The following is a 115343-nucleotide window of genomic DNA, read 5'->3' as shown; positions in this document are numbered from 1 at the left end:
GCTCGACGGCACGGCCAAGGGCGGTGTAATTGCTGCCATTGCCAAACAGCGTCCGATCCCGCTACGGTTTATCGGTGTGGGCGAAGGCATCGACGATCTGCGCCCCTTCGGCGCGCGTGAATACATCGACGCACTGTTTGACTGATTCTGAGCATGACCGGGAGGCCCTGTGATGTCATTACCCACCTTGCTGACCTCCCGGCTGATCCTGCGCCCGCTGCTCGACAGCGATGCCGCCACGCTGGCCGCGCTGGCCAGTGACCCCGAAATTGCCCGGCGTACGCGGCGCAGCCTGCTCAGTGCCGACGACGTGCAGCAGCTGCAACATGAGTTGCGCCAGCCCGGATGCCAGGAGAAAGTCTTCGTTGTCTGCCGCAAGAGCGATCGCCAGCCCATCGGCTGTACGGGGCTGATACTGGGAGAGCTGGAGGCCGATGTCGGCTACTGGATCGCCCGGGAGCACTGGGGGCAGGGCTTTGCGACCGAGGCGCTGCGCGCCACCGCCGATTTTGCCTTCCAGCGTTACGAGCTGTGGCAGCTGACGGCGCATCATCTGTTCGACAATCCGGCCAGTGGCCGGGTGCTGGCCAAGGCCGGCTTCGAGCTGACCGGTTTTCGCCGGGTCGAGCATGGCGGGCAGCAGGTTGATGCCCTGTTTTACCAACTTCTGCGCGCCAAGTGGATTGCGCGCCCGGACAAGGAAGGCTTTCTGTGAGCAACATCCAGTTCCAGCAGGTCACCAAGGATTACAGCGGCGGGTTTACCGCCGTGAAAAACCTCAGTTTTGAAATCGCCAGCGGCGAGCTGGTGTTTCTGGCTGGCCATTCTGGTGCCGGCAAGTCGACACTGCTCAAGCTGATTGCCGGCATCGAGCAGCCCACCAGCGGCACGGTACTGGTGAACAAGCAGAATCTGGCGCGTCTGAGCCGTGCCTCGTTGCCCTATGTGCGCCGTCACATCGGCCTGATTTTCCAGGATCACAAGATCCTGTTCGACCGCAGCGTGTATGACAATGTTGCGCTGCCCTTGGACATCATCGGCTTTGACGGCCGCGAGGCGAAGCGCCGCGTACTGGCCGCGCTGGACAAGGTGGGGCTCGCAGGAAAGGAAAAGCTCAATCCGGTGGCGCTGTCGGGCGGTGAACAGCAGCGGCTGTGCATCGCACGCGCCGTCGTGCACCGTCCGGCGATTCTGCTGGCCGACGAGCCCACTGCGAATCTGGATCGTGATTACGCCAACGACATTCTGGAACTGTTCAAATCCTTCCATCAGGTCGGCGTGACCATCGTGATTTCCGCGCACGACGAGAGCCTGATGGCCGATTACGGCCGGCGCATCCTGCGCCTGAAGAATGGCCAGTTCACGGCCTAATACCTTGCACTCTATTGCCCCGGATACGATATGAAGCATTGGTTTCGTCTGCATACCCTGGCTCTACGCCAAACCCTGCTGGGCATGCTGCGCCATCCGCTGACCAGCCTGCTCAATCTGCTGGTGATCGCGATTGCCGCCGCCTTGCCTTTGCTGCTCTGGCTGGTGCTGGCGTCACTGGGCGGGGTTGCCGCCCGCATGCCGGTCGAGCCGCAACTCACGCTGTTCCTGAAAAACGGCCATGACATTGCCGCCACCAAAACCCTGGAACAGGATCTGGCCCGGCGGGCCGGCATGGCGAAAGTGCGTTACGTCCCGCGTGACGAAGCACTGAAACAGCTGGAGGCCGCGACCGGCACCGGCGAGCTGCTGGCCGGCCTGGGTGAAAACCCGCTGCCCGATGCGTTTGTGCTGACGCTGCATGGCACGTCGGCCGCTCCGGTCGAGGCCTTGCAGGCCGAAATGGCGAAGCACCCGCTGGTCGATGAAGTGCAGCTGGATTCGGCCTGGGCGCAGCGGCTGGAAAAGATCGTGGCCCTGGGGCGTAGCGTTTTTGATGTGCTGGCCGCCCTGCTGGCCTTGTCGCTGCTGCTGATTACCGGCAATGCCATCCGCATGCAGATCCTGACCCGTCGCGAGGAAATCGAAGTCGCACGCCTGATCGGTGCGACCGACGCCTTCATCCGCCGCCCCTTCGTGCATTTTGCGGCCGTGCAGGGGGTGCTGGGCGGCCTGCTGGCCTGCGGCGTGGTCGCGCTGCTGCTGGCGCGGATCAATCCGGCGGTCAGCGAGCTGGCGCAGGCCTACGGCCAGCAGTTCACGCTGCAATTGCCGGACTGGCGGGTGATCCTGCTCGTATGCGCCGCCACGATGCTGCTGACATTGAGCGGCGCCTGGGTTGCCGTATGGCGGCATCTGCGCCAGTGGCGCTGAGGCCGTGAACGCGCCAACGGTTCTGGTGCTGTGTGCCTCGCGGCTGGGGCATGCCCGCCGGGTTGCAGAGCAGATTCTCGCGGCTGGTGGCGGGTGTGCTGCCGAATGGCAGGATCTGCTCGCCGGCCCGCCGCAGCCGACCCGGCCGCTGGCAGAATACGAGCGCATTCTGGTGGTCGCCAGTGTCCGCTACGGTCGCTTTCCCCTGTCGCTGCAGCGATTTGTCCTGCTCCACCATGCCGAGCTGACGGCTGCCAATGCGGCGCTGGTCGGCGTATGTCTGGTGGCCCGCAAGCCGGGCAAGCAGGATGCGGCCGGCAATGCCTATCTGCGCCACCTGCTGCAGCGTACCGGTTGGCAACCGCGCCACTGCATCGCAGTCGCCGGCGAGTTGCGCATGCCGGCGTATGCGCTGTGGCAGCGGTACATGCTGCAGCTGATCATGCGCCTGACCGGCAGCCCGGTCTCCCGTGATACCGTGCACGATTACACTGACTGGCCGGCCCTGTCGCGCTGGGCCAGCGCCTACTGGCAGCAGGCTTGAATTGTGCCAAGTGGTCTTTTTGTTGCGATGCATTAAATGACAGTCGATAGACGGTCTTGCGCTTTGCGGCTGGCATGCTGATGATGGTTTCAAGCTGTCTCAATTAGACAGCTTGAAACAAAATTAGCATTTGCTTTTGTAAGCAAAGGAGCCCGCGATGCAACTGACCATCAAACAGCGCCTGATTGCGACCATCGCCTTTCTGGCGTTGCTGCTACTGGGTATCGGGATCATGGGCGTGGCGAGCCTGGCCGGCAGCAATGCCTCGCTGAAAACAGTCTATGAGGATCGTGTGGTGCCGCTGCGTCAGCTCAAGCACATCGCCGATGCCTATGCCGTTGCGGTGATCGATGCGGTGAACAAGGCCAATGCCGGCCTGCAGGATTCCGCGCAGACGCTCGCGCAGGTGCGCGAGGCCAGCACGGCCATCAGGCAGGAATGGCAGGCTTATATGGCGACCACGCTGACGCCGGACGAGCAGCGCCTGGCCACGGAGGCCGCTGCGCTGTATCGTGCCGCCGACGCCAGTGTGGCACTGCTGGATGCCTTTCTGGTCGCGCACCCCGGCAATGTGGCCGGCCAGCTGGGCGAATTCGATGGCCCCTTGTATGCCAGCATTGATCCGATCGGCAACAAGATCGGCGAGCTCATCACCCTGCAGCTGGATGTGGCGAAGGCCGAGTACCTCGCTTCGCAGCAATCGTTCGAGCGCGTGCGGCTGACCGCGATCATCCTGATCGGGCTGGGGCTGCTGCTGGCCGTGGTGTCGGGCTATCTGCTGATTCGCGCCATTGCCGTCCCGCTGGCTCAGGCGGTGACGGTTGCCGGCAATATTGCCGCCGGCCGGCTGAATGACGAAATCCGTATCCGCAGTCAGGATGAAACCGGCCAGCTGCTTGCCGCCATGCAGCAGATGCAGCAATCGGTGCGCCAGTTTGTCGCCGCGCAGCAGGCCATGGCGGCGGCGCATGCCGCTGGGCAGATCAGTGCCCGCATGGATGCGGCGCAGTATCCCGGCAGCTTTGGCGTGATGGCCGGGCAGATCAATACCCTGGTCGAAGATCATCTGCACACGACCGATACCGCCATCGGCGTGATTGCCCGTTATGCCGAAGGCGATTTCTCGGCCGATATGCCGGAGTTGCCCGGCGAAAAGGCACGCATCACGCGCAATATTGCCGAAGTGAAAGTGGCCCTGCTGGCGATCAGCAACGACATTCAGCAGCTGGCCGAGGCTGGTGCCGCAGGGGATTTCAGCCAGCGCTGCGACGCCGGGCAATACCGGAACATGTTCCGCAGCATGCTGGACAACCTCAACAGGCTGATCGAGACCTGCGATGTCGGCTTCAATGACGTGCTGCGTGTTTCCGAAGCGCTGGCGCACGGGGATGTCAGCCAGACGATTACCGCCAGTTACCCGGGGCTGTTCGGCCGCACCGCAGACGGGGTGAATGCCACCGTGAGCGAGTTGCGGGCCATCGTCAGTGAAGTGGAGCGCGTGGTTCGTGCGGCTGCCAGCCAGGGCGATTTCAGCCTGCGCCTGGCCAGCAGCGGCCGGCAGGGCTTCAGCCTGACCCTGGCCGAGCAGCTCAATGCCCTGACCAGTCTGACCGACGCCGGATTGCGCGACGTGATGCGCGTGGCGCAGGCGCTCGCCGACGGGGATCTCACCCAGCGCATCGAACGCGAATATCCCGGCTTGTTCGGCGAAACCGGCGAGGCGGTCAATACCACCGTCGACAATCTGCGTGGACTGGTTGGTGGCATCCAGCAGGCCACGGGCGTCATCCATGAGGCTTCCGGAGAAATCGCGCAGGGCAATGCCGATCTGTCGCGCCGTACCGAGGCGCAGGCCGCCAGCCTGGAAGAAACCGCCGCCAGCAGCGAAGAGCTGGCCAGCACCGTCAAGCAGAATGCCGAAAATGCCCGCCAGGCCAGCCAGCAGGCGCGCGATTCCGCGCGCGTCGTCGCCGATGGCGCCACCGTGGTCAGCGAAGTGGTGACCACGATGCAGGCCATCGAGCAGGCTTCGCAGCGCATGTCGGACATCATCGCCGTGATTGACGGCATTGCCTTCCAGACCAATATCCTGGCGCTCAATGCGGCTGTCGAAGCTGCGCGGGCAGGGGAGCAGGGGCGGGGATTTGCCGTGGTGGCTGCCGAAGTGCGCAGCCTCGCGCAGCGCTCGGCGGTGGCGGCCAAGGAAATCAAGGAGCTGATTACCGATTCGGTGCGGCAGGTGGGCGAAGGGAATCAGCGGGTGCGGCAGGCCGGACAGACCATGGCGCAGGTCGAGGCCAGCATTGGCAAGGTCAGCCTGCTGATCAGCGAAATTGCAGCGGCCTCCGGCGAGCAGAGTGCCGGCATCGCGCAGGTCAATCAGGCCGTGACGCAGATGGACGAGGTCACGCAGCAGAATGCCGCGCTGGTCGAGGAAGCGGCGGCCGCTGCGGAAGCGCTGCGCCAGCAAGCCGAGGCACTGGCCGAATCGGTAAGCGTCTTCCGGCTGGCTGGCAGCACTTCGCAGGCCGCGACCCGGCTGTTGCAGCGTGCCGCAGCGCCTGCGGGCAATCTGGTGCTGGCGGACTGAGGGGGGATCATCTGCAGACCGGCTCGGCAATCTCGATGAGGTTGCCGTCCGGATCGCGCACGTAGACCGAGCGGATCGGGCCGGTGGCGCCGGTGCGCCGCACCGGGCCCTCGACAATCGGGCAGCCCGCCGCCTCCAGCCGTGCCATGACGTCGAGCAGCGGCAACGCGGCGAGAAAGCATAGATCCAGCGAGCCCGGGGTTGGCACGGCGGCCTTGGGCTCGAACTCGTGGCCGAGCACATGCAGATTGATCTTCTGCTGGCCGAAGCGCAGGGCGCGGCGCGCCACGGGCGGTGTGCCGCCGATGAAGTGCTCCAGCTCCATCTGCAGAATCCCGGTGTAAAAGTCGATACAGGCCGCCTCGTCGGCGGTGGTCAGTACCAGATGATCCAGTTGGGCCAGCATGACAGCTCCTGCATGGTGATACATGTGGTGGTATTGGCGTGCAGTCATTTTCGGTTCTGTATTACATGGCAATACCCGCTATGCCGTCGCATCGTCGTTCAGCATCGGCAGCATCGGCAGCATCGGCAGGTCGGTGATGCCGATGTCGATGCCGGCCTGCATCAGTAGCGTGCCTACCTGGGCGCGGTGGTGCGTCTGGTGATTGAAGAAGTGCTGCACCTGCACCCAGCGCGGGATGGTCTGGGTGAATTTGTAGAGCACGCTGCTCCAGGTCACCGGCTCATTCAGCCACTCGCTGCTCAGGCCACCGGCCCAGGCGACGATGCGTGCGTCCAGCTCCAGCCGCGCCGCGTGCAGTGCGGCGAAATCGGCGTGAATGTCCTCGCCCAGCGGCGGCAGTTCGGGCTTGATCCCGGTAAAGCGCCCCATCCAGTTCAGGTCGGCCCAGAGGATGTGATTGAGCGTGTGATGGATGGACTGGAAAAACGCGCCGCGATCGGCCTTGCGTTCGTCGTCACCGAGCTGCAGACAGGCGTCGAACAGCTTCGCGTTCTGCCACTGGTTGTAGGCAGCCATCAGCTGCGGCATGTTGCCATTGAACATGGTTAGTCTCCGGGGTGAAGGCCGGTTTGCACTATACCCGGCCGGTGATTTGTGGCTGGCCAATCAATTGAGAAGGCTGCAGGGCTATACCCTGCCATTGCTCAGGGCTGTCAGTAGCGCGGCCTGTTCCCCGGCAGTCAGTCGGGGGCCCGCCAGCGCCACGGTGGCCAGCCCCAGCCGACAATACGCGTCGTCCAGCGCCGGGGCAACGCCCAGTGCCGCGCGATGCGTGGCGACCGTGCCGGCGTCGCCGCGCACAATCGGCCCGGTAAGCGCCGCCGCCGGGCCCAGCCGCCCGACATTCGCCAGCGTCTGCGTCATCAGCCCGTGCAGCAGCGGCAGCGCTTCTGCTTCATTCATTCCGGCCAGCGCCGCGGTATCGAGGGCGAGCTGGCTCAGCGTCACCAGATAATTCGACGCCACGCACAGCGCCGCGTGATACGCCGCCTTGCCGCCGGGCGCGAGGCGGAAGGGCTCGCCGCCAATTGTTCGCACCAGTGCCTCCAGCCGTTCGCAGGCCAGCGCATCGCCCTCCAGCGCGCAGCGCGTGCCGGCAAAGGTCTGCGCGGCGAGCGCCGGATCGGCGAAGGAAAACACCGGATGCAGGCTGGCCATCTTGGCCCCTTTGGCCTGCAGCGGTGCCAATAGCGCCGCCTCGCCTGCGCCGCTGCAGTGGAACACCACGTCGCCGGGGCGAATCGCGCTGGCGGCCGCCAGCTGCCTGGCCACATCGGCAATGGCACCGTCGGGGACGGCGATCAGCCAGAAATCGGCGGGTGGCAGCGTTGCCAGTGTCCCGATTTCACCCGCGCCGATGAACTCGCGCGCAGCGTCGGGCTGGGCGCCGCCGGCAATGCCGAGCAATTGGTAATTGCCGCTGGCGACCAGCAGGCGCGCTAGCGTCTTGCCAAGCCGGCCGGGGCCGATGAGGTTGAAGGTGGGCATGAAATCACCAGACCGGTTTGAATTTGCGGGGATGGATGCGCAGCACCTCGCCCGATGGTGTCGGATAGCGTACGGCAAAATAGAAGGGGTGTGCCGGGACACGGATGGTCTGCTGGCAGGCCAGCCGCTTTCCGTCGATCCTGCAGGGCAGGTTCAGTGGCGTGGGTGTCTGGCTGGCGGCATCCAGCAAAACAAAGCCGGCGGGTTGTACGCCATGCGGATCCCACAGGCTGAACGACAGCGTGCGCGACCCCGAGCGCAGCAGCGTGACCGGCTTCCAGCACTGATGCGGCCCGAGCGTGAAGCATTCGCTGACGAATTCGACCGAGCCAAAGTAATTGTTGCGCGGGTCGGGCATCGGGGCATGCCCGGCCGCCATCACCGCACGCGGGGTGTCGATGACCTCGCCACCGGTGGCGGCAGCCATGTCCAGATAGGCCGGATCCACGCGGGCATGGGCGAGGGTAAAAACAGCGAGAAGGGCGAGTAGTACGGTCACGATACGCGGCATGCGGATGGCTTCCTGTTGGGGCGCATTCGCAGTGTAGCGGTGTTGCGGGGATATGCGCCTGTGGCGCAGTGTTTTGGTGCGCGTTTCCGCCGCCCCGCTGCGGGGGCTGCCCTGCGATGCTCGTCGCAACCAGAGCCGTAGGGCGCAATCGCCGCAGGCATTGCGCCGCATGAATTGAACCGCCGGAGATTCCCGGCGGTTTTTGTTGTTCTGTGCCTGCGGCACGGTGTTTTGATGCCGGTTCCGCTCCCAAAAGGGACTTCCTGCGGTCGCCGGCGGACGGGTTCATTTCTTTTGCTTCGCCAAAAGAAACGAACCAAAGAAAAGGCGAGCCCGGTCCGCCGCCCTTCGGGTTCCCTGCGATGCTCGTTGCATCCAGCGGCGCGCCGCAACTCGCCCCTGGGGGGCTCAAACACTCGTCGCGCCGAAACCCTGGCTGCAACTGCGCTTCTCGGCGGCTTCAGGGCGGGGCGTGCTAACTGGCATGGTGGTGATTCGTAGGATGGGTTGAACCCGCAGGGTGATACCCATCATGATTCTGTGGCGGGTTTGAGGCGATGGGTATCGCTATGCTCAACCCATCCTACCTGGCTACCTGGCTAATCGGCGGTGCGGTGATTCGCAGGGCGGGTTAGCCAGCGGTGTAACCCGCCACAAGGCGGCAGTTCGTAGGTTGGGCGGAATGAAATGAAGCCCAACATGACTGCGGCTGTCCTTTTGGGTATATGGCTGTAGCCCTTTAACAGATATGGCTGTGGCCTTATCACTGCATGGGTATGCCGGGGTGCATTTAGGACGCGATGCCCTCGCAGCCGCCGAGAAGCGCAGCGATCAGCAGGGTTTCGCGGGTGAGATGTTTGAGCCCGAAGGGCGAGTTTCGAACCCGCGCTGTTGATTGCGAGCATCGCAGGGCACCCCGAAGGGGCGGCGGACCGGGCTCGGCTTTCGGGTGAAGGGGGCTTTGCCGAGACAAAGCCTCCTTCCCGTGCGCGCGGCGGAACGCGCATGCAAACTCCGCGCCGCAGGCGCAGAAAACCTTGCAGGCTTCAGATTGAACGCAGCGGTTTGATGTGATTCATGCGGCGCAATTCGCTTCGCTCATTGACGCCCTACAAGTGCGCAGCACTTGGCTCGTTGGCTTTCTTTGGGCGATATGCAACGATATTAACTACACCTTTGCCTTTGAATTTTGTCATTTCAAATTGATCAAGTTTGGCGATAACTTCTGGAACTTTTGATGCTCCATAGGTTCTTGGGTCAAAGTCTGGTTTGACTCGCTTTAATAGCTGCCCAACTGGGGCTACATTTGCCCAGTCGTCGTCATCTTTGAATTGCTCCCATCCTTTAAATAGAATGTCAATGATTTCTTGAGGTATTTTTTCTTCGGGTGTTGGCGTGGCTTTAGTTTGTGCGGCATCAATCTTGGTGGTGACTGTAAGGTCATCAAGATTTTCGGTAAAAATAAAATCATCGCAAGAGTTTCTGAATGAAATTGGTGTTTTTCTTTCTCCAATGCCAAATACATAAACCTCGGACTCTCTTAGTCGCGATGCAAGTTTTGTGAAGTCGCTGTCTGAAGATATGATTGCGAAGGCGTCGTATTTATCAGTGTATAAAAGATCCATTGCGTCAATTATTAACGATGAATCCGTCGCATTTTTTCCTGTGGTGTAGGCGAATTGTTGTATTGGCTGAATTGCCATTTCATTTAAAGTTGTTTTCCAGTTTTTTAGGTATTCGCTTGACCAGTCGCCATAGGCTCTTTTTGTTATTATGTGGCCGTGTTTTGATATTTCGCTAAATATTGTTTTAATTTTTGAGTGTTGTGCATTGTCTGCATCAATAAGGATGGCAATTTTTTTGTGGTCTGTTAGGTCTTTCATAAGTTTTTCCAAAGTTGATGATTGGTTTTGAAATAAAAACGGGTCGCCAAAGCGACCCGTTTTTATTTGCTAATTACTTCAGCTTTTCCAGCTGCGCTGCCAGCTTCGCCAGCTTCTCATTCAACTCCGCCAGCTGCGCGCGGTCTTTTTCGACCAGGTGCGCGGGGGCTTTGTCGGTGTAGCCGGGTTTTTCCAGCTTGGCGAGCAGCTTGTCGCGGGCGTCGGTCGTCTTGCCGATTTCCTTGGTGACACGCGCCGTTTCGGCGGCCTTGTCGACTTCGACCACCAGCATCATGCGGGTGGTGCCAGCGACGGCGACAGGAGCATCGTCTTCCGGCAGCTTGGCGACGATGTGCACTTCGGACAGCTTGGCCAGCGGCTTCAGGTACGCCACGAACTGCGAAAGCGTCTCGTCACCTTCCAGATACAGCGGTGCCTTCACCGCGGGCGACAGGCCCATTTCGCCGCGCAGATTGCGCGCGGCAAAGGCCAGCGACTTCAGCGTGTCCACCGTGGCGTTGGCATCCGCGTCGACCTTCGAGAGATCCGCCACCGGCCACTGCGTGAGCATCAGCGAGTCGGTGTCCTTCTTGCCGGCGAGCGGCGCGACGGTTTGCCACAACTCTTCAGTGATGAAGGGCATGATCGGGTGAACCAGACGCAGGATGGTTTCCAGTACGCGGATCAGCGTGCGGCGGGTGGCGCGCTGCTGTGCTTCGCTGCCGGTCTGCGTGCTGACCTTGGCCAGCTCGATGTACCAGTCACAGTATTCGTTCCAGACGAATTCGTAGATCTGCTGCGCGGCGAGGTCGAAACGGAAGGTGTCCAGCGCGTGGGTGATGTCGGCTTCGGCCTGTTGCAGGCGGCCGATGATCCACTTGTCGGCAAAGCTGTAATCGAGCTCGGCACCCGCTTCCAGACCGCAATCCTTGCCTTCGACATTCATCAGCACGAAGCGGGTGGCGTTCCAGATCTTGTTGCAGAAGTTGCGATAGCCCTCGCAACGCTTGCCGTCGAAGTTGATCGAGCGGCCCAGCGAGGCCAGCGAGGCGAAGGTAAAGCGCAGCGCGTCAACACCATAAGCAGGAATACCGTTGGGGAATTCCTTTTCGGTCTTCTTGGCGACTTGCGGCGCCTTTTCCGGGCGACGCAGGCCGGTGGTGCGCTTTTCCAGCAGCGGGGCGAGCTCGATGCCGTCGATCAGGTCGACCGGGTCAAGCACATTGCCCTCGGATTTGGACATCTTGTTGCCTTCGGCGTCGCGTACCAGGCCGTGCACGTACACGTGCTTGAACGGCACAGTGTCGCAGAAGTGCGTGGTCATCATGATCATCCGGGCGACCCAGAAGAAAATGATGTCGTAGCCGGTAACCAAGACGGAGGACGGCAGGAAGGCCTTGAGGTCCGGCGTCTGTTCCGGCCAGCCAAGGCTGGAGAACGGCACCAGTGCGGAAGAGAACCAGGTGTCGAGCACGTCGTCTTCGCGGCGCAGCGTCTTGCCCGGCGCTTGTGCCTGCGCTTCGGCTTCGTCGCGGCCCACGTAGACCTTGCCGTCTTCGTCGTACCACGCCGGAATCTGGTGGCCCCACCACAGCTGGCGGCTGATGCACCAGTCCTGGATGTTGTTCAGCCAGGCGTAGTAGGTGTTGACCCAGTCACCCGGCACGAATTCGACCTGGCCGTTCTTCACCACGTCGAGCGCCTTGTCGGTAATGCTGCGGCCGTCCTTGGTCGGCTTGGTCATCGCCACGAACCACTGGTCGGTGAGCAGCGGCTCGATCACGGTGCCGGTGCGGTCGCCGCGCGGCACCATCAGTTTGTGCGGCTTGGTGTCGAGCAGCAGGCCCTGTGCTTCCAGATCAGCCAGCATGGCCTTGCGTGCCTGTGCGGTGGTCAGGCCGGCGTAGGCCGCCGGCAGCGCGAAACCGTCGTGCTGGGTGCCGTCGAAGCTGAACACCTGCGCGTTGGCGAGGATGGTCGCCTGCAGGCTCATCACGTTGATGAGCTTGGTGTCGTGACGCTTGCCGACCTGATAGTCGTTGAAGTCGTGCGCCGGGGTGATCTTCACAAAGCCGGTGCCGAATTCCTTGTCGACATATTCATCGGCAATCACCGGAATCTGGCGGCCGGTCAGCGGCAATTCGACTTGCTTGCCCAGCAGGTGCTGATAACGCTCGTCGTCCGGCGCGATGGCGACGGCCACGTCACCCAGCAGCGTTTCCGGACGGGTGGTGGCGACGGTAATGAATTCGTCGGAGCCGACCACCGGGTATTTGATGTGCCACATGCTGCCGTTCTCTTCCTCGGAAATCACTTCGAGGTCGGAGATGGCGGTGCCGAGCTTGGCATCCCAGTTCGACAGGCGCTTGCCGCGGTAGATCAGCCCGTCGTTATACAAACGCACGAAGGCTTCGACCACCGCCTTGGACATCTTGTCGTCCATGGTGAAGTATTCGCGGCGCCAGTCCACCGAGGCGCCCATGCGGCGCATCTGGCGCGTGATGGTGTCGCCCGATTCCTTCTTCCATTCCCAGACCTTTTCCAGGAAGGCCGGGCGGCCCATGCTGTGGCGCTCCTGGCCGGCGGCGGCCAGCTGGCGCTCGACGACGATCTGCGTGGCGATGCCGGCGTGGTCGGTGCCCGGCAGCCACAGCGTGTTGTCGCCCTTCATGCGGTGATAGCGCGTCAGGCCGTCCATGATGGTCTGGTTGAAGGCATGGCCCATGTGCAGCGTGCCGGTGACGTTCGGCGGCGGCAGCTGGATGCAGAAGGACGGTGCATCCATGTCCATGCTGGGCGAGAAGTAGTTCGCGCCTTCCCAGCGCGGATACCAGTTGCGCTCGATGTCGGCAGGTTCGAAGGATTTGGCGAGGTTGTCGAGGGCTGTGCTCATGGGCTCAAGTCGCGGAAATGGCAAAATAACCGCGAATTATAGCGGAACGCGCCCGCGGCCTGCAGCGTGGCTGTGCGACTGATTGTTGTTGTGGGGTATGTGCCTGCAGGCTAGTTAATCAAAAGCCTGCAGGCAGGTATGGTTCTGGGTATGCGGGTCAGTCGAGCAGGCCGCGGTCTTTCAGCTCGTCCTGCACCAGCGCGACGATGCGTTCGCCGATTTTGCTTTCCAGCTCGGCACAGACGGCATCGGTTAGCTGGCGCAGCGTGTCGCCGTAGAGCGAGCTCATCAGCTTGGCAAAGTGCTGGCGCGTAAGCTGCTCGACTTCCGCGGTGATCTCGACGGCGAGGTGTGCCCCGACCATGGCCGAAATCGACTCGACATCGCTATCGGTCAGTTTCGCCGGTGGCGGTGGCTCGGCCGCTGCCTGCGGTGCCACCGCAGCGGCTGGCAGCGCGGCCAGTGGCGTTTCGCCGAGGAGCGCACCCAGTTCCTCGTCCGGGCCGGGCTCGATGCTGAGTACGTCGCCGCTTTCGGGGTCTTCCCAGATCAGCGCGGCGGGCTCGTCGACTTCCTTGACCGTGACCGCCGGGGTGGTGGCATGCGCCAGCCAGTCATCGTCGGTCGGCGACGCCGCAGGGGGCGTATTCAGTGCCCAGTAGGCCGGATCGAGCTGGGCCGCGGCATCGTGGGCGGCCGGCACCTGCATGGCAGGAAAACCGCTGTCGCTGATGGCCGGGGCGGGCGCCAGCGGTTCGGTCGTCTCCGTGGCCAGTTCCGGTTCGCTGATATTCCAGTACTGGTCGTCCAGTACCGCCGTTTCGGCTGGCAGGTCGGGAAAGGCGGGGATACTGGCGGCGATGGTGCTGGAAACGTCGACCAGCTCGACCACCGCGGGTTCGCTTGCCGGGGCTGCAACAGGATCGGGCGATGCGGGTGCTTCTGCTGCGGCGTCAGGTGTCAGGACGGGCTCGCTGCTGTCCAGCACAACCGGGATGCCCCAGGCATCGGTCTGCATGGCCGGGGCGGTCTGCTGGTGGCTTTCGGCCTCGCGATCCAGTGCCAGGGTGATGTCGTCGTCCTCGGCCGCAGGGTTTTCCGGCGTCGCGGCGTCGTCTTGCTCGGCCGCCGGCGCAAACGGGTTGTCGCCGCCGGCAGTCAGGGCATCCAGATCCAGCAGCGGCAGATCCATAAACAGCGCGTCGTCGGCCTTCGCGGTAGCGGCCACGGCCGCGTTCGGCGCGGTGTCGGGACTTGCGCTGGCTTGCGCCTCCTCGGTCGGCAGCTCGGGCGCTGGCGGCGGGCGCAGAAACTCGTCCGGATCGAACATCAGCCCGCCCGGAGGCAGCGGCGGCGTCGCCGCTGCCGTGGTGCTGGGCGGAGCCTTGACCAGCTCGCCCGGGTCGAACATCAGCCCGCTATCGGGGCCGCGCTCTTCCAGTTCGAGCACCGGCAGGGGGATTTCGTCCTGCAGAACGGGAATCTCGGGGGCGATGGTTTCCTGCGTGAGGACCGGAATGTCGTCCTCCTGCGTCTGCGCACGGCCTCGGTGGCGAGCCATCAGCGCGTTCATCTTGTTGAAGAGCGGATTGATGCTGTCATCAGCCACGGCGGCCTTGCTCCTGCAAGTCGATGGCGCGCGGAGTAACTCCGGCAGCCTTGTAATCCAGCCAGCGCGCGCGGGCGCGGGCACGTTCATCATCGTCCTGATCGACAATTTCGATCAGCCGGGTGCAGCCGGCCGGCGGCGTGATGGCTGCACCGGTCCAGTTGAAGACCACCGGATTGGCCGGCAGCAGAGCGGGGCGGTGATCGACGATCACCGGGGTTGCCGCTGCACGCGGATCATCCGCGGCGCAGTGCGGCAGAAAGCCGGTCTGCGGAATGCTCCACAGCAGGCGGTCGAGCTCATGGGCGTCGCCTTCGCTGGCAGCCAGCACGCTGATGCGCAGGCCCTGTGCCAGTGCCTTGGCGGCAAGCTGGCACAGCGCCGTCTCGCGACTGCGCACATTGAAGTAGAAGCTCAGGTCGACGTCGCTCACTTACTTGACCTGCTTGCTCAGGAACTCGACCAGCAGCGGTACCGGCCGGCCCGTCGCGCCCTTGGCTGCGCCGGATTTCCAGGCTGTGCCGGCGATGTCCAGATGCGCCCAGCGGTAGTCCTTGGCAAAGCGCGACAGGAAGCAGGCGGCAGTAATGGCGCCACCGGGGCGGCCGCCGATATTGGCCATGTCGGCAAAATTGGACTTGAGCTGCTCCTGGTATTCGTCGTACAGCGGCAGGCGCCAGGCCTTGTCGTCCGCGGCGCGCGAGGCGGCCAGCAGGTCATCGGCCAGCTCGTCGTCATTGGCAAACAGGCCGGTGGTGACATTGCCCAGCGCGATGACGCAGGCACCGGTCAGCGTGGCGATGTCGATGACGACGTCGGGCTTGTACTTGGCGGCAAAGGTCAGCGCATCGCAGAGGATGAGGCGGCCTTCGGCGTCGGTATTGAGGATTTCGATGGTGAGGCCGGCCATGCTGGTGACCACGTCGCCGGGCTTGGCGGCATTGCCGGCCGGCATGTTTTCGCAGGACGGAATTACGCCGACCAGATTGACCGCCAGGCCGAGTTCGGCAACGGCACGGAAGACCCCCAGGACGGTGGCGGCGCCGCACATGTCGTATTTCATTTCGTCCATGGCTTCGCCGGGTTTGAGCGAAATGCCGCCGGAATCAAAGGTGATGCCTTTGCCAACCAGCGCGACCGGCTTCTGGCCCTTCTTGCCGCCCTTGTACTGCAGCACGATGAGCTTGGGGGCTTCGCTGGAGCCTTTGGCTACCGCGAGGAAGGAACCCATGCCGAGCTGTTCGAGTTCGTGGCGTTCCAGTACGTCGCAGCCAAGGCCGAATTCGCGTGCCAGCTCACGGGCGCGGTCGGCCAGAATCGTCGGGGTACAGAGGTTGCCCGGGGTGTCGCCCAGTTCGCGGGTGAGGTTCATGCCATGCCCGAGCGCCAGCCCCTTGGCCAGCCCCTGTTCGAGGCCTTCGGCGTCGCCCTTTTTGGCATGGCTGAGCTGGATGTGCGCGAGTTTCCTGGCAGGGGAGCTTGCGGATTTCCACTGGCCCGGCTGGTACTGGGCGAGTTTGACGGCCTGCGCAAAGGCGGCGGCCAGTTCGCCCTGCAGGCTTTTCTTGCTGGCGGCATGCGCCAGGTAGCTGGTGGCGCTGGCCGGGTCGGCCGCCACCAGGGCGCTGGCGGCGGCTCGGGCGGCGGCCAGCAGGTCGGCAGCAGTCTCGCCGGTCTGTACCAGCAGCAGTTTGCGTGCGGCAACCTTGCCGGAGAGCAGCAGCAGTTGCGTGCTGCCCGCCTTGGCCGGCAGATCGCCGGCGGCGACCAGTTCGCCGATCCGGCCGGCCAGCACGTCGTCGAGTTCACGGGTGATGTCGGGCAGGGTCTTGCCGCTTACCGGCAGAATGAGGCATTCGGCGCTGTCAGAGACGGGGCGCAGCTGTTTTATGGTAAATTCCACGGCGAACTCCTGATCGCATACTTACAATGCGGTGTCCGGCAATGCAGTCCGGGCACACATTTCCGGATTATCGTCCTTCATATTTTCCAAAGTCAAAACCGGCCTGCATGCTTTTTCGCAAACGTCTTGTCAATGAAATGATCTGGGTAGCGCTGGGGCTGTTTGTCGTCCTGCTGCTGATCGTGCTGACGACCCAGATCGTGCGTCTGCTCGGCGAAGCCGCCGTGGGCGCACTGGCGTCCAGCGCCGTCTGGGTGGTGATGGGCTTTGCCGCAGTGCGCTACCTGCCCGTGCTGCTGTCGCTGATGCTGTTCGTGTCGGTGCTGTCGGTGATGACGCGGCTGTGGAAAGACAATGAAATGGTCGTGTGGTTTGCCAGCGGTCGCTCGATTGCCGACTTCATCCGTCCGGTACTGGGGCTGGCGATTCCGGTGGTGGCGCTGATCGCCGCGATGTCACTGTTCGTTTCGCCCTGGGCGCAGCAGAAAAACCGCGAGTTCCGCGAGGCGGCGCTGGCCAAGCAGGACATGACCCAGCTTTCGCCCGGGGTGTTCCGTGAGGCGGGGAGCGCCGACAAGGTGTATTTCGTCGAGAATTTCTCCGGTCTGGCGCAGTCGGGCAATAACGTGTTCATGCAGATCCGCCGCAATGGCAAGATCAGTTACGTGCTGGCCGAGCGTGGCGGGCTGCATGTTGATGAGGCCGGTGATCGCTGGGTGTGGCTCAAGGATGCCCGCGCCTACGAGGCCTTGCCCGGCACGCTCAACTACGACCTGCTGCACATGGCCGAAGGCCGGGTGCGCCTGGATGACCCCAAGCCGGCACCGGTCAGTCCGTCGACGCAGGCTCTGCCGACCGCCCGCCTGCTGGGCAGCCCGGTGTCCGAGCATCAGGCCGAATTGCACTGGCGTCTGGCGCTGCCGATCGCCACGCTGATTCTGGCGCTGGCGGCGATTCCGCTGGCGTTTTTCAATGCCCGTGGCGGGCGAATGGTCAACATCCTGTTCGCCGGCATTCTGGCGTTTGCCTATTACAACTGCATGAATGTCGCACAATCCTGGCTTTCTGCCGGCAAGATTCCCGGCTGGATCGGCATGTGGCCGCTGCATCTGCTGGCGGCCGCGCTGACCGTCTGGCTGTTCTGGTGGCGTTCCCGCCTCAGGAGGGGCTGAGTGATGTCTCGTCTGGGCTGGTATCTGGCGCGGGAAGTCGTCAATTACATCTTTGCGACCCTGCTGGTGCTGCTGTCGCTGTTTGTGTTCTTCGATCTGATTGGCGAACTGGGGAATGTCGGCAAAGGGGGCTACACCTTCGGTGCCGCGCTGTGGTACGTGCTGCTGGAGTCGCCGTCGCGCATCTACGAATTGCTGCCGGTCTCGGTGCTGATCGGCGCGGTGTTCGCGCTTTCCAGCATGGCCGGCAATTCGGAAATCGTCGTTATGCGCGCAGCTGGCGTGTCGGTGGCCCGCTTTGCCCGCTGGTTGACGCTGATTGGCGTGGTATTTGCGCTACTGACCGTGCTGGTGGGGGAGGTGCTGGCGCCAGAGGCGTCAACGGCCGCCAACAATTACCGCATGAAGGCGACCAAATCGGTGCTGGCGGGCAATTTCAAGTCCGGCATCTGGGTAAAGGACGGCCAACAGATCGTCAATATTGCCTCGATGCTGCCTGACCTCAGCCTGCAGGGCGTGCGGATCGTGCAGGTCGCCAGCGATGGCGCCCGACTGGAGCGACTGACCGAAGCAGGCCGCGCGCGCTATCTGGGTGAGGGCCGCTGGGCTTTGCAGGAGGTTCGCGAAACGGCGTTCAGCCGCGATTTCGGCGGCGCGGCGCTGCAGGTTCGTGCGGCGCAGGACTGGCAGTCGCAGATTTCGCCGGACATGCTGGCTGTTCTGATGGTCAAGCCCAATGAGATGTCGGTGCTGGCGCTGGTGCGCTATGTCGAACATCTGGACCAGAATCGCCAGCGGACGCAGCGCTACGATCTGGCGCTGTGGAGCAAAATCTTCTATCCGCTGGCCGCCATTTCGATGATCCTGATCGCGCTGCCGTTTGCCCTGTTGCAGCGGCGCAGCGGCAATGTCGGCGTGCGGATTTTCTTCGGCATTCTGCTGGGGGTGGGGTTCAACTTCCTGAACCGCGTGGTGATGCATGTCGGCGACCTGTATTCGCTGCCGCCGGTGCTGATTACTTTCCTGCCTTCGGCGGTGCTGTTTGGCATTGCCGGCTGGCTGTTGTGGCGCGTTGAGCGCAGCTGATCGGCTGATGTCTTTTTCCCCTGCCTGGCTGCAAGGCCTCGCACAGGGTAGATTTGAGGATACATTGACATGTATGTGCTTCTGACCGGCGGTGCTGGCTATATCGGTTCGCATACCTACCTGGAATTGTGCGAGGCCGGTTTTACGCCGGTGATATTCGACAACTTCAGCAATGCCAAGCCCGAGGCGTTGCGCCGGCTGGAAATGCTGTCAGGCAAGCCGGTGCTCTGCATTGAAGGCGACATCCGTGATCGTGTCGCGCTGGATGCCGCTTTCGCGGCCTACCCATTCTCGGCGGTGGTGCACTTTGCCGGGCTCAAGGCCGTCGGCGAATCGGTGGCCAAGCCGCTGATGTACTACGACAACAATGTGGTCGGTACCGTGCGCCTGCTGGAGGCGATGGTGGCGGCCCGGGTGACGCAGCTGGTGTTTTCCAGCAGCGCCACGGTGTACGGCGATCCGGCCAGCGTGCCCATCCGCGAGGATTTTCCGCTCTCGGCGACCAATCCCTATGGCCGCAGCAAGCTGATGATCGAAGACATGCTGCGGGATTTCAGCCTGGTCAATCCGGACTGGAACATCGCCCTGTTGCGCTATTTCAATCCGGTCGGGGCGCACCCCAGTGGCCAGATCGGCGAGGACCCGCAGGGCATTCCGAACAACCTGATGCCCTTCGTTGCCCAGGTGGCGGTCGGCAAGCGCGCGCAGTTGTCGGTCTTCGGCGGCGATTACCCGACGCACGATGGCACCGGCGTGCGCGATTACATCCACGTGGTCGATCTGGCGCGCGGCCATGTCAAGGCGCTGCAGAAGCTGCAAACCGCCCCGGGGCTGCTGACGGTCAATCTGGGAACCGGTACCGGCTATTCGGTGCTGGATATGGTGCATGCCTTCGAGAAGGCTTCCGGTCGTCCGGTGCCCTATCAGATCGTTGCACGTCGCGCGGGTGATGTGGCGGCCTGCTACGCCGACCCGGCCTTGGCCCGCGAGCAGCTGGGCTGGACGGTGGAAAAGACACTGGACGACATGTGCGCGGATAGCTGGCGCTGGCAGAGTGCCAACCCCAACGGTTACGGCGACTGACATGCGCGCGGGGCTGCTGGCGCTGGCAGTCCTTGTGCTGGGCTGGCTGCTCTTGGGGATCGGTGCCGCCATTGCACTTGCCGTACTGATCGCCGCCGTGCTTGCGGTGCTGAAGCGCTGACCTTGTGCGCTTTCCTCCGGAGGGATCGTCTTGCCTCTTCCGGATTGGAAGTTGGTCGGTTTCTTTCTTGCTGCTTTTGCCATTGTTTTTGGTGTTGAAAGACCGTGGGTGTGTCGGGTGCGGGCCCCGAAAACAGACACCGTTTTACCCACAGAATGCCCTGGACGGATACGCCGGCCTGCGCGGGCGGCGCCGCAAGCAGGTAAGATACGGCCATCGTCTGCAGGCTGATGTCCGTGTTTGATTCCCGCCTCAAATCCACGATTGTTGCGCTTTACCTGATCCAGGGGCTCAACTATCTGGTGTCTTTTGTCACCTTTCCCTTTCTGGCGCGCACGCTGGGGGCAGATGGCTTTGGTGTCATGAATTACGCCTTTGCCGCCATTCAGTATGGCGTGCTGGTCACGGATTTCGGCTTCAATCTCTCCGCTGTGCGTGATCTGGCGCAGGTGCGGGACGACCGCGATGCGGCGGCGCGGGTCTTCTGGAAGGTCACCTGGGCCAAGACGCTGCTGATGCTGGCCTCGTCGCTGGTGCTGCTGGTGCTGACCTTTGCCTTGGGAAGCTGGCGCGAGCACTGGGGGGTATTTGCCGCCAGCCAGCTCTACATTCTGAGCTCCGTGCTATTCCCCATCTGGTATTTCCAAGGCTACGAGAAGATGCAGCTCGCCAGCGGCATGATGGTGGTGGCGCGCGCCGCGACGCTGGGCTTTCTGCTGGTCTTTGTCGATGGCCCCGAGGACGTGGTGTTGGCCGTCTTGCTGCAGGCGACGCCGCAAGTGCTGGCCGGCCTGTTCTGGTGTGTTAGCGGCTGGGGTGTGGCGCCGCCGCCGTGGTTGCGGGTGTCGCCCCGCGAGCTGTATCAGGCACTGCGTGCCAGCTGGCCATTTTTCCTCTCTGCGATTTCGACCAGCCTGTACACGACCTCGACCGCCGTGCTGCTGGGGTTCTTTGCCGCGCCCGCGCAGGTGGGGCTGTTTGCTGCCGCCAACAAGCTGGTCTACATCGCGCAAGGCCTGATCGGGCCGCTGGTGCAGGCGACCTATCCGCGGATTGCCCAGTTGGTTGCGCACGACCAGCCGGCTGCACTGGCGCTGATACGCCGCGCCTGGCGGCTGCAGGGCGGAGCCGGTTTGGCGATGACGCTGGGGCTGATCGTCTGCACGCCGCTGCTGATCTGGGTTCTGGGTAGCTCCTATGCACAGGCTGATGCGGTGATGATCCTGCTGGCGCCGGTCATCCTGCTGGGGGCGCTGTCGTATGTGTATGGCCAGCAGACCCTGCTGGTGTTCGGCCATGAGCGCTATTTCAGCCGGGTGCTGGTCCTGGCCGGCCTGCTCAATGTGGCGCTGATGCTGCTGGTGCTGGCGCCCTGGGCGCTGCCGGCGCAGGCGGGCGGCGCCGAGTGGTTCCCCGGCGCGGCCAATCGTGCCGCGCTGTGTGTGCTGCTGGTGGAAGGCTTTATCGTGGGCGCGTTCTGGCTGCGCGCACGACGGATTTATGCGGAGATCGGCTCATGAGCTGCCCCCTGGTGAGTTTTGTGCTGCCCTGCTATAACGCGGCGGGGTATCTTCAGGAAACCCTAGACTCCATTGTTCGTCAGTCATATACCCGTTGGGAGTGCGTCGCGATTGATGATGGTTCAACCGATGCTACGCTGGCCATCCTGCAGACGGCGGCGCGCCGTGATCCGCGCTTTCGCGTCATCAGTCGTGACAACCGTGGCCTGATTGCGACGCTGAACGAGGGGATCGCCGCCGCGGAAGGCGAATGGATCGCCCGGATCGATGCCGATGACCTGTGTACCGATGACCGGCTCGAGCGCCAGCTGATGCGCGTGCAGGAAACCGCTGCCGATGTTTGTGGTGCCTGGGTGCATTTCTTCGGTGACCGCGATGGCGAATGGCATTTGCCGACCTCGGATGCCGGGATTCGCGCGATGCTGCTGTTCAATTCGGCGCTGGCGCATCCGACCGTGCTGGCGCGCCGTGAGCTGCTGCTGGCCCATCCGTATGCGGCCGACGCCCGCCATGCGGAAGATTACGCACTCTGGTGTGCGCTGGCGCGCGCAGGCGCCCGCTTTACCACGGTGCCGCGTGTGCTGCTGCATTACCGTACCCACGCCGGACAGATCACCCAGAGCAAGCGTGACGAGTTGCGCGAAACCGCGATGCGCGTGCGGCTGGGCTATGCGCAGTGGGCGCTGCCGGTGCCGCTGCAGGCGCTGGCGGACCGCTTTGCCGAGCTGGCCGAGCCGGGGCGCTTGCTGAGTACTGGCGAATTCCGCGAGTTCATGGGCATTTTGCGCCAGCTTGCCGTGCTGATGGACGGGGCGCGCAGCGTGCTGGGTGAAGTGTGGCTGGATGCATTGCAGCGCACCCAGGGTTTGCATGCAGGTATGCTGCCGGAAGTCATGCTCTATCATGCCTCCATGCCAATACCCATGGCGGAAATGGGCAAGTGGCGCAAGCTGCTGCTGCGTATGGGGATGAGCGACTGGCTGTGGCAGACGCTGAAGCAGGTTCGGGCGTGAAGGTCGCCATTTTTCTGCGTGATCTGGGGCTCGGCGGCGTCGAGCGCTGTGCGGTGCTGGTTGGTGAAGGGCTGGTGGCCCGGGGTTTCGACGTCACGCTGGTGTTGCTGGGAGGTCATCGCAATCTCTGGGAGGCGCGCATCCGCCAGGTGAAGGTCGTCGATCTGTCGGCGCAGTGGCAGCCGCTCAAGCCGTGGACATGGCTCAAGGGCTGGCGGGCGGCGCGGCGCATCGCCCGCGAACATGATGTCGTGATCGCCGGTACCTTCCTGCTGCCGCTGTATATGGCCTTTGCGGCGACCCGCGGCCTGGGCAAGCGCGTGCTGGGCTGGGTGCATGGGCCCATGGCCGAGCTGGACGCCTTTGCCCGCATGAACCCGGTGCACCGTTTTGCCTGCCGGTATGTGTATCGCCGGCTGGATGAGCTGATCTTTGTATCGCAGCATGCGCGCGAATCCCTGTCGCGCTGGCTGGGGGAGGCACCACGCCCCGGCTGGCAGGTGCTGCCCAATTTCATCGACGACGCAGACCCGGCAGGCTCGCCCCCGCTGCCGCGCGAACCGTCCGCGCTGCTGCGCATGGTGTTTGTGGGGCGCATCGCCGAAGAAAAACAGCCGGGACTGTGGCTGGACGCACTCGCCGAATTGAATGCCCGGGCCCTGCCGGCACAGCTCACCGTCGTTGGGGATGGCCCGCTCGAAGGCTGGCTGCGCGACGAGGCGCAACGACGCGGACTTGCGGAGCAGCTAGTACTGGCGGGCCGTCAGGAGGAGGTTGCGCCTTACCTGCAGGCGGCTGACGTGCTGCTGTTGACCTCCAGCTTCGAGGGTTGCCCGCTGGTCGTGCTGGAGGCGATGGCCCAGGGGCTGCCGGTGGTGTCGACCAATGCCGGCGGGGTGTATGAGCTGTTTGGCGAGCGGCGCGGCGAGTTTGTGGTCGACGAGGCCAGCGGTGCTGCTCTGGCCGGGCTGCTGCAGCGGCAGGATCGTGCCGCATTGAGCTGGTGGCTGCTGGAAAGGGCTGTGCGGTACTCAGCGAAAACCACGCTGGAAAAGTGGCAGAAACTCTTAGATTGAAGCGGAGCTATCTGCTTTCGAAGTGTTCTAACAGGGTATAGTAGCGGCATAAGCGCTCCTTATGCTCGGGCTTGCCTTCCAGCTGATCCACCAGGTTGCGTATCAGGTAATACTCTCGTTCCGTGCGAATTTTGCCCCGATTCAGCACCTTCTGCAGTTTGGCGGCTTCTTGCTCCAGAAACTGGGGATATTCCTGTTCTAGGGCTGCATAGTATGCAGCAATCACCTGTGGCCGGATTGCACATGGGTAGCCGCCGAAGCCCTCAGGTATTTCACGTAAACCCTGCAACCACCCTTCTGCCAACTGGCCGCGAGTGACCTTTTTTTCCGAGAGCCATTGTTCTGTTTGCTGTTTGGTCTGACCGTATCGTCTTGCTTCTTCGCGGATACGCTCATCGGGTAACGCGGCAAGGGCTAGGTAAAAGGCGTCGAAGGTGGCAAGCAGAGTATCAAAGCGGGTGCGTTTACGAGCTGTCATTCGGGTTGGGCTCAAATTGAATGAACAAAAACCGCCTCAAGGGCGGTTTTTGTATGCGGTGATACAGCGTGAGATCAAGCGGCTTCGTTGTACTCGGCGTCGCCGAAGCCCAGCATCGGGACAAAGATGAACGGCAGGAACACCAGGCCGATACCAAAGCCGGCACCCTTGCCGAATTTCTTGGCCAGCTCCAGATAGATCATGATCAGCGCAACGAAGTTGACCAGCGGGATCAGCAGCAGCACGATCCACCACAGCGGCTTCTTCACGATTTCGAGCAGCACGATGAAGTTGTAGATCGGAACGATCGATGCCCAGCCCGGCTTGCCGGCCTTGGTGTAGGTTTTCCAGAAGCCGGCAACGATACCGACGATGATGGCCAGATAGATGATCACGCCAATGAGAGCGCCCATGAAGTACTCCTTGTCCAGATTGATTGAGGCGAGTGCCTGAAAGATGGAATAAACATGATCGGGGTGTTGCATGTCAAAAATCATTCTCAGTTTGTAAGTTTGTGTTGCATTTAAGTAGGGGAAACACCTTACCCGAAAGCCCGGGCGACAGTTTGTTACGGCCGCGGGCAGTCAAGCTGCTGCGCAGACGGTAAAATCGCGCTTTTGCTTCCGTGCTTCGCCATGAACCGTGCCGCGCTGCTGATCCCGCATTACAACAACCCGCAGGGGTTGCTCGCGTCGCTGGCATCGGTGGGCGTTGACGAAGCGGTGGATGTCTTTGTCGTCGACGATGGCAGCACCCGCGCAACGATCGACGAAGCCGCTGCGCAGGCCGCGTTTCGCGCGCGGGGCGAGCTGCATTTTCTCTATCTGCCGGTGAATGCCGGCATCGAGTACGCGCTCAATACCGGGCTGGAAGCGATGCTGGCGGCTGGCTATGAGTTCTGTGCGCGGCTGGATTGCGATGACCTGAACGTATCCGACCGCATCCGCCGCCAGATGGCGTTTCTGGATGCACACCCCGAGGTGTATCTGGTCGGCAGTGCCGTCACCTTTTTTGATGCTTCGGGTGACCGCTTCACGATCCGCCAGCCGCAAACGCACGCTGAGATCGTGCGGCAGATGCACAAGGACAATGCCTTCACCCATCCGGCGGTGATGTTCCGCCTGGCGGGCGTGCGCGAAATCGGCCTGTACCCGCTGGATTGCAAGGCGGCAGAAGATTTTGCGTATTTCTGGCAGTTCATTACTCGCTACCAGACGGCCAACCTGCCTGACGTGCTGGTGAAAAGCGAATACAACGACAGCGGCATCTCGCTGAGCCGCCGCCGCCAGCAGCAGGCGATGCGCCTCAAGCTGCTGGCGCGCCATTTTGACTGGAAACCGGCATCGGCCGTTAGCATGGGTAAGGCGCTGGCCTCGTTCGCGCTGCCCTTGTCGGTGACGCGGGGCATCAAGAAACTGCTAGGCCGCAAGGATTGGGCATGACCGAACAATTGCACAGGCAGCCCGTGCTGCTGCTGATCCCGCATTACAACAACCCGCAGGCGCTGAACGCCTCGCTGGCGTCCATAGGCGCGGACGAGCCTTGCGATGTGCTGGTGGTGGACGACGGCAGCACGCGCGCGCCGATTGACGAGGCCGGCGCGCGTGCGGCGTTTAAGGGGCGTGGCGTGCTGCGCTTTCTGTCCCTGCCGCAGAACAAGGGCATCGAGGGGGCGCTGAACGCCGGCCTGCAGTGGGCGCAATCGCGCGGCTACGAATTCATTGCCCGGCTGGATTGTGGTGACCTGAATGTATCTGACCGCATCCAGCGCCAGTTAAGCTTTCTGGAGCAGCACCCCGAGGTGTATCTGCTTGGCGGTGCGGCGCGCTTTGTCGACCAGCAGGGCGTCGAGCAATTCGTCTTGCGCCATCCCGAACGCCATGAGGACATCGTGCAGACGATGCGCAAGAACTCGGCTTTCGTCCATCCGGCGGTGATGTACCGCACCGCAGGGCTGGCAACGACCGGGCTGTATCCGCTGGATGCGCCGGCAGCGGAGGATTACGCGCTGTTCTATGCCTTTGTGCGGCATTTCAGGGTGGCCAATCTGCCCGAGGTGCTGATCCATTACGAGCTCGACCCCGGCGGCATTTCGCTGTCCAAGCGGCAGAAGCAGCTTGCCTCGCGGCTGAAGGTGCAAAAGGCCAATAGCGACGGCTCGCTGGCGGCGCTGGCCGGCCGGCTGCGTACGCGCGGGCTGATGCTCATGCCCTATGGGCTGGTGTTCCGGTTGAAGGCTGCATTGCGGCGTACCTCGCGCAAGGCCACGGGCGATGACTGAGCTGCCTGCGGTATCCAGCCGGCACCACATCGTGCACGTGGTTGAATCGTTCGCCGGCGGCACGCTATCGATGGTGACCGTCATGGCCAACGGTCAGGCTACTGATGGCCATCGCGTGACCGTCATCCACTCGCAGCGCGAAGATACACCGCTTAACTGGCGAGAATTGTTCCACGCGGAGATCCATTTCATTCACGTGCCGATGTGCCGTGCGATCAATCCGCTGCAGGATTTCCGCGCCGGCCGGGCGCTGGTGCACTGGCTGACGGAGCTTGCGCCGGATGTGGTGCACCTGCATTCGAGCAAGGCCGGTGCGCTGGGGCGCCTTGCCAGCCTGTTCGTCAGGCTGCCGGGCACGCGCTGGTTCTTCTCGCCGCATGGCTTGTCCTTTCTGCAGCGCGAAGCGGGGCGGATCAAGAATCTGGTGTTCCTGCTGCTGGAAAAGTTGCTGGTGCACATTCCGGTGAGCTTTATTGCCTGCTCGGACAGCGAGGCGGCCAAGATTCGACGTACCCTTGGGGGTACGGTGCTGGTGGTCAATAATTCTGTAGATTTGGCGTCAATACCTGCATTAAATAATGGCGGCCAGCGTCTGCGTATCGGCATGGCCGGGCGCGTGACCACCGCGCGCAATCCCGAGCTGTTTGCCCGCATCGCCACCACGCTGACCCAGCCCGGCGTCGAATTCGTCTGGATCGGCGGCGGCGAGGAGGCCGGCGAGGCAGCGCTGAAGAAGGCCGGTGTTACGCTGACAGGCTGGCAGACGCGTGCGCAGACGCTGGCGCAGCTGGCCACGCTGGATATCTACCTGCAGACGTCGCGCTGGGAAGGGCTGCCGGTGGCGGTGCTCGAAGCGATGGGCGCCGGCCTGCCGGTGCTGGCGACCGATATCGACGGCAACCGTGATCTGGTGGAAAACGGCAACACTGGCTGGCTGTGCCGCGATGCCGACGATTTCGTCGCCCGGCTGGCGGAATTGATTGACCATCCGCCGCTGCGCCGCGTACTCGGTGCGGCCGGACGTGCGAAAATCGAGCGTGGCTATACGCTGGCCACCATGATGCGTACGCTGTACGCCGCCTATGGCCTGCAGGCACAAGGCAAGAAAGAGGATACCCCGTGAGTAGTGAAAAACACCTGCAGCCCGAACGGGCCAAACCCTGGCTGGCACTGGCCGACCTGACTGCCCTGCTGCTGTCGTTCGCGCTGGCTCTGCTGCTGCTGTGGTTGACGCGCTATCACCGCATCAGCGCCAGCTTCGCCATGTGGTGGCAATGGGAAGGGCAGCAGCAGGCGCTGGCCTTTCTGGGGCTTTCGCTGATTACGGTGGCGAGCTTCTGGGGGCGCGGGCATTACAGCCTGCGCATGCCGTTCTGGGATGAACTCGGCGCGGTACTGCGCTGGTTGTTCATCGCCGCGCTGTTGAATGGCATGCTGGTGCTGCTGGGCAAGTACACGGTATCGCGTTTCCTGTGGCCGGTATCCTGGGGGCTGGCCATGCTGCTGCTGCCGGTGTTCCGCGGCCAGATGAAGCGCTACCTGCTGCGCTGTGGCATCTGGCAGCTGCCCAGCGTGATTCTGGGTACCGGCCGCAATGCCGTCGATGCCTGGCACGCGCTCAACAGCGAGCGCCAGCTTGGTTTCGTGATTGAGCGTTTTGTCGCGCTCACACCCGATGCGCCGGGCAGCGTCGAGCTGGGCGAAGTGAGCCTGCCGGTCGAGCGCCTTGATCCGGCCCGGCTGACCGGCTGGCTGGCTGAGCAGGGCAAGCCGCATGTAGTGATCGCGTTGGAAGCCAGCGAGCTCGCCGCGCTGGACGCCCAGATCGAGCAGCTGAGCCTCAGATACAAGAACATCCACGTCATCCCGCCACTGGGGGGCTTGCCGCTGTTTGGCGCCATTACCAACCATTTTTTCAGCCACGAAGTGCTGCTGCTGCGCGTGACCAACAATCTGACGGTCAAGCCGCTGATGGCGCTCAAGCGGGCCTTTGATCTCTTTGGCGCGGCCTGCGGCCTGCTGGCGCTGGCGCCGCTGTTCCTGTACGTGGCCTGGCGCATCAAGAAGGAAGGCGGGCCGGGTGACGTGTTCTTCGGTCATGTGCGCGTCGGCATGAACGGCAAGCCGTTCAAGTGCTGGAAATTCCGCACGATGGTGCACAATTCGCAGGAAGTGCTGGATAAACTGCTGGCGACTGATCCGCAAGCGCGCGCCGAGTGGGACAAGGATTTCAAGCTGAAAAACGATCCGCGCATCACCCGGATCGGTGCATTTTTACGCAAGACCAGTCTGGATGAAATCCCGCAGCTGTGGAATGTGCTGCTGGGTGAAATGAGTCTGGTCGGCCCGCGGCCCATCATCGAAGAGGAGCTGGCGCGCTACGGCGAGCGCGTCGATTTCTATCTGGAAGCACGCCCAGGGCTCACCGGACTGTGGCAGGTGTCCGGGCGCAATGACACCACCTACGATGAACGCGTGGCGCTGGATGCCTGGTATGTGAAAAACTGGAACCTGTGGTACGACATCGCCATCGTCTGCAAGACGGTCAAGTCGGTGGTTGCCGGGCGCGGGGCATACTGAGCGGATGATCCGCGTGCTGTTCGTCTGCAGCCGCAACCGCCTGCGCAGCCCGACCGCCGAGCAGGTCTTTGCCGGTCTGCCGGGGGTGGAAACCGCATCGGCCGGGCTGGCGCCGGATGCCGAGCTGCCGCTGGATGCCGATTTGCTGGCCTGGGCGACGCTGGTTCTGGTGATGGAGAAAACGCACCTGCGCCGGTTGAAGCAGCGCTTTGCGCGGCAGCTGCAGGGCAAGCGTGTGGCGTGTCTGGACATTCCTGACAACTACGCCTTCATGCAGGATGAGCTGGTGCAGCTATTGCGAGCCAGAGCCAGTCGATATTTACGGTTTTGATGGGTATTTGCTTGTATCCATTGCTAATAAATGACTGTGGATTTATGGGTGTGTATGTATGTCGGCGCGTGCCGGCGTGCGCGGGTGGATTTTGAAAGGCAGGTATTGCTATGCATGATTTCGTCGAATGGTTCCGTCAGGCCGCACCCTATATCCACGCTTTCCGTGGCCGTACCTTCGTGATCGCGCTGGGTGGCGAGGTGGTGCGCGATGGCAAGTTCGCCACGCTGACGCACGACATCAACCTGCTGACCAGCCTTGGTGTGCGGCTGGTGGTGGTGCACGGTGCCCGCCCGCAGATTGATGCCCGCATGGCGGAAAAGGGGCTGGAGCCGCAATACCTGCATGGCCTGCGCGTCACCGACGCCGAAACCCTTACCTGCGTGATCCAGGCCGTCGGCCAGGTGCGCGTCGAAATTGAATCGTGGCTGTCGATGGGGCTGGCGAATTCGCCGATGGCCAACGCCGACATCCGCGTATCGGCCGGCAATTTCATCACCGCGCAGCCGATGGGCGTTCGCGACGGCATTGATCTGCAATACACCGGAGAAGTGCGCAAGGTCGATACCACCGCGATCCGCTACCGGCTGGACGACGGCGAAATGGTGCTGCTCTCCACGCTGGGCTATTCGACCACCGGCGAGGTGTTCAACGTGCCGCTGGAAGACGTGGCCACCAAGACCGCGATTGCGCTGCGTGCCGACAAGATGCTGTTCCTGTTCGGGCAGGACGGCGTGGTTGATCTCAAGGGTGAGCTGCTCAACGAGCTGACCGCGCTGGAGGCCGAGCAGTTTCTCGCCGAGCACCCGGATGCCAACGAGGACATCCGCCTCTACCTGCCGTGCGCGATCCGCGCGGTACGCCAGGGCGTGGCGCGCGCGCATCTGATTTCGCATCATGTCGACGGCTCGCTGCTCATGGAGCTGTTCACACACGACGGTATCGGCACGATGATCTCGCGTGATGCGCTGGAAAACCTGCGCGAAGCAAGCATCGATGATGTGGGCAAACTGATCGCGCTGATCGAGCCGCTGGAGGAACAGGGCGTGCTGGTGAAGCGCGGCCGCGAGCTGATCGAGCGCGAAATCCACCGCTACTCGGTGCTGGAGCACGACGGCAAGATCATCGGCTGCGTGGCCATGCACCCCTTTCCCGACAGCAATATGGCCGAAATGGCCTGTCTGGTCGTGCATCCGGACTACCGGGATGAAAATCGTGGCGAGGAGCTGCTCAAGCACATCGAGCAGCGCGCCCGCCAGCAGGGCATCCGCCAGCTCTTCGTGCTGACCACGCGCACCGCGCACTGGTTTCTCGAGCGCGGCTTCGTGCAGGCGACCGTCGATGCGCTGCCGATGGAAAAGAAAGAACTCTACAACTACCAGCGCCGCTCGAAGGTTTTCATCCGCCAGATCGGCAAATCCGGCAGCTGATCCGTACTCGACGGTGGCTGCCGCAGTGGGGCTGCCGTCCGGCTTTGCCCGGAAATACACACCGCGGCATGCTGAGCCTAGGCTGCATGCACCAGCTCTGCTAACCTCCTGCGAAGCTGGGCGCATTGCTTGACTGCGCCTGATCAGCGTTCACTTGCGGAGAAGTTCTTGCGTCTGCGTCTTCCCGGTTTCCTGCGCAGTCATCTGCTGCTTGCCACCCTGCTGCTGCAGGGGCTGCTGCTGCTTGCGGTCTACGCCAGCATTGCCTCGCTGTGGCAGGCCGCCGTGCGGGATAATCTGGAAAATCGCGTCAAGAACACCTCGCGTCTGCTGTCCGGCGTCATTGCCTCGGACTGGGCTGACGGGCATCGCGAGCATCTGGCCAGCCTGCTGGATACCTTCCGCTCTCCGGAGAGCATCGATTACCTGCTGGTGCGCGACGAGGCCGGCACCGTCGTTGCAGCCCGTGGCTGGGATGCCAGCAAGCCCCTGCCCGAGGCCACCCGGCTCGAGGATGGCGGTGCTCTGCCGCAGCTGGTGCATGTCCGCGTGCCGCTGCGCCATGGCTATACCCGGCTGGGCGAGCTGTATTTCGGCCTGTCCACCCAGGGGGTGAATGGCATGCTGCAGCAGACACTTTCGATGAATGTGATTCTGCTGCTGGCCGTGCTGCTGCTGGCGGCACTGCTGCAACTGGGCTTGGGGTACTGGATGATGCGGCAGCTCGGGCGGCTGACGGCGCTGGTTGAGGATACCAGCAGTGGCCGGCCGGTCAGCGAGCTGCCTGCGGCCAGCGGACTGGAAGCGCGGTTGCAGGGGCGCTTTCTGCGTCTGGCCAGCAGCATTCGCGAGCGTTTTGCCGCGCTGCAGGAAAACGAAGCCCGTTTCCATGCCATTGCCGATTTCACCTTCTCCGCCGAACTGTGGCTGGATCCGCAAGGCCGGCTGGTGTGGATCAATGCCTCGATCGAGCGCCTGTGCGGTTATACCGTGGCCGAGTGCGGCTTGCTGGAGCATTTTCCGGTCGGGCTGGCTCACCCCGACGAGCGCAACCGGCTCGCCGATACGCTGCGCGATGCGCTGGCCGAGCGCAGCCGGGTGTCCGATTTCGAATTCCGTGCCGTGCGCCGTGACGGCTCGGCTTTCTGGGCGGCGGCATCGTGGCAGCCGCTGTTTGACAGCGCCGGCAACTGGCAGGGCTTGCGCGCCAGTATCCGCGATATTTCCGAGCAGAAGGATGACCGCCTGGCCCTGCGCCGGGCCGTGATCGAGCTGCAGCAGATCCAGTCGCTGGGCCAGAGCTATCTGCAGCGCGCGGATGCCGAGCGCGCGCGGCTGATGGCCCTGCTGTCGGCCATGCGCTTCGGGGTGCTGTTTGTCGACGACGAGAACCGCATCCTGTTTCACAACCCGGCCTTTGCCGAGTTGTGGGGGCTGCCCGGCGACGCGCAGCTGAACGGCCGGCCGCTTGGGCAGGTGTTGCAGCTGGCGCAGAACCAGCCCGCACTGAACGACATGGCGGTGTATTACCTCGAGGCGCTGGCGCTGGGTGACGAGCGGGTGGACTTCGGCATGCTGACCATGAACGATGGCCGCATCATCACCCAGTATTGCTATCGGGTGCTGGATGCCCAGGGGCAGGCCAATGGCCGCATGTGGGTGTATGAGGATGTCACGCAGCAGCGCGTGATGGCCGAGCGTATGACCAGCCTCGCCGAGCGGGATGCCCTGACCGGTCTCTATAATCGCCATCGTTTCCAGATCGAGCTGGCCCGATTGTTTGCCGATGCCGAGCGTTCGGCCGATACGCTGGCGCTGCTGTATTTCGATCTGGATGAGTTCAAGTATGTGAATGACACCTTCGGCCATGGTGCCGGGGACGAACTGCTGGTGGCCATTGCCCGCGAGATCAGCCGGCTGATCCGCCATGACGAGGTATTTGCCCGGCTGGGGGGGGACGAATTTGCCATTCTGGTGCCCGGCTGTGATGCCGCTGCCGCCAGCCAGATGGCGCAGCGCATTGTCAGTGCGGTCGGGCAGTTGCAGTTCAGTACGGGGGGGCACAATCTGCGCCCGTCGTCTTCACTTGGCGTGGCGCTCTATCCCCAGCATGCGCTCAGTACGGCCGAGCTGGTCGCGCATGCTGATGCCGCCATGTATCAGGCCAAGGGCGCGGGCAAGTCGACCTGGCGCTTCTATTCCGCCGATGCCGACATGTCGCAGCACGCGCTGGCGCGGCTTTCCTGGAAAGAGCGCATCAGCCAGGCACTGGAAAACGATGGTTTCGAGCTGCACTTCCAGGGGATCTATTACGCGCAGACCGGCGAGCTGGCGCATCTGGAGGCGCTGCTGCGCATGCATGATGCCGAGCGGCCGGGCGAGATTTTCATGCCGGCCAGCTTCATTGGTCACGCCGAAAAGACCGGGAAAATCATCGACATCGACCGCTGGGTGATTCGCAAGGCGATCAGCCTGCTGGCGGAAAAGCCGGCGGCACCGTCGATTGCGGTCAATGTGTCCGGGCGCTCGTTTGACGAGCCGGGGCTGCCGGAATTCATTGCGCTGGAGCTGCGCCGTCAGGGCGTCGCGCCCGAGCGCCTGCTGGTCGAGCTGACCGAGACCGCGGCGGTGTCCGATCTGCGCGATGCGCAGCGCTTTATCGATGCCCTGCGCGCCACCGGCTGCAAGGTCTGTCTGGATGATTTCGGGGTCGGCTTTGCCTCGTTTGCCTACCTGAAGCAACTGAAGGCCGATGTGCTGAAGATCGATGGCATGTTCGTGCGCGATCTGCCCAATGACCGCGACAGCCAGATTTTTGTCCGCGGCATGGTGGCGATGGCACACGACATGGGCAAGATTACCGTGGCCGAGTTTGTCGAAAACCAGCAGATTCTCGACATGCTGATCGAATTCGGCATCGACCAGGTGCAGGGCTATCATCTCGATCGCCCGCAGAAATTCCACCCGGGGCTGCGCTGAGCAGGCTATGGCTTTACCTGGATTACTGGCTGCCTAAGGGCGTCGTGCGCCCATCCGGGCGCAGGCCGACCGCGCAGCCAGCCCAAGCTAGCGGGCGATGACGGCCTGCAGCTGGTGCTCGCCGGTCAGACGCTCGGCGGCAGCCAGCGCGGCGGCACGGTCGGGGTAGGGGCCGAGTTTGACGCGCCAGAGCGGGCCGGTCTGCTGGATCACCACGCGTGCCGTGTCACTGCTTTCGAGCTGGCGGTTGAGATGCTGGCGGAAGCTGTCGGCATTGCCCTGCGAGGAAAATGCCCCCAGCTGCAGGTAGACGCCACCCTTGTCCTCGCTCACCGGCACCTGCAGGGGCGTGGCCTCGGCGATCGGCTCGGCGGGCTTGGGCGCCGCTGCGGGCGCACTGGCAATCTGTACGGGGGCGGCAGGGGCAATGGCACCGGGCTGCAGGCTTTCCACCCGCAGCTGCGCACTGCCATTGCTGGCGTAACCGAGCCGGCAGGCGGCCAGAAAGGACAGGTCGATGATGCGTCCCTTCTTGAAGGGGCCTCGATCATTCACGCGGACGATAACGCTGCGGCCATTGGCCAGATTGGTAACGCGGGCATAGCTGGGAATCGGCAGGATCGGGCTGGCTGCACTCATGGCGAACATGTCGTAAATTTCGCCATTGGAGGTTTTCTGCCCGTGGAACTTGCGGCCGTACCAGCTGCCGACGCCTTCCTCGCGCCACTGGCCGACTTCTGTCAGCGGTGTGAATGACTGCCCGAGTACGGTATACGGCCGGTTGGCCCATTTGTGCAGCGGCTCGGCACGCGGCGTCGCATCGGGGATCTGGTTGAGGTTGGCCGGCCAGTCACTGTGGGGGCCGTCATCCTTGTAGAAGCCGCCGCCATTGCTGGCGGGCGGCTGGTAGCTGCAACCGTACTGGCGGCTGTCGCTGGTCGGCGCGGTGCCCGTTTCGGGCTGGCGGGGTGGTGTTGGCCGGCTGGCCGGGCCGGCAGGGCCAGGTGGTGTGCTGCTGCAGGCGGCCAGCAGCAAGGCGAGCGGTAGCAGGTGCTTGCTTTGCATGGTATTGCTCTCCAGTCCTTTACTTGACTAGGTTTTAGCTCAATACGTATGGCTGTATTAGCGCTTGATCAGGGTGCGATCCTGCTGGATGCTCATCAGCAGGCCAAAGCCGGCCAGAATCGAAACCATCGACGTGCCGCCGTAGGACACCAGCGGCAGCGGGACGCCAACCACCGGCAGAATGCCGGAAACCATGCCCATGTTCACAAAGGCATAGGTAAAGAACGTCATTGCGATCGCACCGGCCAGCAGTCGCCCGAACAGGGTGGAGGCCGAGTTGGCGATCATCAGCCCGCGCACGATGACCAGCAGGTAGAGTGCCAGCAGCAGCAGATTGCCCAGCAGGCCGAATTCTTCGCCATAGACCGCGAAGATGAAGTCGGTGGTGCGCTCGGGGATGAAATCCAGATGGGTCTGTGTGCCGTTGAGCCAGCCTTTGCCGGTGATGCCGCCCGAACCGATGGCAATCGTGCCCTGGATGATGTGGTAGCCCGCACCCAGCGGATCGGCCATCGGGTCAAGCATGGTCGCGATGCGGCGGCACTGGTATTCATGCAGGATGTTGATGCACCAGTTCCAGTGCAGCACCACGTAGACCAGCGAACCGCCGGCTGCGCTCATCAGGCCGATCAGTTTCCACGACAGACCGGCGAAGTAGAGCACATAGAACCCCGAGGCGCTGATCATTAGCGCGGTGCCGAGGTCAGGCTGTTTGAGGATCAGCACGGCCGGAATGCCCAGCAGCACGGCCGCGCCGACAAAGTGCTTCCAGTTCAGCGTCGATTCGAAATGGTGGAAGAACCATGCCAGCGTCATCGGCACGGCAATACGCATCAGTTCGGAGGGCTGGATGTGCGTGATGCCGATATTGAGCCAGCGCTGCGAGCCATTCACGGTCTTGCCGACCAGCTCGACCAGAATCAGCATGATCACGCCTGCCACATAGCCGGGGAGGGCAATGCGCATCAGCGTGGCCTGCGAAATGTTCGCGATGACCCACATGCCGAAGATCGCGATGCCCATGAAGACAATCTTGTTGAGCACCTTGTCGGCATCCTGGTTCGATGCCGAATGCAGCACGACGGCCGAGAGGGCGAAAATCAGGCAGGTGAACAGCAGCAGCCAGGGGTCGACCGGACGGCGGATGTAAAACCACAGTTGCTTAATCACCGGTGGGTTCCTCCGGAGCCGGTTCGCTGACTGGCGCGCTGGCCGCCGCCGCACCGCTGGCCTTTTCGCCCGGCGCAGCCGGCAGCTTGCCGGTCAGGTAGTAGTCGAGGGTAGCGCGAGCAATCGGTGCGGCAGCCTGTGCACCAAATCCGCCGTTTTCCACGATGACCGCCAGCGCGATTTTCGGATTCTCGACCGGGGCAAAGACGATATACCACGAGTGATCGCGCAAGCGTTCGCCGATCGAGCTGGCGTTGTACTTGGCACCCTTGAGCGAGAACACCTGCGCCGTACCGGTCTTGCCGGCCGAGGTGTACTGCGCGCCGGCAAAGACTTTTGCGCCTGTGCCGTACTGATTCACGCCCTGCATGCCCTTGATCACGCGTTCGAAGTGCTCGGGCTTCCAGTCGATGCGGCGCTGGGGCTGGGGCTCGACGGCGGTGGCCTTGCCGCTGACCGGGTCAATGATGCGGTTGACGACATGCGGCTTGTAGACGGTACCGCGGGCGGCAATGATCGCGGTGGCATGCGCCAGCTGCAGCGGTGTGTAGCTGTTGTAGCCCTGGCCGATGCCGATGGATACCGTTTCGCCGGCATACCATTTCTGGTGTTCGGGTTTCTTGAAGCGCTTTTTCTTCCATTCGGGGCTGGGCAGAACGCCGCTGCGCTCGCCGGGAAGATCGATGCCGGTCTGCCGGCCGAAATCGAATTCGCCCAGGTATTTGGCGATGTTGTCGATGCCCATCTGCACCGCCAGCTGGTAGAAGTAGGTATCGCTGGAGAGGGCAATCGAGCGATCGAAATTCATCGAGCCATAGCCGCCGGGCTTGGAGTCGCGGAACTTGTTGTTGCCGAACATGAAATAGCCCGGATCGGCGATGGTCTGGTGTACCAGCGGAAAATCGCCCTGCAGTGCGGCGGCCGCCATGAACGGCTTGAAGGTCGATCCCGGCGGATATTCGCCACCCAGTGCACGGTTCAGCAGTGGCCGGTCGATGGATTCGTTGAGTTCCTTCCAGCTGACCGGATCGATGCCGTCGACAAACAGGTTGGGATCGAATCCCGGCTTGGAGACAAAGGCCAGCACGCCGCCGGTGTTCGGATCAATGGCAACCAGGGCGCCGCGGCGCTTGTCGAACAGCTTCTCGACGATTTCCTGCAGTTTGATGTCGACCGAGAGCTCCAGGTCTCGCCCCGGTTGTGGCGGGGTGCGCGACAGCGTGCGGATGGCCCGCCCGCCCGAATCGACCTCGACGCGCTCGAAGCCGGTGCTGCCGTGCAGCTGTGCTTCGTAGCTTTGCTCGACGCCCAGTTTGCCGATGTGATCGGTGCCACGGTAGTTGGCAAAATTGCCGTTGTCTTTCAGTGTTTCAACGTCGCGATCATTGATGCGGCCGATATAGCCAACCAGATGACTGCCGAGCTCCCCCTGCGGGTACTGGCGGAAAAGCCGTGCCTTCACTTCCACGCCCGGGAACTGGTAGCTGTTGGCCGCAAAGCGGGCTACTTCCTCGTCGCTGAGGCGGAACTTGATCGGCAGCGATTCGAAATCCTTGGTTTCCTCCATCAGCTTCTTGAAGCGGCGCCGGTCCTTCGGCGTGATTTCAATCAGCTGATTGAGCCGCTCGATGGTGGCGTCCAGGCCATCGGCGGTCTTTGACGGCGTGATTTCCAGCGTATAGGCCGAGTAGTTGTGCGCCAGCACCACACCATTGCGGTCACGGATCAAGCCACGCGGCGGCGAGACGGGAACCAGTGAAATGCGGTTCTGTTCGGCCAGCGTCATGTAGCGGTCGTGCTGCAGAACCTGCAGCCAGAAAAACCGGGCAAACAGTGTGCAAAATAGCGCCACCACCAGCAGCAGCGCGACAATCAGCCGCAACTGGAAGTTGCTGCGGTCATGCAATTCGTTGCGCAGCGAACCGGAGCCGCTCGCACGACGGGCTGAGCTGCCGCGCCGGGTGCGGAACAGCGAACGGCGGGAGGGCTTCATAGGTCGTCAGCTACCGGCTTGCGCTGATGCATCAGCATCAGGTTGGACAGCGGCGTCCACAGAATTGCGGCAATCGGTGCGCCGGCGAAATAGCCGAGGCCCGGAAAGCTGTCACCGAACAGCAGGCGCACCAGCAGCATGATGCACTGCGCCAGTAGCAGCAGGAACAGCGTGATCAGTGCCTGCTGCCAGAACGGAAAGATTGCGAACTGGCGCTGGCGGATCAGTGTCAGGCAGGCAATCACGCTGTAGGCCAGCGCATGCTGGCCCAGATAGTTGCCGTCGGCCACATCCATCAGCAGGCCCAGCGAGAAAGCCCAACCCACGCCAATACGCTTGGGCTGGTGTAGCGCCCAGTACACCAGCATCAGGGCGATGAAGTCGGGGGTCAGGCCCTGCAGAGCGGCCTGCCACGGGGCCAGGTTGAACAGCATGGCCAGCAGGAAGGTCAGCAGAATGAAGCCGAAGCTCACAGGCCGCAGCAACTGGGAGGAAATGGGCATCAGTGTTTCTTCTTGTTGGTCGCGGCCGGTGCCGACGCGGTTTCCGGGTAGGGGGCCTGCGCGGGGGCGCCATTGATTGCCAGCAGATAGCTGTGCTGTTCGAAGTGGGCCAGCGGCTCGGCGTAGATGCGGGCAAAGGCGCTGCCGTTCTGGCGCTCGACCTTGACGATGCGCGCCACCGGCAGCCCCGCGGGATAAATGCCGTCAACCCCCGAAGTGCTCAGGATGTCGCCTTCCTTGATGTCGACATTCGGCGGCATGTAGCGCACTTCCAGCGGCAGGTTGCGTCCCATGCCGTAGACGATGGTGCGCAGCTGGTTGCGCTCGACCATGACCGGCACCAGATGGTCGCGGTCGGAAATCAGCCGCACTTCGCTGGTCAGCGGATGTACGCGGATCACCTGGCCGGCCACGCCCTGGTGGTCGACGACGATCTGTCCTGCGGCGATATCGGCATCGCTGCCGCGGTCAACAATCAGCCGGGCCGTGTACGGGTCGCGTCCGTTGTAGAGAATCTTGACCAGCTGGCGTTTCACCGGCTGGCTGGCCGCTGCCGCGCTCAGGGCACGCAATTGCGCGTTTTCCTGTTCCAGTGCGGCCACGCGCATTGCCTGGGCGCTGACTTTTAGCCGCTCCTCGTTCAGGCGGCGGTTTTCGCTGATCAGCTCGGTCTGTTTCTGGAAGAAATCACCGACCTGCAGCGCCTTGTCGACCGGGGTGGTTGCCAGCCATTGCAGGGGGTAGATCACCACCGACAGCTGCTGGCGCAAGGCGTCCATCAGGTGCAGCTTGGCATCGCTGACCAGCAAGGCGAGAGAGAGGGCCGAAAAAATCATAAGCCGCGTCAGCGGCTTCGGTCCCTGCTTGAAGAAGGCGGGTTGATTGGCGTGCATGCAAAGGCCTGCATGTATCACCCTGCAGCCTAGCCGTGGCGTGGGCTGCAGAGTGATACGGTGTGGTGCTTAGTCGTTGGTGAAGATGCCGGTGGCCTTGTCGAGCTTGTCGATGGCCATGCCCGAGCCGCGCACCACGCAGGTCAGCGGATCGTCGGCAACAATCACCGGCAGGCCGGTTTCTTCCATCAGCAGGCGATCCAGGTCACGCAGCAGCGCGCCGCCACCGGTCAGCACCATGCCCTTTTCGGCAATGTCGGCGCCCAGTTCCGGCGGAGTCTGTTCCAGCGCCTGTTTCACGGCGGAAACAATCTGGTTCAGGGGCTCGGTCAGTGCTTCGAGGATTTCGTTGCTGGAAATGGTGAACGAGCGCGGGATGCCTTCGGCCAGATTGCGGCCCTTGACGTCCATTTCGCGCACTTCGGCGCCGGGAAAGGCCGAGCCGATGCGCTTCTTGATTTCTTCGGCGGTGGTTTCGCCGATCAGCATGCCGTAGTTGCGGCGGATGTAGTTGATGATGGATTCATCGAACTTGTCGCCGCCGACCCGTACGCTGTTGGCATACACGATGCCACCCAGCGAGATCACGCCCACTTCGGTGGTGCCGCCGCCGATGTCCACCACCATCGAACCCGTGGCTTCTTCAACCGGCAGGCCGGCACCGATGGCCGCAGCCATCGGTTCCTCGATCAGTTCGACCTTGCGCGCACCGGCGCCCAGTGCCGATTCGCGGATCGCGCGGCGCTCGACCTGGGTCGAGCCGCAGGGTACGCAGATCACGATGCGCGGGGGCGAGGAGAACAGGCGGCTGGGGTTCACCTTCTTGATGAACTGCTTGAGCATCTGCTCGGTGATGGTGAAGTCGGCGATCACGCCATCCTTCATCGGGCGGATGGCATTGATGCTGCCCGGCGTGCGGCCCAGCATCTTCTTGGCTTCGGCGCCGACGGCCAGGATGGTTTTCTTGCCGGAAGGACCGCCTTCCTGCTGGATGGCAACCACGGAAGGCTCGTCAAGCACGATGCCCTTGCCCTGCATGTAGATCAGCGTATTGGCGGTGCCAAGGTCAATGGCGATATCGTTGGCGAAGTAGCCGGAAAGTCCAAACATCGGGTGCTCGCAATGGGTGGGTTGCTGAGAAAATCTGGTTCGCAGCCCGCTGTGGCAGGCGTGGCGAGTAAAAGTTCTGGCGTGATTTTATGCTGCATTGCAGCAACAGGGCGCGCCGCCTGTCGTTTCCCTTGCCGCGCCGGTGACTTGTCAGGCGGCGGTTTGGGAGAAACAAACCCCGTATGATACCCTAATGCGTTGACGTTATTGAAGGCTCTGGCAGGGAATTTATACCATGTCGCTCTCTCTGGAAGATGTAAGCCGCATCGCCCGCCTGTCGCGCATTGCCGTGACCGACGCCGAACTCGCGGCCACCCAAACCCAACTCAACCGCATCCTGCACCTGATCGACGAAATGCGGGCCGTCGACACCTCCGGCATCGAGCCGATGGCGCACGCCCAGGACGTGTTCCTGCGTCTGCGCGAGGACGCCGCCACCGCCCCGGATCGCCGTGCGGCCTTCCAGGCTGTCGCACCGGCGGTCGAAAATGGCCTCTACCTCGTTCCCAAGGTCATCGAATAAGCAAGCCTCTGGGTATGTTCGCATGCCCTTTGATGATGCTTGCCTGCAACCATATACCTGATCGGGTTTATCGAACATGAAAACCGTCAAACAATTATCCGCCGCACTGGCCGCCGGCCAGGTGTCGGCGGTCGAGCTGGCGCAGGACTACCTCGCCCGCATCGCCGCGCTCAACCCGAAACTCAACGCCTTCATCACCGTTGATGCCGAAAAAACCCTCGCGGAAGCCCGCGCCGCCGATGCCGCGCGCGCAGCCGGCACCGCAGGCCTCTTGACTGGCGTACCGGTCGCGCACAAGGACATTTTCTGCGCGGAAGGCTGGAAGACCAGCTGCGGCTCGAAGATGCTCGACAACTTCGTTGCCCCCTACGACGCCACCGTGATCACGAACGCCAAAGCCGCCGGTCTGGTGACGCTGGGCCGCGCCAATATGGACGAGTTCGCCATGGGCTCGTCGAATGAAAACAGCTTCTACGGCGCGGTGAAAAACCCCTGGGATCTGAACGCGGTTCCCGGCGGTTCATCGGGCGGCTCGGCCGCGGCGGTTGCGGCCGGCCTGGCGCCGTTTGCCACCGGCACGGATACCGGTGGTTCCATTCGCCAGCCGGCGTCGTTCTGCGGCATTACCGGCATCAAGCCGACCTACGGCGTGGTGTCGCGTTACGGCATGATTGCCTACGCCAGTTCGCTCGATCAGGGCGGCGCGTTCGCGCACACCGCGGAAGACTGCGCGCTGCTGTTGAACGTGATGGCCGGTTTCGACGACAAGGATTCCACCAGCCTCGAACACGCCAAGGAAGACTACACCCGCGACCTGAACCAGCCGCTGGCGGGTGTCAAAGTCGGCCTGCCGCGCGAATACTTCGCCGAAGGTCTGGCTGGCGATGTCGCCGCCGCCATCGAAGCTGCGGTCACTGAGCTGAAGAAGCTCGGCGCCACCGTGGTTGACGTGTCGCTGCCGAACACCAAGCTGGCGATTCCGTCCTACTACGTGATTGCGCCGGCGGAAGCCTCCAGCAACCTCAGCCGCTTTGACGGCGTGCGCTACGGCCACCGCGCCGCAGATTACGACGGCCTGGCCGACATGTATGAAAAGACCCGAGCTGAGGGCTTTGGCTGGGAAGTGAAGCGCCGCATTCTCACCGGCACCTATGTACTGAGCCACGGCTACTACGACGCCTACTACCTGCAGGCGCAGAAGATCCGCCGCATCATCGCCAACGATTTCGTTGCCGCGTTCAAGGACTGCGACGTGATCCTCGGCCCGGTGGCGCCGACCACCGCGTGGAATCTGGGCGAGAAGTCCGACGACCCGGTGGCGATGTATCTGGCCGACATCTACACCCTGGGCGTGAACCTCGCCGGCCTGCCGGCGCTGAGCATCCCGGTTGGCTTCGGCAGCAATGGCCGTCCGGTTGGCCTGCAGATCATCGGCAACTATCTGGGCGAAGCGAAGATGCTCAATGTCGCGCACCAGTTCCAGCAGGCGACCGACTGGCACGCTAAAGCCCCAATCCTATAAACCGGCACGAGGACAGCAATCATGAAATGGGAAGTCGTCATCGGGCTGGAAGTGCACACCCAGCTCACCACGCAATCAAAGATTTTTTCCAGCGCCAGCACCGCCTTCGGCGCGGCGCCGAACACGCAGACCGCCGTTGTGGATATCGCCCTGCCGGGCGCGCTGCCGGTAATGAACAAGGCCGCGGTCGACAAGGCCATCCAGTTTGGTCTGGCCATCGGCGCGAAGATCAACCAGAAGTCGGTGTTCGCCCGCAAGAATTACTTCTACCCCGATCTGCCCAAGGGCTACCAGATCAGCCAGTTCGAGCTGCCGGTGGTTGAAGGCGGTGCGATCACGATCAATGTCGATGGCGTCGAGAAGGTCATCAACCTCACCCGCGCGCACCTGGAAGAAGACGCCGGCAAGTCGGTGCACGAAGACTTCCACGGCATGAGCGGCATCGACCTGAACCGCGCCGGCACGCCGCTGCTGGAAATCGTTTCCGAACCGGAAATGCGCAGCTGGCAGGAAGCTGTGGCCTACGCGAAAGCCTTGTATTCGCTGGTGACCTGGATCGGCATCTGCGACGGCAATATGCAGGAAGGCTCGTTCCGCTGCGACGTGAACGTCTCGGTGCGCCCGGAAGGCCAAAAGGAATTCGGCACCCGTCGCGAAATCAAGAACCTGAACTCGTTCAAGTTCATGGAGCAGGCGATCAAGTACGAAGTGAACTGGCAGATCAACGAGATCGAGGAAGGCCGCAAGATCCAGCAGGCGACCATCCTGTTCGACCCGGATACCGGCGAAACCCGGATGATGAGATCGAAAGAGGACGCGCACGACTACCGCTACTTCCCCGATCCCGACCTGCCGCCGCTGGTGATCGCCGACGAGTGGATCGAACGCGTGAAGGCTACGCTGCCGGAACTGCCGGTGGCCATGCAGGCGCGCTTCCAGTCCCAATACGGCATCCCGGCCTACGACGCGACCACGCTGACCAGCTCCAAGGAAATGGCCGCGTTCTTCGAAGCGGTGGTGGCTGCCGGCGCGGACGCCAAGCTGGCGTCGAACTGGATCATGGGCGACGTATCCGCCACGCTGAACCGCGAGGAGAAGACCATCGCCGATTCGCCGGTGTCCGCCGATGCGCTGGCACTGCTCATCAAGCGCGTGATGGACAACACCATCAACAACAAGACCGCCAAGGACGTGCTGAAGAAGATGTGGGAGTCGGGTGATTCGGCTGACACCATCATTGAACGCGATGGCCTGAAACAGGAAACCGACACCGGCGCGATCGAAGCGATCGTCGACGCGGTGCTCGCCGCCAACCCTAAGGCGATTGAGGAATATCGCTCGGGCAAGGAGAAGGCGCTCAATGCGCTGGTGGGCCAGGTGATGAAGGGGTCTGGGGGCAAGGCCAACCCGGGGATGGCGTTGGAGTTGTTGAAGAAGAAGGTGTCGTAAAAAAATAAGCGAGCTATGCTCGCTTATTTTTTTATCGCTCGATATGGAGTTGCGCCATCGTGAAATGGGATCTTGTGCAGTTACGAAATGCTGTTAAAGCTCGTTATGGTGACGGGCAGCTGAAATTACTTGAGCCAAGCCTTAACTCGACAGTGGAAAGGCTATATTTTTCTGCGTTCCATTTTGAGCAGTTCTTTTCTTGTGAAGAGGGTTTTATAGATGGACCGGACGATATTCGAGGTGCGCTTGAAACCGTTTTTGGACACGATGAGACTAAGGCTGAGCTAAGGTTTAAAGCTAGGGCTCATCTTGTTGCGGGCCTGCAAAGCCTGCATTCTGTTTTGGATATTCTGGCCCACGCGGTGTATTTTTCTATGGGGATGGATCGTGAAAGTGAATCGCGCATTGAAGAGTCTAGAATTGATTTAAGTGCTGTAACAAAAAAGTTGACTAATTTGAGTGTGTGGCCTCATTTTACTTCTTTGTTGTCGAGTTTGCGTGATGATGAAAGTGTTAAATATCTGTCGGCATTGGTGAATCATTCTAAGCATAGAAGCATTATTAGTACCCCTGTTAAATTTTTATGCCAAGAGCAAGGCTTTATTGGTCTTGTTTTTGTCGAATTTAGTTATAAGGGGATGGCGTATGGTGAACGCAAAGCATGTGATTTTGTCTCCGAAATACGTGAGGGCGTTAGTGAAATGATTGTTGCTATTGGCAAGGAGCTTAATCAAATTGCATCCAGTCGTGTAGAATCGTAGGCCACAATCGCCGCAGGCATTGCGCCGCATGAATCCAACCGCCGACCGTGTACGGCGGTTTGTTTTTTCTGTGCCTGCGGCACGGTGTTTTGATGCCGGTTCCGCCCGGCGGACGGGTTCATTTCTTTTGCTTCGCCAAAAGAAACGAACCAAAGAAAAGGCGAGCCCGGACAGCCGCCCCTTCGGGGTTCCCTGCGATGCTCGTGGCGCTCAGCGGCTGGCTCAAACTCGGCCTGCGGCCTCAAACAGTCGCCAGCCGAAACCCTGATCGCCACTGCGCTTCTCGGCGGCTTCAGGGCGGGGCGTGCTAATCGGCGGTGGTGGTGATTCGTAGGGCGGGTTAGCCAACGGCGTAACCCGCCGTGCAATGATGGGTATGCGGCTATAGGCTTTTAAATTGTTAGGCCATGGGCTTATCACCCTATGGGTATATTGCGCTGCTTGTTAGCACGCGATGCCCTCGCAGCCGCCGAGAAGCGCAGCAAGCCACAGGGTTTCGCGGGTGAGATGTTTGCGACCGGAGGAAGTCCCCGTGGGAAGCCCGCAGGGCGAGTTTCGAACCCGCGCAGTGGTTTGCGAGTCCCCAAGGGGATTTCCTGCGGGGCACATCGCAGGGCACCCCGCGCAGCGGGGCGGCGAAGCGGGCGCGCCTTCGGGGTGTCGGGGGGCTTGGCAAGCGCGGGGTCCCCGCAAAGTCGCAGACTTTGTGGGGTGCAGTAGAGCCCGCTGACGTGCCGCCGGGCACCCCCGACATGCAAACACCGCGCCGCAGGCGCATAAAACCCCATGCGCATGAGCCAGCCCAAGGGCGAGCCGACCAGCCGGCAGCGCCCGAGCATTGACCCGGACGCACCGATTCGCTGCGACGGTGAATTAAATAGAACGAACGTTCTGTTTGTGTTAGCCTGCTCTTTCTTTCAATCGATGAAAAGGAACGTGGCGATGCAGAACTATGTGACTCTGGGAGCCAATGATTACGCGCTGTCCTGCGCATTTTACGATGCGGTGCTGGCGACCATCGGCTGGCGCTCGCATGTGGAATTTCCGGGCTGGCGGGCGTATTCGCTGGAAGGTCGCGGCGAGGGGCTGGTGGTGTGGGTGGCGTCGCCGTTCGATGGCCAGCCGGCCACCGCGGGCAACGGCAGCATGCTGGGCTTTGCGGCGTTGTCGCACGAGCAGGTCGAGCGCTTTCACGCGGCGGCGCTGGCCCACGGCGGCCGTGACGAAGGCGCGCCCGGCTTGCGTGCGCACTATGGCCCGCACTGGTACGCGGCGTATGTGCGTGATCCGGTGGGTAACAAGCTGGCGATTGTGTGCAATCAGCCGGCAGCTTGTACCTCCACGCAGGAGTGAGGCCGGCCGCCCCGAGGCGTGGCAGGGGTTGTCGCTCATGCCGCGGCGATCTTAGGGCAGTAGGCTTTCTGGTGCTTTGCTATGCTGGCTTATGGTTTTGCACCGGGGCTGGATGACTGGCATGGGACGGATGTGGTGGTGGCTGCCGGGATGGCTACTGGCGGCACAGGCGCTGGCGGCCTGCTCGCGGCCGATCGTGGTGCCGGCGACGTCGTCGGGCAAGCTGGTAAGCGTCAGTGGCCAGCAGCTGGGCGGGATCTACCCGGACTTGCTGCGCGAGAGCAGTGTCGCCAGCGGCTGCGTGTTCCGTTTCGAGCCGGTGCCCTGGGCGCGCATGATGTACATGCTGGAGACCGGCACGGGTGATCTGTTTGCGCCCCTGTCCCAGACGGCCGAGCGTGACCGGTATGCCGAGCTGGTACCCATGTATTACTCGACCCCGGTGGTGATCACGCTCCTGCAGGTGCCGGCGCTGACACGCGCGGAGGAGCTGCTGAATTACCCGGAGCTGCGCGTGAACGTCGTGCGCGGCCACAACTGGGGGCCGGCCTATGCCAGCCTGGTGGAGCGCCTGCGTGCGGCCGGGATGGTCGAGGAAGTCACCGACATGCCAATGCTGCTGAAGAAAATGGCCGCCGGGCGCGCGCACGTCGCCATCATGGGCAGCCATCTGATGGATGGCGCCATCCAGACCGCCGGCATGCGCGACACGCTGGCGCCACGGCTGCGCTACCAGCAGGTGCGCGATCTGGATACCAATCTGGCTGGCGTGTACCTGAGCAAGTCGTTGCCCGAAGGCGATCGTGTCCAGTTGCGGGCGATGCTGCAGCACTGGCTGAAAAGCGGGCTGTTCTGGCTGCGACTGCAGCGCGAGATGACAGCACAGGGCCTGAGCAGCCTCGCGCCGCTGCCGCAGCGCTGAAACGGGGCTTGTGCCGCGCGGCCGGCTGGCGTCAAATGGCGACCCGTGTCCTTGTTGCTGCTTGCGGCACAAAGCGCGTTCCTGCATTCCTGCCCACCCTTAGCCAGTGCCAGCCATGTCCGAACTTCCCGTGTTTCGCTATCACCCCGATCCGCTGACCACCGGTGCGCTGGTGCCTTCGGAGCAGGCTTGCCGCTGCTGCGGGCTGGCGCGTGGCCTGATGTATGCATTGGCGCCGTATTCCACGCACGCCGGGCTGGCGGGCGCGCTCTGCCCGTGGTGCATTGCCGATGGCGCGGCCGAGACGATGTTCGCGGCGAGCTTCGTCGATGATTACCCCCTGCTGCAGGCCGGTTTGCCGCTGGACGTGGTGAATGAGGTATGCGGGCGTACGCCGGGCTATGCGAGCTGGCAGCAGGAAGTCTGGCAGGCGCATTGCGGGGATGCCTGTGCCTTTCACGGTGAGGCAGGCCTCGCCGATGTGGCGGCCGCCAGCGCCGCCAGCATCGCCCTGTTCGAACAGGATTATCCCTTCTGGCAGGAAGGTTGGGCGGATCTGGCCGTGCGCTACCAGCCCGGTGGCGCGGTGGCCTTGTACCGGTTTGTCTGCCTGCACTGCGGCGTCACCCGCTTCGGGCTGGATCTGGCCTGAAGTAATTGTGGGGAGGCGCTATGCCTGCAAAAGAAAATCCGAAATACCGGTTTGTCCATTCAGCAGTCCGAGCAATTTGAGCTCTGTGGACTCTACGGCCGCATCAGCATCACCGGCTTTGAATAAAAAGAGCCCTGTTTGAGTGCCGTTGTCCACGACGAACAATCGCTGATCACCCACTGCGTAAGCAGAACTCGCGCTACCAATTTTTGCTGCCGCGGTGGTTTGGCTGATGCTGCCCGAAATATTGCTGCTGAATATCAGTAGTTCTGCACTTTTGCTGAAGCCACCTGCGCTGCTGCGCAGCGCAATGCCCTCCAGTGTTGCATCTTTGTCCCCGATACCGCCTAGGGATGAATTGTCACAAATCACTTTTTCTGAGCCGCTGCTGAAATCAGCAATTCGGTCATATCCCGTCAGGCTGTCCAGAATGAAACGGTCTGTGCCGGCACCGCCATAGAGACTGTCATTGCCAGCCGCTCCGCAAAGCACGTCATTGCCGGCTTCGCCTTTGAGAATATTGTTGCTGGAATTGCCTGTCAGTTTGTTCGAAAGACCGTTGCCAGTGCCATTGAAGCTTGCGGCTCCCGTGATGATCAGGTTTTCCTGATAGGCGCCCAGCGTCCATGTCGAGAGCGTGAGTGTCGAGCCTGTAGAGACAACGACGGTGTCGATGCCCCCCATGCTGCTTTCTGCGGACTCGATAACCGTATCGCCATTACTGTTTACGTAATAGGTATCGTTACCGTATCCGCCGGACATGGTGTCGTTGCCACCTCCACCATTGAGAATATTGGCGACACTGTTGCCGATCAGGGTATCGTTGTAGCCGCTGCCTACGGCGTTTTCAATGGTAGTGCCGTAGGCGATATACAGCAGGTCATTGACGCCCTGATTGTCCCAGTATCCATCATTATTCAGATCGGCATTGATCATGCTACCGATTGTGCTGTTTTGCCCCGAGTTGAGATTGAGCTTTACTGCCGAGGTCTGATTGCTGGCGCTGATAGTATCAACCCCACCTCCATCCCAGATCGTTTCGAAAATCTTGCTGCCAGCAGCCCAGCTATATGTTGTATTACCACTGTTGTAGGAAGTGTTTTTTCCGTAGAGGTACTGAATGGCAAGGATGTCGTACAGCATCGGGGAGGTTGGGGAGTAGTCGAATGGATGCGTGTAGCTCATTACTGTATAGCGGGTACTGTCTGTACTGGTGGGTAGTGTGGCTCCGGTGAATTCCACATCGAATGAATGTTTGAGCCCTAGTGCGTGGCCAATTTCATGGATGGCGGTGTGGTATGCGTAGCTGCCCTTGGCTGCATCATTATCGTAGCCCCAGTCTTCACTGAACCATGTGTCCCCGCCAGCAGCCCCCTCAAAGGGGTTGTAGGCCCAGGCGTTGGCATCTGTCATGCCCAGGTAGCCAGCAAAGCGGAGGTCGCCAGCGGCAGCTTGAGAGTCAGTCACCTGTGAAAACTTCAGATTGGCAACATTGGCCCATGTTTGCAGTGCGGCTTTGACGTTATTCTGTTGATTCGCGTTGAGCAGGTAGGCATTCTCATACTCGCGATCCGCACTGTAGTTTTGAGTGTAATACGACTGATTGCTGTTAAAGCTATAAGTCATGCTAACGCCACTGCCCAGTGCTCCTCCCCACTTCGTGCCGCAAAGTAAAGCGTTAATCGCATTGTTGGTGCTGGCAGTGACATTTGTGGCTTGGAAGTAGGAAGATGGAGAGGGCATGGACGATACTCATTTGATGACAAATCAATAGTTTACTGATTTTCTTATGGACGTAAAGAGCTGGATGTTGGGTTTTGTGTGTGATGTTTGAATGAAGATCATCCGCTCGGACCACTATCCCTTGCCGCTGCCTGCCGGCCACCGCTTTCCGGCGGCGAAATACCGGCTGCTGTATGAGCAGGTGGCCAGCTTTGCCGCTGGCTTGTGTGTTGATACCCCGTTGATTGACGAGGCCGGGCTGTGTCTGGCGCACAGCGCGGATTACGTGGGGCGGCAGGTGCGCGGCGAGCTGAGTGCGGCCGAGCAGCGGGTGATCGGCCTGCCCTGGTCGCCCGAGCTGGTGCTGCGCTCGCTGGCGTCGACCGGTGCGACGCTGGCAGCATGCCGTGCCGCACTGGTTGAGGGCTGCGGGGTGAGTCTGGCCGGCGGCACGCACCATGCCTATGCCGATCACGGCAGCGGTTTTTGCGTGTTCAACGATAGCGCGGTGGCGCTGCGGGTGCTGCAGCGTGAGGGGGCCGTCCGCCGGGCGCTGGTGATCGATCTCGACGTGCATCAGGGCAACGGCACCGCGCACATGCTGCGCGAAGATCCGGCACTGTTCACCTTTTCCATGCATGGGCGCAACAACTTCCCGTTTACCAAGGAAACCAGTGACTGGGACATCGAGCTGGACGATGGCTGTGACGATGCCAGCTATCTGGCGCAGCTCGCCGGTGCCCTGCCGGCGCTGTTTGCGCAGGCCCTGCCTGAGCTGGTGATCTATCTGGCTGGCGCGGATAGCTACGCAGGGGATCGGCTGGGCAAGTTGCAGTTGAGCATGGCCGGGCTGGCCGAACGCGACCGGCTGGTGCTGACCTTCTGCCGGCGCTTTGATGTGCCGGTGGCGGTCACCATGGCCGGTGGTTATGCCGAGCCGATCAGCGATACGGTGGCCATCCAGAGCGAAACGGTGCGGCAGGCGCTGGCGCAGTTCGGCTGACTGACCGCCGTCGCTTCCGACTGACAAATGCCGGAGGGGCATCTAGACTGAAATTCGTCATCGGCTTGCGGGAGGTGAGGGATGTGGTACTGGTGCGCTACTCTGGTGCTGGGGATGTCGCTGGGCATGGCCTGCGCCGAGCCCCTGAAGCTGGTAACCGGCAATGGCTATCCGCCCTTTACCGATGAACAACTGGCGCAAGGCGGGCTGGCCACGGAGCTGGTGCGTCGCGCGGCTACCCGCGCCGGCTTCGAGATGGAGCTGACTTGGCGTCCCTGGCAGCATGGGTATCAGGCGGCGCTGGATGGCGAGTTTGCCGGCACCTTCCCGTATATCTCCACGCCGGAGCGTGAAAAGCTGTTTCATTATTCCGCGCCCCTGTTCGAGCTGCACTTTGTGGTGTTTGGCCGGGCCGGCCGGGCACTCAATGGCAAAAAGCCGGAAACCTTGCAGGGGCTGCGTTATTGCAATCCGCATGGCTGGGCACATCTGCCGGTGATGGCCGAAATGATGAAGTCCGGTGCTGTGGCAGTGGCCAAGCCCTATGGCATGGATAGCTGCATGAAAATGGTGGCGCTCGGACGGGCTGATTTTGCGATTACCGATCGCGAACAGGGCGAGCGGGTCTTGCAGGATCTGGGCGATACCGCCAGAGCAGTTCGCCCGCTGGGCGAGGAAATGGCCCAGATGTCCTTGCACCTCATCATCCCGCGCAACCGTCCGGACGCCGAAAGCCTGCTGCAGCGCTTCAACGCCGGACTGGCCGCGGTGCCGCGCTAGCCTTGCGGATTTGACCCAGATCAAGATTCTCCCCGCCGGATTGGTCAAAGTTGCGCCCTGCAGGCACAACAACAATCAGGAGGACGGCATGGAGAAGCTGATCGAGTGGAGTGACGAGCTCTCGGTAGGCATTCAGGAAATCGACGAGCAGCACAAAGTGCTGGTCGACTTGCTCAACGAACTGCACGACGCGATCCGCCAGCACCACGGTAGCGCTGCATCGGCCGAAATTCTCAACCGGCTGGCCGATTACACCCGCATCCACTTCACGGTGGAAGAAAGTCTGATGCGCATTCTGGGCTACCCCGACTATGAGGAGCACAAGGGGCATCACGAGGCACTGGTCGCGCAGATGAAGTCGCTGCAGCAGCGCATGGCTGGCGGTGAAACGGTGACCTTCGAATTGCTGCATTTCCTGCGCAACTGGCTGACCAATCACATCCTCGAGGGCGACAAGCGCTATACCGAGCATTTCCTCTCGCGCGGCGCGCAGCGCAGCTGGCAGAAAAAGGGCTGGCTGGAGCGTTTCTGGTCACACTGAAGACAGTTACGTACGGGCATAAAGGGGTGGGTATGCCCCTTTTCTCTTTTTTTGAAGCCGGTTTTCAGTGAATGGGGTTGGGGGTATGTGTGCCGGGCGCGGCTGTCTTGCCGATGGTGGGCGGCTTTGCTGTCATGCTGCGCTGTTGAGCGTTCCCGTTCTTTGCTCGTCCAGCAATGCGTCGTCATCCTTGTCTGACGTGCGGTGCGTGCTGCGCCAGCTTTCGTGTGTCTTTGTATTTTGGCGAAACCGATGCGGTTCCGGGCGGGGCTGTGCCGCAGCCGCTTGGTCCAGGCGGGAGACGAACGCTGCGCGACGGCGCGCCCGCCCTGCAGCCGCAAGCGCTGCTTGTCTGATGGATGTATATGTCCACAGGCCTTGAATGGCGGTTTACTCATGTGTATACCTGCCGGTGATCGTGTTTTTTACTTCTGGAGTTGCCACCATGCATCCTTCGTCCCTGCCGCAAGATCCGCTGGATGAACAAAAGAAATCCGCGCTGGGCAAAGTCATCTTCTGGAGCCGCTGGCTGCAGCTGCCCATCTACCTCGGCCTGATCGTTGTCCAAGGGGTATATGCCTACAAATTCCTGGCGGCGCTGTGGCATATGCTCAGCAATCTCACCGAGCTGACCGAAACCCAGATCATGCTTGGCGTGCTGGGGCTGATCGATGTGGTGATGATTGCCAACCTGCTGCTGATGGTGACAGTTGGCGGTTATGAGACCTTCGTGTCGCGGCTGCGCATCGACCAGCATCCTGACCAGCCGGAGTGGCTGAACCATGTGAATGCCTCGGTGCTGAAAGTGAAGCTGTCACTGGCGATCATCAGCATTTCCTCGATTCACCTGCTGCAGACCTTCATCAATGCCAGCCAGTTGCCCGAGCACACCATCATGTGGCAATTGCTGCTGCATCTGGCGTTTCTGGTTTCGGCAATTGCGATTGCCTATACCGACAAGCTGCTCACGCAGACGCACCACGCCTGAGCGGATGTTCAGCCGGGCTGGAACAGCCCGTGCAGGCGCGGCAGGTCTTCACGCAGCCAGCGCGGGATGTCTTCGGCCGGTAGTGCCTTGCTGAAGAGGTAGCCCTGGCCGTAACTGACCCCCAGACTGCGCAGATGGTACAGCTGCGGCACGGTCTCGATGCCCTCGGCGGTCGTGCTCAGGCTGCTGGAGGCGGCCAGCCCGACAATGGCCCGGGTGATGCTGCCGGCCTGCTCGCTGTGCTCGAGTTCGCTGACAAAGCTGCGGTCGATTTTCAGATTGTCGAGCTCGAAGCGGTGCAGCATCGACAGCGAGGAATACCCGGTGCCGAAGTCATCCAGCGCGACTTCGATGCCGGCCGCGTGCAGCGCTTGCAGGGTCTGCTGCACCAGCCCGCTGTCGGATACCAGCGAGCGCTCGGTAATTTCCACTTTCAGCCGGCAGGTCGGTACCCGCACATTGTCGAGCATGATGCGCAACAGGCCGACCAGCGCCGGATCCTGCAACTGCTCCGGCGGGAAATTGACGCTGACGCGGCTGGAGGACGGTACCAGCCCGGCGGCCAGCCACTCTTCATGCCGGACCAGGCTTTTCTGCAGCATGATCCAGGTCAGCTGGCTGATCAGCCCCTGGCGCTCCAGAATCGGGATGAAATCATCGGGGCTGACCATGCTGCCGGCGCGCTGCCAGCGCACCAGTGCCTCGAAACCGTGCAGGCTGCCGTCGGCCAGATTCAGGATGGGCTGGAAGTAGGCGTCGAAGGCCGAATCCTCGATGGCGCGCAGCAGCTCGCTTTCAAAGCGCAGCCGCCGGCTCAGCTGATCCTGCGTGGCCGGGTCATAATGCACATACTGGTTGCTGCCGTGTTCCTGTGCCAGTGCGGCCGCACTTTCTGCGGCACGCAGCAGCTGTTCTTCATTGGTGCTGATTACGGTGCTGTCGGCGCCGCCCAGCGCGACCTGCAGGCTGATCAGATTGTCGTCGACCTGTACCGGCTTGCGCAGCGCGGCGATCAGGCGTTTGAAAATGGCTGGCAGGTCATCGGTGGATGTCACCATTTCCAGCAGCACGGCGAATTCCAGCTCGCCGAATTGGGCGACCAGATCCCAGGGGCGGACTTCGGCGGCGATGCGTTCGCCGATGGTGCGCGCCAGCTGGCTGAGCTGGTCGCGCCCCAGCAGTTCGGTGTAACCCTGCGACAGGTGGATGCGCAGGTTCAGTGCGGCCACGATGTGGTTGGGGGCATGGCGCAAGCGCCCCAGCGAACGCTCCAGGCGGTCGAGAAACAGGATGCGATTGGGTAGCCGGGTGTACGGGTCGAGCACCTTTTGTGCGGTGATGTCGGTGAAGGAGCCGACCAGCTCCAGGGGCTGGCCAGTGCCATCATGCAGGCAGCGCCCCCGCAGCAGCACCCAGCGCCAGGAGCCATCCTCGTGCTCGAGGCGGTGTTCGCACTCCAGCAGCGGGCTGACCCCCGAGATGTGCTGCTGCAGCGCCTGGTTGACGCGCGGTTTTTCATCCGGGTGGATCCGGTCCAGCCACTCGTCGATGCCCGGCTTCAGCACGGTGTCGTCCGCGATGCCCAGCATTTTGCGCCATGGGCTGCCCAGTCGGATTTGGTCCGGACGGATCTGCCACAGCCACAGGGCGTCGTGGCTGGTGGCCAGCAACTGATCGAGGCGTTGGTCGTCGGGGCGGCTCATGAGCGGCTTCGGGCGGGGTGGGCAGTACTCAAGCCTAGTCAGCCTCGCCAGTAACTGCAAGCCTTCAGTCAGTTATCCGCCGGCGGAATACCCAGCGCAGGCCGTCGCTGGCGGCCTCATCGAGGGCATAGCCATCCAGATCGAAATCGCGCAGTGCCTGCGGATCGCGAATGCCGTGCTGTGCGGCATAGCGCACCATCAGTCCGCGCGCGCGCTTGGCGTAGAAGCTGATGATTTTGTACTGGCCGTTTTTCCAGTCCTCGAATACCGGCGTGATGACCGGGCAGGCCAGCTGCTTCGCTTTCACCGACTTGAAGTACTCCTCGCTGGCGAGGTTGACCAGCACATCGGGCTGCAGGGCATTGATGCTGTCGGTGATCTGCGTGCCCCAGAAGGCATACAGATCCTTGCCGGCCGGATTGGCCAGCCGGGTACCCATTTCCAGCCGGTAGGGCTGCAGCAGGTCGAAGGGGCGCAAGAGCCCGTACAGGCCAGAAAGGATGCGCAGGTGATCGGTCAGCCAGGCCAGTTGCGAGGTATCGAGCGCGGCGGCATCCAGCCCCTCGTAGACATCTCCCATGAAGGCAAAGACCGCGGCACGGGCGTTGTCTGCCGTGCTCACGGCTTGCCAGCTCAGGTAGCGCCCGGCATTGAGCACGGCCAGTTCGTCGGAAATGTGCATCAGTGCACCCAGCTCGGCCGGGCTTTTTTCACGCAGAAGCGGGATCAGCCGGGCCGATTGCGCCATGAAGGCCGGCTGGCTGGTCGCCACCTCCGGGCAAGGTGAGGTGTAATCCAGCGTCTTGGCCGGCGAAATCAACATCAACATCGGGTATTGCCTGTGGTGCTTTGGATTTATTGGCGTGGCTGTGTATCGGGTGCCGGGTATCAGCCTTCAATGCCTGCTTCACGCAACAGGGCCGCCAGCTCCATCGCGGTCTTGACCGCCATTTTTTCCAGAATGCGGGCGCGGTGCACTTCGACGGTTTTCATCGAGATGCCCAGATCATCCGCGATCTGCTTGTTCAGCCGGCCGGTGAGGATCAGCTTCATGACCTCGCGCTCGCGCGGGGTCAGTGTTTCCAGGCGCTGGCTGACGCTGGTGCGCGTCTGCCATTCGCCACGGCGGGTCAGGTCGTCGGCCAGACAGCGCTCGACCAGATCGACCATGGCATTGTCGGAAAAGGGCTTCTCGATGAAGTCTGTCGCGCCTTCCTTCAGTGCGGCCACCGCCATCGGCACATCGCCGTGGCCGGTCAGGAAAATCACAGGCGGGCAGTAACTGTAGCTCTTGAGTTGCTCGAACAGCTCGATACCGCCCATGCCGGGCATGCGCACGTCCAGCACCAGGCAGCCGAAATCTTCCGGACGGTAGTCGCGCAGCAGTTCTTCGGCGCTGGCAAAGGTACTGACCGAGTGGTTGCGGGTGGAAAACAGCCAGGAAAGGGCGTCGCGCAGCGCGTCGTCGTCGTCAACAATGCCGATACGGCGTTCAAGGTTCGCGGGCATGACTGTCCTCGGATAAGGGTACGGTAAAGTGGAAGCGGGTGCCGCCTCCGGGATTGGCTTCCACCCACAGCCGGCCATGATGGTGCTCGATGATCGAGCGGCAGATATTCAGCCCCATCCCCATGCCGGTGCTCTTGGTGGTGTAGAACGCCTTGAACAATTGTTCCAGTTGTTCGGCGCTGATGCCAGCCCCCCGGTCAGCAATTGTCACCTGCAGCATCTCATCGCGCCGGGCGACCAGCACCTGCAACTGGCGCTGATTGGCTGGTGTCTCGTGCATGGCTTCGATGGCATTTTTCATCAGGTTGAACAGCACCTGCTCCAGCATGACCGGGTCGGCAAACACGGGCGGCAGCAGCGGATCACAATCCAGATGCAGCTTAACATTGCTTTTTTTGACGTGCGCCGCGAGCAGTACCTGCACGGTGGCCAGCAGCTGATCCATGGCGCAGGCGCTGCGGTGCGGCGCTCGGCGCTGCACGAATTCGCGGATCCCGCGGATGATCAGACCGGCCCGTTTGGCCTGCTCGGCCATTTTCTCGATGGCCTGGTCGAGCTGGCGCAGATTGGGTTCGGCCTGCCCGAGCAGATTGCGGCAGCCGGTGGCGTAGCTGGCGATCGCCGCGAGGGGCTGGTTCAGTTCGTGGGCCAGGCTGGATGCCATTTCGCCCATCGAGATCAGCCGGCTGGTCTGCTGCAGCTGTTCGTTCTGTTGCTGTTCGCGTTGCTGGGCGTCTTTCAGCGCCGTGATGTCGGTCAGGATTTCCAGCCAGACCAGCGAGCCATCGACCCAGATGCTGGGGCGGGTCTTGATCTGATACCAGCGCTGGGCGAAGTCGTCGAACCACTCGGCGGGGAGGGCGGCGGTCTGCTCGCGCGGCAGGAAGGGGATGACACAGCAGCGTTCATGCTGCACCGGCAGGTTGAATTCGTACTGGTACTGCCGGTTGGAGAGCAGCAGCTCACCGCTGACCGCATCGGAGACGACCACGGCCGCATCCAGACCGTTGAGTACCGTGACAAAGCGTTCGTGCGAGGCCTGCAGCGCTTCGCGTTCGCGTTGCAGTTCGGTGATGTCATAGATCGAGCTGATCCAGCCGATGTGCTGCCCTTCGCCGTCCACCAGCCGGGCGGCATAGATGCGCACATCGAAACGCTCGCCGTTGCGGCGCTGGAAGGTGCACTGGAAGCCGCTGCTGTCGGTTTCTCCTGCCAGAATGCGCCGGTTGATGGCCAGACAGGTTTCCAGCGCATCCGGCGGCCAGTAGGGCATGATCTGTTCGTGGTTCAGCAGCTCTTCGGCGCTGTAGCCGGTCATGTCGCAGAAGGCCCGGTTCACATAGGTCAGCCGGCCTTCCAGATCCATGACGCGGGTACCGGTGATCAGCGAGTCCTCCATGGCCATGCGCATGGCGGTTTCGCGCCGCAGCAGGGCCTCGGTTTTCTGGCGTTCGCGAATGTGTCGCCGCATTACCCAGGTTGAAACCAGCATCAGCAGCGACAGGCCCACCAGCGCGCCCAGCATGGCGTTCTGCTTCCAGGTGCCGGTTTCGCGATACACGCGCGCCTGCAGGCGCAGGTTTTCCGGACCGATGTCCAGGTCGATCTGCTGCGCGAGTTTGGCCGCATCCTGACGCCGGTCGAATTTGCTGGCCAGCACCGAGCCATCGGCTCGCAGCAGGCTGATCTGGTAGCGCTGCCCGATCCACCAGGGCACCTGCTGGCTCAGCAGGCGGTTCAGGTCGAACTGGGCGATCAGGAAATGCCGTCCCTCGAAGGGCAGCTTGACCGGGCTGGTCAGCGCGATCACGGGGCCTGCGCTGGTATCGGTAATCGGCGGGCTGTAGATCTGTTCGTCGTTCAGCAGTACCGCAGCGCGCTGTGCCACCAGATTGCGATGCGACAGCGGAATCTCGTTGTCCGGCGGGGCGAGCGGCGTGCGCCAGCGCGTCTGCCCCGTTTCATCGACATAGGCCAGGCTGATCAGCTCGGGGGTGTTCTGGATCAGCGAGAGGGTGCGTGCGGTGAAATCCGCCGACGTCAGTCCGTTGGCGGCCAGTGTGGCCGCCAGGCTTTCAAGCTCGTGCCGGGTATTGCCCATCTGCAGCTGCAGCGCCTGTTTCTGCCAGAGCAAGTCCTGCTCCATCTGGGCGCTGCGGTTCAGCCGGTCGGAGTAAATGGTGTAGACCAGAAAAATGCCAAGGCCGAGCGTGAACAGCCCGGCCAGGAAAGACGGTAGTGTCAGCACCCACCGCCCCAACCGGGGCGAGGGAGCGGGCAGCTTACGCACTGCCATGCACTTCGTTGACCAGTTCGCCGCCGCGGGCAAATGCCGCGACGTTGTCCAGTACGGTGCTGGCGATATTGGCCAGCGCTTCCGCAGTCAGATAGCCCTGGTGCGAGGTAATCATCACGTTGGGGAAGGTGGTCAGCCGGGCCAGCACATCGTCCATCAAGGCTTCGCCGGACAGATCTTCGAAGAAGACCCCTTCCTCATGTTCATACACGTCCATGCCGACACCACCGATCTGGCCATCCTTCAGGGCATCCAGCAGTGCCTGGCTGTCGACCAGTCCGCCCCGGCTGGTATTGATCAGTACCACTCCGCGCTTCATGAGGGCGATACTGGTGGCGTTGACCAGATGATGGGTGTTGGCCATCAGTGGCGCGTGCAGCGAGAGGATGTCGGCTTGCGGGAAAATTTCGTCGAGGCTGGCGTACTCGAAGCCCAGTTCGCTGGCCAGTGCGGGATTCGGGTACAGGTCGTAGGCCAGCACCCGGCAGCCGAAGCCGCGCGCGATGCGAATGCAGGCCTGGCCGATCTTGCCGGTGCCGATCACCCCGAAGGTCTTGCCGTGCAGGTTGAAACCGACCAGTCCATCCAGCGAAAAATTGCCGTCGCGTACCCGGTTGAACGCGCGATGCGTCTTGCGCACCAGCGTCAGCAGCAGTGCAAACGCGTGTTCGGCGGTGGCTTCCGGCGAGTAGGCCGGTACGCGCACCACGCGCAGGCCATGTTCGCGCGCCGCGGCCAGATCGACGTTATTGAAACCCGCGCAGCGCAGGGCGATCAGCTTCACGCCGAACTGGGCCAGTTGGGCGATGGTGCAGGCATCGACCCGGTCGTTGACGAAGGGGCAGACCACGTCGAAACCGGCAGCCAGCGGCACGGTGCTGCGGCTGAGGCGGTCACCGAAAAAGGCCAGCTCGTGACCGTGACCGGCGTTGGCATCATTCAGTGCCTGCTCGTCATAGGGCTTGCTGTCGAAAACGGCGATGCGCATGGTTTGCTCCCCTGGTTTGTTTTGCTGGCAGATTATTCCTTGAACATGCTGGCGTGGCTGGCGCCCAGCGTCCGGCCCTGCCAGTGATAGCCGTTCAGCTTGTCGATCAGGGCATGCACCGCCGCGTCGCTGGCGTCCAGGCTGAACAGCGCAGCGACACGCTCGCCCAGGCCTGGTGCCATGGTGATGTCATGGGCAGCACCCAGCCCCAGTTCCTCGTGCAGCAGGCGGGTGACCGATTCGGCCGATGCGTCGGAGGGCAGATTGGTAATCATGATTTGCATCGTCTTGCTCCTTAACTGCGGTTGGAAAATCAGGGGGCACCGTCGCTGACCATGATGCCGCGCGGGGCAATGGCCTGCAGGCGTGCTTTCAGTCGCATTTCGCCCTGTCTGAGCTGCTGGGCGTAGATGGTGGCATTGGCACTGACCCGTTTGACGTATTCGCGAGTTTCGCTGAACGGAATGGTTTCAATGTAGATGGTGGCGTCCTGTGCCTGCGCGGTCTGCCATTTGCTGGCATTGCCCGGGCCGGCGTTGTAGCCGGCGGTCGAAAGGATCTGGTTGCCCGAAAAGCGGCCCTGCAGATAGTTCATATAGGTGGTGCCCAGCGCGATATTGGTTTCCGGATTGATGACCTGCGCCGGGCTAAAGTCATCCAGGCCCGCCCGCTTGGCCGACCATTTGGCGGTTGCTGGCATCAGCTGCATCAGGCCTGCCGCGCCGGCACCGGAGCGGGCATCGACGACAAAGCGGCTTTCCTGGCGGATGATCCCCAGTACCCAGGCGGCCTCCAGTTCGTTGCCGGTGGCGTGGTTGAGAATCTCGCTGCGCCAGGGCATGGGGTAGCGCAGCGCAAAATCGTGCTGCTGGCGGGTGCGGTCAGCCGTATAGATGCTGCGGTCATTCCAGCCTTCCCGGCGCGCCAGTTCCGCGGCCGCCAGATACTGGCTGTCACTGCCAAGGCTGCGTACGGCCCAGTTCCATTCGCGCGCCCCTTCGGCCTTCCAGTTCTGCGCGTACAGCGCCAGTGCGCGGCGGATTGCCGGAATCTGGCGGACCTGGCGGATGTCCTCTTCGCTGGTGCGGGTGGCCGGGGGGAGCTGCAGGGCGGAGCCAAGCTCCTCGCGTGCCAGCAGGCTGTAGTAGTCGTAGCCCTGCGTGATTTGCGCCAGCTCGTTGCGGGCCTCCGCGCTGCGGCCTTGTTCGGCAAGCGCCCGCGCACGCCAATAGCGCCAGGTGGTCTCGCCGCGCTGTTCGGTCGGCAGCGCGTCGATGCGTGCTTGTACTGCCGGCCAGTCCTGGCTGCGCAGTGCCGCACGGATCGCCAGTCCGCGTTCTTCATCGTTGAGCCCCTCCATTCCGCCACGCGCCAGCCAGGCTGAAGCGGAGGGATGCAGCTTGCGTGCCGCACTCAGGCCCAGTTGCTGCCAGGCAAAGCGCTGGTCGGCTTCCGGCCAGCTGGCGCTGACCACCGGAATGCGGGCTGCGGCCGCGTCCGGATCCTTGCGACCCAGCACTTCCAGCGCATACAGCGCGAGTTCGCGTTCGGCGCGAGGGCCGGTGTCGAGTTTCTGCAGGGTTTTTTCCGGGGATTTGCCGGCCTGATCCAGCGACTTGGCCGATAGGGCAGCCGGGGGGCCGACGCGGGCTGCGAGCTGGCGGGCGAAGTCGGCGCGATTGGCTGCCAGGGCCTGCCGGATGCGTGCCCATGCGTCATTGCTGCCGAGTTCGCCGCTGGCGAACAGCGCGTCAAAAACCGGATTGCAGGCGTCCGGCAAGGCCTTGTCGCTGAACCAGAGCGGTTTGGCGGCGGAAACTGCCTCGGCTTGCTGCAGTGCCATGCCGGCTTGCGCACGCAGGCATTGCAGTTCGGTGCCGGCCGGGTCAACCAGCTTGCCGTATTCGTTGCTGTAGCTGGCCCAGCTGTTGCGGCGCCCGAGTTCCTTGAGCCATTCGCCACGGAAGCGCTCGGCAATGGGGGTGTTGTCGTAGCGTTGCAGGAAGGCGCTGGCGTCCGTCTCGCTGATGTCGCGGATCTGGGTGCTCAGCAGGTAGTAGCGCGGGTACATCTCCAGCACATCCCCTTCGCTGTCGGAGACCAGTTGCTGCAGGGTGGCAATGTCACGGGTTTTGCTGGCCTGCTTGAGGGTATCGAGCGACAGGCCAGCATGGGCGCTGGCTACAAGAGCAAGGGAGGGGAGGGTAATCAGATATTTCGCGATCATGGTACGGCAGACGTCCGGGAAGTGAAGCTAGCATACGCGAACTGACATCATTCTGTCAGTGTGTGGATGTCACAGTAGCCGGCTGAAGCCGTGGCGGCCTGCCGGACGGTCAGTGATACCCCGATTGCAGCAAAAGCAAGTAGAATCGTCAGGTTAAACCATTGCAAAGCCGTTTGGGCGGATTCAGAACTATGCTGACTTTCCAGGAAATCATCCTCACGCTCCAAAATTACTGGGGCCGCCAGGGTTGTGCGCTGCTGCAACCCTATGACATGGAAATGGGTGCCGGTACCAGTCACACCGCGACCTTCTTGCGCGCCATCGGCCCGGAGCCGTGGAACGCTGCCTACGTGCAGCCCAGTCGGCGCCCCAAGGATGGCCGCTATGGCGAAAACCCGAACCGCCTGCAGCACTATTACCAGTTCCAGGTGGTGCTCAAGCCGAATCCGGACAACATCCTTGATCTCTATCTCGGCTCGCTGAAGGAACTGGGTATCGACCCGACCGTGCACGACATCCGTTTCGTCGAAGACGACTGGGAAAACCCGACGCTGGGCGCCTGGGGTCTGGGCTGGGAAGTATGGCTCAACGGCATGGAAGTGACCCAGTTCACCTATTTCCAGCAGGTCGGCGGTCTCGACTGCAAGCCGGTGCTGGGTGAAATCACCTACGGCACCGAGCGTCTGGCGATGTACCTGCAGGGCGTGGAGAACGTCTACGACCTGATCTGGACCAAGTATCCGAACGGTCAGGTGGTGACCTACGGCGACATCTACCACCAGAACGAAGTCGAGCAATCGAAGTACAACTTCGAGCACTCCAACGTCGAGCTGCTGCTCAGCCTCTTCAACAGCTTCGAAGGCGAAGCACAAAAGCTGCTGGAAGCCGGCATTCCGCTGCCGGCCTACGAAATGATTCTGAAGGCCGCGCACACCTTCAACCTGCTGGATGCGCGCGGCGCGATTTCGGTGACCGAGCGCGCGGCCTACATTGGGCGTATCCGCAATCTGGCACGCGGCGTGGCGCAAGCCTATTACGCCAGCCGGGAGCTGCTTGGCTTCCCCATGTGCCAGAAGTAAGCGCGCGACCAACCGTCTGAAGGAGCCTGCCGATGCGTGCTGCCCTGCTGCTGATCCCCGCCCTGCTGCTGGCAGGTTGCGGCAAGTTCGACGATGGACTGGAGGGGCCGGCGCCCGTGCCCGGCACCAAGGCAGACTGGCGCGTGTACGGCAACAAGCCTGATCACGACATTCTGGTGGATGTGAATTCGATCAGTCACTACGACGATTACGCCTCTGACAGCTACGTCTATTCGTGGATGTGGCAGAAGTACAAGGCCGATAGGGTTGACCCGAAGCCGGAAGCCGGTTCGGAAGACTACGGCCTGTACTACTCCAAGGCGGAATACCGTGACAAGTACAGCCGGCAGGCCATTGACTGCCAGAGCGGCAAGATGGCGCTGATTGCGGTGGAAACGCGGGACAAGGATGACGATCTGGTCGAGCGCTTCGATGTGCCCGGCTACCAGTGGGATTTCCAGCAGCCGGTCCCCGGCAGCTATGGCGAAGATTATGTGCGTCAGATCTGCAAGATCATGGCAGAGAAAGACGCGAAAAAAGACAAGGAAGAGTAAGCGAAATGAGCGAAACGCTACTGATCGAACTGTTTACCGAAGAACTGCCGCCCAAGGCGCTGCCGAAGCTGGGGGCCGCCTTTTCCTCCGCAATTTCTGAAGAGCTGGTCAAGCTCGGTTTTGCTGCCGCGGGTACGGAGTGCACCAGCTATGCTTCGCCGCGCCGTCTGGCCGTGTCGATTCCGGGCGTACTGGCCGTGCAGCCGGACCAGCAGATCGAAAAGAAGGGGCCGGCAGTTGCCAGCGGCTTCAAGGATGGCCAGCCGACGCCAGCGCTGCTGGGCTTTGCCCGCGGCTGCGGCCTGGCGGCGGATCAACTGGATCAGCTGGAAAAAGGGAGCGACGGCAAGCAGGAGGTGTTCATCTTCCGTTCGCAGAAACAAGGCGAGCCGCTGGCGGCTGTGCTGTCCGGCATCATCGAAGCTGCGCTGAAAAAACTGCCGGCGCCGAAAATGATGCGCTGGGGTGATCGCGACGGCATGTTCATTCGCCCGGTGCACGGCCTGACCGTATTGCACGGCGCAAACGTGGTTCCGGCGAAAATCCTGCATCTGGAGTCCGGTCGTGTGTCGCGCGGCCACCGCTTCCTCTCTGCCGGTGAAGTGAGCTTTGCTCACGCCGACGAATACGCAAGCAAGATGCGCCTTGAGGGCAAGGTCGTCGCCAGCTTTGCCGAGCGCCGCGCGCAGATCGGCGAGCAGCTGGCTGCTGCCGCTGCGAAGCTGAATGCGACCATCGCGGCTGATGCGGCGCTGTTTGACGAAGTGACCGCGCTGGTCGAGTGGCCGGTGGTGTTGCAGGGCGAGTTCGAGGCCGATTTCCTCAAGGTACCGCAGGAATGCCTGATCCTGACCATGCAGCAGAACCAGAAGTATTTTCCGCTGCTGGACGCCAATGGGCGCCTGATGAACCAGTATCTGCTGGTGTCGAACATTGATCCTGCCGACCCCTCGCACGTGGTCAACGGCAATAGCCGCGTGCTGCGCGCGCGCTTGAGCGATGCCAAGTTCTTCTTCGAGCAGGATCAGAAACAAAAGCTCGACGCCCGTGTCGGCAAGCTGGCCCATGTTGTTTATCACAACAAGATCGGCTCGCAGCTCGAACGCGTGACGCGTCTGGAAACCATCGCCGGCGAAATCGCCAAGCTGTTGGGCTCCGATGCCGCGAAGGCGACCCGTGCCGCCTATCTGGCCAAGGCCGACCTGCTGACCGATATGGTCGGCGAGTTCCCCGAGCTGCAGGGTATCATGGGGCAGTATTACGCGCGCATCGACGGTGAGGATACCGAGGTGGCGTATGCGGTTGAAGCCCATTACAAACCAAAGTTTGCTGGCGATACCCTGCCGGAAGGTGCGGTAGCGCAAGCCGTGTCGCTGGCCGACAAGCTGGAAACCCTGGTTGGCATCTGGGGTATCGGCCTGATTCCGACCGGCGACAAGGATCCGTTCGCGCTGCGTCGCGCTGCACTGGGCGTGTTGCGCATGCTGCTGCAGCTGCCGCTGAATGTGCGCCAGTTGCTGACGATTGCCGCCTCGACCTTCCCGACGGGCGTCGTTGCGGCCGGTACGGTCGATGGTGTGTATGGTTTCATGCTCGACCGGCTGAAAAATTATCTGGCTGCCGACTATCCGGCGGCCGACATCGATGCCGTGCTGGCGCAGCGCCCGGAACAACTGGATGAGGTGCAGGCCCGTCTGGCGGCCGTGGCCGAATTCAAGGCGCTGCCGGAAGCGGCTTCGCTGGCTGCCGCCAACAAGCGCATCCGCAACATCCTGAAGAAGGTCGAAGGCGACCTGCCGCAGCTCAACGCTACCCTGTTTGCGCAGGATGAAGAGCGTGCACTGGCTGCGGCCAGCGAGGCCGTTGCCGCACAGGCAGCACCGCTGCTGGCTGCCGGTGACTACGTCGGCGCATTGACCGCACTGGCGGCATTGAAGGCACCGGTGGATGCCTTCTTCGACGGCGTGATGGTGATGGCTGACGATCTCGCGGTGCGCGGCAACCGTCTGGCCCTGCTGAATCAGCTGGCTGGCCAGATGAATACGGTTGCCGAACTGGCGCTGCTGGCGGAGTAAAGCCGATGGGAACGACAGCCATGAAACTGCTGGTGCTTGATCGTGACGGGGTGATCAATCACGATAGCCCCGATTACATCAAGTCACCGGAAGAATGGCTGCCGATCCCAGGCAGCCTTGAGGCGATCAGCCAGCTCACGCGAGCCGGCTGGACCATCGTGGTAGCGACCAATCAGAGTGGTGTGGCACGCGGTCTCTATGATGTCGCGACGCTGAACCGCATTCACGCCCGCATGCACCGCAAGGTGGGGCAGGCCGGCGGCCATATTGCGGCGATCTTCTTCTGTCCGCACGGCCCCGAGCACGGCTGTAACTGCCGCAAGCCGGCACCGGGCATGCTGGAAGACATCCAGCGCCGCTACAGCGTGCCGGCCAGCCAGCTGGTGATGGTCGGTGATTCGTTGCGTGATCTGCAGGCGGTGGCGGCCGTCGGCGGGCGGCCGATTCTGGTGCGCACCGGCAATGGCCGGAACACCGAGCAGAAGGGTGATCTGCCCGTCGGTACGCTGGTGTTTGACGATCTGGCCGCCGTGGCGGCCGCCCTGCTGCTTGACTGACCGACTGATTTGCGGCCGGGCTGACCGGCCATTCTGGAGACTGTGCTGATGATCTGGCTGCGTTCCGGCCTTTACTGGCTGGGCATGATTGTGACCCTGCCATTCTATGCCCTGCTGGCGACCTTCCTGCTGCTGCTGCCGCCGCTGCCGCGTTACCGCATCATGGCCAGCTGGGCCAAGATGATGGTGTTCTGGCTACGCATTACCTGCGGACTGAAGCACCGCGTCGAAGGGCTGGAGCATCTGCAAATTGCCCCGGCGGTGATGCTGTGCAAGCACCAGAGCGCGTGGGAGACCCTGTCCCTGCAGCTGATCATGCCACCGCTGGTGTGGGTGCTGAAGCAGGAGTTGCTCAAGCTGCCGTTCTTCGGCTGGGGACTGCGCTGCCTGTCGCCGATTGCCATTGATCGCAGCAAGCGTGCCGAGGCCGGCAAGAAGCTGATGGAGCAGGGGCGCGACCGCCTGGGCAAGGGCTTCTGGATCGTGATCTTCCCCGAGGGCACCCGGGTGCCGCCGGGGGAACGTGGCCGTTACCAGCAGGGCGGCGCGCGCCTCGCGCTGGATCTGGGTGTGCCGGTCGTCCCGGTGGCGCACAACGCCGGTGAATTCTGGCCGCGCAATTCCTTTCTCAAATACTCCGGTGAAATCACAATGGTGATCGGCGCCCCGATCCCTACCGCCGGCCGCAGCTCGGCCGAAGTCAACCGCGAAGCGGAAGCCTGGATTGAAGGCCAGATGGATCGCATCAGCGGCGTGGGTCCCTGCCATCCGGCCAAGCGGGGCAATGCCGGCTAATCCCGCCACCCAGTTGCTGGATGTCGACCTCGGGCTGGGGCGGCGGCTGGCGCTGCACTGGACCCGTTCGCCGCGGCGTCGCACCGTGCAGTTGCTGGTGCATGCCGACGGGCGAGTCGAGCTGAAATCACCACTGCAAACGCGCTGGGCTGCGGTCGAACCATTCATCCGCAGCCGTGCCGACTGGTTGCTGGCGGCGCGCAGTCGCATGCTGCAGCGTGCCGAGCAGCTGGCACATCAGCAGCCTGATCCGCTGCAGACGCTGCACTGGTTTGGCCAGGCGCTACCGGTGCGCCCGGCTCGCCGGACCCGGCTGCTTGAAGATGCGATCGAGTTGGCCGGTGGAGATGATCGTGAGGCACAGCTCGGGAATATACAGCGCTTCATGCAGCGGACGGCAAGGGGGTATTTGCGTGAACGCCTTGATCTCTGGGCGATGCGGATGAATACGTCGTATAGTGCTTTTGCGCTGTCGTCTGCCCGCGGACGCTGGGGCAGCTGTTCGGCCCTGGGGGCAATCCGGCTTAACTGGCGATTGCTGCAGGCGCCGCCGGAGGTGATCGATTACGTGGTCATTCATGAGCTGGCCCATCGTTTCGAATTGAACCATTCGCCGCGTTTCTGGGCGATTGTCGAGCGCCATTGTCCGGACTGGCGGCTGGCACGTGATCACCTCAAGCGCGAGGGCGCCGGCTACATGCAGCTCTGAGGGCGACTTACTGCAGTTGGCGCTGACTGGCCGGCGCAGAAGCGGGGCTGCTGAGCTCCGTGCTGCCACCGATGCTCACACCGTGGCTGCTGACGCCGGCTCCGGCACGCACATCCTTGCCGTTGGTCGAAACGCCAACCCCTGCGCCTCTCGCGCCAACGCCAGCACCAACCCGGGCATCCTGGCCGTTGGTGGAGACGCCGACACCAACCGGGCCGGCGCTCACGCCCCCACCGACAGAAACATCCTTGCCATTGGTCGAGACCCCGACACCGACGCCGCCTGTACCCACGCCGATGCCGACGCCGCCCGAGCCAAGACCGATGCTCACGCCTGGGGCAATGGGAATCGCGATGCCGAAGCTGGCGCAGCCGCTCAGACTGATACTGGCCAGGGTAATGACGCAGAGCTTTTTGTTCATGCGGTGTGAGGGTGTATACATGTTAGTCGTAGCGAGGGCTCAGAGAGCCGTCGCTTTCCCGGCGTACCTTGCTGCCAACGCTGAATTGCGGAGGCTGCAGGTAGTTGATGACTTCGCTATGGCCATCCTCGAATTCTACGCTCACATCGTAAACGGTGGTGCTGCGCGCCTGCTTTTCGATCTCCCGGCCGAGCAGCAGCCCGCCGATGGTGCCCACTGCGCGCGCCACGTTCTTGCCTTTGCCTTTACCGATCTGGTTGCCGATGGCGTAGCCGACGCCGCCGCCGATCACGGCGCCCAGCGGGCTGGCTTCGCCCGGAATCGTGCGCGGCTGGATGGCGACCACGTGCCCGCATGTCATGCACAGGGGCCTTGGTGTGATGCGAGGCGTCGGAGCGATGACCACCTCCTGATCCGGATACGGGGTAATCTGTGGTCGTGGCGTGGGCTTGCGGGTCGGGCGTGGTGTTGGGCGTGCGGTCGGCTTGCTGGTCGGGCTGGCGACCGGTTCGGTGCTTGGCGCCGGTGTCGCCAGCAGGGGTGTGGCGGCGGGCTGCGGTGCCGGTGTACTGGCCTGGGCCACCAGCGCGGGTGCGCTTGCGCTCAGTGGTGCTGTAGCAGTGGCCGCGACGGGCTGTGGGCCGATCCAGCCGAACTGGTGGGCAATGACTGCGGCGCAGGTCAGCATGACCACAACGGCAGTCGCCAGAAACACAGGGTGGATGCGTTCGGACATGATCATTCTCCGGTTGCTGTTGACAACCATCATCCGCCTTGCTGGCTGAACCGGGTATGAATTGCCTTACAGGGGGGGGGCTGATCGTGCGTGCGGCTAATTTTCTGCGACGGGAGGTATTGAGTTTTTGTGCCGGAGCGCCGATATTGGCTGTAAGGAAGTTGTTTATACCCGCAACAAGGAGGTGCATCATGGTCAGGATTTTTTCGATGGCAGATGGCCAGCAGGAGAAAAAGCCGGTTGCCGTGCGCGCTCCGGAATGCGGCACTGAGCATCCACGTGAAAAGTATGAGCTGGCATTGCGCTTGCAGGAACGGCAGGTCGAGCCGGAGCGCCGCCGGCAGGCACCCCCGCCAATGCCTTGGTAGAACGATTGCTGAGGCGGCTTTCAGGCAGACAAACGGCGCCAGTTGGCGCCGTTTCTGTCTGGGCTAAGAGGACTTAACGTCCCATTCCGCCGACTTGCTGCGCAAGGTAGGTGGCATAGTTGTCCGTCATGCCGCCAATGAAGTCCAGAACCCGCCGGTAGGTGTCATACATCTCCCATTCGCGTCGCGGAGCGTTGTACTCCATCAGATCCAGCACGCGCTTCATGCGAAATGGCATCTGCGGTGCGACTTTCAGCTGGTAGGCCGCATTGCAGAAGGCATCCAGCAGGATGTCCAGGCAGGTGAACGAGCCCACTTCGATCTCGATCTTGCGCCGTTCGTTGAAAATGCGGTCGCGGGCAAGCTGTTTGGCTTCATTGATGCCGTGGCGCATGCCGATGGGGCAGTCATTGAGCAGATCGCCCTGATAGCTGCCCTCCATCAGTCGCTGGTACTGATTGATGAAGGTTTGTGCGACGTCCTGCACGCAGCGGTCGATGGCCTTGCCGCGCAGCAGAGAGATCTTGCGCCGGACGGAAGGGGCTGCGGCCACTTCCAGTGCCAGCAGGTCGCGATCACCACCGCAGATTTTCAGCAGGATGGGCTCGACCAGTTCGTAAGCCAGCATGCCGATTTCGATGCCGTCCTCCAGGTCGAGAATGGCATAGCAGATATCGTCCGCGGCCTCCATCAGGTAGGACAGCGGATGCCGTGCCCATTTGCCCGGTGCAAGCTGCGGCAGGCCAAGTTCCGTGGCGACCGTGGCCAGAATGGCTTTTTCTGACTGATAGCAGCTGAATTTCCCCTTGCCCCCGGCGTGTTCGCTGGTCCACGGGTATTTGAGGGTGGTGCCGATGGTGGCAAAGGTCAGGCGCAGGCCGCCTTCGAAACGGTGGTTTTCCAGCTGTGTGATGATGCGAAAACCCTGGGCGTTGCCTTCGTAGGTGGTCAGATCGCGCCGCTCTTCTGCCGTGAGATTTTGCATCAGGTAGGCATGCCCGTCCCGGCGAAACCAGTCGCGGATGGCGTATTCCCCGGCGTGTCCGAAAGGCGGGTTGCCGATGTCGTGCGCGAGGCAGGCTGCCTGGACAATTGCTCCAAGATCGTAGGGGCTGATGCCGGGCGGTAGCTCCCCCGCCAGCTTTTCTCCGATCAGCACACCCAGACTGCGCCCGACGCAGGCCACTTCGATCGAGTGGGTGAGACGGGTATGCACATGATCATTTTCCGTCATCGGGTGCACCTGGGTTTTGCGCCCCATGCGCCGGAAGGGTGAGCAGAAGACAATCCGGTCGTGGTCCTTGTGGAACTGGCTGCGTCCGCTGCTCGGCGAGCCTGCGTCGCCGCGTTCCGCACCAAGCCGGTGGGCGCACAGCAGTTGGTTCCAGTCCATCATGCGCTCACGTCTCCGGCTGCGAGTGTTTGCCAGAATCCCGGCAGTTGCTCGGGGGCCAGGGGACGGCTGTAGATATAGCCCTGAATCACGTTGCAGTGCATGCCCTGCAGCAACTGGCAGGTTGCTTCGTCTTCCACCCCTTCGGCGATTACCAGCAGCCCGAGTCGTTGAGCCAGCTCGATCACGCTTTGCACGATATCGGCATCACGGCGGGAGTGGCGCATTTCCTGGATGAAGCTCATGTCGATCTTCACTTCATCGATCGGCAGCCGTTTCAGGTAGGTCAGCGAGGAGAAACCGGTGCCAAAATCGTCCATGGCCAGGCGGCAACCCAGCGACTTGATCTGCTCCAGTACTCGCAGGGCCGAATCCAGATCGTCGATGACGGCTGATTCGGTGATTTCGAAAACCAGCCGGTCACCGGGGATGCGCCAGATGGCGCAGGCATTGCTGATGAAGGCAGGCAATTCGGGATCACGCAGATTGCTCGGGGTCAGGTTGATGCTGAGCGTGCCGGGCAGATCCTGATCCAGCAATTCACGATAGCGGCGCATGGCGGCGTTGATGATCCACTGGGTGACGGAGCTCATCAGGCCAAGGTGTTCGGCGACGCGCAGCAGCTGGTTGGGGGCGACCTGTCCCAGGGTTTCGTCATGCCAGCGCAGCAGTGCTTCCATGCCGTGCAGTTGTCGGCCATCGGCAGTGAGCTGCGGCTGGAACACGATCTGGAAGCGGTTGTTCAGCAGGGCCTCGCGTAACGGATGTTCCAGATCCCTGATCAGTAGCCCCAGCCAGTCGCGACCCGGGTCGTAAAGCCCGATGCCGTTCTGGGTAAATTCATGCGCGGCCTGCGCCGCAGCGCTGAGTAGCGTTGATGGCTCGCTGCCGTGCTCGGGGCTGAGGGCAATCCCGATCTGTGGGTGCAGCCGTACAGTCAGCCCGCCCAGTTCCAGCCCTTCAGCCAGCAGCGCCATGGCGCGATGGGCGGCCAGCATGGCGTGCCCGCTGCCGGAGAGGTTGGGTAGCAGCAAGCCGAGGGTATGGCGATCAATCAGCAGCAGGCTGTCATAGTGCCGCTGCATGGCACGCAGGCGCTCGGCAGCCACCAGCAGCGTGTGATTGCTGCAGCTGCGCATGGCCGAGCCGAAGTCGATGTGCAGCAATGCGGTGAGCTTGCCGGGTTCGGTACGCTCGCGTGCCTGGGTGAGTAACTGCCCCAGCGCATTGGTGTTGGGTAGCCCGGTGCCCGGGTCCAGGGTGTGGCTCTGGCGCACGGCTTTCTGGCGTGGGGTGGCGTAGCCCAGCTGGACCGCCAGCGCCTGCCAGGCCAGGTGGTCGATCTGCTGCTGCCAGTTGCTGCCACAATGGCCGCTCAGCAGATCATGCCAGGCAACAAAGATTGGCGCGCCAAGCAGCAGGCTACCCGTACTCAGGCGTGGCCAGAGCTCGGGATCGTGATTGCCTGCATGCAGCCGGCGGAAGAAATCGAGGTAGATCGCATGATCATGGCTATCGAATACGCCCCCGTCCTCCAGAATTCTGGCAATGGCTTCGGCGAGTTCACGGTCATCGAAGGGCTGGCGCTGCAGAAAATCGGAAAGCTGCCCAAGCGGCAGGGTGGAGGAGCCGGTTTTCGGTTTTGCCATGTACGGTTCAGCCCTGGAAGTATTCGGAGGGGTCAATGCCGTAGCTGCCCAGCGGCAGTTCGCGGCGGATGCTGATCGGGATATTGGCAACCGTGGTCGGGTTGCTCATGAGGTCAATGATCTGTGGACGGGCATGAGGTTCTTTGTCCGGCCCCAGTATCAGCAGGATCTTGGGTTTGAGCCGACGGGTACGGCTCTGGCTGATCACGATGCCGACATCACCACACGAGAGCTCGACCAGCGAGCCGACATGAAAGATGCCGATGCACTGGGCAAACTGCTCCACCAGTGCCGGATGGAAGTAGCGCTCGCCCCATTTGTAGAGCAGCTGCAGTGCCTCGTAGACGCTTTTGCTGCTGGAGTAGGCGCGGTCACTGATCAGTGCGGTGAAGCAGTCGACAATCCCGGCCATGGCCCCGAAGAGTCCAATGGCTTCGCCCTTGAGTTTCATGGGGTAGCCACTGCCATCGTGCCGTTCGTGATGGCGGGCAACGGTGTCAAAGACATCCGGGTGGACGCCTTCGAGCTGATTGAGAATGTCGAGACTGTGCTGCACGTGCGTTTTCATCAGCATGAATTCGCCTGGCGAAAACCGCCCTTCGCGTTGCAGCAATTCATCGGGCAGGCGCAGCTTGCCGATATCGAGCATCAGTGCGGCCAGTCCCAAGTTGTGCAGATCCTGCTTCGGGTAGCCCAGGTGCCGGCCAAACGCCAGCAGGTAGACCGCCGCATCGACAGCGTGACTGTAGCTGTACCGGTCGCGCTGGCGCAGCTGGGTCAGCCAGAGCAGGGCATTCGGGTTGCGCACGATTGAATCGACCATCGAATCGACGACATCATGGATCGCTTCGGTGCGTGGCTGCAGTTCGGCGCGAATTGCGTCGGCAAACTGCTCGATTTTCTCTTCCGCGGAGCGGTGAATGACGGTGGCTTCCGGGAGCTCCTGCTCGACGCTGCGTACATCCTCGTAGAGGATGATCGGTTCATCCTGGGGCGGTGCGCTGCCGGTGATGCTGGTGTGCCGACGGCGCCAGAAGCTGAAGAAATTGCGCAGTTCGCGCAGGATGTTCAGGCGTTCGCGCCGCTCGGCCTGCAGCTGGGCTTCTTTCTGGGCCAGGCCCGGGCGTTGCAGTTGCAGGTCTTTACTTGCATCCAGTTCACGCCAGCCTTCCGCATAACGATCGGCCAGATGCCGCCACTGCGCGAAGCCGCCAGTGGAGCGATCCAGGTCGACCTCGACTTGCTGGCAGTATTCGACCAGATCATCGAGCTGTTGCTGGGTTTCCAGCAGAAAACCCTGCAGCAAGAAAGGCGTGTCCAGCCACGGGCGATCCAGCTCCGTGATGAACAGCCCGAAGGCCAGGTCGGTGACGTTAATGCGAAGTTCCACAGTGGTATCGGGGTGTGCAGTATGCTTACATGGGTTTGGCGTTCAAATTGATTATAACTGGCCGTCCCCGGGAAAATGCCAGCTTGCAGCCAACGTTTTGCAGAAAAAAACTGCACTACCGCAAACAGTGGGGGTGTGGGCGCTATTTTTCCCCCTAAATCAGGGATTTTGCTAGAATATCCGCCGTTTTTTTACGAGGATTATCATGGCCCTCCTGGAGATCCGCGACGTCGTCAAGCGGTTCGGCGATTTCACCGCCGTCAATCATGTCAGCCTGTCGGTGGAAGCCGGCGAGTTCTTCACGTTGCTGGGGCCGTCCGGCTGCGGTAAAACGACGCTGCTGCGCATGCTGGCTGGCTTCGAACAGCCGGATTCGGGCGAGATCATCCTCGATGGCGTGAATGTGGCCAATGTGCCTCCGGAAAAACGCCCGGTGCATACGGTGTTCCAGAATTACGCGCTGTTCCCGCACATGACCGTGGCGCAAAACATCGCCTTTCCACTCAAGATGGCCGGAGTGCCCCAGTCGGAAATCGCCGGCCGGGTGGATGAGCTGCTCGAAGATGTCCGCCTGCAGGAATTTGCCAAGCGCTATCCGCATGAATTGTCCGGTGGTCAGCGGCAGCGCGTGGCCATTGCCCGGGCGCTGGTCAACCGTCCCAAGCTGCTGCTGCTGGATGAGCCGCTCTCAGCGCTGGATGCCAAGCTGCGCGAACAGATGCAGATCGAGCTGATCACGCTGCAGAAAGAAGTTGGCATTACTTTTGTCTACGTGACGCACGATCAGGGCGAGGCGCTGGCGCTGTCGCACCGCATAGCGGTAATGAGCCGTGGCCAAGTCGAGCAGCTGGATGCGCCCGAGCACATCTACAGCTATCCGAAAAGCCGCTTTGTCGCTGATTTTATCGGCCAGTGCAATCTGCTGGACGCAACCGTGCTGGATGTCGGCACCGACCGCATGACCGTTGAAATTGCCGGCGTTGGCCAGTGTCACGTGCTGCCAGTGGCCGGTGCGGCTGCAGGCCAGAAGGGCTGCCTGACGCTGCGTCCGGAGAAAATCAAGCTGGGCGCTACCCTGCCGGCAGATGATTCCGACGAAGTCCATTTCAAGGGCAAGGTGCACGATTGCCTGTATCTGGGTGATGTGACCATCTACATTGTCGAGCTGGACAACGGCATGCTGGTGGAAACCATGCTGCCCAATTCCGCACCGGGCCGGGCGAAATTCTTCGATGACAATGATCTGGTCGAGCTGGCCTGGCGTTATGACGCCGGCCACTTCATTCTGGGGTGATGGAGCCAAGCACGATGTCCAAACCCGTTTACGGCCGGGTCGGCCGTTTTGCCAAGTGGCTGATTTCCGCGCCGCCGCTGGTCTACCTGTTGATTTTTTTCGCGCTGCCAGCGCTGATCATGATGTTCGCCGCCTTCCGTTTTCCCGGCGATTACGGCGGTCTGCTGCCGCTGACCGAGGTGGACCCGGAAACCGGCAAGCAGACTGTGCTGATCACGCTGGATACCTGGCGTGATTACCTGACTTTCGAGAATTTCGGCCGCTTCTTCGAGGATGCCATCTACCTCGAGCTGTTTATCAAGTCATTCTGGTATGCCGGGCTGACCACGCTGATCTGCCTGATTCTGGCTTACCCGCTGTCCTGGCTGATTGCACGCAGCAACAAGAAAACCCGCGACCTGCTGGTGCTGCTGGTGATTCTGCCGTTCTGGTCGAATTTCCTGATCCGGGTATACGCGTGGATGATCATCCTCGGCCCGCAAAGTTACTTCAGCCGGATGCTCAATGGCTTTCTGGGCTGGTTCGGCATCGAGCCGGTGTCGCTGCTCTTCTCGCAATTTGCCGTGATCATCGGTCTGGTTTATGTGCATCTGCCCTTCATGGTGCTGCCGCTGTACGCCAACTTGGAAAAGCATGACATGTCGCTGCTGGATGCCGCGCAGGATCTGGGCGCCAACGCCTGGCAGCGCTTCTGGAAAGTAACCTGGCCGCTCAGTCTGCCCGGTGTCTGGGCTGGTGTGGCGCTGGTGTTCATTCCGGCGCTGGGCATGTTTGCGATTCCGGATCTGCTGGGGGGCACCAACAGCATGATGATCGGCAATCTGATCAAACAGCAATTCCTCGACAGCCGTGACTGGCCGTTCGGTTCGGTGCTGTCGATCATGCTGACGCTTTCCGTGCTGCTGCTGGCAGCGGTCGCCGCATGGGCGGGCAGCCGCCACAAGAAGAAGGATTGAGGCGCGTTATGAACAAGGTTTCCCGCTGGGTATGGGGTGCGGCAATTGGCGTATACGCTTTCCTGTATCTGCCGCTGGCGATTGTGGTGCTGTTCTCGTTCAATGATTCCAATCTGAACGCGGAATGGGTCGGCTTCACGCTGAAATGGTACGTGATGCTGTTCAATGACGAGGTGATGCTGGAGGCAGCACTCAATACGCTGGGGATCGGGCTGGTCACCTGCGTGGTGGCCACCGTGCTGGGCACCCTGGCCGGCTATGCCATGTACAAATGGAGGCTGCGACTGCTGCCGGTACTGGTGCTCACGCCGATTGCCATCCCCGAGATTCTGATGGGGGTATCGCTGCTGATCTTCTTCGTCATGCTGAACATGACGCTGGGGCTGGTGTCGATCACACTGTCACACATCGCGTTCTGCATCGGTTTTGTCGCGATTGTCGTGCGTTCGCGCCTGCAGGGCATGGACGAATCGCTGGTCGAGGCCGCACGCGATCTGGGCGCCTCGCCGGCCATGGCGTTCCGCAAGATCACGCTGCCGCTGATCATGCCCGGCATCATCGCCGGTGCCCTGATGGCGTTCACGCTGTCGATCGATGATTTCGTGATCAGCTTCTTCACCGCCGGTGTCGGTTCCAACACCCTGCCGCTGGAGATCTACTCGCGCGTGAAGGTGCCGATGAAGCTCAATCCGGAAGTGAATGCGGTCTCCACCTTGCTGATGATGCTCACTCTGTCACTGATCTTGATCGTAAGCAGGGTTGCCCCCAATGCCCTGCGGGCAGAATAGCGGGGTATCGTTCGCCCCTCAAAGGCGGCCAGTAGCGGATCAGTCTGCTGCTGGCCGTTTTGTTTTGTCACTGCTGACTGATCGGAGGATCTGACATGAAGTACTGGTTGGTGATGCTGGCTTTGCTGGCAGGCACGGCGCAGGCTGCCGATGAGCTGAATCTGTTCAACTGGAACAACGCGGTGGCGCCGGCCACCATCAAGAAATTCGAGGCGCAATGCCGGTGCAAGGTCAAGGAGACCTACTTCGGCTCGATGGAAGAAGCGCTGGCCAAGCTCTCCGCCGGAGCCAAAGGCTTCGACGTGATTGGGCCATCCAATTACGGCATTCCGCCGCTGGCCAAACAGGGCCTGCTGCAGCCGCTGGACAAGGCCAAACTGCCTAACCTGAAAAATCTGAATCCGGCATTTGCCAATACGCCGCTCGACCCGAACAACCAGTATTCGGTGCCGTATGATTTCACGGTCACCCTAGTTGGGTATAACGCCACAAAGCTTAAAGAAATTGGCGTTCAGGCGGATACCTGGGCGGTGGTGTTTGATCCGGCCATTCTGGCCAAAATTCGCGGCAAGGTGACGGTGCTGGATGATCCGCGCGAGGTGATTGCGGCGGCTTTGCGCTATAACGGCTTCTCGGCCAATTCGACCAATCCGGACGAGCTGAAAAAAGCGATCGCGACCATCAAGGCTGCCAAGCCCTACTGGGCCGCCTTCAACAGCCAGAGCTACATCAAGGAGCTGACGCTGGGCAATATCTGGGTCGCGCTGGGGTATTCCAACGACATGTACCAGGCTCAGCAGGATGCTAGAGCGGCCAAGCGTGCGTTTCAGTTGGCCTACGGATTGCAGAAGGAAGGCAATGGCATGACGGCCGACAGCTTTGTCATCAGCAAATCGGCACCGCGCCCGGATCTGGCCATCCAGTTCATCCACTTCATGCTGGAGGGGCAGAATGCGGCAGAAATCACCAATGCCATCGGCGCCGGCAACCCGAATGCCGCCGCCAAGCCCTTTATCCGCAAGGAATTGCTGGCCGTGCCCGCCATCAACCCCGATGCCACCCAGGCGAGCCGGCTGGAGCAGTTGGCTGATCAGGATGGCAAGACGCGGCGAGCCTGGAACAAGGCCTGGACGGAACTCAAGCTGCAGCGTTAAGTCCAAGCGACCGATTTGCAACATGGCCGGTGCAGACCGGCCATGTTGTCTTAAAGCGTGGCATAATCCGCGCGTGCCGGTTTCCGGCTTTTTCCTGTCATGGCCGGCACTTAGCGCCGGTTCGTTCTCCTAATGCCTTGTCTGGGGTCGCTCTGAGATGAAAAAACTGTTGCTGGGTCTGTTTGTGGTCATGGGTGCTGCACATGCCGAAGACACACTGCATGTGTACAACTGGAACAACTACATTGCTCCGGAAACCGTGAAACGCTTCGAGGCCGACTGCAAGTGCAAGGTGGTGCAAGATTACTACGGCTCGATGGAAGAAATGCTGGCCAAGCTGTCTGCCGGTGCCAAGGGCTATGACGTGGTAGTTCCGACCGGCTTTGCGATTCCGCCGCTGGTGAAGCAGAACCTGGTTCAACCGCTGGACAAAGCCAAGCTGGCCAACTTCAAGAACGTCAATCCGGCCTTCCTGAACAGCCAGTTCGACAAGGGCAACCAGTTCTCGGTACCGTATGCGTTCACCACCACGCTGCTGGGTTACAACGAAACCAAGCTGAAGGAACTGGGGGTGGATGCCTCCTCCTGGGCAGTGATTTTCGATCCGAAGGTACTGGAAAAGATCAAGGGCAAGGTCACCGTACTGGATGACAGCCGCGAGCTGTTTGCGGCCGCGCTGATGTACAACGGCTTCTCGGCCAACTCGACCAACCCGGACGAATGGAAAAAAGCCGCCGAAACCATCAAGACCGCCAAGCCTTACTGGGCTGCGTTCAACACCCAGTCCTACATCAAGGAGCTGACCGTCGGCAATATCTGGGTTGCCCATGGCTACTCTAACGACATGTTCCAGGCCCAGCAGGATGCCAAGGCTGCCAAGCGCAAGTTCACCCTGAACTACACGCTGCAGAAGGAAGGCAATACCCTGTCGGTGGATAACATGATGGTGCTGAAGACCGCGCCGCGTGCCGATCTGGCGCACAAGTTTGTCAACTTCATGCTCGATGGCAAGAATTCGTCCGAGCTGACCAATATGATCGGCTCGGGCAACCCGAACAGCGCCGCGGTGGCCTTCGTGAAGCCGGAAATCAAGTCGATCTCGGCTGTATTCCCGAATGCCGACGCCCAGAAGAAGCTGCAGCAGCTCAATGCCCTGGAAGGCAAGCAGCTGCGCGAACTGAACAAGCTGTGGACCCAGGTGAAGACGGCTCGCTAAAGCGCAGACCGGTCTAGCTGCTACAATCAGGGCGTGCCGGTCTGGCACGCCTTTTTCTTGCCATGAGCAAACTACCCCCGATCAGTCTGCTGGCGCGCCGTATGGCGCCAACCCATATGGCACCGGCCTTCACGCTGGCGTGGACGCTGGTGCTGCTGATCGTCAGCTTCTATCCCTTCAGCGAATGGCACTACGCCGGCCAGCCGCTGCTCGAATTCTATTTCTATCCGCTGCCCTACTATTTCACGGTCTTTGACAATGCCGTGAACGTCCTCGCCTATGTCCCACTGGGCGCCGGTTTGCTGCTCTGCATGCGGCCGCGCTGGGGGCGACTGCTGCTTGCCGTGCTGGGCGGGACGCTACTGTCAGCCGGCGTCGAGTTCATCCAGCAGTTCCAGCCGGACCGGATTGCATCCAATCTGGACATCATCAGCAATGCCTGTGGTTCGCTGATCGGCGCGACGGCCGCGCTCTTGCTCAGTGGCCGGCGCTGGCAGCGCTTCTGGCTGGTCTTCCGGCACAGCCACTTTGCCGGTGGTCGCTGGGTGGAATGGGGACTGGTGTGGCTGGTGTTCTGGTTCATCACCCAATTCGACCCTTCGCAGCCCTTTCTCGGTGTGGTCGTCGAGCCTGCCGACTTGCCCCAGGTGTTCGAGACGCCGTTTGCCGATCCGAAGCTGCAATTGCGCTTGCTCGAGGCCGGTGGCGTCATGCTGAATCTGCTGGGGGTCGCGCTGTATGTTTCGGTGCTGATGAAGCACACCTGGCAGGGGCCGCAGGCGATGCGGCGCGTACTGGCGGCCGGATTGCTGGTCAAGCTGGCCTTTGCCGGCATGCTGCTCAAGCCGGCCAAATTCTTTGCCTGGGTAAACAGCAGCGTGCTGTTTGGTGCACTAGCCGGCGCCTTGCTGCTGGTGCTGCTGTGGCGGCTGCAGCGACGCTGGCGTGCCTTGCTGGGGTTGCTCTCGCTGGCGCTGGCATCGCTGGTGAGCTGGCTGTGGCCGCTGTCTCCACAATTGTCGGCAACGCTGCCCTTGTTCCGCTGGCAATACGGCCATCTGCTGCATTTCAATGGCCTGTCCGGCATCATTACCGATCTGTGGCCCTACGTCGCCATGCTGGTTCTGATAGGTGTACTTGTATCCCCTCGGGATCCTCAGGATATATAGCCTTCGTGGCTATACCCTTGCTCAGGGGACTTGTCGAGGCGGCGTGCTGTTTTCGAAGCGAGCGCCCGCCAGCAGCTTGCGATAAAGCTGCGGATCGCGCCACTCGGCCTGGCACTGTTCCGAGAAGACAATCTCTTCCAGGCGGATTTCACCCATCCGCGGGTTGTAGGCGTCGTGACGGAAAGCCTGGGCGTAGCCGGTTTCGGTTTCGTGGGCAATGACCGAGTGCAGGCGGATGTCGGCCTCGCCATTGGCCATGACGGTCTGCTGCAGGATGCGGTCAATGATGACGAAAAACAGCCGGGCGAACTGCTCGGCCGAGGGCGATACCGGCATCGCGATCCAGCGGGCGGAAAACTGCTTGCACAGGCGGATGTATTCTTCCTCATCCCGATCCCAGAAACAGATCGCGTGGTCGAAGGCATCGATCACGTCGCGGATATTCCCCTTCATCAGACCGAAGTCATACACCATCTGGCCGTGATCCAGCGCGTCTGCTTCCAGCAGCACTTCCACCTTGTAGCTGTGGCCGTGGATGGAGGTGCTGCAACGCAGCGAACTGCAATTGCGCACGATGTGGGCGCTTTCAAACTTGAACAACTTGCGGATCAGCATGGGGTTTCCTTCGACGAATCAGTGGTTTTATCAGAAGCCCCGCGTGCCGACAAGGCGGATTTTCCGCGCAACTGCAGTATGTTTCGTGAGGCTTTTCACTACCCATGCCAAAATCCGCGGCTTTTGATGGTGTGTCGTCAGTCTTAATGGCTACAATCCGTAAATCATTCTGACGCGGTATGAAATCATGGTCGCATTGCGCCGTTGCCTTGGCTGGCTGCTCACTTTTGCCTGCACTGCGGGAGCCCTGGTCGGGCGCCTGGCTGCGGCGCTTTTCGGTCAGTGGCAGGCTCCGGCATGGTTGCGCTGGCTGGGACAGAGACTGCGCGGCATGCTTTGCTGGCTGGCGGATCGGCCGAAAGTTGCTGCGCTGGTGCTGGTACTGATGGCGCTGGCACTCGTTGGCGGTGTACACGGCTGGAAGTGGTACCGTAGCCTGCCCAAGCCACTGGTCGTTGAAGTGCAGCTCACTGCGCCGGAAGCGACCGATTACGACGTCGAGCGCCCCGCGCCCAATCCGCTGGTCATCGAGTTCGGCGAGGCCGTGGCACCGCTGGAGCAGATCGAGAAACCCTTTGATGTGGCTGATAGCAGCAAGGGTATCCGCCTTGAGCCGGAAATTGCCGGGCAGTGGCAGTGGGAAAACGACCGCCGGCTGGTCTTTACCCCCAAGAGTGATTGGTCGGTTGCTCAGGCATTTACCGTCGAAATTGCCAAAACGGGCGCGCTGAAGGCCGATGTGAAGCTGGCTGAGTACGAACCCGAATTCCGCTCGGCCGCCTTTACTGCCAAGCTGGTGGAAAGTCAGTTCTATCAGGATCCGACCGACCCGAATCTGAAAAAGCTGGTTGCCCATGTGCATTTCAGCCATCCGGTGAATGCCGAAGAGGTTGAAAAGGCCATCGAGCTGAATCTCGGTAGCGGCCTGCAGTGGCAGGCTGCTGGCGACAAGCCGTTCAGCGTCACGCTCGACAAGCAGAAGGTGAATGCCTACATCCATTCGGCACCACTGGCGATCCCGCGCGAAGACAGCACCATCGAGCTTGAAATGGCGCGTAGCGTGCGTGCCGCGGCCGGAGGAAACAAGCTTGCCGAAGCCATCAAGGCGGAGGTCACCGTGCCTGGGCTGTATTCGTTGCGCTTCAACGAAATCGGCATGACGCTGGTGGATAACGAGCGCTACGAACCGGAGCAGGTGCTGGTGTTTGGCAGCAATGTGCCGGTGGCAACCGAGGCGCTGCAGGGCAAGGTTCAGGCCTGGCTTCTGCCCGAGTTCCATCCCGATACCGCTACTGACAAACGTCGTGAGCCGGAAGGCTGGGGATTGTCGCGCATCAGCCGCAAGGTGCTGGATGCCGCTGCGCCTTTGCCGCTCACTGCCGTTCCGGGGGCCGAGAAACACAACCAGCAGCATGGCTTCAAGTTCAAGGCGCCAGTAGGCCGTTACATCTATGTGACGATTGCCAAGGGGGTCCCGGGCTTTGGTGGCTACCAGTCCGGTCAGGCTGTTGCCGGACTGTTCCGGGTCGAACCTTACCCGAAGGCGGTCAAGCTGCTCTCGCAAGGCGCGCTGCTCTCGCTGTCCGGTGAGCGCAAGATCGGCTTTGTTGCCCGCGGACTGAAGGGCGTTCGCGTCGAGATCGGCCGTGTGTTGCCCGGCCAGTTGCAGCATCTGGTGGAAAGCAGCTCCAGTTTTGCCAAGCCTGATATTTCGCCGAATATCGCCGACACGCTGACCGAACGGCTGGTGGAAAACCGGACGCTTCCACCGCAGGAGCCGGGCAAGGCGGTGTATGACAGTGTCGACATGGGCGCCTATCTGAATGGAGCAGCTGGTAACCGGCGCGGCCTGTTCCTGGTGCGCCTGAGCGAATTCGATCCCGCCCATCCGAAGAACGAATCGAATGAACCGGTGGATAACCGTTTGATCCTGCTGACCGATCTGGGCATTCTGGCCAAGAAGGGGACTGACGGCTCGACCGACGTCTTCATCCAGTCGCTCGCCACCGGGCTGCCGGTTGCCGATGCCCGTGTTGAGGTAATCGGCCGCAACGGGCTGGCTGTGCTCGGTGTGCAGACCGATGCCTCGGGGCACGCACGCCTGCCGGTGCTGAAAAATTACCAGCGCGAGAAAGAGCCGCTGCTGATTCTCGCCAGTCGCGGCGAGGACTTCTCTTTCCTGCCGCTCACGCGGGCTTACGAGCGCCTGCTGGACATGTCTCGCTTTGACGTCGGTGGCATCGAGAATGCTGCAACACCGCAGCAATTGAATGCCTTTGTCTTTAGTGATCGCGGCCTGATCCGCCCGGGGGAAACGGCACATCTTGGTGTGATCGTGCGTACCGCAAACTGGCAGGGGCAGCTGGCCGGGTTGCCGCTGGAGGCCGAAATCACCGATCCGCGCGGGCTGCCGGTCTACAAGCAGCAGATCAAGCTCGACCCCACCGGCTTTGACACGCTGGACTTCGCCAGCAGCGATACCTCCGTAGCCGGTGATTATCAGCTGGGCGTGTATCTGGTGAAGAATGGCCAGCGCGGCGAGCAGATCGGTACGGGCAGCTTTGCCGTACGTGATTTCGAGCCGGACCGCCTCAAAGTGAACGCGGTGCTGGGCAAGCGCCAGACCGAGGGCTGGCTGAAGCCGGAGGAAGTCACCGCGCAGGTTTCGGTGCTGCAGCTCTTCGGTGCGCCGGCGGCCGGGCGCCGGGTCGAGGGCGAGATGGTGCTCAGCCCGACGATTCCCGCGTTCAAGAGCTGGCCGGGTTACCACTTTACCCCGATGGGCAGGTTTGACGAGCCGGTGCGCGAGCAGCTTGCCGCCGCCACGACCAATGATGCCGGTGATGCCAGTCTGGCACTCAACCTCACCCGTTTTGCCCGTGCAACTTATCGCCTGCATCTCACGGCGCGCGCCTTCGAGGCGGGCAGTGGCCGTGGTGTGGCGGCCGAAGCGGCCACGCTGGTTTCCTCCGCGCCATACCTGGTGGGGGTGAAGCCCGACGGTGCGCTGGATTTCGTCGCGCGCGGCAGCAAGCGCGCGGCCAGCTGGATTGCCGTGGGCCCGGATCTGAAACCACAGGCGGTGAATGACCTGAAGCTGGCACTGGTCGAGCGGCGCTTTGTATCGGTACTGACCAAGCAATCCGATGGCACCTACAAGTACGAATCGCGCAAGAAGGAAGTGGTTCGCGACGAGAAACCATTCAGCCTGGCAGCTGCGGCAAGCAACCTGCCGCTGCGTACCGATGAGCCGGGAGATTTTGCCCTGGTGATCAAGAATGCCGATGGGCTGGAGCTTAATCGACTGGAATATACGGTTGCCGGTGATGCCAACCTCAGCCGCTCGCTGGAGCGCAACGCCGAGTTGCAGATCACGCTGAACAAAAAGGGCTATGCCGCCGGAGAAACCATCGAGCTCAATATCCGCGCGCCGTACACCGGCGCAGGGCTGATTACCATCGAGCGGGACAAGGTTTACCAGCACGTCTGGTTCAAGGCCGATACCACCAGCTCGGTGCAGAAAATCACGGTTCCGGAGGGGCTGGAGGGCAATGGTTACGTCACCGTGCAATATTTGCGCGACCCTGCCTCGAGCGAAGTCTTCATGAGCCCGCTGTCGTTTGGTACTGTGCCTTTCGAGGTCAATCGCGAGCGGCGCCAGCTTGATATCAAGCTCGACGCACCGGGTGAAATCCGCCCGGGGCAGGCGCTGGCACTGCGCGTGCAGAGTGCGCAGCCCAGCCGCATGGTGCTGGTCGCGGTAGATGAGGGCATTCTGCAGGTCGCACGTTACAAGACGCCGCAACCGCTGGATCATTTCTTCCAGAAGAAGGCGCTTGACGTTCAGACCACACAGATTCTTGATCTGCTGTTGCCCGAATTCTCGCGCCTGATGCAGACGGCGGCGCCTGGCGGCGATGCCGAAGGTGCGCTTGGCCGACATCTCAACCCCTTCAAGCGCAAGCGCCAGCCGCCGGTTGCCTACTGGTCAGGCATGCAGGACATCGGGCCACAGGCCAAGACGCTGAACTGGACCGTTCCGGACACCTTCAATGGCAAGTTGCGCGTGTTCGCCATAGGGGTTACGGCGGATCGGGTCGGTGTGCGCGAAGTCGGCGTGCTGGTGAAGGGCGATCTGATCCTTTCGCCGAATGTGCCGCCTGCCGTGACGCCGGGCGACGAGTTCACCGTCAGCGTTGGTGTTTTCAACAACATGAACCAGCCGGCCAAGGTCAGCCTGCAAAGCAAGCTCGGCCCCGGGCTGACGCTGGTAAAAGGCCCGACCGTACTCGAGATCGGCGCGCAGCGCGAGCAGGTCGCCGAGCTGACGCTGAAAGCCACCGAGCAGCTGGGTGATGCCGCGCTGACGTTTGTGGCTAGTGCCAATGGCAAGCAAGGGCGAGCGCTGGACAGCATCAGCGTGCGTCCGGCATCGGTCTATCGCACGGCCGTCACGCTGGGCAGCTTCAGCAAGAGCGAGCTCGCGCAGCCGCTGACCCGCCAGCTCTACCCCGAACTGCGCAAGGTTGAGTTGGCCGTGGGCGCTTCGCCCTTGTTCTGGACCAGTGGGCTATCGCAGTATCTCGAAGGCTATCCCTACGGTTGTACCGAACAGATGGTGAGCAAGGCGCTGCCGGCGTTGCTGCTGACACCCGAAGCCGAGCGCAGCAGCGGCAAATCGCTGAAGACCTTCCAGATCACCTTGCGCGCGCTGCGCGAACGGCAGAATGATGATGGCGGATTCGGGCTGTGGGCCGCCAATCCGGTCGGTAGCGACATGGCCTCGCTGCATGCGCTGCACTATCTGCTGGAAGCACGCGAGCGTGGTTTGCCGGTGCCGCCGGAAATGCTGAGCAGCGGCCAGGAGTGGCTGTCGCAATTTGCCAGTGGCGAAAGCCGCGGTCTGGCGGGAGCCCGCGATCGTGCGCGTGCCATCTACCTGCTGACCCGCATGGGTGAAATGACCAGCGGCCAGCTGGCCAGTCTGCAGCAGGAGCTGGATGCCCGCTACGCCAGGCGCTGGCAGAAGGACCTGACCGCGGCCTACATGGCCGCCAGCTACAAGCTGCTCAAGCAGGATGCGCTGGCGCTGAAGCTGCTGCGCGGCGTGCCCTGGGCTGCAGACGGGCAGACGCAGGACAAGGACGACATCTATTACGATCCGCTGCTGCACGACGCCGGCAAGCTCTATCTGACATCAACCCACTTCCCGACCGAGCTCGACAAGGTCGGCATGGATGTCCTGCAGCGCATCAGTCAGCGCGTCTCGACGCAGCAGTACCAGTCGCTCTCGGCCGCCTATCTGCTGCTGGGGCTGTCGGCCTACGACACGGCCCAGCGGCGCAACGGGCTGATGCTCACCGCCAGCGAAACGCGTGCCGCTGGCATCGTGCCGCTGACGCTGGGAACGGGGGCTCTGGAGCGGAGCAAGCTGTCGCCACAGGCAACCGGTTTCCGCCTGCTGAAACAGGGCGATGGCACGGCCTTTTTTGCGCTGGCCGAATCCGGTTTCGATCGCAAGACACCTGCAGGCGCACTCAAGCAGGGGCTGGAAGTCACCCGTGATTATCTGGGGCTGGATGGCAAGGAACTGAAGTCACCGAAAATCGGCGAGGAATTTCTGATTCGCCTGCGCATCCGTTCCACCGGCAAGGAAGGGGTTGACCAGGTGGCGCTGGTTGATTTGCTGCCTGGCGGGGTAGAGGTGGTGTATCGCCCACCGGCTCAGGTCAATCAGAGTGCCGATGGCGATACTGGCGAGGGTATGGCAGACGGGGAGGGTGAGGGTGCTGCCCGCCCTGCGTGGGAGCCGCCGCTGGGAGAGGCCAAGCAGAGCAATTGGGCCATCGACTATCTGGATGCCCGCGAAGACCGCGTGGTGCTCTATGGCTACGCCGGTCCGGATGCGCAGACCTTCACCTACCGTGTGCGCGCAACGCATGCCGGCACCTTCACCGCACCGGCCCCGTTTGCTGAGGCCATGTACAAGCCGCAGGTGCAGGCGCGAGGCGTTAGCCGCAGCGTGCAGATTGTGAAGCCATAAGCAGTTTGAGTAGCTTGTCACCGGCGACAGGATTTATATCGTGTCGTCGGTTTTCTCTCTCCATGTGCTAAATACCTCCTGAATTTGCTCTTCGCTGCAGTCATCAGCTTCTTTGCTGCGTTGCCTTCAAGCATCATCTTGGTGCTGTGCTTGTTTCATGCTCTGCAAGTCGTAGCAGTGCCCGTCTTTTGATGCAGGCAAGCTTTCTTAAGACACCCACTATCCTCTTTGCAGGTTGGGTTCAACTCTGATTGTGTGATGTTCTTGATACTGAGGTGAGGATTTGTTTGGCTTGGCGGTTCTTATGGTGCTTGCGGTTACAGCGTTTATCCCGCTGTATCTATCCTATCGGATTGGAGTTCGGAAATATCCGGATGGTGGTGCACGCATGTGGTGTTGCTGCGCATCCTGGCTTTTCATCTTTACTGCGCCGTTAAGTTTGGATACGTTGATTGGCCTGCCATATGCGTGGGCCATATGCAGTGAAGTCGGAGGGCTGCATCGTGATGGAGCAACTATTCCTTCGTCTATCTATATCAATCTCGACCATGTGATTGTGACTGGCGAGATGAGAAGGTGGTTGATTATCCGCAAGCCGGAAGGGCAGAAACTAACTATTAACGGTAGTGAGATTTTTGATCTGGTGGTGAAGAAACATATGCTCTTAGAGCTATCTATGGGAGGTCGAGTTAGCCGTTTTGAAACTCTAAATAAGTCTGTTGGCAAGTGTGTGCCTACTGAATTGAATTCAGATATGGACTTGCCAGTGTTTTCAGGTTTGAAAGTGGCTGGCTGCTTGTTAGTCGGAGATGAGGTGCAAGGCATCGAGGCGGAAGTGGAGACAGAGGGCCGACACGTCGCAGAATCCAAGCCGCTTATACTTTGTTTGCGTAAAGAATTTCCTCAGCAAGACCAATTGAGCAGGTGTTTGAAGATGACCGGGAATGTAGTAAGGACAGCTCCGGCTGAAGTCGTATACGAGCAGTCGAAATTACCCTTTCTTCCGAAGGTGGAGCGATTTGTTCTGAGCAAAGATGGTGTGAAAATGGCTTCATATGGGTGGGTGAATCATGCTAATCGTAGTTGGTTGCCGTGGCTTGACTGGCCTTTGAGTGTCGCTTTTCCTGGGGATTGCGTCTGCCGACTTGATCCGAAAACTCCCATATTCTGGTCGCTATTAAGCAGCAATGATTCTCTGCAATGAATTGCCATTCCTTTGTACTGAAGCTGCGTAACTGCTGCTTGATGGCTGTAATCCCACAGGCCTGCATAGGCTTCTGGCCTCACGTGCAATATCAATCGATTGTGAATCAGAAGTGTTGGCTCGGTGGCGCTGGATTGCTGCTCATGCTGCATCTATCCGGCTGCAGCAATTCACCGGGAAGTCCTTGCGAGTCGAATGACACCAGTCTCTGCCTGATGGGGGATATGGTGGCGATGGCGGCCCTCGTTCCTGTCAAACAGCTCGCCGATGCTCAGGAAAAAGCTGCTCGGGGTGCGATTCAGGGGCCGCCAAGACCAACGCGGCTGGAGTCCTTTACCGCACTGGTGCATGAATCGAATACCGGTGATCTGGCAGCACAACGGGTGTGTGTGGAACGCTGCTATCTGGATTCCCGGGAGTTGAATCAAGCAGATGTCGGGTATGCGGCTCAGCAATACGCCGCGCAACAACTGCTGCAGCAGGCTGAGCGCGAGCCGGGTAGCGTGGATGAGCTGTCACAGGCCCTTGCTTGCCTGCATCTTGCGAGCGAACCCGCAGCGGAGGGTCGGGCACTGTTGCATCCCGACATGATACGACGAGGTTGGGCGCTGGCCCGCGCTTGGACTCCGGAGCAGCGCCAGCAGTTTTCCGGACGAAATAGCGTGCATTACGTGCATGAATACCAGCAGCAACTGGCGGGGGCCATGTTTCAGCTGTATGTACGTAGCCAGCCAGCTGAGCGGCAATGGGCTGTGTGGCAAGGCTGTGTCAGCAATCCGGCGCTACCGGAGCCGGGGATTACTCCTGCAGGCTGGTCACGAGTAGAGGTGTGTATGAACGCCTGGCGGTTTGGCGCCAGCCCGCGCAGTATCGAGAACGGTGTGCGATACATCCCTCGTGAGCTTGGTGCGCAGTGGCTGAGCGATGAAGCCCGGATGGCGCGAGTGCCACAATGATGGGATTGGGGCGTACTTTGTTCTATCGTCTTTGGGCGCTGCTCCGAAACCCGCGAGCGCGGGGAGTGGTGCTGCTGGTCATTGTGCTGGCGGCTGTCCGTTTCTGGCCCCATGCCCCGCTATCGCAGTGGTTGCCCGGCTCGACGGCGGTGATGTCGCGCGACGGGCAGCTGTTGCGCCTGACGCTGGCCAGTGACGAGCGCTATCGCCTGTGGATTCCGCTGGAACAGATGTCGCCGCAGCTGGTCGAGGCGGTACAGCTTTATGAAGATCGCTGGTTCTACTGGCACCCCGGCGTGAATCCCTATGCGCTGGCGCGCGCCGCCGTCGCGACCTACAGCGGTGGCAATCGGCAGGGCGGTTCGACGCTGACGATGCAGCTGGCGCGACTGGCCTACCGGCTGGATACGCGCACGCCTGCCGGCAAGCTTGAGCAGATGGCCTGGGCGGTGTGGCTGGAGCTGCGCTACAGCAAGCGCGAGCTGCTGGAGGCCTATCTGAATTACGCGCCCTACGGGCGCAATATCGAAGGCGTGGCGGCGGCCAGCCTGATCTATTTCGGCAAGCCGGCCGACAGGCTCACCCTGCCCGAGGCGATGACGCTGGCCGTGATTCCGCAGGCACCGAACCGCCGGGCCGGACGCGGCGAGTCGCTAACCGCGGCACGCCAGCGGCTGTTGCTGCGCTGGATCGATGCCGGCAAGCCCTTGAGCCAGACCGAGCGGCAATTGCTGGCGCTGCCCGTGCCGGCTCGCCAGCTGCAGCACCTGCCTTTCCGTGCGCCGCACGCGGTCGAACAGATTCTGGCCGAGACCGCGCAGCGGCAGCCGGTGCTGACGACCACACTGGATGCCGGCCTGCAGCAGCTGGTCGAGCGCCAGCTGGCGCGCTATCTGGCACAAACTGCGCCACGAGGGGTGCACAATGCCTCGGTGCTGTTGCTTGATACGCGCGATATGGGGATCCGGGCGCTGGTGGGGTCGGCGGATTATCACTCCGCCGAGATCGCCGGCCAGGTCAACGGCTCGCTGGCCAAGCGCTCGCCGGGGTCGACGCTTAAACCTTTGCTCTACGCTCTGGCGCTTGATCAGGGGCTGATTCACCCCAATAGCGTGCTGAAGGATGCCCCAACCGCTTTTGGCCCCTATCAGCCGGAAAACTTTGATGGCCGCTTTGCCGGCCCGGTGACCGCGACCGAGGCACTGGTGCGCAGCCGCAATGTGCCGGCGGTCTGGCTTGCGAGCCAGTTGCGCCATCCCAATCTCTACGACACGCTCAAGGCCGCAGGGGTCTCGCGCTTGCAAAGCGAGCAGCACTACGGCCTGGCGCTCGCGCTGGGAGGTGGCGAGTTGAGCATGCAGGAGCTGGCTGGGCTGTATGCCATGCTGGCCAACGACGGCGTATTGAAACCGCTGCGGCTGGATGATTCCGTAGTCGCTCGCAAGGAGGGTACAAGACTGCTCTCGCCTCAGGCGAGCTTTCTGGTACTGGACATGCTGCTGCAGAATCCCCGGCCGGATGGCCTGGCGGCTGCGCGTCGCGATGGCTGGCCGATTGCCTGGAAAACCGGCACATCGTGGGGTTTCCGCGATGCATGGACGGCAGGTGTCGTTGGCCCCTATGTCCTGGTCGTCTGGCTGGGCAATTTCGACAACCGCAGCAATCCCGCGCTGGTCGGCGTCGACATGGCGGCCCCGCTGTTCTTCCGCATCGCCGATGCGCTGCCGCTGGCGCGCCCGTCCGACCGGCCCGTGCCACGCCTGCCCCCCAATGGGGTGAGCCGTGTCGCCATCTGCGCAGATAGTGGGGATCTGCCGAACCAGTGGTGCCCGCGCACCGTGCCGGGCTGGTTCATACCCGGCAAATCACCGATTCGCGTCAGTACGCTGCACCGGCCGGTGATGATCGATACCCGCAGCGGCAGGGCGGCCTGTCCGCCCTACGACCCGCAGCACACGCGGCAGGAGATATACGAATTCTGGCCCAGTGACCTGGCTAGGGTATTTCGTGAGGCGGGTATGCCGCGCAAGGCACCGCCAGCTATGAGTTGTGGGGCAATACCTTCCATTGTGGATGCGCCCCCCCGCATTACTTCACCCCTGCGTGACGTGGTCTATACGCTGCGACAGGGCAGGGGAGAGGAAACGATTGCGCTGCAAGCGACGGCCGCCGCGGATGCCCGGACCTTGTACTGGTTCGCTGATCGCGCCCTGCTGGGGAGCAGTAGTGCCGGCGGCAGTGGGCTGGCCTGGCGGCCGGACAGGGCGGGGATCTACCAGCTTAGTGTCGTCGATGATCTGGGACGCAGCAGCAGCCGGCAACTGACGATCGACTATCAATAATTACTAACGAGTAATAGCATGTAATTTACTAGAAAGTACATTGCCGATGAACGGTAGGTGAAAAACCGGTTTGTTGTTCCGTAAATGTGACTACATCCACGGGGCAGACAAAACTTTTTTTCTGACAGACTACAGATTTTTTGCTGGATTTACCTACATAAGAATCTGCTGATTTGATTCATTTTGGTGCGGTGCAATGATGACATCTCTATGAAAATCATGGAAAAAAAAGAGCTGGCGCATGTTGGTGCGGCGCGTCTTTACAGTGGTGCGTGTAGTCTTTCTATTTTGTAAGTAATAGGGTGAACAACTTAGGCGGGAACTACGGTTCCGGATGGTTGACAAGCCTGACAAGTTGCGACGTAATTGACTCGCGACTGGAATAGCAAGCCCCTCACAACTCCAATGCGCAGTACCAGACGACCTTAAAACTTACAAAGCAGGGTCGCAGAAAACTGAAGGGGCGCGGCCGGTTGACCTGATGGGTTATCGCCAAATTTGATGAGGAGCTCTTCGATGTCCCCGTTTAAACTCAAAGCAATGGCCGTTCTGCCGGTGGCCATGCTTGCCTCTTATGCCCATGCCTACCCGCAATGGGCTGAAGGCAACACCTACAACGCTGGTACTTATGTGACCTATCTGGGCACGGATTACCAGGCGCTGGTTACTCACACTGCCTATGTCGGTACTGGCTGGAATCCGAAAGATTCCCCGACCCTGTGGAAATCGGTAGGCACTTCGACTGCCACTCCGACCCCGACTGCTACCCCGGCTCCGACTGCTACCCCGGCTCCGACCGCTACACCGGCTCCGACCGCTACACCGGCTCCGACGGCTACTCCGACTCCGGCTGCAGGTTGCTACCAGGCCTGGAACGCCAGCACCGCTTATGCCGGTGGCGCACAAGTCACCTTCAATGGCCGCAACTATCAGGCCAAGTGGTGGACTCAGGGCGATGATCCGACCAAGTCCGGCGAATGGGGCGTGTGGAAGGATCTGGGCGCTTGTGGCGCTACCCCGACTCCGACGGCTACCCCGACTCCGACGGCTACTCCGACTCCGACGGCTACCCCGACTCCGACGGCTACCCCGACTCCGACGGCTACCCCGACTCCGACGGCTACCCCGACTCCGACGGCTACCCCGACTCCGACGGCTACTCCGACTCCGACGGCTACTCCGACTCCGACGGCTACTCCGACTCCGACGGCTACTCCGACTCCGACTCCGACACCGACCGGTACCCCGACCGGCAACTGTCAGCCGGATGGCCTGGTATCCAGCGTGGCCAACGTACCGTACTGCACCGTGTATGACTCCGAAGGTCGCGAGAAGCTGGCCAATGGTCTGCAACGTCGCGTGATCGGTTACTTCACCAGCTGGCGTACCGGCAAGAACGGCCAGGTTGCCTATCTGGCCAAGGACATTCCTTGGAAGGATCTGTCCCACATCAACTACGCCTTCGCCCACATCGACAGCAATAACCGCGTTTCCGTGAACGAAAACGTGGCTGGCAACGAAGCGACCGATATGGAATGGCCGGGCGTAGCCGGCGCAGAAATGGATCCGACCCTGCCGTACAAGGGCCATTTCAACCTGCTGAACAAGTACAAGAAGCTGAACCCGGGTGTGAAGACCCTGGTGTCGATCGGCGGCTGGGCCGAGACTGGCGGTTACTTCGGTGCTGACGGCAACCGTGTGGCTTCCGGTGGCTACTACACCATGACCACCAATGCCGATGGTTCCATCAACTACGCCGGCATCAATGCCTTCGCTGATTCCGTAGTGGCGTTCCTGAAGAAGTACAACTTCGACGGCGCGGATCTGGACTACGAATATCCGACCACCATGGCCAAGGCCGGTAACCCGCTCGACTGGGGTGTATCCGAGCCGCGCCTGAAGGGTCTGCAGGCGTCCTACCGCGAACTGCTGAAGGTACTGCGCACCAAGCTGGACGAAGCTAGCGTGAAGGATGGCAAGTATTACATGCTGACCATCGCTTCGCCGTCTTCCGGCTACCTGCTGCGCGGCATGGAAACCTTCCAGGCTGTTCAGTACATGGATTACGTCAACATGATGACGTATGACCTGCACGGTGCCTGGAACGAGTTCGTTGGTCCGAACGCAGCGCTGTTCGACGATGGCAAGGATGCCGAGCTGGCCAAGTGGTCGGTATATACCACTGCCGCTTACGGTGGTATCGGCTACCTGAACACCGACTGGGCTTACCGCTACTTCCGCGGCTCCCTGCCGGCAGGTCGCATCAACGTCGGTGTTCCGTACTACACCCGTGGCCACAAGGATGTTACTGGTGGCACCAACGGTCTGTGGGGTACTTCGCCGAAGTCCACCAACTGCGGCCCGGGTCTGACCGAGTGTGGTGTGGGTGCTCTGGGCATCGACAACATCTGGCACGATCTGGATCAGAACGGCAAGGAAATGGGTGCCGGTTCCAACCCGATGTGGCACGCCAAGAACCTGGAGAAGGGTATCGCTGGTTCCTATCTGGGCATGTACAACCTGAAGGCTTCCGATCTGGTCGGCAAGTATGACCGCTACTACGATGCAACTCTGGTTGCCCCGTGGCTGTGGAATGCCCAGAAGAAGGTGTTCATCTCCACGGAAGACGAGCAATCCATCCAGAAGAAGGCCGAGTGGATCAACGCCAACGGTATCGGCGGCGCGATGTTCTGGGAACTGGCGGGTGACTATGACTGGAATGCTGCGAAGGGCGAGTACGAAATCGGTTCGACTCTGACACGCCTGCTGGCTTCCAACTTCCGCACTGCATCCCCGATGGGCGCAACCCGCTCCAAGGTGGCCATGCCTGCAGAGGCAGTTCAGCTGCAGTTCGAAATGACCGATTTCAAACTCGGTGACCAGAACTATCCGCTGAATCCGAAGCTCAAGATCACCAACAAGGGTGCAACGGCGATCCCGGGTGGCAGCAAGATCCGCTTCCAGTATCCGGTATCCGCTCCGGGCGCAATGACCGATCAGTCCGGTGCCGGCCTGAAGACCATTGCTTCCGAGCATACTGGTAACAATATTGGCGGCTTCAAGGGTGACTTCCACACCGCCGAGTTTGCCATCCCGTCCTGGCAGTCCATCGCCCCGGGTGCAAGCATCGACGTTACCCTGAACTACCACCTGCCGATCTCCGGTCCGAGCAACTACATCGTGACTATCAACGGCAAGCAGTACGCTGTTAGCCAGGAATATCCGAACAAGCCGGTTGCCAAGCTGCAATAAGCTAAACGGATGACAGTACCGGGATGAGAATCCCACTGACGGGCGGGTCGCAAGACCTGCCCGTTTTTTCATGGAACGACAAGCAATGAGTTTTCGCTCGCATGCGCAGCTGGCGCAAGACGCCGTCAGTCGCGGTGACTGGCACGCGGCCGAACGTCTGCTGGTGCTGGCGCTACAGGCTGAGCCCGGGCACCCGGGTCTGCTGCTGAATCTGGGGAATGTACTCAACCAGCAGGGTGAAGCGCAGCGGGCTGCCGAATGCTGGCAGCAGGCCGCTGTCAGGGTTCCAGACTGGCCTGATCCGCTCTTCAATCTGGGTAATCTGGCGCTGCGCCAGCAGCAGCCAGAGGCGGCCATCAGCGCCTATCGCGCCGCGTTGCAGCGGGAGCCTGCACATGCCGATACGCTGCACAATCTGGGCGAGTGTCATTTCCGGCTCGAGCAATACGACGATGCAAAGCTAGCCTGGCGGCATGCCCTCCGGCTGCGTCCCGCTCATGCCGCAACCCGCGTCAATCTGGCGCGCGTGCTGCGCATGCACGGTGACTACGCAGAAGCCCGCGCCTTGCTGGAGGGGGTGCCATCCCATGCGGGGGAATACGGGCTTGCATGCTACGCGCTCGGCACTCTGGATCTGCTGGAGGCGCGCTGGGAGAGTGGCTGGGCGCGGTACGAAGCACGTCTGCCGCTATTCGGGGCTCCCATGCCACAGCAGTTGCCGTGCTGGAAGGGGGAGCCTTTGCCGGAAGATGCCCATCTGCTGCTGATGGGTGAACAGGGTTTTGGCGACATGCTGCAATTTGCGCGCTTTATCAGTGGGCTTCGCGCACGCGTACCGCGGCTGACTGTCATCGTGCCAGCGGCGCTGGTGGGGCTGTTGCGGATAAACTTGCCCAGGGATATCGCTGTAGCTAGTGAATGGAATGAATCTGCTGGCTATACCCACTATCTGCCGTATATGAGCATGGCGGCTGTGCTTGGCGTGGACAGTGGGTCGCTGGATGCACGGGCGTATTTGCAAGCGCCCGAGTCCGAGGCGCAGTTCTGGCACGCGCGCCGTCGGCAACTGGGTGATGCGAACCCGGTGATCGGCCTCGCCTGGCAGGGTAATCCGGCGCAGGAGGACAATGCCCGACGCAGCATCCCGCCAGCGCAACTGGCGCCGTTGCTGGCCTTGCCCGTACAGTGGGTGTCGTTGCAAAAGGGCGTGTCTGCGCCGGCCGGGGTGTTGAACTGGGTTGATGAGTGTGCCGACTTCGCCGATACCGCAGCATTGCTGACGGCGCTCGATGGTGTGGTGACGGTTTGTACCTCGGTGGTGCATCTGGCCGGCGCGTTGGGCGTGCCCACGCTGCTGCTCAGTCGCAAGGATGCCGACTGGCGCTGGGGGCTTACGGATGTTCAGTCGCACTGGTATGACAGCGTCCGCATCCTGCGGCAGCAGGAGCTGGGGCAATGGAGTGCGCCGCTGGCTCAGGCAGCAGAGTTTCTGCGCCGCCAGTAATGCTGGGCAAGAAGAATCAGCAGCGCGCCGAGCAGATAGGCCAGCAGGTCGAGCGGATCGGCGTGGGAGCCGATCAGGGTGCGTGGCAGGGATGGATTGGAGAGCCGCAGCCGGTCGGCCAGCTGCAGCGCCTGCAGCAGTTCGGTCAGGGCGCCCAGGCCGAGCAGCCCCACAGGCAGCAGCAGCGGGCGGATGGGGTGCCAGAATGTCCGTGCTGCACAGTACAACAGGGGGATGACCAGTACATCACCACCATAGGCGCGGATGATTCCGCCGTGCAGGTAGCGGCCAATGATGATTTCGCCGCCCAGCAGCAGTAGTGTCAGCAGGGCGTGATGGGGTGAAAAGCGCAAGGTCATGGTGCGGCCCGGCAAGATCAATGCCCGGATTATGCCGTGCGACCGCATATCGCGCGGTTAAACAGGCAACAAAAAACCCGCCTAAAGCGGGTTTTTTGTTGCGGGCTGACCGGATTACTTGGTCAGTTCCATCAGCTTGGCAAAGGCCTCGTCGAACTGCTTCAGACCTTCTGTCTGCAGTTGCTCGCCAGCCAGGTTGTAATTGATGCCCAGCTTGCGCACGGCTGCCAGTACGGCCACGGCGGCGTCGATGTTGGTGTCCAGTGTGCTGGCGGCGTTGCCGTGGTCGCGGAACAGATCCAGAGTGGCATCCGGTACGGTGTTTACGGTATCCGGGCCGATCAGGTCTTCCACGTACATCACATCGCTGTAAGCCTTGTTCTTGGTGCCGGTGGAAGCCCACAGCAGGCGTTGCGGGTGTGCGCCCAGTGCCTTCAGTGCTTCGAAACGGGTGCCGTTGAACAGCTTCTTGTAGTGCTGGTAGGCAACCTTGACGAAGGAAGTGGCAACCTTGCCGCGCAGCGCCAGGGCTTCTTCAGTGCCGATGGCATCCAGCTTCGGATCGATCAGGCTGTCCACGCGGGACAGGAACACGGAGGCAACAGCGCGAACGCCATCAACCGGCAGACCAGCAGCTGCACGGGCTTCCAGACCACGGATGTAGGCGGTGAGGACGTCGTCAACGTGCTTCAGGTTGAACATCAGGGTGATGTTGACGTTGATGCCGGAGGCGATCAGTTCTTCGAAAGCGATGCAGCCAGCCGCCGTTGCCGGAACCTTGATCATGGCATTCGGGCGGTTGATCGCGGCCCACAGGCGCTTGGCGTTGTCGATTGTGCCTTGGGCGTCGTTGGCCAGAGTCGGGGAAACTTCCAGGCTGACGTAACCATCCTGGCCCTGGCTGTCCTTGTACATGGCCATGGTCAGGTCGCAGGCGGCCTGAACGTCCGGGATCACCAGTGCTTCATAACGCTGTTCGGCGCTGAGGCTGGCGTCTTTTTTCAGTTCGTTCAGCGGTTCGATGTAGAGCGGGTCGCTGGAGATGGACTTGTAGAAAATGGCCGGGTTGGAGGTCACACCGGCAATCTTGTCTTCGTCAAACAGCTTTTGCAGGGTGCCAGCCTTGATCAGGCCACGGGACAGGTTGTCCAGCCAGATGGTCTGGCCGAAAGGACGGATGGCAGCGATTCTACTCATGGAAGTCGGACCTTCTTGTCAGTGGATTGGATGGGGCAAACAGCCGGCCCCGCTCATCAGTATTCGGGCGGATTATGCGCCGTTCGCTTAATCCGGCCTTTGCGATGGCGCAAACATGCCGTCACCGGTGAGGCGGAGCCGCCGGCGGGAATCCGGCTATTGTAGTGGCATTCCCCGTGCTTATTGCAAACAATTGGCAATCGCTTTCCATCCATGACTGCGCAATGGCGGCTCGGCTTAGTCCAGCGTGCGCTGCAGCGGAAATTTCACCGCAAATTCGCTGCCCTGCCCCAGTTGCGACTGGATGGCGAGCTGGGCCTGGTGGCGCTGCAGGATGTGCTTGACGATCGCCAGTCCCAGCCCGGTGCCGCCGGTATTGCGCGAGCGGCCGCGATCGACGCGGTAGAAGCGCTCGGTCAGGCGCGGAATGTGCTCGGGAGCAAGGCCGATGCCGGTGTCGCGCACGCAGAAGCAGCCTTGGCCATTGCGCAACTCCCAGGCCAGCGAAATGCTGCCGCCGGCTGGCGTGTAGCGGATGGCGTTGGAAACCAGATTGCCAAAGGCCGAATGCAGCTCGTCGTGATTGCCGATCAGCTTGGCGCGGGCGCTGCTGGCAATGCTGACGGTGTGTCGACCCTGCGACAGCCCTTTGGCTTCGGTGAGCAGCAATTGCAGCAGTTGCGGAACATCGACTTCCTCTTCACGCAGCTGCTGTCCGCTTTCCAGCTTGGACAGCGTGAGCAGATCCTCAACCAGACGCTGCATGCGCTGGGTCTGTTCGTACATCAGCTGCAGCTGCTGGTTGCGGGTGTTCACATCCATGTCCGGCAGATCCTGCATGGTCTCGATGAAGCCACCCACCACGGTCAGTGGCGTGCGCAGCTCATGCGACACATTGGCAACGAAATCACGGTGCACGGTCTGCACGCGATCAAGTGACGTAATGTCGCGCGTCAGCAGCAGCTTGCGGGTCGAATCGAAAGGCACCAGCTGGATCGAGAGCAGCTGCTCCTGCTGACGGTTCAGGCGCAATTGCAGCGGATGGCTGAAATCCTGGGTTTTCAGGTATTCGCGCAGCTGCGGATGGCGCACCAGGTGGGTGACCTGCTGCCCGACATCGGCAATCGGGTTCAGGCCCAGATGCTGGCTGGCGGCCGGATTGCACCATTCGATGCGGTCAAATTCGTCCAGAATGATCACGCCATCGGGCAGTGCCTCGCCGGCACTCATGAAGCGCTCCAGGGTCGAGGAGATGCGCTCCTTGGCTTTTTTCTGCAGGCGGATCTGGTCATACAACTTGTCGAACACCTCCTGCCACAGCAGGAAGCTCGACGGCACCGTATCGACATTGGGGTGCTGCAGCCAGTGGTGCAGGCGGCCCAGGTTGTAGAGGTGGAACCACAGGCTCAGCAGGGTCGCGCCGAGTGCAAAACCCAGACCCCAGGCGGCACCGCCGATGCCGCCGATGAACAGCGCGATCAGTGTCAGGAAAAGATAATAGATGACTGAACGCAGCCAGAGCATGATGTAAACCTTGTGAGGAGCGAGCCGGCTAGTGGCCGGCCGCGCCAGCGTTAGTTGGCGGACAGGCGGTAACCCGAGCCGCGTACGGTCTGGATCAGGGTGTCATGGCCCGTGCCTTCCAGTGAGGATCGCAGGCGGCGGATATGTACGTCAACGGTTCGTTCCTCGACGAACACATGGTCGCCCCACACCTGGTCGAGCAGATGGGCGCGGGAATGGACGCGTTCGGCGTGGGTCATGAAAAAATGCAGCAGGCGGAATTCGGTCGGGCCAAGGTCCAGTGGCAGGCCGTTGCCGGTGACGCGGTGGGTGACCGGATCCAGGCGCAGCCCCTTGATCTCGACCGGATCATCGGTGGCTTGCGGGGCGCGGCGGCGCAGTACCGCCTTGATGCGGGCCTGCAGCTCGCGCGGCGAGAATGGCTTGGTGATGTAGTCGTCCGCACCGGTGTCCAGCCCGGCGATTTTGTCCTGTTCGTCGGAGCGCGCGGTGAGCATGATCAGCGGAATGGTTTTGGTGCGCTCGTCGCCGCGCAGGCGGCGGGCAAAATCGATACCGGACATGCCTGGCAGCATCCAGTCCAGCAGGATCAGGTCGGGCAGGGCGTTGCGGACGATGCTCTGGGCGCTCTCGGCGGTGTCGGCGCGCATCACGTGGTGCCCGGCCTGGGTGAGATTGAAGGCAATCAGTTCCTGGATGGCCGGTTCGTCTTCAACCAGGAGAATATTGGCGGGCATGGAGGGTCCTTGAGAGGGTTGCAGCGATATTGCGAGAATAAGGCGTCTTTGTGAACATAATATGACAAGTTGCTGACGAGGGCTGCGCTGCGTTCTGCTGCAACAGTCGTCGCAAGGCAGGGTATGATTACGCCTTGATCCAGAACTTCCGTGCAGATACAGCTTATGGCCGGTCTTAGCGCTACAACGCCGATCCCCGAAGAAATCATCCTCGAAGCCCAGTCACGGCAGTTGGTGCTGGGGTATCCCGATGGCACGCGCTACGCGCTGCCGTGTGAATACCTGCGGGTCTACAGCCCGTCGGCCGAGGTGCGCGGGCATGGCGTTGGGCCCGGCACTCTCCAGTCCGGCAAGCGCAACGTGGCGATCGAGGATGTCCTGCCGGTGGGCAACTATGCCGTCAAGCTGGTTTTCGATGACGGCCACTCGTCCGGCCTGTACTCCTGGGAATACCTGTTCGAACTGGGGCAAAAGCACGATGCCTATTGGCAGCTGTATCTGGAGCGACTGGCCGCCGAGGGTGGTTCGCGTGATGCCTGATTGGGTATTGCGCTGCGGCGTATAATTTTCAAAGCATTCAGGGTTATACCCTTGGGGCATATCATGAGCGAACAGCAAACGCATTTCGGTTTCAAGACCGTCAACGAATCGGAAAAGGCGCACAAGGTTGCCGAGGTGTTTCATTCGGTGGCGCAGAAATACGACGTGATGAACGACCTGATGTCCGGTGGTCTGCACCGTGCCTGGAAGTTCTTCACCATCGAGACCAGCGGCGTGAAGGCGGGCGACCGCGTGCTCGACATTGCCGGTGGCACTGGCGACCTTTCCAAGGCCTTTGCCAAAAAGGTGGGCAAGACCGGGCAGGTCTGGCTCACCGACATCAATAGCTCGATGCTGGGCGTCGGCCGCGACCGGTTGCTGGATGCCGGTTTCACGGTGCCGGCCGCACAGTGTGACGCGGAAAAGCTGCCCTTCCCCGACAACTATTTCGATCTCGTGTCGGTGGCGTTCGGCCTGCGCAACATGACGCACAAGGATGCCGCGCTGAAGGAAATGCTGCGCGTGCTCAAGCCGGGAGGGCGCTTGCTGGTGCTGGAATTCTCCAAGGTCTGGGCGCCGCTGAAGCCGGCCTATGATCTGTATTCCTTCAAGCTCTTGCCCTTCATGGGCAAGCTGGTTGCCAATGATGCCGATTCCTACCAGTACCTGGCCGAGTCGATCCGCATGCACCCGGATCAGGAAACACTCAAGCAGATGATGCTCGACGCCGGTTTCGGCCGTGTCGACTATCACAACATGACTGGTGGCGTGGTTGCGCTGCATAAAGGAACCAAATTCTGATGCTGCTGGCCACCGCGCTGAATCGACTGCTCAAGCATGCGCCGGAGCGGCGCGATGAACTGCTGCGGCTGGCCGGTCGCACGGTGAAAATCAGTGTGCCGCTGACTTCGGCCGTGCTGGTGGTAACCGGCGATGGCCGGCTGGCGCACAGTCAGGCGGAGCCCGAGGCCGTACTCGATCTGCCGCTGGCGTTTTTCTATACCCGCATGGCGGATCCGCAGGCTGCTGCGAGGCAGGTGGTGCTCGATGGGGATCCCGAGCTGGGGGCCGCACTTGGCAATGTGTTGGGCAAGCTGCGCTGGGACGCGGCTGAAGAGCTCTCGCAGCTGGTCGGTGACGTGGCGGCACGGCGCATTGTCTGGCTGGCCGGCAAGGTTGGCGGCATTCCGGGGGCCATCGGCTCGCGCCTGCTGCTGGCCTGGGTGGAATACCTGCGCGATGAGGCGCCATTGCTGCTGGACAAGCCGGCAGCGGTGCAGCATTACGCCGCGGTCGATGCGCTGCGCGATGATCTGGCGCGCCTGGAGAAGCGGCTGCAGCGTATCGAGCACAAGGCCGGAATAAAGGAATAACTGATGCGCATCCTGCGCCTGCTGAAAATCGCCCGGGTGGTGGTCCGCTACGGGCTGGACGAATTCCTGCTTGGTCACGAGCGCGTACGCGGCCTGGCGGCGGTACTGCACGCGCTGTTTTTCTGGCGCAATCTTGCTGCGCCGCGCGGAGAGCGCCTGCGTCTGGCTCTGGAGGATCTCGGGCCGATTTTCGTCAAGTTCGGGCAGGTGCTTTCCACCCGGCGCGATCTGATGCCGCCCGATATCGCCGACGAACTGGCGCGCCTGCAGGATCGTGTGCCGGCGTTTTCCGGTGAGGTCGCCGTTGCGGTGATCGAGTCCGAGCTCAGGCGTCCGCTGGGCGAACTCTACGCCGAGTTCGATCGTGCGCCGGTGGCCTCGGCGTCGATCGCGCAGGTGCACGCGGCGCGTTTGCCGGACGGGCGCAAGGTGGCCGTCAAGGTGCTGCGCCCCGGCATTCTGCCGGTGATCGAAGCGGATCTGGCGCTGATGCGCGTAATGGCCGCGCTGGTGGAAAAGCTGTTTGCCGATGGCAAGCGCCTGCGTCCGCAGGAAGTCGTGGCCGAGTTCGACCGATATCTGCACGACGAGCTGGATCTGATGATTGAGGCGGGTAACGCGTCCCAGCTGCATCGCAACTTTGTTGGTTCCGATCAGCTGATCGTGCCGCAAGTGTTCTACGACTGGACTGCGCGACAGGTGCTGACGCTGGAATGGATGGACGGCATTCCGGTTGGCCGCATTGCCGAATTGCGCGCAGCCGGCATCGACCTGAAAAAGCTGGGCCGCTATGGCGTCGAGATTTTTTTCACCCAGGTATTCCGGCACGGCTTTTTCCATGCCGACATGCACCCGGGGAATATTCTGGTTGCGGCCGACAATCGCTACATTGCACTGGATTTCGGCATCGTCGGCTCGCTCAACGAGCATGACAAGCAGTATCTGGCGATCAATTTCATCGCCTTTTTCGAGCGCGATTACAAACGCGTGGCGACTGCGCACATCGAGTGTGGCTGGGTGCCCAAAGACACACGTGTCGAGGAGCTGGAGTCGGCCGTGCGCTCGGTCTGTGAGCCCTTCTTCAACAAGCCGCTGGCGCAGATTTCCTTCGGCGTCGTGCTGCTGCGCCTGTTCGAAGTGTCGCGGCGCTTCAATGTCGAAATCCAGCCGCAGCTGGTATTGCTGCAGAAAACACTGCTCAATATCGAAGGGCTGGGGCGGCAGCTTGATCCCGAGCTCGATCTGTGGCAGACCGCTTATCCCTTCCTGCGGCGCTGGATGAACGAGCAGATCGGCTGGCGCGGCCTCCTGGCCAATCTCAAGCATGAGGCGCCACAATGGGCGACGCTGCTGCCGGGCCTGCCGCGCAAGCTCAATGACCTGCTCGGGCAGAATCCGACCGAGCTGCTGCTGGCTGGCTACAAGGGCCTGCTGTGGGAGCAGAAAAAACGCAATTACTGGCTGGCCCTGATCGCTGTGCTGCTTGGCGGTGCGGTCTGGGGGCTATGGTTGCTGGTGGCCAGGCTCGCCTGACGACTGGCATTGATGGCGTGATTTCGGGGTATTGCCCTGCAGCCGTTTTATTGTGCTGCTTGCGGCAATATACACTGGCAAGCTTGGGTGTTTGCGTAGCCCAAAGGATGGATTGGCCTGCGCGGATTGGGGATTTGCCTGATTTCGCTCGGCTTCTGATTGTCAGAAATCGAGTCAGTTCCCGCATCTTCTGCTAAAATGCCGGACTATTTTCCGTCCGATTTTCTTAGCTTTAGTGGAATGCCATGGCCGTACTCGAACCGATTGCCGAGAAAGACCTGCCGCTTACTCGCGACCTAGACCTGCTGGCTGAGCTGCTTGCCGACACCATCCGTGAACAGGCCGGCGTGCTGACCTCCGATCAGATCGAATCCATTCGCGACATGGCCGTGCGCTATGTGCGCGAGCACGATGCCGCTGCCGGTCAGGCGCTGTCGCGCACGCTGTCCTCGCTGGAGCTGCCGGCGACGATTTCGCTGGTGCGCGCGTTCAGCTACTTCTCGCACCTGTCCAACATCGCCGAAGACCTGCATCACAACCGCCGTCGCCGCGCACACAAGATGATGGGCTCGGCGGCCCAGCGCGGCAGCCTGGCTGCCGCGATTGCCGATCTGACCGCCAAGGGCCACAAGCCGGCCGAAATGCTGGCGCTGCTCAACGAGACGCTCATTGCTCCGGTGATGACCGCGCATCCGACCGAAGTGAAGCGCAAGACCATTCTGGATTGCCACCGTGCCCTGGCCGAGCTGCTGACCGAGCGCGATCGTGTGCAGATGACGCCGGAAGAGCAGAAGGCCAATCAGGACGCGCTCGAACGCGTCATGCAGACCCTGTGGCAGACCCGCGAAATCCGTACCTTCAAGCTGAAGGTGCAGGACGAAATCGAAAACGGCTCGACCTATTTCCGCAATACCTTCCTGCACGAAATTCCGCGTCTGTACGTTGATCTGGAAGACCGTCTGGCCGAGTTGTCCGGCCAGCAGGTCGAATTGCCGAACTTCATTCACGTCGGCAGCTGGATCGGCGGCGACCGTGACGGCAACCCGTTCGTGACTGCCGACGTGTTGCGCTACGCCGTATCGCGCCAGGCCGGTGTCGTGCTGGATTATTACTACCAGCAATGCCAGAAGCTGGAAAACGAACTGTCGATGTCGGCCCGCCTGGTGCAGGTTGACCAGTCGCTGCAGGCGCTGGCTGAAAGCGCGACCGATGATGTGGCACGCAAGGGTGGCGAGCCCTACCGTCTGGCCATGTCCGCCATCCGTGCGCGCGTGTTCGCGACTGCGGCCAAGATTGGCACGTTCCATCACACCCTGCACGATGTGGCGCATGCCCCCGCTTACGAGCTGCCGCAGGAGCTGGCTGCTGATCTGGCCGTCGTTGCCAATTCGCTGAAGGCGCATGGCGCCGCCAAGATTGCCGCCGGCCGTCTGCGCCGCCTGCAGCGTGCCGTGAGCGTGTTCGGTTTCCACATGGCGCCGATCGACATGCGTCAGCATTCCGGCATGCACGAGAAGGTCATTTCCGAGCTGTTCAACCGCGCCGGTCTGGAAGACTACCAGTCGCTGGACGAGCATTCCCGTCGCGTGGTGTTGCTGCGCGAGCTGGCCAGCCCGCGTCCGCTGATCTGCCCGTACGATGTCGAATACAGCGAAGACGTGCAGAAGGAGCTGAACATCCTCAAGGCTGCTGCCGAGATCCAGGCGCAGTATGGCGAGGAAGTACTGCCGAACTACATCATCTCCAACTGCGATTCGGTGTCCGATATTCTCGAAGTCGCCGTTCTGCTGAATGATGTCGGCCTCGTGTCCCTGGCGCCGCAGATCCGCAGCAAGGTCAACATCATTCCGCTGTTCGAGACCATTCCCGATCTGCGTGGCAGCGATACGATCATGACCGAGCTGTTCAGCATCGCGCAGTGGCGCCAGCTGCTGGCCTGCCGCGATGGTGTGCAGGAAGTGATGCTGGGCTATTCGGATTCCAACAAGGATGGCGGTTACCTGACCTCCAACTGGGAGCTGTACAAGGCCGAGCTGAAGCTGGTGGATGTGTTCAACAAGTTCGGCTTCAAGATGCGCCTGTTCCATGGTCGCGGTGGTACCGTCGGTCGTGGTGGTGGTCCGGCTTACGACGCGATCCTGGCGCAGCCGGTAGGCTCGGTGAACGGGCAGATCCGGATTACCGAACAGGGCGAAGTGATTGCCGCGAAGTATGCGGACCGTGAAGTCGGTCGCCGCAATCTGGAAATCCTGGTGGCTGCCACGCTGGAAGCCAGCTTTGCCAAGTGGGAAGAGGGCGTTGACCCGCAACCGCGTCGCGACCTGATGGAAAAGCTGTCGGTACGCGCCTATCAGGCCTACCGCGATCTGGTGTACGCAACACCGGATTTCGTGACCTACTTCCGCGAAGCCACGCCGATCGGCGAAATCCCGAACCTGAACATCGGTTCGCGACCGTCTGCCCGCAAGGCCACCAACAGCATCGCCGACCTGCGTGCGATTCCGTGGGTGTTCTCCTGGTCGCAGTGTCGACTGATGTTGCCGGGCTGGTATGGCTTTGGTACCGCCATTGCCGAATACCTGAAGGATTCCGGCGAGGAAGGCCTCAAGACGCTGCGCCACCTGTACCAGACCTGGCCGTTCTTCACCAGCTCGATTTCCAATATGGAAATGGTGCTGGCCAAGTCCGACATCGCGATCGCCGCGCGCTACTCCGAGCTGGTCAACGACCAGCAGCTGGCACAGCGCATCTTCGGTCGCATCAAGGACGAATGGCAGCGTGCGGTGGACGCCGTACTGGCGATCACCGAACACAACGAGCTGCTGGGTGACAACCCGATGCTCGCGCGCAGCCTGGCCAACCGACTGCCTTACCTCGATCCGCTGAACCATCTGCAGGTCGAGCTGCTCAAGCGCATGCGTAGCGGTGACGAAAGCGAAGACGTTGCCCATGCCGTGCACCTGACCATCAACGGTATCGCGGCGGGTCTGCGCAACAGTGGCTAACACGGCAGCAGCTTGTGGCGGGCGGAATGCCCGCCGCAGCCGCCCCCGCAAAGGTCAGCGCATTACCGTGCGCTGGCCTTTGTCGCTTTGTGCGCTACTGCTCTCCTTGAGTGCAGCCGGCAAGATTCCCAGCCATTTCGGCGACCAGATGGAAGCGCAGCTGTCCTGTCGCGGCGAGTGGTCGACCGATTACTGGCGCAGCTATTTCCGCCAGTATCTCGGCCAGCCGCTGCGTGTGTGGGGCGAAGCCGAATGGTTCGACGCGCAGAAAGCGCAGCTTGCCGGCAATCCGGCGCTGGAGGTCTGGGTCGAGCTGCCCGATTCCGGCGTGCGCATGGTCGGCGCGCTGGTCAAGGGCAAGGTCGACACCGTACGCAAGAATATCGAACAGCGGCTGGGCTACACCTTTGAGTCCTTGCCCGGCCCCTATCCGCGCTACCTCTCCAAAATGGGCAGCGTGTTGGTGCCGGTAACCGGCACCAACGAAGAGCAGGTGAAGTGGTACTGCGCCCGCTGGCATCTGGGAAATCGCCCCTGACGCCTGTGCCCGCTTCGCGCGATAATCCCGTTTTCTGACTATGGTTCCCGGCATGACTGACCGACTATTGCCCGATTTTTCCCTGCAGCCGTGCAATACACTGGGCGTCAGCGCGCGTGCGCAATGGTTGGCGCGCATCACCTCGCGTGATGATCTGCTTGCTGTTCTGGCCGATCCGCGGGCTGCCGGCTTGCCGTGCCGTGTGCTCGGTGGTGGCAGCAATCTGGTGCTGGGGGGCGATGTGGCCGCGCTGGTGCTGAAGGTCGAGATCATGGGGCGCCGGCTGGTGCGCGAGGATGACGCCGCCTGGTATGTAGCTGCCGGCGCGGGCGAGAACTGGCACGACTTTGTGCAGTGGACGCTGGCGCAGGGCTACGCAGGGCTGGAAAACCTGTCGCTGATTCCCGGAACGGTGGGGGCGGCGCCGGTGCAGAACATCGGCGCCTACGGTGCCGAGATCAAGGACCATTTTTTTGAGTTGACCGGGTATGCGCTGGACGGCGATGAAATTCGCCGGTTTGACAGTGATACCTGCCAGTTTGCCTATCGCGACAGCGTGTTCAAGCAGGCGGAGGCCGGCCGCTGGCTGATCGCGGAGGTGGTGTTCCGCCTGCCCAAGCAGCATGCGCTGAATACCGCCTACGGGGATATCGAAACCGAGCTGACCGGGGCTGGCCTGCCGCGCACGGCGCAGGGGGTCGCACAGGCGGTGATCAATGTGCGCCGCCGCAAATTGCCGGACCCGGCGGTGATCGGTAATGCGGGCAGTTTTTTCAAGAACCCGGTAGTACCTGCTGATGTATGTACTGCTTTGCAGCAACAGTACCCGGGTCTGGTTGCATACCCTGCAGGTATCGGATTGATGAAGCTGGCCGCCGGCTGGCTGATCGATCAGTGTGGCTGGAAGGGCCGCCGGCTGGGGCCGGTGGGCATGTACGAAAAACAGGCGCTGGTGCTGGTCAACCACGGTGGTGCAAGCGGTGCTGACGTGACGGCGCTGATGCAGGCGGTGCAGGCCGATGTGCGGCAGCACTTCGGCGTCGAACTCGAAGCCGAGCCAGTCTGGTGGTAGGTCGACGGTAGTTGCCGCTGGCCGCCGCTGCGCCTGCTTTCGGGTTAAAATCCAAGGTTTTGACATCGCACCGCACTCCATGAAACTGATCGTGCTGGGACTCAACCACCACACCGCCCCGCTGGCGGTGCGCGAGCTGCTGGCCTTCGGGCCGCACGAGCTGGGTGGCGCACTGCAGCAGCTGGTCGATTGTCCTGGCGTGCACGAGGCGATGATTGTCTCGACGTGCAACCGCACCGAGCTGTACTGCAACGCGGACAGCGGCGCCGAGCTGGTGCGCTGGCTGGCTGCGCTGCGCCATCGCCAGCCCGACGAACTCGACGGCTACCTTTACCTGTTCGAAGATCACGACGCGGTGCGCCATGCCTACCGTGTGGCGTGCGGGCTGGATTCGATGGTGCTGGGCGAAACGCAGATTCTCGGCCAGTTGAAAGACGCCGAGCGCAGCGCGCGCGATGCCGGCACACTGGGCGTGCTGCTCAACGGCCTGTTCCAGCGTGCCTTCGGCGTAGCCAAGGATGTGCGATCGCAAACACGCATCGGTGCCGCGTCGGTATCGATGGCAGCCGCCACCGTGCGGCTGGCCGAGCGCATTTTTCCCTCGGTCGCCGAGTGCAGGGTGCTCTTTATCGGTGCCGGTGAAATGATCGAGCTGTGTGCCACGCACATGCACGCGCAACGGCCGCGCGCGATTGCCGTGGCCAACCGCACGCTGGAGCGGGGCGAGAAACTCGCCAGTGCTCTCGGCGGCGAAGCGATGCTGCTGGCCGAGTTGCCGCAGCGCATCCACGAATTCGATGTCGTGATTACCTCGACTGCGGCCTCGCTGCCGATTGTCGGCAAGGGCATGATGGAGCGGGCCATCAAGGCGCGCAAACACCGGCCCGTGTTCATGGTCGATCTGGCTGTACCGCGTGATGTCGAGCCCGAAGTCAGCAAACTCGAAGACGTATACCTGTTCACCGTCGATGATCTGGCTGAAGTGGTTCGCGAAGGGCTGGAATCGCGCCAGAGCGAAGCCGCGCTGGCCGAGGCGATGATCACCGAGCGCATCGACGAATTCCGCCAATGGCTCGCCGGGCGGGCGCTGGTGCCCACCATCCGCGAGCTGCGCGACCATGCCGAGCGCATCCAGCGCAAGGAGCTGGAGCGCGCGAAAAAGCAGCTCGCCAGCGGCATGGCGGCCGAGCAGGTGCTCGAAGAACTTGCGCGCCAGATGAGCAACAAATTTCTGCATACCCCGCTGGCAGCGCTGAATGCCGCGCAGGGTGAACAGCAGGCCGAGCTGGTCGATACCGTGCGCCGGCTATACCGGCTGCATGAGCTGGATTGATTTCAATGAACGCGGGAGAAACAGGGATGAAAATGGTAGTGCATTCAATTGCTGCACTGGTGTTGCTTGGCTGCGTGGCGCCAGCCGTAATGGCCAGCCCGGCATCCACTGCCCTGGCTGCGTGCATGGCAGATAATACGACTGGTAAGGATCGCAAGGATCTGGCGCGATGGATTTTCTCGTCCATGGCAATACACCCGGAAATTCAACCCTACTCCCGCCTGTCTGATAATGATCGCGTGAAAATCGATAAACAGCTTGCCGCCATGGTTGAAACATTGGTTGTGGAGCGATGCAGGGAATCCGCCAGGCTAGCGCTGGAACAGGATGGTGGTAACGCATTCAAGGAAGCCTTTGGCATGCTTGGCCAAGTGGCAATGCGGGAAATCATGGCCGATCCTGCCGTAAATGCGGCACTCGGCCAGTTTGCCAATTATTTAAACGAAGACAAATTCAATTCAGCGTTCAAGAAATGAAACCCAGTATTGCCGCCAAACTCGCCCAACTTGCCGATCGTCTTGAAGAAGTCGGCATGCTGCTGTCCAGCGAAGACGCTACCCGTGACATGGACCAGTACCGCAAGCTCACCCGCGAACACGCGGAGCTGACCCCCGTGGTCGAGCTCTATCACCAGTTCCAGCAAGTCGAGGCGGACCTCGCAACCGCGCAGGAATTGCTGGCCGATCCGGACATGAAGGACATGGCCGAAGAAGAAATTGCGGCCGGCAAGGCGCGCATCGAAGAGCTGGATATCGAGCTGCAGAAAGCATTGCTGCCCAAGGATCCCAACGACGAGCGCAATATCTTTCTGGAAATCCGCGCCGGCACCGGTGGTGACGAATCGGCGTTGTTCGCCGCCGACCTGTTCCGCATGTATTCGCGCTACGCCGAGCGCAACCGCTGGCAGGTCGAGATCATGTCGGCCAACGAATCCGATCTGGGCGGCTACAAGGAAATCATCGCGCGCATCGCCGGTTTCGGCGCGTATTCGCGGCTGAAGTTCGAATCGGGCGGGCACCGCGTGCAGCGCGTGCCGGTGACCGAAACGCAGGGGCGTATCCACACGTCCGCGTGCACCGTGGCCGTGATGCCGGAAGCGGACGAAGTGGGCGAGGTGGACATCAATCCGGCGGATCTGCGCATCGACACCTTCCGCGCCAGCGGTGCGGGCGGCCAGCACATCAACAAGACCGATTCGGCGGTGCGCGTCGTGCACATCCCGACCGGTATCGTCGTCGAGTGCCAGGACGACCGCAGCCAGCACAAGAACAAGGCACGCGCGCTGGCCGTGCTCGCCGCACGCATCAAGGATGCGCAGTTGCAGGCGCAGCAGGCCAAGGAAGCGGCCGAACGCAAGAGCCTGATCGGTTCCGGCGACCGCTCCGAGCGTATCCGCACCTACAACTTCCCGCAGGGGCGGATGACCGATCACCGCATCAACCTGACGCTCTACAAGCTGGATTTCATCATGGATGGCGATCTGGACGAGCTGACCCAGGCGCTGATCAACGAGCAGCAGGCCGAGCTGCTGGCGCAACTCGGTGACTGATCCCGCCGTGGCGCATGCCGGATGATCGGCAAGACACAACAACGCCTCCGCAAGGAGGCTTTGTTGTTTAACGACACGGATTTATTGTGCCTGCAGCCGGTTCAGCAGAGTCTGGCTGTCCTTTTCGACGGTGGCCAGCCGGTCACGGTAGCTGCTGAAATCCGGCTCGGCTATGCAGGCCAGCAGCTTTCCGCCCGGATTGTTGAAGCTCAGCCAGGGGCGCTCACTGTCGCAGGTGGATTCTGCTTCCGCCTTGTTGTTGGCTAGTGCGGACGGGATGGGGATACCCAGTTGTTGCAGTTGTTTTTGCTGCAGCCGCTGCTGGAGGTTGAGCGATGCATGCGGCTTGATCATGCTCAGCAGCACCTTGTCGCCAGGATCCAGCGCCTTGCCTGCCGGGGCGTTTACTTCTGGATGGCGAATGATGTACGCCACCCCCTGGAATTCGTACATTGCTCCTTGCAGCAAGAGCGGTCGCAGCTGCAGGCTCTCTTCAAGCACCCTGCGGGTTGCATTCAGCTCAGTCGTTGCCAGTTGCGGGTAGGTGTCGAGCAGATCGGCAAGCAACAGTGTGCCGCGTCGGAGCCCCGCAGCCGCTACCATCAGGTTGATCAGCGTGCGTGAACCATGGGCCGCCCGCAGCCAGAACTGCTGCTCCTTATTCCATAAGGCCAGCGCAGCGTCGAACTGTCCCGCAGCTGCCAGATCGGCGATTTGGCTGGCGTTAAGCTTGCTGAGCTGCATCGGATAAGCATATCCCGGAATCGGCACAGTCAGATCCGGTGGCAGCAATTCCGCATAGGCAGGGCGCGATAGCATCTGCTGATAGCGTTGCAGCGGCTCGCGGTTTGCTGCGCGCAGGCTTTGCAGCAGGGCGGCGTGTTCATGCAGGGCGGGTAGGCAGTGCGTGGCATCCTTGCCGCAGAGCCCTTCCGGTAGCTTGATTTGCTGGTTCTGGATTTGCAATGGCTGGAACGCTTCGGCATAGAGCTTGGCGTGATCGCCGCCAGCCAGGCTGGCGATCTCGACCTGCCGCGCCAATGCTGTCGCGGCCAATTGCAGGCGATCTGGCGCAGTGGCTTCCAGTGCGACCAGATCGAGATAGCCATTATCCATTGTGGCGACGGCGGGCAGCTGCCAGTCCAGCCATTGCTGGGTAGCGCTGTCTAGCGGCTCGTCGAAGTGCGCGTTGATGAAAAAGGCCGCAACCGGTACTCCCAGAAGGAGCAGTACGAACAGCAGGGTTTGCCAAGGGCCGGGAAACTGAAATGACGGAGTCATGATGATCGTTTGCAAGCGGGATGTGGCTAGGCTAATACGCGAGCGAGCCGACCCGCAAGAGGGGGGGCAGATGTTGCAGCTCGTAGGTATGTGGCTGAAATTGAATATGATCAATAGCTACGAGGCTATATGGCAATGGGTATTAGCTGGCGCTGGCGGCGTCCCACGCTATTCGGCATCCCAGGCCGGGAGCACTGTCTACCCGGATGCTGCCGCCCAGTTTCTGCGTGACCAGATTGTAGACAATATGCATGCCCAGTCCGCTGCCACCACTGCCACGGCGGGTAGTGAAGAAGGGGTCGAAGATGCGACTGGCTGTGGCAGGATCCATACCGTGGCCATTGTCCTGATAGTCAAAATGCACCTGCCCGCGGGCATCGCGCAGCACGCGCAATGTGATGTCACCTTCTTCGCGGTTATCAAACCCGTGCAGCAAACTGTTGTTGACCAGATTGGTGACGATTTGCGCCAGCGCTCCGGGGTAGGTTTCCAGCTGAATGAGTTCCGGGCATTCGATGCGGAATTGATGCCGGCTGCGTTTCAGTGCCGGTACCAGGCTGGCGCGGATTTCTTCCAGGTACGCACCGACTTCGATGCGGCGTTTCTCATCGGTGGTCTGGTCAACGGCAACCTCCTTGAAGCTGCGCACTAGCTCGGCGGCGCGTTGCAGATTGCGGCTGGTCGCAGAGACACTCTCGTCGGCCAGATCCAGAAAGCGTCCCAGCTGCTGTTTGCCCAGCTTACCGCTGTCGAAGCTATCCCGGATATGTTTCAGCTCGTCCTCCAGCACGCTGTTGGCGGTCACGCTCACGCCAATCGGCGTGTTGATTTCATGAGCCACACCGGCCACCAGTCCGCCCAGTGTAGCCATGCGTTCCGAGCGCAGCAGGTCGTTGCGCTGGTTCACCAGCTCGGTGATGTCGCTGCCGGTGCCGCGGTAGCCGCAGAAACGCCCATCGCTGTCATACCAGGGCTGGCCGGATACCCGCAGATGCAGCTCTTTGCCAGTGCTGCCCTGCAGCTGATATTCAAAATCGCGGATCGCTTCCTGCCGGTGCATGGCCTGCTGGTGCTGCGCGAGATGGGGCGGTAGCGGCACGGAGTCGGCATGGCCGGCCAGCGACCAGCGGGTTTGCCCCAGTACCTGGTCGGGATGCATGCCGCTGTAGTCGAAAAAGCGCTCACTGACATGCGTGAAGCGGAATTCGGCGTCCGTTTCCCAGAACCAGTCCGAGGCCGAGCTGGCAAAATCATGCAGCCGGCGCTCGGATTGGCGCAGAGCTTCGGTGCGTTCGGTGACTTTTTCCTCCAGCCATTGTTCGGCACGCTTCTGGGTGGTGACGTCGGTAAAGGTTCCCACCAGGCCGCCATGTGCGACTGGCCGCCATTGCCATTCGACAATGCGCCCATCACTGAGGGTGCGGTTGCCCTTGAGAATGGCAAAGCGCTCGGCCAGCTGATGCAGTCGCTCCTGGATCAATGCTTCGGGCTTGCCTGCGCCCAGCCCGCCGCGCACGGCTTCATGGCGGATAAACTCCTCCAGTGCCGTGCCGACACGCTCCAGCGCGAGCGGGAACTGCATCAGTTCGAAAAAGCGCGCATTCCATACTGCCAGCCGCTGCTCGGCATCAAACATGCAGACACCCTGACCAAGATGGTCCAGCGTGGTGCGCAGCGCATCCCAATTGGCCTGGATGGCCTGTGAGGCCGCATCGAGCAGGGCGTGGGTGTCGGCCTGCTGTTCGTGGCGCGCCAGCGTGGCGGCGATGACGACACGTGCCATGGCCGGCCCGAGCAGACCAGTGAGCTGTGTTTCTGCCCAGCGTCGGGTGAGTTCATCTGGCGGCTCGTCAGCAGCCAGAGGCTGGCCGCGGCGCTTTTCAAGCTCCTGTTGGGCCGCTTGCAGGCGCTCTGCTGGAAAGAAATGTGCCAGTTCGTTCAGCAGGTGGGCATTGCTGCCCAGGGGGGCTGGCTTATTTTGAGTCGGGCTATTCGCCGCAGGGTTTTTGAATATGAGTGGTACAGCGATATACAGGCTGCTGTTTAAAAGCAGGCTGAACACCAGTGCATGGGTGGCCGGCTCCAGCCAGCTTGCGCCAAACAGTGCTTCGGGGCGCAGCCAGGACAGGCCGAAGAGACCCTGCGCCAGAATGTCGGCGCCGGGGCCGCCGGAATGCGCAACGGCAGGGAGTAGCAGGGTGTAAGCCCAGACGCTAAAGCCACCCAGCAAGCCGGCCAGTGCGCCGTTGCGCTGGCGCTGTCGCCAGTACAGCGCACCGAGGATGGCCGGCGCAAACTGCGCGACGGCAACAAACGAAATCAGCCCGATGCTGACCAGGCTGTAGCTGGCGCCAACCAGTCGCATGAAGGCATAGCTGGCCAGCACGACCAGAAGGATGGTGAGCTGGCGCACCGGACGAATCAGGCGGGCCAGTTCGTGCGGCGCGCCATCTTGAGCCAGATGCCGGCGAATCAGTAACGGCAGCAGCAAGTTGTTGCTGGCCATGGTTGCCAGCGCGATGGTTTCAACGATGATCATCGCCGTGGCGGCCGACACCCCGCCGAGAAAGACCAGCAGTGCCACCAGCGGTTGCTGCTGTTGTAGCGGCAATGCCAACAGGTAGCCGTCCGCCTGCTGGCTGCTGCCGAAGACGGATAGTCCGGTGAGTGCGAGCGGCATCACCAGCAGATTGATCAGCAGCAGGTAGAGCGGAAATTGCCAGCGGCTGGCGCGCAGATGTGCCGGATCGGTGTTCTCGACGATGCCGACCTGGAACTGTCGCGGCAGGCAGAAGATCGCCAGCCCTGCGAGCAGACTCAGCAACCAGAAGTTGCCGCTAAAGAGCACCGCCGGATCGGTACGCTGCTGCAGTTGCGGCTGCTCGGCCAAGCGGCTGCTCAGTCCTTCCCATCCGCCGGCCGCGTACAGGATCAGTCCGCCAGCTAACACAAAGGCCAGCAGCTTGACCACGGACTCCAGGGCGACCGAGCCGACCATCCCGCGATGCTGTTCGGATGCGTCGGTTTGCCGGGTGCCGAACAGGATGACGAAGGCCGCCATCAGCAGTGCAACCCAGAAACCAATGTCCTGCCAGAAGTGCTCCGGATGCTGCAGTGCGCGGGTCAGCGGGTAGTGATTGAGAATCTCCACGCTGTCGCTCATGGCCTTGAGTTGCAGCGCGATGTAGGGAACCACGCCGACCAGCGCCATGAGTGTGACAGCGGCGCCGACCAGCGGGCTTTTGCCATGTCGGGCTGCGATCAGGTCGGCAATGCTGGTGAGGTGATCGCTCTTGCACACATGCAAGAGTCGTTGCAGAAAAGGCTGGGCGCAGAGAAAAACCAGCGCCGGGCCGACGTAGATCGGCAGGAAACTCCAGCCGCTGCTGGCTGCCCGGCCGATGCTGCCGTAGAAAGTCCAGCTGGTGCAGAACACCGCAAGGGATAGCGAGTACACCCAGGCGGGCTGGGGACGTGCCGGACGGTGGTCGATGCGGTGGGCAAACCAGAAAATCAGGCAGAAATAGGCGCCGATGCACAAGCCGGCCAGCCAGAGGGACATAATGCGCAATCCTCGCTGTCTCCGGCGCAGGCCGGAGAATCATTCTTTTTATCAGCGCCTAGCCTAGGCGCGCGGTGGCCTGCCATGCAAGCAAATCAGGATGGACAGCGGGCAGCTGTTGCATGCAGGCTGACTTGTAAAGCGGCCGCAACTTGCTAAGTTTCAGGACACCCGCAAAACTGGTGTTGAAACCATGCAAGTCGAACAAGCCCAGAAATTCATGACTCAGCTGCTGCAGATGATGCTGCAGCACCATGCCTCCGATCTGTTCATCTCCGACGATTTTCCGCCGGCGATGAAAATCCACGGCAAGTTGACGCCGGTGGGGCAGAACAAACTCAATGGCGAGCAGACACGGGCGATGGCCTACGCGCTGATGAGCGAGGACGAGCGCGCCAAGTTCGAGCGCGAACTCGAGTGCAACTTCGCCATCAGTCCGCCGGGTATCGGGCGCTTTCGCGTCAATGTGTTCGTGCAGCAGGAAAAGGTCGGCATGGTGCTGCGCAC

97 protein-coding genes (2 of these 97 only partly in view) are annotated in these 115343 nt (G+C 61.8%); 60 read left to right on the top strand and 37 right to left on the bottom strand.

The genetic code is table 11. The annotated features are described in order from the left end of the window. From ftsY to INR99_RS07195, 6 genes are all read left to right on the top strand, one after another. Positions 1–145 carry the 3' end of a signal recognition particle-docking protein FtsY gene (ftsY, locus tag INR99_RS07220; RefSeq protein ID WP_194115647.1) on the top strand. Its footprint begins 962 nt before the window's first position, so only the last 145 of its 1107 coding nucleotides appear in the window; its start codon lies off the left edge, out of view; it ends in the stop codon at positions 143–145. A gap of 27 nt (positions 146–172) precedes the next feature. After that, positions 173–715, top strand: a complete 543-nt coding sequence (locus INR99_RS07215) for a GNAT family N-acetyltransferase (protein WP_194115646.1) — start codon at positions 173–175, stop codon at positions 713–715. Continuing rightward, positions 712–1371, top strand: a complete 660-nt coding sequence (ftsE, locus tag INR99_RS07210; RefSeq protein WP_308431461.1) for a cell division ATP-binding protein FtsE — start codon at positions 712–714, stop codon at positions 1369–1371. Before INR99_RS07215 ends, ftsE begins: the two co-directional genes overlap by 4 nt. Before the next feature lie 30 nt (positions 1372–1401). Next, positions 1402–2304: a permease-like cell division protein FtsX gene (ftsX, locus tag INR99_RS07205; protein ID WP_194115645.1), complete on the top strand. Its 903-nt coding sequence runs from the start codon at positions 1402–1404 to the stop codon at positions 2302–2304. Positions 2305–2308: 4 nt separating this feature from the next. Continuing rightward, complete coding sequence (locus INR99_RS07200; protein ID WP_194115644.1) at positions 2309–2848, top strand: flavodoxin domain-containing protein; 540 nt, start codon at positions 2309–2311, stop codon at positions 2846–2848. Positions 2849–3005: 157 nt separating this feature from the next. Beyond that, entirely contained in the window at positions 3006–5438 is a 2433-nt protein-coding gene (locus tag INR99_RS07195; protein WP_194115643.1) for a methyl-accepting chemotaxis protein, read from the top strand. A 7-nt stretch (positions 5439–5445) separates the two neighbouring features. Here INR99_RS07195 and INR99_RS07190 read toward each other — a convergent pair whose 3' ends face one another. The 9 genes from INR99_RS07190 to INR99_RS07150 all read right to left on the bottom strand — a co-directional run bounded on the left by INR99_RS07190 (position 5446) and on the right by INR99_RS07150 (position 16191). Next, positions 5446–5892, bottom strand: a complete 447-nt coding sequence (locus INR99_RS07190; RefSeq protein WP_228098134.1) for a VOC family protein — start codon at positions 5890–5892, stop codon at positions 5446–5448. A gap of 30 nt (positions 5893–5922) precedes the next feature. Further along, on the bottom strand, positions 5923–6447 hold the full coding sequence (locus INR99_RS07185; protein ID WP_194115642.1) for a DinB family protein: 525 nt from the start codon (positions 6445–6447) through the stop codon (positions 5923–5925). A gap of 84 nt (positions 6448–6531) precedes the next feature. After that, positions 6532–7392: a Rossmann-like and DUF2520 domain-containing protein gene (locus INR99_RS07180; RefSeq protein WP_194115641.1), complete on the bottom strand. Its 861-nt coding sequence runs from the start codon at positions 7390–7392 to the stop codon at positions 6532–6534. A gap of 4 nt (positions 7393–7396) precedes the next feature. Next, positions 7397–7903, bottom strand: coding sequence for a hypothetical protein (locus tag INR99_RS07175; protein ID WP_194115640.1), 507 nt, complete (start codon positions 7901–7903; stop codon positions 7397–7399). Positions 7904–9012: 1109 nt separating this feature from the next. Next, positions 9013–9786, bottom strand: a complete 774-nt coding sequence (locus INR99_RS07170; RefSeq protein WP_194115639.1) for an NYN domain-containing protein — start codon at positions 9784–9786, stop codon at positions 9013–9015. Positions 9787–9859: 73 nt separating this feature from the next. Next, positions 9860–12679 carry a valine--tRNA ligase gene (locus INR99_RS07165; RefSeq protein WP_194115638.1) on the bottom strand — a complete coding sequence of 940 codons (2820 nt, stop codon included), beginning with the start codon at positions 12677–12679 and terminating at the stop codon, positions 9860–9862. A gap of 157 nt (positions 12680–12836) precedes the next feature. After that, positions 12837–14288: a hypothetical protein gene (locus INR99_RS07160; protein WP_194115637.1), complete on the bottom strand. Its 1452-nt coding sequence runs from the start codon at positions 14286–14288 to the stop codon at positions 12837–12839. Next, entirely contained in the window at positions 14281–14721 is a 441-nt protein-coding gene (locus tag INR99_RS07155) for a DNA polymerase III subunit chi (RefSeq protein ID WP_194115636.1), read from the bottom strand. Before INR99_RS07155 ends, INR99_RS07160 begins: the two co-directional genes overlap by 8 nt. Further along, on the bottom strand, positions 14722–16191 hold the full coding sequence (locus tag INR99_RS07150) for a leucyl aminopeptidase (protein WP_194115635.1): 1470 nt from the start codon (positions 16189–16191) through the stop codon (positions 14722–14724). It abuts the gene before it with no gap. A gap of 107 nt (positions 16192–16298) precedes the next feature. Between INR99_RS07150 and lptF the strand changes: the two genes are divergently transcribed. The 6 genes from lptF to INR99_RS07120 all read left to right on the top strand — a co-directional run bounded on the left by lptF (position 16299) and on the right by INR99_RS07120 (position 23262). Then, a complete protein-coding gene (gene lptF, locus INR99_RS07145) occupies positions 16299–17363 on the top strand; it encodes an LPS export ABC transporter permease LptF (RefSeq protein WP_194115634.1) in 1065 nt (354 codons plus the stop codon). A gap of 3 nt (positions 17364–17366) precedes the next feature. Continuing rightward, entirely contained in the window at positions 17367–18449 is a 1083-nt protein-coding gene (lptG, locus tag INR99_RS07140) for an LPS export ABC transporter permease LptG (RefSeq protein ID WP_228098133.1), read from the top strand. 69 nt (positions 18450–18518) lie between these two features. Then, on the top strand, positions 18519–19532 hold the full coding sequence (gene galE / locus INR99_RS07135; protein WP_194115632.1) for a UDP-glucose 4-epimerase GalE: 1014 nt from the start codon (positions 18519–18521) through the stop codon (positions 19530–19532). A gap of 357 nt (positions 19533–19889) precedes the next feature. Further along, complete coding sequence (locus INR99_RS07130; RefSeq protein WP_194115631.1) at positions 19890–21173, top strand: flippase; 1284 nt, start codon at positions 19890–19892, stop codon at positions 21171–21173. Then, positions 21170–22186: a glycosyltransferase family 2 protein gene (locus INR99_RS07125; protein WP_194115630.1), complete on the top strand. Its 1017-nt coding sequence runs from the start codon at positions 21170–21172 to the stop codon at positions 22184–22186. Before INR99_RS07130 ends, INR99_RS07125 begins: the two co-directional genes overlap by 4 nt. Further along, positions 22183–23262, top strand: coding sequence for a glycosyltransferase (locus INR99_RS07120; RefSeq protein WP_194115629.1), 1080 nt, complete (start codon positions 22183–22185; stop codon positions 23260–23262). The genes INR99_RS07125 and INR99_RS07120 overlap by 4 nt, the downstream gene beginning before the upstream one ends. Positions 23263–23269: 7 nt before the next feature. On the opposite strand, the gene INR99_RS07115 is transcribed toward INR99_RS07120, so the two are convergent. Further along, entirely contained in the window at positions 23270–23740 is a 471-nt protein-coding gene (locus INR99_RS07115) for a hypothetical protein (protein ID WP_194115628.1), read from the bottom strand. A 74-nt stretch (positions 23741–23814) separates the two neighbouring features. Next, a complete protein-coding gene (locus INR99_RS07110; protein ID WP_194115807.1) occupies positions 23815–24153 on the bottom strand; it encodes a DUF5684 domain-containing protein in 339 nt (112 codons plus the stop codon). Positions 24154–24375: 222 nt separating this feature from the next. Between INR99_RS07110 and INR99_RS07105 the strand changes: the two genes are divergently transcribed. From INR99_RS07105 to INR99_RS07075, 7 genes are all read left to right on the top strand, one after another. Continuing rightward, entirely contained in the window at positions 24376–25182 is an 807-nt protein-coding gene (locus tag INR99_RS07105; protein WP_194115627.1) for a glycosyltransferase, read from the top strand. Beyond that, on the top strand, positions 25179–26021 hold the full coding sequence (locus tag INR99_RS07100) for a glycosyltransferase (RefSeq protein WP_194115626.1): 843 nt from the start codon (positions 25179–25181) through the stop codon (positions 26019–26021). The genes INR99_RS07105 and INR99_RS07100 overlap by 4 nt, the downstream gene beginning before the upstream one ends. Continuing rightward, a complete protein-coding gene (locus tag INR99_RS07095; RefSeq protein ID WP_194115625.1) occupies positions 26014–27144 on the top strand; it encodes a glycosyltransferase in 1131 nt (376 codons plus the stop codon). The genes INR99_RS07100 and INR99_RS07095 overlap by 8 nt, the downstream gene beginning before the upstream one ends. Continuing rightward, positions 27141–28601, top strand: coding sequence for an undecaprenyl-phosphate galactose phosphotransferase WbaP (gene wbaP, locus INR99_RS07090; protein WP_194115624.1), 1461 nt, complete (start codon positions 27141–27143; stop codon positions 28599–28601). The genes INR99_RS07095 and wbaP overlap by 4 nt, the downstream gene beginning before the upstream one ends. Before the next feature lie 4 nt (positions 28602–28605). Beyond that, positions 28606–28932, top strand: coding sequence for a low molecular weight protein tyrosine phosphatase family protein (locus INR99_RS07085; protein ID WP_194115623.1), 327 nt, complete (start codon positions 28606–28608; stop codon positions 28930–28932). A gap of 110 nt (positions 28933–29042) precedes the next feature. Beyond that, positions 29043–30362, top strand: coding sequence for an amino-acid N-acetyltransferase (gene argA, locus INR99_RS07080; protein ID WP_194115622.1), 1320 nt, complete (start codon positions 29043–29045; stop codon positions 30360–30362). 168 nt (positions 30363–30530) lie between these two features. Then, positions 30531–33341: a bifunctional diguanylate cyclase/phosphodiesterase gene (locus tag INR99_RS07075; protein WP_194115621.1), complete on the top strand. Its 2811-nt coding sequence runs from the start codon at positions 30531–30533 to the stop codon at positions 33339–33341. A gap of 87 nt (positions 33342–33428) precedes the next feature. On the opposite strand, the gene INR99_RS07070 is transcribed toward INR99_RS07075, so the two are convergent. The 6 genes from INR99_RS07070 to INR99_RS07045 form a co-directional block, all read right to left on the bottom strand. After that, entirely contained in the window at positions 33429–34406 is a 978-nt protein-coding gene (locus INR99_RS07070; RefSeq protein ID WP_194115620.1) for a septal ring lytic transglycosylase RlpA family protein, read from the bottom strand. A gap of 57 nt (positions 34407–34463) precedes the next feature. Further along, entirely contained in the window at positions 34464–35576 is a 1113-nt protein-coding gene (gene rodA, locus INR99_RS07065; RefSeq protein WP_308431460.1) for a rod shape-determining protein RodA, read from the bottom strand. After that, entirely contained in the window at positions 35569–37569 is a 2001-nt protein-coding gene (gene mrdA, locus INR99_RS07060; protein ID WP_194115619.1) for a penicillin-binding protein 2, read from the bottom strand. The genes rodA and mrdA overlap by 8 nt, the downstream gene beginning before the upstream one ends. Beyond that, entirely contained in the window at positions 37566–38072 is a 507-nt protein-coding gene (mreD, locus tag INR99_RS07055; protein WP_194115618.1) for a rod shape-determining protein MreD, read from the bottom strand. The genes mrdA and mreD overlap by 4 nt, the downstream gene beginning before the upstream one ends. Continuing rightward, positions 38072–38965: a rod shape-determining protein MreC gene (gene mreC / locus INR99_RS07050; protein ID WP_194115617.1), complete on the bottom strand. Its 894-nt coding sequence runs from the start codon at positions 38963–38965 to the stop codon at positions 38072–38074. The genes mreD and mreC overlap by 1 nt, the downstream gene beginning before the upstream one ends. 69 nt (positions 38966–39034) lie before the next feature. Further along, entirely contained in the window at positions 39035–40075 is a 1041-nt protein-coding gene (locus INR99_RS07045) for a rod shape-determining protein (protein ID WP_194115616.1), read from the bottom strand. Positions 40076–40310: 235 nt separating this feature from the next. Between INR99_RS07045 and gatC the strand changes: the two genes are divergently transcribed. The 7 genes from gatC to INR99_RS07010 all read left to right on the top strand — a co-directional run bounded on the left by gatC (position 40311) and on the right by INR99_RS07010 (position 47257). Beyond that, positions 40311–40598, top strand: a complete 288-nt coding sequence (gatC, locus tag INR99_RS07040) for an Asp-tRNA(Asn)/Glu-tRNA(Gln) amidotransferase subunit GatC (RefSeq protein WP_194115615.1) — start codon at positions 40311–40313, stop codon at positions 40596–40598. A gap of 76 nt (positions 40599–40674) precedes the next feature. Further along, on the top strand, positions 40675–42120 hold the full coding sequence (gatA, locus tag INR99_RS07035) for an Asp-tRNA(Asn)/Glu-tRNA(Gln) amidotransferase subunit GatA (RefSeq protein ID WP_194115614.1): 1446 nt from the start codon (positions 40675–40677) through the stop codon (positions 42118–42120). Positions 42121–42141: 21 nt separating this feature from the next. Continuing rightward, the gene (gene gatB, locus INR99_RS07030) at positions 42142–43569 is read left to right on the top strand and encodes an Asp-tRNA(Asn)/Glu-tRNA(Gln) amidotransferase subunit GatB (protein WP_194115613.1); all 1428 of its coding nucleotides are present in this window, start codon (positions 42142–42144) and stop codon (positions 43567–43569) included. A gap of 59 nt (positions 43570–43628) precedes the next feature. Further along, positions 43629–44330, top strand: a complete 702-nt coding sequence (locus tag INR99_RS07025; RefSeq protein ID WP_194115612.1) for a hypothetical protein — start codon at positions 43629–43631, stop codon at positions 44328–44330. Between the two features lie 942 nt (positions 44331–45272). Next, complete coding sequence (locus tag INR99_RS07020) at positions 45273–45683, top strand: VOC family protein (protein WP_194115611.1); 411 nt, start codon at positions 45273–45275, stop codon at positions 45681–45683. A 121-nt stretch (positions 45684–45804) separates the two neighbouring features. Next, positions 45805–46605 carry a substrate-binding periplasmic protein gene (locus INR99_RS07015; protein WP_194115610.1) on the top strand — a complete coding sequence of 267 codons (801 nt, stop codon included), beginning with the start codon at positions 45805–45807 and terminating at the stop codon, positions 46603–46605. A gap of 115 nt (positions 46606–46720) precedes the next feature. After that, positions 46721–47257 (top strand): CbrC family protein, encoded by a 537-nt coding sequence (locus INR99_RS07010; protein WP_194115609.1) that lies wholly within the window; start codon positions 46721–46723, stop codon positions 47255–47257. A gap of 18 nt (positions 47258–47275) precedes the next feature. On the opposite strand, the gene INR99_RS07005 is transcribed toward INR99_RS07010, so the two are convergent. Continuing rightward, complete coding sequence (locus INR99_RS07005; RefSeq protein ID WP_194115608.1) at positions 47276–49000, bottom strand: M10 family metallopeptidase; 1725 nt, start codon at positions 48998–49000, stop codon at positions 47276–47278. A gap of 91 nt (positions 49001–49091) precedes the next feature. Here INR99_RS07005 and INR99_RS07000 point away from each other — a divergent pair, with 91 nt between their 5' ends. The 4 genes from INR99_RS07000 to INR99_RS06985 all read left to right on the top strand — a co-directional run bounded on the left by INR99_RS07000 (position 49092) and on the right by INR99_RS06985 (position 52291). Beyond that, positions 49092–49982, top strand: coding sequence for a histone deacetylase family protein (locus tag INR99_RS07000; protein WP_194115607.1), 891 nt, complete (start codon positions 49092–49094; stop codon positions 49980–49982). An 81-nt stretch (positions 49983–50063) separates the two neighbouring features. Beyond that, positions 50064–50762: a substrate-binding periplasmic protein gene (locus INR99_RS06995; RefSeq protein ID WP_194115606.1), complete on the top strand. Its 699-nt coding sequence runs from the start codon at positions 50064–50066 to the stop codon at positions 50760–50762. An 88-nt stretch (positions 50763–50850) separates the two neighbouring features. After that, a complete protein-coding gene (locus tag INR99_RS06990; RefSeq protein WP_194115605.1) occupies positions 50851–51303 on the top strand; it encodes a bacteriohemerythrin in 453 nt (150 codons plus the stop codon). 445 nt (positions 51304–51748) lie between these two features. Then, entirely contained in the window at positions 51749–52291 is a 543-nt protein-coding gene (locus INR99_RS06985) for a TIGR00645 family protein (protein WP_194115604.1), read from the top strand. Positions 52292–52299: 8 nt separating this feature from the next. Here INR99_RS06985 and INR99_RS06980 read toward each other — a convergent pair whose 3' ends face one another. The 7 genes from INR99_RS06980 to INR99_RS06950 form a co-directional block, all read right to left on the bottom strand. Next, positions 52300–53994, bottom strand: a complete 1695-nt coding sequence (locus INR99_RS06980) for a putative bifunctional diguanylate cyclase/phosphodiesterase (RefSeq protein WP_194115603.1) — start codon at positions 53992–53994, stop codon at positions 52300–52302. 64 nt (positions 53995–54058) lie between these two features. After that, positions 54059–54823: a peroxide stress protein YaaA gene (gene yaaA, locus INR99_RS06975; RefSeq protein ID WP_194115602.1), complete on the bottom strand. Its 765-nt coding sequence runs from the start codon at positions 54821–54823 to the stop codon at positions 54059–54061. A 59-nt stretch (positions 54824–54882) separates the two neighbouring features. Next, positions 54883–55503, bottom strand: coding sequence for a response regulator transcription factor (locus INR99_RS06970; RefSeq protein ID WP_194115601.1), 621 nt, complete (start codon positions 55501–55503; stop codon positions 54883–54885). After that, on the bottom strand, positions 55487–57799 hold the full coding sequence (locus INR99_RS06965) for a PAS domain-containing sensor histidine kinase (protein WP_194115600.1): 2313 nt from the start codon (positions 57797–57799) through the stop codon (positions 55487–55489). The genes INR99_RS06970 and INR99_RS06965 overlap by 17 nt, the downstream gene beginning before the upstream one ends. After that, positions 57786–58787 carry a 2-hydroxyacid dehydrogenase gene (locus INR99_RS06960; RefSeq protein ID WP_194115599.1) on the bottom strand — a complete coding sequence of 334 codons (1002 nt, stop codon included), beginning with the start codon at positions 58785–58787 and terminating at the stop codon, positions 57786–57788. The genes INR99_RS06965 and INR99_RS06960 overlap by 14 nt, the downstream gene beginning before the upstream one ends. 32 nt (positions 58788–58819) lie before the next feature. After that, complete coding sequence (locus tag INR99_RS06955) at positions 58820–59071, bottom strand: RNA-binding protein (RefSeq protein ID WP_194115598.1); 252 nt, start codon at positions 59069–59071, stop codon at positions 58820–58822. Positions 59072–59100: 29 nt separating this feature from the next. Beyond that, positions 59101–61014 (bottom strand): transglycosylase SLT domain-containing protein, encoded by a 1914-nt coding sequence (locus INR99_RS06950; protein ID WP_194115597.1) that lies wholly within the window; start codon positions 61012–61014, stop codon positions 59101–59103. A 191-nt stretch (positions 61015–61205) separates the two neighbouring features. Here INR99_RS06950 and glyQ point away from each other — a divergent pair, with 191 nt between their 5' ends. From glyQ to INR99_RS06920, 6 genes are read left to right on the top strand one after another with little or no spacing between them, the layout of a single operon-like run. Then, positions 61206–62093: a glycine--tRNA ligase subunit alpha gene (gene glyQ / locus INR99_RS06945; protein WP_028453516.1), complete on the top strand. Its 888-nt coding sequence runs from the start codon at positions 61206–61208 to the stop codon at positions 62091–62093. A gap of 32 nt (positions 62094–62125) precedes the next feature. Then, complete coding sequence (locus INR99_RS06940) at positions 62126–62647, top strand: hypothetical protein (RefSeq protein ID WP_194115596.1); 522 nt, start codon at positions 62126–62128, stop codon at positions 62645–62647. Positions 62648–62652: 5 nt separating this feature from the next. Further along, positions 62653–64722, top strand: a complete 2070-nt coding sequence (glyS, locus tag INR99_RS06935) for a glycine--tRNA ligase subunit beta (RefSeq protein WP_194115595.1) — start codon at positions 62653–62655, stop codon at positions 64720–64722. A gap of 20 nt (positions 64723–64742) precedes the next feature. Then, on the top strand, positions 64743–65279 hold the full coding sequence (gmhB, locus tag INR99_RS06930; RefSeq protein WP_194115805.1) for a D-glycero-beta-D-manno-heptose 1,7-bisphosphate 7-phosphatase: 537 nt from the start codon (positions 64743–64745) through the stop codon (positions 65277–65279). Positions 65280–65327: 48 nt separating this feature from the next. After that, positions 65328–66074 (top strand): lysophospholipid acyltransferase family protein, encoded by a 747-nt coding sequence (locus INR99_RS06925; protein ID WP_194115594.1) that lies wholly within the window; start codon positions 65328–65330, stop codon positions 66072–66074. Continuing rightward, positions 66064–66783 (top strand): M48 family metallopeptidase, encoded by a 720-nt coding sequence (locus INR99_RS06920; protein WP_194115593.1) that lies wholly within the window; start codon positions 66064–66066, stop codon positions 66781–66783. The genes INR99_RS06925 and INR99_RS06920 overlap by 11 nt, the downstream gene beginning before the upstream one ends. A gap of 7 nt (positions 66784–66790) precedes the next feature. Here the strand turns inward: INR99_RS06920 and INR99_RS06915 are convergent, their stop codons facing one another. Together INR99_RS06915 and INR99_RS06910 are read right to left on the bottom strand one after the other, a co-directional pair. Further along, positions 66791–67204 carry a hypothetical protein gene (locus INR99_RS06915; protein WP_194115592.1) on the bottom strand — a complete coding sequence of 138 codons (414 nt, stop codon included), beginning with the start codon at positions 67202–67204 and terminating at the stop codon, positions 66791–66793. A 22-nt stretch (positions 67205–67226) separates the two neighbouring features. Continuing rightward, complete coding sequence (locus tag INR99_RS06910) at positions 67227–67940, bottom strand: glycine zipper 2TM domain-containing protein (RefSeq protein ID WP_194115591.1); 714 nt, start codon at positions 67938–67940, stop codon at positions 67227–67229. Between the two features lie 191 nt (positions 67941–68131). On the opposite strand from INR99_RS06910, the gene INR99_RS06905 reads away from it, so the two are divergent. Continuing rightward, a complete protein-coding gene (locus INR99_RS06905; protein WP_194115590.1) occupies positions 68132–68308 on the top strand; it encodes a hypothetical protein in 177 nt (58 codons plus the stop codon). Between the two features lie 73 nt (positions 68309–68381). On the opposite strand, the gene INR99_RS06900 is transcribed toward INR99_RS06905, so the two are convergent. From INR99_RS06900 to INR99_RS17790, 3 genes are read right to left on the bottom strand one after another with little or no spacing between them, the layout of a single operon-like run. Next, on the bottom strand, positions 68382–69701 hold the full coding sequence (locus INR99_RS06900) for a deoxyguanosinetriphosphate triphosphohydrolase (RefSeq protein WP_228098131.1): 1320 nt from the start codon (positions 69699–69701) through the stop codon (positions 68382–68384). Next, positions 69701–71350: a putative bifunctional diguanylate cyclase/phosphodiesterase gene (locus tag INR99_RS06895; RefSeq protein ID WP_194115588.1), complete on the bottom strand. Its 1650-nt coding sequence runs from the start codon at positions 71348–71350 to the stop codon at positions 69701–69703. The genes INR99_RS06900 and INR99_RS06895 overlap by 1 nt, the downstream gene beginning before the upstream one ends. A 7-nt stretch (positions 71351–71357) precedes the next feature. After that, positions 71358–72740, bottom strand: a complete 1383-nt coding sequence (locus INR99_RS17790) for an HD-GYP domain-containing protein (protein WP_194115587.1) — start codon at positions 72738–72740, stop codon at positions 71358–71360. A gap of 205 nt (positions 72741–72945) precedes the next feature. On the opposite strand from INR99_RS17790, the gene INR99_RS06885 reads away from it, so the two are divergent. The 6 genes from INR99_RS06885 to INR99_RS06860 all read left to right on the top strand — a co-directional run bounded on the left by INR99_RS06885 (position 72946) and on the right by INR99_RS06860 (position 79317). After that, a complete protein-coding gene (locus tag INR99_RS06885) occupies positions 72946–74034 on the top strand; it encodes an ABC transporter ATP-binding protein (protein WP_194115586.1) in 1089 nt (362 codons plus the stop codon). Between the two features lie 14 nt (positions 74035–74048). Next, entirely contained in the window at positions 74049–74990 is a 942-nt protein-coding gene (locus tag INR99_RS06880) for an ABC transporter permease (RefSeq protein WP_194115585.1), read from the top strand. Between the two features lie 8 nt (positions 74991–74998). Next, on the top strand, positions 74999–75778 hold the full coding sequence (locus INR99_RS06875) for an ABC transporter permease (protein ID WP_194115584.1): 780 nt from the start codon (positions 74999–75001) through the stop codon (positions 75776–75778). Positions 75779–75873: 95 nt separating this feature from the next. Next, positions 75874–76932: a polyamine ABC transporter substrate-binding protein gene (locus INR99_RS06870; protein WP_194115583.1), complete on the top strand. Its 1059-nt coding sequence runs from the start codon at positions 75874–75876 to the stop codon at positions 76930–76932. 157 nt (positions 76933–77089) lie between these two features. Beyond that, the gene (locus INR99_RS06865) at positions 77090–78148 is read left to right on the top strand and encodes a polyamine ABC transporter substrate-binding protein (RefSeq protein ID WP_194115582.1); all 1059 of its coding nucleotides are present in this window, start codon (positions 77090–77092) and stop codon (positions 78146–78148) included. A gap of 62 nt (positions 78149–78210) precedes the next feature. Continuing rightward, positions 78211–79317 (top strand): VanZ family protein, encoded by a 1107-nt coding sequence (locus INR99_RS06860; protein ID WP_194115581.1) that lies wholly within the window; start codon positions 78211–78213, stop codon positions 79315–79317. Between the two features lie 21 nt (positions 79318–79338). Here the strand turns inward: INR99_RS06860 and INR99_RS06855 are convergent, their stop codons facing one another. Further along, positions 79339–79932, bottom strand: a complete 594-nt coding sequence (locus INR99_RS06855; RefSeq protein WP_194115580.1) for a 6-pyruvoyl trahydropterin synthase family protein — start codon at positions 79930–79932, stop codon at positions 79339–79341. 187 nt (positions 79933–80119) lie between these two features. Here INR99_RS06855 and INR99_RS06850 point away from each other — a divergent pair, with 187 nt between their 5' ends. From INR99_RS06850 to INR99_RS06825, 6 genes are all read left to right on the top strand, one after another. Next, entirely contained in the window at positions 80120–85975 is a 5856-nt protein-coding gene (locus INR99_RS06850; protein ID WP_194115579.1) for an alpha-2-macroglobulin family protein, read from the top strand. 292 nt (positions 85976–86267) lie between these two features. Next, positions 86268–87179, top strand: coding sequence for a hypothetical protein (locus INR99_RS06845; protein WP_194115578.1), 912 nt, complete (start codon positions 86268–86270; stop codon positions 87177–87179). 143 nt (positions 87180–87322) lie between these two features. Continuing rightward, a complete protein-coding gene (locus INR99_RS06840) occupies positions 87323–88135 on the top strand; it encodes a hypothetical protein (RefSeq protein WP_194115577.1) in 813 nt (270 codons plus the stop codon). 68 nt (positions 88136–88203) lie between these two features. Then, on the top strand, positions 88204–90477 hold the full coding sequence (gene pbpC / locus INR99_RS06835) for a penicillin-binding protein 1C (protein ID WP_308431459.1): 2274 nt from the start codon (positions 88204–88206) through the stop codon (positions 90475–90477). Positions 90478–90993: 516 nt separating this feature from the next. Further along, positions 90994–93729: a chitinase C-terminal domain-containing protein gene (locus tag INR99_RS06830; protein ID WP_308431458.1), complete on the top strand. Its 2736-nt coding sequence runs from the start codon at positions 90994–90996 to the stop codon at positions 93727–93729. Positions 93730–93814: 85 nt separating this feature from the next. Next, a complete protein-coding gene (locus INR99_RS06825; protein ID WP_194115575.1) occupies positions 93815–95233 on the top strand; it encodes a tetratricopeptide repeat protein in 1419 nt (472 codons plus the stop codon). On the opposite strand, the gene INR99_RS06820 is transcribed toward INR99_RS06825, so the two are convergent. The 4 genes from INR99_RS06820 to phoB all read right to left on the bottom strand — a co-directional run bounded on the left by INR99_RS06820 (position 95203) and on the right by phoB (position 99050). Beyond that, positions 95203–95592, bottom strand: a complete 390-nt coding sequence (locus INR99_RS06820; RefSeq protein ID WP_194115574.1) for a DUF2809 domain-containing protein — start codon at positions 95590–95592, stop codon at positions 95203–95205. The two genes, INR99_RS06825 and INR99_RS06820, sit on opposite strands and share 31 nt — an antisense overlap. A 114-nt stretch (positions 95593–95706) precedes the next feature. Continuing rightward, positions 95707–96789: a transaldolase gene (tal, locus tag INR99_RS06815; protein ID WP_194115573.1), complete on the bottom strand. Its 1083-nt coding sequence runs from the start codon at positions 96787–96789 to the stop codon at positions 95707–95709. A gap of 237 nt (positions 96790–97026) precedes the next feature. Next, complete coding sequence (gene phoR, locus INR99_RS06810; RefSeq protein WP_194115572.1) at positions 97027–98313, bottom strand: phosphate regulon sensor histidine kinase PhoR; 1287 nt, start codon at positions 98311–98313, stop codon at positions 97027–97029. A 50-nt stretch (positions 98314–98363) separates the two neighbouring features. After that, a complete protein-coding gene (phoB, locus tag INR99_RS06805) occupies positions 98364–99050 on the bottom strand; it encodes a phosphate regulon transcriptional regulator PhoB (RefSeq protein ID WP_194115571.1) in 687 nt (228 codons plus the stop codon). Between the two features lie 150 nt (positions 99051–99200). Between phoB and INR99_RS06800 the strand changes: the two genes are divergently transcribed. The 10 genes from INR99_RS06800 (at position 99201) to prfA (ending at position 109993) form a co-directional block, all read left to right on the top strand. Further along, positions 99201–99590 carry a gamma-butyrobetaine hydroxylase family protein gene (locus tag INR99_RS06800; protein ID WP_373308279.1) on the top strand — a complete coding sequence of 130 codons (390 nt, stop codon included), beginning with the start codon at positions 99201–99203 and terminating at the stop codon, positions 99588–99590. A 63-nt stretch (positions 99591–99653) separates the two neighbouring features. Next, complete coding sequence (ubiE, locus tag INR99_RS06795; RefSeq protein ID WP_194115570.1) at positions 99654–100391, top strand: bifunctional demethylmenaquinone methyltransferase/2-methoxy-6-polyprenyl-1,4-benzoquinol methylase UbiE; 738 nt, start codon at positions 99654–99656, stop codon at positions 100389–100391. Continuing rightward, a complete protein-coding gene (locus INR99_RS06790; RefSeq protein WP_194115569.1) occupies positions 100391–100963 on the top strand; it encodes a ubiquinone biosynthesis accessory factor UbiJ in 573 nt (190 codons plus the stop codon). Before ubiE ends, INR99_RS06790 begins: the two co-directional genes overlap by 1 nt. Before the next feature lie 3 nt (positions 100964–100966). Then, positions 100967–102496, top strand: a complete 1530-nt coding sequence (ubiB, locus tag INR99_RS06785; protein ID WP_194115568.1) for a ubiquinone biosynthesis regulatory protein kinase UbiB — start codon at positions 100967–100969, stop codon at positions 102494–102496. Between the two features lie 245 nt (positions 102497–102741). After that, positions 102742–105501 carry a phosphoenolpyruvate carboxylase gene (gene ppc / locus INR99_RS06780; protein ID WP_194115567.1) on the top strand — a complete coding sequence of 920 codons (2760 nt, stop codon included), beginning with the start codon at positions 102742–102744 and terminating at the stop codon, positions 105499–105501. After that, positions 105494–106039 carry a hypothetical protein gene (locus tag INR99_RS06775; RefSeq protein ID WP_228098130.1) on the top strand — a complete coding sequence of 182 codons (546 nt, stop codon included), beginning with the start codon at positions 105494–105496 and terminating at the stop codon, positions 106037–106039. The genes ppc and INR99_RS06775 overlap by 8 nt, the downstream gene beginning before the upstream one ends. Positions 106040–106091: 52 nt before the next feature. Next, complete coding sequence (murB, locus tag INR99_RS06770; protein ID WP_228098129.1) at positions 106092–107111, top strand: UDP-N-acetylmuramate dehydrogenase; 1020 nt, start codon at positions 106092–106094, stop codon at positions 107109–107111. Positions 107112–107190: 79 nt separating this feature from the next. Next, the gene (gene hemA, locus INR99_RS06765) at positions 107191–108444 is read left to right on the top strand and encodes a glutamyl-tRNA reductase (protein WP_194115564.1); all 1254 of its coding nucleotides are present in this window, start codon (positions 107191–107193) and stop codon (positions 108442–108444) included. Between the two features lie 5 nt (positions 108445–108449). Further along, positions 108450–108920 carry a hypothetical protein gene (locus tag INR99_RS06760; RefSeq protein WP_194115563.1) on the top strand — a complete coding sequence of 157 codons (471 nt, stop codon included), beginning with the start codon at positions 108450–108452 and terminating at the stop codon, positions 108918–108920. Next, a complete protein-coding gene (prfA, locus tag INR99_RS06755) occupies positions 108917–109993 on the top strand; it encodes a peptide chain release factor 1 (protein ID WP_194115562.1) in 1077 nt (358 codons plus the stop codon). Before INR99_RS06760 ends, prfA begins: the two co-directional genes overlap by 4 nt. A gap of 81 nt (positions 109994–110074) precedes the next feature. Here prfA and INR99_RS06750 read toward each other — a convergent pair whose 3' ends face one another. Beyond that, complete coding sequence (locus INR99_RS06750) at positions 110075–111274, bottom strand: hypothetical protein (RefSeq protein ID WP_194115561.1); 1200 nt, start codon at positions 111272–111274, stop codon at positions 110075–110077. 142 nt (positions 111275–111416) lie between these two features. Then, positions 111417–114836, bottom strand: coding sequence for a PAS-domain containing protein (locus INR99_RS06745; protein WP_194115560.1), 3420 nt, complete (start codon positions 114834–114836; stop codon positions 111417–111419). 193 nt (positions 114837–115029) lie between these two features. Here INR99_RS06745 and INR99_RS06740 point away from each other — a divergent pair, with 193 nt between their 5' ends. Next, positions 115030–115343, top strand: the beginning of a protein-coding gene (locus INR99_RS06740; protein WP_194115559.1) for a PilT/PilU family type 4a pilus ATPase. Its footprint extends 895 nt past the window's final position; only the first 314 of its 1209 coding nucleotides appear in the window; its start codon is at positions 115030–115032; the stop codon falls past the right edge of the window.

Origin of the sequence: Chitinilyticum piscinae, assembly GCF_015223195.1 — a bacterium.
In the GTDB taxonomy this organism is placed as follows: domain Bacteria; phylum Pseudomonadota; class Gammaproteobacteria; order Burkholderiales; family Chitinibacteraceae; genus Chitinilyticum; species Chitinilyticum piscinae.
The sequence above is the reverse complement of the archived record's forward strand: the minus strand, read 5'-3'. Positions and strand labels throughout refer to the sequence as shown.

What these genes read in the sequence shown, in the direction of transcription:
- INR99_RS07215 (WP_194115646.1), top strand. Translation starts at nt 173, where the DNA reads ATGTCATTACCCACCTTGCTGACCTCCCGGCTGATCCTGCGCCCGCTG.
- ftsX (WP_194115645.1), top strand. Translation starts at nt 1,402, where the DNA reads ATGAAGCATTGGTTTCGTCTGCATACCCTGGCTCTACGCCAAACCCTG.
- INR99_RS07195 (WP_194115643.1), top strand. Translation starts at nt 3,006, where the DNA reads ATGCAACTGACCATCAAACAGCGCCTGATTGCGACCATCGCCTTTCTG.
- INR99_RS07190 (WP_228098134.1), bottom strand. Translation starts at nt 5,892, where the DNA reads ATGACTGCACGCCAATACCACCACATGTATCACCATGCAGGAGCTGTC.
- INR99_RS07185 (WP_194115642.1), bottom strand. Translation starts at nt 6,447, where the DNA reads ATGTTCAATGGCAACATGCCGCAGCTGATGGCTGCCTACAACCAGTGG.
- INR99_RS07180 (WP_194115641.1), bottom strand. Translation starts at nt 7,392, where the DNA reads ATGCCCACCTTCAACCTCATCGGCCCCGGCCGGCTTGGCAAGACGCTA.
- INR99_RS07175 (WP_194115640.1), bottom strand. Translation starts at nt 7,903, where the DNA reads ATGCCGCGTATCGTGACCGTACTACTCGCCCTTCTCGCTGTTTTTACC.
- INR99_RS07170 (WP_194115639.1), bottom strand. Translation starts at nt 9,786, where the DNA reads ATGAAAGACCTAACAGACCACAAAAAAATTGCCATCCTTATTGATGCA.
- INR99_RS07165 (WP_194115638.1), bottom strand. Translation starts at nt 12,679, where the DNA reads ATGAGCACAGCCCTCGACAACCTCGCCAAATCCTTCGAACCTGCCGAC.
- lptF (WP_194115634.1), top strand. Translation starts at nt 16,299, where the DNA reads ATGCTTTTTCGCAAACGTCTTGTCAATGAAATGATCTGGGTAGCGCTG.
- lptG (WP_228098133.1), top strand. Translation starts at nt 17,367, where the DNA reads ATGTCTCGTCTGGGCTGGTATCTGGCGCGGGAAGTCGTCAATTACATC.
- galE (WP_194115632.1), top strand. Translation starts at nt 18,519, where the DNA reads ATGTATGTGCTTCTGACCGGCGGTGCTGGCTATATCGGTTCGCATACC.
- INR99_RS07125 (WP_194115630.1), top strand. Translation starts at nt 21,170, where the DNA reads ATGAGCTGCCCCCTGGTGAGTTTTGTGCTGCCCTGCTATAACGCGGCG.
- INR99_RS07115 (WP_194115628.1), bottom strand. Translation starts at nt 23,740, where the DNA reads ATGACAGCTCGTAAACGCACCCGCTTTGATACTCTGCTTGCCACCTTC.
- INR99_RS07110 (WP_194115807.1), bottom strand. Translation starts at nt 24,153, where the DNA reads ATGGGCGCTCTCATTGGCGTGATCATCTATCTGGCCATCATCGTCGGT.
- INR99_RS07105 (WP_194115627.1), top strand. Translation starts at nt 24,376, where the DNA reads ATGAACCGTGCCGCGCTGCTGATCCCGCATTACAACAACCCGCAGGGG.
- INR99_RS07100 (WP_194115626.1), top strand. Translation starts at nt 25,179, where the DNA reads ATGACCGAACAATTGCACAGGCAGCCCGTGCTGCTGCTGATCCCGCAT.
- INR99_RS07095 (WP_194115625.1), top strand. Translation starts at nt 26,014, where the DNA reads ATGACTGAGCTGCCTGCGGTATCCAGCCGGCACCACATCGTGCACGTG.
- INR99_RS07085 (WP_194115623.1), top strand. Translation starts at nt 28,606, where the DNA reads ATGATCCGCGTGCTGTTCGTCTGCAGCCGCAACCGCCTGCGCAGCCCG.
- argA (WP_194115622.1), top strand. Translation starts at nt 29,043, where the DNA reads ATGCATGATTTCGTCGAATGGTTCCGTCAGGCCGCACCCTATATCCAC.
- INR99_RS07070 (WP_194115620.1), bottom strand. Translation starts at nt 34,406, where the DNA reads ATGCAAAGCAAGCACCTGCTACCGCTCGCCTTGCTGCTGGCCGCCTGC.
- mrdA (WP_194115619.1), bottom strand. Translation starts at nt 37,569, where the DNA reads ATGAAGCCCTCCCGCCGTTCGCTGTTCCGCACCCGGCGCGGCAGCTCA.
- mreD (WP_194115618.1), bottom strand. Translation starts at nt 38,072, where the DNA reads ATGCCCATTTCCTCCCAGTTGCTGCGGCCTGTGAGCTTCGGCTTCATT.
- mreC (WP_194115617.1), bottom strand. Translation starts at nt 38,965, where the DNA reads ATGCACGCCAATCAACCCGCCTTCTTCAAGCAGGGACCGAAGCCGCTG.
- INR99_RS07045 (WP_194115616.1), bottom strand. Translation starts at nt 40,075, where the DNA reads ATGTTTGGACTTTCCGGCTACTTCGCCAACGATATCGCCATTGACCTT.
- gatC (WP_194115615.1), top strand. Translation starts at nt 40,311, where the DNA reads ATGTCGCTCTCTCTGGAAGATGTAAGCCGCATCGCCCGCCTGTCGCGC.
- gatA (WP_194115614.1), top strand. Translation starts at nt 40,675, where the DNA reads ATGAAAACCGTCAAACAATTATCCGCCGCACTGGCCGCCGGCCAGGTG.
- gatB (WP_194115613.1), top strand. Translation starts at nt 42,142, where the DNA reads ATGAAATGGGAAGTCGTCATCGGGCTGGAAGTGCACACCCAGCTCACC.
- INR99_RS07020 (WP_194115611.1), top strand. Translation starts at nt 45,273, where the DNA reads ATGCAGAACTATGTGACTCTGGGAGCCAATGATTACGCGCTGTCCTGC.
- INR99_RS07015 (WP_194115610.1), top strand. Translation starts at nt 45,805, where the DNA reads ATGGGACGGATGTGGTGGTGGCTGCCGGGATGGCTACTGGCGGCACAG.
- INR99_RS07010 (WP_194115609.1), top strand. Translation starts at nt 46,721, where the DNA reads ATGTCCGAACTTCCCGTGTTTCGCTATCACCCCGATCCGCTGACCACC.
- INR99_RS07005 (WP_194115608.1), bottom strand. Translation starts at nt 49,000, where the DNA reads ATGCCCTCTCCATCTTCCTACTTCCAAGCCACAAATGTCACTGCCAGC.
- INR99_RS07000 (WP_194115607.1), top strand. Translation starts at nt 49,092, where the DNA reads ATGAAGATCATCCGCTCGGACCACTATCCCTTGCCGCTGCCTGCCGGC.
- INR99_RS06995 (WP_194115606.1), top strand. Translation starts at nt 50,064, where the DNA reads ATGTGGTACTGGTGCGCTACTCTGGTGCTGGGGATGTCGCTGGGCATG.
- INR99_RS06990 (WP_194115605.1), top strand. Translation starts at nt 50,851, where the DNA reads ATGGAGAAGCTGATCGAGTGGAGTGACGAGCTCTCGGTAGGCATTCAG.
- INR99_RS06985 (WP_194115604.1), top strand. Translation starts at nt 51,749, where the DNA reads ATGCATCCTTCGTCCCTGCCGCAAGATCCGCTGGATGAACAAAAGAAA.
- INR99_RS06980 (WP_194115603.1), bottom strand. Translation starts at nt 53,994, where the DNA reads ATGAGCCGCCCCGACGACCAACGCCTCGATCAGTTGCTGGCCACCAGC.
- yaaA (WP_194115602.1), bottom strand. Translation starts at nt 54,823, where the DNA reads ATGTTGATGTTGATTTCGCCGGCCAAGACGCTGGATTACACCTCACCT.
- INR99_RS06970 (WP_194115601.1), bottom strand. Translation starts at nt 55,503, where the DNA reads ATGCCCGCGAACCTTGAACGCCGTATCGGCATTGTTGACGACGACGAC.
- INR99_RS06965 (WP_194115600.1), bottom strand. Translation starts at nt 57,799, where the DNA reads ATGGCAGTGCGTAAGCTGCCCGCTCCCTCGCCCCGGTTGGGGCGGTGG.
- INR99_RS06960 (WP_194115599.1), bottom strand. Translation starts at nt 58,787, where the DNA reads ATGCGCATCGCCGTTTTCGACAGCAAGCCCTATGACGAGCAGGCACTG.
- INR99_RS06955 (WP_194115598.1), bottom strand. Translation starts at nt 59,071, where the DNA reads ATGCAAATCATGATTACCAATCTGCCCTCCGACGCATCGGCCGAATCG.
- INR99_RS06950 (WP_194115597.1), bottom strand. Translation starts at nt 61,014, where the DNA reads ATGATCGCGAAATATCTGATTACCCTCCCCTCCCTTGCTCTTGTAGCC.
- glyQ (WP_028453516.1), top strand. Translation starts at nt 61,206, where the DNA reads ATGCTGACTTTCCAGGAAATCATCCTCACGCTCCAAAATTACTGGGGC.
- INR99_RS06940 (WP_194115596.1), top strand. Translation starts at nt 62,126, where the DNA reads ATGCGTGCTGCCCTGCTGCTGATCCCCGCCCTGCTGCTGGCAGGTTGC.
- glyS (WP_194115595.1), top strand. Translation starts at nt 62,653, where the DNA reads ATGAGCGAAACGCTACTGATCGAACTGTTTACCGAAGAACTGCCGCCC.
- gmhB (WP_194115805.1), top strand. Translation starts at nt 64,743, where the DNA reads ATGAAACTGCTGGTGCTTGATCGTGACGGGGTGATCAATCACGATAGC.
- INR99_RS06925 (WP_194115594.1), top strand. Translation starts at nt 65,328, where the DNA reads ATGATCTGGCTGCGTTCCGGCCTTTACTGGCTGGGCATGATTGTGACC.
- INR99_RS06920 (WP_194115593.1), top strand. Translation starts at nt 66,064, where the DNA reads ATGCCGGCTAATCCCGCCACCCAGTTGCTGGATGTCGACCTCGGGCTG.
- INR99_RS06915 (WP_194115592.1), bottom strand. Translation starts at nt 67,204, where the DNA reads ATGAACAAAAAGCTCTGCGTCATTACCCTGGCCAGTATCAGTCTGAGC.
- INR99_RS06910 (WP_194115591.1), bottom strand. Translation starts at nt 67,940, where the DNA reads ATGTCCGAACGCATCCACCCTGTGTTTCTGGCGACTGCCGTTGTGGTC.
- INR99_RS06905 (WP_194115590.1), top strand. Translation starts at nt 68,132, where the DNA reads ATGGTCAGGATTTTTTCGATGGCAGATGGCCAGCAGGAGAAAAAGCCG.
- INR99_RS06900 (WP_228098131.1), bottom strand. Translation starts at nt 69,701, where the DNA reads ATGGACTGGAACCAACTGCTGTGCGCCCACCGGCTTGGTGCGGAACGC.
- INR99_RS06895 (WP_194115588.1), bottom strand. Translation starts at nt 71,350, where the DNA reads ATGGCAAAACCGAAAACCGGCTCCTCCACCCTGCCGCTTGGGCAGCTT.
- INR99_RS06885 (WP_194115586.1), top strand. Translation starts at nt 72,946, where the DNA reads ATGGCCCTCCTGGAGATCCGCGACGTCGTCAAGCGGTTCGGCGATTTC.
- INR99_RS06880 (WP_194115585.1), top strand. Translation starts at nt 74,049, where the DNA reads ATGTCCAAACCCGTTTACGGCCGGGTCGGCCGTTTTGCCAAGTGGCTG.
- INR99_RS06875 (WP_194115584.1), top strand. Translation starts at nt 74,999, where the DNA reads ATGAACAAGGTTTCCCGCTGGGTATGGGGTGCGGCAATTGGCGTATAC.
- INR99_RS06870 (WP_194115583.1), top strand. Translation starts at nt 75,874, where the DNA reads ATGAAGTACTGGTTGGTGATGCTGGCTTTGCTGGCAGGCACGGCGCAG.
- INR99_RS06865 (WP_194115582.1), top strand. Translation starts at nt 77,090, where the DNA reads ATGAAAAAACTGTTGCTGGGTCTGTTTGTGGTCATGGGTGCTGCACAT.
- INR99_RS06860 (WP_194115581.1), top strand. Translation starts at nt 78,211, where the DNA reads ATGAGCAAACTACCCCCGATCAGTCTGCTGGCGCGCCGTATGGCGCCA.
- INR99_RS06855 (WP_194115580.1), bottom strand. Translation starts at nt 79,932, where the DNA reads ATGCTGATCCGCAAGTTGTTCAAGTTTGAAAGCGCCCACATCGTGCGC.
- INR99_RS06850 (WP_194115579.1), top strand. Translation starts at nt 80,120, where the DNA reads ATGGTCGCATTGCGCCGTTGCCTTGGCTGGCTGCTCACTTTTGCCTGC.
- INR99_RS06840 (WP_194115577.1), top strand. Translation starts at nt 87,323, where the DNA reads ATGCTGCATCTATCCGGCTGCAGCAATTCACCGGGAAGTCCTTGCGAG.
- INR99_RS06830 (WP_308431458.1), top strand. Translation starts at nt 90,994, where the DNA reads ATGTCCCCGTTTAAACTCAAAGCAATGGCCGTTCTGCCGGTGGCCATG.
- INR99_RS06825 (WP_194115575.1), top strand. Translation starts at nt 93,815, where the DNA reads ATGAGTTTTCGCTCGCATGCGCAGCTGGCGCAAGACGCCGTCAGTCGC.
- INR99_RS06820 (WP_194115574.1), bottom strand. Translation starts at nt 95,592, where the DNA reads ATGACCTTGCGCTTTTCACCCCATCACGCCCTGCTGACACTACTGCTG.
- tal (WP_194115573.1), bottom strand. Translation starts at nt 96,789, where the DNA reads ATGAGTAGAATCGCTGCCATCCGTCCTTTCGGCCAGACCATCTGGCTG.
- phoR (WP_194115572.1), bottom strand. Translation starts at nt 98,313, where the DNA reads ATGCTCTGGCTGCGTTCAGTCATCTATTATCTTTTCCTGACACTGATC.
- phoB (WP_194115571.1), bottom strand. Translation starts at nt 99,050, where the DNA reads ATGCCCGCCAATATTCTCCTGGTTGAAGACGAACCGGCCATCCAGGAA.
- ubiE (WP_194115570.1), top strand. Translation starts at nt 99,654, where the DNA reads ATGAGCGAACAGCAAACGCATTTCGGTTTCAAGACCGTCAACGAATCG.
- INR99_RS06790 (WP_194115569.1), top strand. Translation starts at nt 100,391, where the DNA reads ATGCTGCTGGCCACCGCGCTGAATCGACTGCTCAAGCATGCGCCGGAG.
- ubiB (WP_194115568.1), top strand. Translation starts at nt 100,967, where the DNA reads ATGCGCATCCTGCGCCTGCTGAAAATCGCCCGGGTGGTGGTCCGCTAC.
- ppc (WP_194115567.1), top strand. Translation starts at nt 102,742, where the DNA reads ATGGCCGTACTCGAACCGATTGCCGAGAAAGACCTGCCGCTTACTCGC.
- murB (WP_228098129.1), top strand. Translation starts at nt 106,092, where the DNA reads ATGACTGACCGACTATTGCCCGATTTTTCCCTGCAGCCGTGCAATACA.
- hemA (WP_194115564.1), top strand. Translation starts at nt 107,191, where the DNA reads ATGAAACTGATCGTGCTGGGACTCAACCACCACACCGCCCCGCTGGCG.
- INR99_RS06760 (WP_194115563.1), top strand. Translation starts at nt 108,450, where the DNA reads ATGAACGCGGGAGAAACAGGGATGAAAATGGTAGTGCATTCAATTGCT.
- prfA (WP_194115562.1), top strand. Translation starts at nt 108,917, where the DNA reads ATGAAACCCAGTATTGCCGCCAAACTCGCCCAACTTGCCGATCGTCTT.
- INR99_RS06750 (WP_194115561.1), bottom strand. Translation starts at nt 111,274, where the DNA reads ATGACTCCGTCATTTCAGTTTCCCGGCCCTTGGCAAACCCTGCTGTTC.
- INR99_RS06745 (WP_194115560.1), bottom strand. Translation starts at nt 114,836, where the DNA reads ATGTCCCTCTGGCTGGCCGGCTTGTGCATCGGCGCCTATTTCTGCCTG.